Annotated in this window: 91 protein-coding genes and 1 pseudogene (1 of these 92 cut by a window edge); 32 read left to right on the top strand and 60 right to left on the bottom strand. The window is 67.9% G+C overall.

All coding sequences use genetic code 11. The features are described 5' to 3' along the window. The 4 genes from NR101_RS03520 to NR101_RS03505 form a co-directional block, all read left to right on the top strand. On the top strand, window positions 1-602 hold a 602-nt coding region (locus NR101_RS03520), incomplete at its 5' end, for a methyl-accepting chemotaxis protein (RefSeq protein ID WP_256777701.1). A 53-nt stretch (window positions 603-655) separates the two neighbouring features. After that, window positions 656-1,519, top strand: coding sequence for a CheR family methyltransferase (locus tag NR101_RS03515; protein WP_256777500.1), 864 nt, complete (start codon window positions 656-658; stop codon window positions 1,517-1,519). Next, a complete protein-coding gene (gene cheD / locus NR101_RS03510; RefSeq protein ID WP_256777499.1) occupies window positions 1,516-2,112 on the top strand; it encodes a chemoreceptor glutamine deamidase CheD in 597 nt (198 codons plus the stop codon). Before NR101_RS03515 ends, cheD begins: the two co-directional genes overlap by 4 nt. Next, a complete protein-coding gene (locus tag NR101_RS03505) occupies window positions 2,109-3,179 on the top strand; it encodes a chemotaxis response regulator protein-glutamate methylesterase (protein WP_256777498.1) in 1,071 nt (356 codons plus the stop codon). The genes cheD and NR101_RS03505 overlap by 4 nt, the downstream gene beginning before the upstream one ends. A 307-nt stretch (window positions 3,180-3,486) precedes the next feature. Here NR101_RS03505 and NR101_RS03500 read toward each other — a convergent pair whose 3' ends face one another. Then, window positions 3,487-3,699, bottom strand: coding sequence for an amidohydrolase family protein (locus NR101_RS03500; protein WP_306175368.1), 213 nt, complete (start codon window positions 3,697-3,699; stop codon window positions 3,487-3,489). Between the two features lie 216 nt (window positions 3,700-3,915). Between NR101_RS03500 and NR101_RS03495 the strand changes: the two genes are divergently transcribed. Then, window positions 3,916-4,269, top strand: a complete 354-nt coding sequence (locus NR101_RS03495) for a hypothetical protein (protein ID WP_256777496.1) — start codon at window positions 3,916-3,918, stop codon at window positions 4,267-4,269. 98 nt (window positions 4,270-4,367) lie between these two features. Here NR101_RS03495 and acnB read toward each other — a convergent pair whose 3' ends face one another. From acnB to NR101_RS03480, 3 genes are all read right to left on the bottom strand, one after another. Next, on the bottom strand, window positions 4,368-6,953 hold the full coding sequence (gene acnB / locus NR101_RS03490) for a bifunctional aconitate hydratase 2/2-methylisocitrate dehydratase (RefSeq protein WP_256777495.1): 2,586 nt from the start codon (window positions 6,951-6,953) through the stop codon (window positions 4,368-4,370). A gap of 64 nt (window positions 6,954-7,017) precedes the next feature. Beyond that, window positions 7,018-7,416 (bottom strand): type II toxin-antitoxin system VapC family toxin, encoded by a 399-nt coding sequence (locus NR101_RS03485; RefSeq protein WP_256777494.1) that lies wholly within the window; start codon window positions 7,414-7,416, stop codon window positions 7,018-7,020. A gap of 7 nt (window positions 7,417-7,423) precedes the next feature. After that, complete coding sequence (locus NR101_RS03480) at window positions 7,424-7,648, bottom strand: AbrB/MazE/SpoVT family DNA-binding domain-containing protein (RefSeq protein WP_256777493.1); 225 nt, start codon at window positions 7,646-7,648, stop codon at window positions 7,424-7,426. A 156-nt stretch (window positions 7,649-7,804) separates the two neighbouring features. Between NR101_RS03480 and bamE the strand changes: the two genes are divergently transcribed. The 4 genes from bamE (at window position 7,805) to NR101_RS03460 (ending at window position 14,509) form a co-directional block, all read left to right on the top strand. Beyond that, window positions 7,805-8,182, top strand: coding sequence for an outer membrane protein assembly factor BamE (gene bamE / locus NR101_RS03475; RefSeq protein WP_256777492.1), 378 nt, complete (start codon window positions 7,805-7,807; stop codon window positions 8,180-8,182). A gap of 249 nt (window positions 8,183-8,431) precedes the next feature. Further along, on the top strand, window positions 8,432-11,188 hold the full coding sequence (gene acnA / locus NR101_RS03470; protein WP_256777491.1) for an aconitate hydratase AcnA: 2,757 nt from the start codon (window positions 8,432-8,434) through the stop codon (window positions 11,186-11,188). A 615-nt stretch (window positions 11,189-11,803) separates the two neighbouring features. Beyond that, a complete protein-coding gene (locus tag NR101_RS03465; protein ID WP_256777490.1) occupies window positions 11,804-13,480 on the top strand; it encodes a long-chain fatty acid--CoA ligase in 1,677 nt (558 codons plus the stop codon). A gap of 159 nt (window positions 13,481-13,639) precedes the next feature. After that, window positions 13,640-14,509, top strand: coding sequence for a crotonase/enoyl-CoA hydratase family protein (locus tag NR101_RS03460; protein WP_256777489.1), 870 nt, complete (start codon window positions 13,640-13,642; stop codon window positions 14,507-14,509). Window positions 14,510-14,764: 255 nt separating this feature from the next. Here NR101_RS03460 and NR101_RS03455 read toward each other — a convergent pair whose 3' ends face one another. From NR101_RS03455 to NR101_RS03430, 6 genes are all read right to left on the bottom strand, one after another. After that, window positions 14,765-17,722 (bottom strand): ATP-binding protein, encoded by a 2,958-nt coding sequence (locus NR101_RS03455; protein WP_306175367.1) that lies wholly within the window; start codon window positions 17,720-17,722, stop codon window positions 14,765-14,767. A 1-nt stretch (window position 17,723) separates the two neighbouring features. Continuing rightward, the gene (locus NR101_RS03450) at window positions 17,724-18,863 is read right to left on the bottom strand and encodes a two-component system response regulator (protein ID WP_256777169.1); all 1,140 of its coding nucleotides are present in this window, start codon (window positions 18,861-18,863) and stop codon (window positions 17,724-17,726) included. Window positions 18,864-19,058: 195 nt separating this feature from the next. Continuing rightward, on the bottom strand, window positions 19,059-20,576 hold the full coding sequence (lysS, locus tag NR101_RS03445; RefSeq protein WP_256777171.1) for a lysine--tRNA ligase: 1,518 nt from the start codon (window positions 20,574-20,576) through the stop codon (window positions 19,059-19,061). 122 nt (window positions 20,577-20,698) lie between these two features. Continuing rightward, a protein-coding gene (prfB, locus tag NR101_RS03440; protein WP_256777204.1) for a peptide chain release factor 2 occupies window positions 20,699-21,824 on the bottom strand; the annotation gives its coding sequence in 2 pieces (ribosomal slippage) (window positions 20,699-21,748 and window positions 21,750-21,824; 1,125 coding nt in all). A 55-nt stretch (window positions 21,825-21,879) separates the two neighbouring features. Next, the gene (locus tag NR101_RS03435) at window positions 21,880-22,797 is read right to left on the bottom strand and encodes a LytTR family DNA-binding domain-containing protein (protein WP_256777172.1); all 918 of its coding nucleotides are present in this window, start codon (window positions 22,795-22,797) and stop codon (window positions 21,880-21,882) included. Window positions 22,798-22,939: 142 nt separating this feature from the next. Next, window positions 22,940-25,879, bottom strand: a complete 2,940-nt coding sequence (locus NR101_RS03430) for a VIT domain-containing protein (RefSeq protein WP_256777174.1) — start codon at window positions 25,877-25,879, stop codon at window positions 22,940-22,942. 113 nt (window positions 25,880-25,992) lie between these two features. Here NR101_RS03430 and NR101_RS03425 point away from each other — a divergent pair, with 113 nt between their 5' ends. Next, window positions 25,993-27,075, top strand: coding sequence for a DUF1176 domain-containing protein (locus tag NR101_RS03425; RefSeq protein WP_256777205.1), 1,083 nt, complete (start codon window positions 25,993-25,995; stop codon window positions 27,073-27,075). Window positions 27,076-27,131: 56 nt separating this feature from the next. Here NR101_RS03425 and NR101_RS03420 read toward each other — a convergent pair whose 3' ends face one another. The 7 genes from NR101_RS03420 to dapB form a co-directional block, all read right to left on the bottom strand. Further along, a complete protein-coding gene (locus NR101_RS03420; protein ID WP_256777175.1) occupies window positions 27,132-27,764 on the bottom strand; it encodes a hypothetical protein in 633 nt (210 codons plus the stop codon). Between the two features lie 51 nt (window positions 27,765-27,815). Next, window positions 27,816-29,603, bottom strand: a complete 1,788-nt coding sequence (recJ, locus tag NR101_RS03415) for a single-stranded-DNA-specific exonuclease RecJ (RefSeq protein ID WP_306175366.1) — start codon at window positions 29,601-29,603, stop codon at window positions 27,816-27,818. A 72-nt stretch (window positions 29,604-29,675) separates the two neighbouring features. Next, on the bottom strand, window positions 29,676-30,596 hold the full coding sequence (locus NR101_RS03410; RefSeq protein ID WP_256777177.1) for a phosphoglycerate mutase: 921 nt from the start codon (window positions 30,594-30,596) through the stop codon (window positions 29,676-29,678). A gap of 1 nt (window position 30,597) precedes the next feature. Continuing rightward, the gene (gene greA / locus NR101_RS03405) at window positions 30,598-31,062 is read right to left on the bottom strand and encodes a transcription elongation factor GreA (RefSeq protein ID WP_256777207.1); all 465 of its coding nucleotides are present in this window, start codon (window positions 31,060-31,062) and stop codon (window positions 30,598-30,600) included. A gap of 8 nt (window positions 31,063-31,070) precedes the next feature. Beyond that, window positions 31,071-34,313: a carbamoyl-phosphate synthase large subunit gene (gene carB / locus NR101_RS03400; protein WP_256777178.1), complete on the bottom strand. Its 3,243-nt coding sequence runs from the start codon at window positions 34,311-34,313 to the stop codon at window positions 31,071-31,073. A gap of 150 nt (window positions 34,314-34,463) precedes the next feature. Beyond that, window positions 34,464-35,594, bottom strand: a complete 1,131-nt coding sequence (gene carA / locus NR101_RS03395) for a glutamine-hydrolyzing carbamoyl-phosphate synthase small subunit (RefSeq protein ID WP_256777179.1) — start codon at window positions 35,592-35,594, stop codon at window positions 34,464-34,466. A gap of 282 nt (window positions 35,595-35,876) precedes the next feature. Beyond that, window positions 35,877-36,617 (bottom strand): 4-hydroxy-tetrahydrodipicolinate reductase, encoded by a 741-nt coding sequence (gene dapB, locus NR101_RS03390; RefSeq protein ID WP_256777180.1) that lies wholly within the window; start codon window positions 36,615-36,617, stop codon window positions 35,877-35,879. 130 nt (window positions 36,618-36,747) lie between these two features. Here dapB and NR101_RS03385 point away from each other — a divergent pair, with 130 nt between their 5' ends. Genes NR101_RS03385 through NR101_RS03375 form a run of 3 tightly spaced genes read left to right on the top strand, consistent with a single transcriptional unit; the run spans window position 36,748 to window position 38,545 of the window. Then, a complete protein-coding gene (locus NR101_RS03385) occupies window positions 36,748-37,509 on the top strand; it encodes a 3-oxoacyl-ACP reductase (RefSeq protein ID WP_256777181.1) in 762 nt (253 codons plus the stop codon). Continuing rightward, window positions 37,509-37,910: a MerR family transcriptional regulator gene (locus NR101_RS03380; RefSeq protein WP_256777182.1), complete on the top strand. Its 402-nt coding sequence runs from the start codon at window positions 37,509-37,511 to the stop codon at window positions 37,908-37,910. The genes NR101_RS03385 and NR101_RS03380 overlap by 1 nt, the downstream gene beginning before the upstream one ends. Window positions 37,911-37,963: 53 nt before the next feature. Beyond that, window positions 37,964-38,545 carry an NAD(P)H-dependent oxidoreductase gene (locus tag NR101_RS03375; RefSeq protein ID WP_256777183.1) on the top strand — a complete coding sequence of 194 codons (582 nt, stop codon included), beginning with the start codon at window positions 37,964-37,966 and terminating at the stop codon, window positions 38,543-38,545. Window positions 38,546-38,926: 381 nt separating this feature from the next. Here NR101_RS03375 and NR101_RS03370 read toward each other — a convergent pair whose 3' ends face one another. The 3 genes from NR101_RS03370 to NR101_RS03360 are packed head-to-tail and all read right to left on the bottom strand — an operon-like array spanning window position 38,927 to window position 41,288. Further along, the gene (locus NR101_RS03370) at window positions 38,927-39,181 is read right to left on the bottom strand and encodes a DUF6587 family protein (RefSeq protein WP_256777184.1); all 255 of its coding nucleotides are present in this window, start codon (window positions 39,179-39,181) and stop codon (window positions 38,927-38,929) included. Beyond that, the gene (gene feoB, locus NR101_RS03365; RefSeq protein WP_256777185.1) at window positions 39,181-41,037 is read right to left on the bottom strand and encodes a ferrous iron transport protein B; all 1,857 of its coding nucleotides are present in this window, start codon (window positions 41,035-41,037) and stop codon (window positions 39,181-39,183) included. The genes NR101_RS03370 and feoB overlap by 1 nt, the downstream gene beginning before the upstream one ends. Beyond that, window positions 41,034-41,288, bottom strand: coding sequence for a FeoA family protein (locus tag NR101_RS03360; protein ID WP_256777187.1), 255 nt, complete (start codon window positions 41,286-41,288; stop codon window positions 41,034-41,036). Before NR101_RS03360 ends, feoB begins: the two co-directional genes overlap by 4 nt. 117 nt (window positions 41,289-41,405) lie before the next feature. Here NR101_RS03360 and NR101_RS03355 point away from each other — a divergent pair, with 117 nt between their 5' ends. The 7 genes from NR101_RS03355 (at window position 41,406) to NR101_RS03325 (ending at window position 48,290) form a co-directional block, all read left to right on the top strand. After that, entirely contained in the window at window positions 41,406-42,194 is a 789-nt protein-coding gene (locus NR101_RS03355; protein WP_256777188.1) for an enoyl-CoA hydratase-related protein, read from the top strand. Between the two features lie 11 nt (window positions 42,195-42,205). Beyond that, window positions 42,206-42,592 carry a VOC family protein gene (locus tag NR101_RS03350; protein WP_256777189.1) on the top strand — a complete coding sequence of 129 codons (387 nt, stop codon included), beginning with the start codon at window positions 42,206-42,208 and terminating at the stop codon, window positions 42,590-42,592. Between the two features lie 193 nt (window positions 42,593-42,785). Continuing rightward, window positions 42,786-43,679, top strand: coding sequence for a hydroxymethylglutaryl-CoA lyase (locus NR101_RS03345; RefSeq protein WP_256777190.1), 894 nt, complete (start codon window positions 42,786-42,788; stop codon window positions 43,677-43,679). Next, window positions 43,676-46,243, top strand: coding sequence for an EAL domain-containing protein (locus NR101_RS03340; protein WP_256777191.1), 2,568 nt, complete (start codon window positions 43,676-43,678; stop codon window positions 46,241-46,243). Before NR101_RS03345 ends, NR101_RS03340 begins: the two co-directional genes overlap by 4 nt. A 78-nt stretch (window positions 46,244-46,321) precedes the next feature. After that, complete coding sequence (locus NR101_RS03335; RefSeq protein WP_256777192.1) at window positions 46,322-47,092, top strand: SDR family NAD(P)-dependent oxidoreductase; 771 nt, start codon at window positions 46,322-46,324, stop codon at window positions 47,090-47,092. A 78-nt stretch (window positions 47,093-47,170) separates the two neighbouring features. Next, on the top strand, window positions 47,171-47,737 hold the full coding sequence (gene yeiP, locus NR101_RS03330) for an elongation factor P-like protein YeiP (RefSeq protein WP_038688595.1): 567 nt from the start codon (window positions 47,171-47,173) through the stop codon (window positions 47,735-47,737). After that, window positions 47,712-48,290, top strand: coding sequence for a hypothetical protein (locus NR101_RS03325; protein WP_256777194.1), 579 nt, complete (start codon window positions 47,712-47,714; stop codon window positions 48,288-48,290). Before yeiP ends, NR101_RS03325 begins: the two co-directional genes overlap by 26 nt. A 12-nt stretch (window positions 48,291-48,302) precedes the next feature. Here the strand turns inward: NR101_RS03325 and NR101_RS03320 are convergent, their stop codons facing one another. The 4 genes from NR101_RS03320 to NR101_RS03305 all read right to left on the bottom strand — a co-directional run bounded on the left by NR101_RS03320 (window position 48,303) and on the right by NR101_RS03305 (window position 54,552). Continuing rightward, complete coding sequence (locus NR101_RS03320; protein WP_256777195.1) at window positions 48,303-49,037, bottom strand: MliC family protein; 735 nt, start codon at window positions 49,035-49,037, stop codon at window positions 48,303-48,305. Between the two features lie 99 nt (window positions 49,038-49,136). Further along, the gene (locus tag NR101_RS03315; protein WP_256777196.1) at window positions 49,137-49,526 is read right to left on the bottom strand and encodes a nuclear transport factor 2 family protein; all 390 of its coding nucleotides are present in this window, start codon (window positions 49,524-49,526) and stop codon (window positions 49,137-49,139) included. 1 nt (window position 49,527) lies between these two features. Beyond that, window positions 49,528-52,641 carry a multidrug efflux RND transporter permease subunit gene (locus NR101_RS03310; protein ID WP_256777197.1) on the bottom strand — a complete coding sequence of 1,038 codons (3,114 nt, stop codon included), beginning with the start codon at window positions 52,639-52,641 and terminating at the stop codon, window positions 49,528-49,530. A gap of 648 nt (window positions 52,642-53,289) precedes the next feature. Then, window positions 53,290-54,552 carry an efflux RND transporter periplasmic adaptor subunit gene (locus tag NR101_RS03305; RefSeq protein WP_256777700.1) on the bottom strand — a complete coding sequence of 421 codons (1,263 nt, stop codon included), beginning with the start codon at window positions 54,550-54,552 and terminating at the stop codon, window positions 53,290-53,292. Window positions 54,553-54,570: 18 nt separating this feature from the next. On the opposite strand from NR101_RS03305, the gene NR101_RS03300 reads away from it, so the two are divergent. After that, window positions 54,571-55,317: a response regulator gene (locus NR101_RS03300; RefSeq protein ID WP_256777209.1), complete on the top strand. Its 747-nt coding sequence runs from the start codon at window positions 54,571-54,573 to the stop codon at window positions 55,315-55,317. Beyond that, window positions 55,317-56,381 (top strand): ATP-binding protein, encoded by a 1,065-nt coding sequence (locus NR101_RS03295; protein ID WP_256777198.1) that lies wholly within the window; start codon window positions 55,317-55,319, stop codon window positions 56,379-56,381. The genes NR101_RS03300 and NR101_RS03295 overlap by 1 nt, the downstream gene beginning before the upstream one ends. Here the strand turns inward: NR101_RS03295 and NR101_RS03290 are convergent. The 3 genes from NR101_RS03290 to NR101_RS03280 form a co-directional block, all read right to left on the bottom strand. Continuing rightward, window positions 56,359-58,173 carry a DUF4105 domain-containing protein gene (locus NR101_RS03290; protein WP_256777199.1) on the bottom strand — a complete coding sequence of 605 codons (1,815 nt, stop codon included), beginning with the start codon at window positions 58,171-58,173 and terminating at the stop codon, window positions 56,359-56,361. The genes NR101_RS03295 and NR101_RS03290 overlap by 23 nt on opposite strands. Next, window positions 58,173-58,469: a DUF2388 domain-containing protein gene (locus NR101_RS03285; RefSeq protein ID WP_256777200.1), complete on the bottom strand. Its 297-nt coding sequence runs from the start codon at window positions 58,467-58,469 to the stop codon at window positions 58,173-58,175. The genes NR101_RS03290 and NR101_RS03285 overlap by 1 nt, the downstream gene beginning before the upstream one ends. A gap of 61 nt (window positions 58,470-58,530) precedes the next feature. Further along, on the bottom strand, window positions 58,531-59,919 hold the full coding sequence (locus tag NR101_RS03280; RefSeq protein WP_256777201.1) for an FAD-binding oxidoreductase: 1,389 nt from the start codon (window positions 59,917-59,919) through the stop codon (window positions 58,531-58,533). 190 nt (window positions 59,920-60,109) lie between these two features. Here NR101_RS03280 and serA point away from each other — a divergent pair, with 190 nt between their 5' ends. Further along, a complete protein-coding gene (gene serA / locus NR101_RS03275) occupies window positions 60,110-61,351 on the top strand; it encodes a phosphoglycerate dehydrogenase (RefSeq protein WP_256777202.1) in 1,242 nt (413 codons plus the stop codon). A 634-nt stretch (window positions 61,352-61,985) separates the two neighbouring features. Here serA and NR101_RS03270 read toward each other — a convergent pair. Beyond that, window positions 61,986-62,567 (bottom strand): NUDIX hydrolase, encoded by a 582-nt coding sequence (locus NR101_RS03270; RefSeq protein WP_256773874.1) that lies wholly within the window; start codon window positions 62,565-62,567, stop codon window positions 61,986-61,988. A gap of 184 nt (window positions 62,568-62,751) precedes the next feature. Here NR101_RS03270 and NR101_RS03265 point away from each other — a divergent pair, with 184 nt between their 5' ends. From NR101_RS03265 to mtnC, 5 genes are all read left to right on the top strand, one after another. After that, window positions 62,752-64,230 carry an amino acid permease gene (locus tag NR101_RS03265; protein ID WP_256773875.1) on the top strand — a complete coding sequence of 493 codons (1,479 nt, stop codon included), beginning with the start codon at window positions 62,752-62,754 and terminating at the stop codon, window positions 64,228-64,230. Between the two features lie 68 nt (window positions 64,231-64,298). Continuing rightward, entirely contained in the window at window positions 64,299-65,723 is a 1,425-nt protein-coding gene (locus tag NR101_RS03260) for an amino acid permease (RefSeq protein ID WP_256773876.1), read from the top strand. A gap of 243 nt (window positions 65,724-65,966) precedes the next feature. Continuing rightward, window positions 65,967-66,608 carry a methylthioribulose 1-phosphate dehydratase gene (locus NR101_RS03255; RefSeq protein WP_256773877.1) on the top strand — a complete coding sequence of 214 codons (642 nt, stop codon included), beginning with the start codon at window positions 65,967-65,969 and terminating at the stop codon, window positions 66,606-66,608. Window positions 66,609-66,906: 298 nt separating this feature from the next. Beyond that, window positions 66,907-67,470, top strand: coding sequence for an acireductone dioxygenase (locus tag NR101_RS03250; protein WP_256773878.1), 564 nt, complete (start codon window positions 66,907-66,909; stop codon window positions 67,468-67,470). A gap of 3 nt (window positions 67,471-67,473) precedes the next feature. Continuing rightward, on the top strand, window positions 67,474-68,172 hold the full coding sequence (mtnC, locus tag NR101_RS03245; protein ID WP_256773879.1) for an acireductone synthase: 699 nt from the start codon (window positions 67,474-67,476) through the stop codon (window positions 68,170-68,172). Window positions 68,173-68,283: 111 nt separating this feature from the next. Here the strand turns inward: mtnC and NR101_RS03240 are convergent, their stop codons facing one another. From NR101_RS03240 to NR101_RS03215, 6 genes are all read right to left on the bottom strand, one after another. Continuing rightward, complete coding sequence (locus NR101_RS03240) at window positions 68,284-70,926, bottom strand: glycoside hydrolase family 2 protein (RefSeq protein WP_256773880.1); 2,643 nt, start codon at window positions 70,924-70,926, stop codon at window positions 68,284-68,286. Window positions 70,927-71,086: 160 nt separating this feature from the next. Further along, window positions 71,087-72,295, bottom strand: a complete 1,209-nt coding sequence (locus NR101_RS03235; RefSeq protein ID WP_256773881.1) for an AGE family epimerase/isomerase — start codon at window positions 72,293-72,295, stop codon at window positions 71,087-71,089. Beyond that, on the bottom strand, window positions 72,292-73,287 hold the full coding sequence (locus NR101_RS03230) for a carbohydrate kinase (protein WP_256773882.1): 996 nt from the start codon (window positions 73,285-73,287) through the stop codon (window positions 72,292-72,294). Before NR101_RS03230 ends, NR101_RS03235 begins: the two co-directional genes overlap by 4 nt. A 7-nt stretch (window positions 73,288-73,294) precedes the next feature. Further along, window positions 73,295-74,605 carry an L-fucose:H+ symporter permease gene (gene fucP, locus NR101_RS03225; RefSeq protein ID WP_256773883.1) on the bottom strand — a complete coding sequence of 437 codons (1,311 nt, stop codon included), beginning with the start codon at window positions 74,603-74,605 and terminating at the stop codon, window positions 73,295-73,297. Between the two features lie 44 nt (window positions 74,606-74,649). After that, complete coding sequence (locus tag NR101_RS03220) at window positions 74,650-75,696, bottom strand: LacI family DNA-binding transcriptional regulator (protein WP_256773884.1); 1,047 nt, start codon at window positions 75,694-75,696, stop codon at window positions 74,650-74,652. 105 nt (window positions 75,697-75,801) lie between these two features. Then, window positions 75,802-78,183, bottom strand: a complete 2,382-nt coding sequence (locus NR101_RS03215) for a GH92 family glycosyl hydrolase (RefSeq protein ID WP_256774139.1) — start codon at window positions 78,181-78,183, stop codon at window positions 75,802-75,804. A gap of 686 nt (window positions 78,184-78,869) precedes the next feature. Between NR101_RS03215 and NR101_RS03210 the strand changes: the two genes are divergently transcribed. Further along, window positions 78,870-81,959 carry a TonB-dependent receptor gene (locus NR101_RS03210; protein WP_256773885.1) on the top strand — a complete coding sequence of 1,030 codons (3,090 nt, stop codon included), beginning with the start codon at window positions 78,870-78,872 and terminating at the stop codon, window positions 81,957-81,959. Window positions 81,960-82,288: 329 nt separating this feature from the next. On the opposite strand, the gene NR101_RS03205 is transcribed toward NR101_RS03210, so the two are convergent. The 15 genes from NR101_RS03205 to hisS all read right to left on the bottom strand — a co-directional run bounded on the left by NR101_RS03205 (window position 82,289) and on the right by hisS (window position 96,253). After that, entirely contained in the window at window positions 82,289-83,023 is a 735-nt protein-coding gene (locus tag NR101_RS03205; RefSeq protein WP_256773886.1) for a copper homeostasis protein CutC, read from the bottom strand. Then, window positions 83,020-84,018 (bottom strand): N(4)-(beta-N-acetylglucosaminyl)-L-asparaginase, encoded by a 999-nt coding sequence (locus tag NR101_RS03200; RefSeq protein ID WP_256773887.1) that lies wholly within the window; start codon window positions 84,016-84,018, stop codon window positions 83,020-83,022. The genes NR101_RS03205 and NR101_RS03200 overlap by 4 nt, the downstream gene beginning before the upstream one ends. A gap of 58 nt (window positions 84,019-84,076) precedes the next feature. After that, complete coding sequence (locus NR101_RS03195) at window positions 84,077-85,075, bottom strand: glucokinase (protein ID WP_256773888.1); 999 nt, start codon at window positions 85,073-85,075, stop codon at window positions 84,077-84,079. A gap of 163 nt (window positions 85,076-85,238) precedes the next feature. Beyond that, a complete protein-coding gene (locus tag NR101_RS03190) occupies window positions 85,239-86,837 on the bottom strand; it encodes a calcineurin-like phosphoesterase family protein (protein WP_256773889.1) in 1,599 nt (532 codons plus the stop codon). A gap of 93 nt (window positions 86,838-86,930) precedes the next feature. Beyond that, window positions 86,931-87,554 carry a bifunctional phosphoribosyl-AMP cyclohydrolase/phosphoribosyl-ATP diphosphatase HisIE gene (hisIE, locus tag NR101_RS03185; protein WP_256773890.1) on the bottom strand — a complete coding sequence of 208 codons (624 nt, stop codon included), beginning with the start codon at window positions 87,552-87,554 and terminating at the stop codon, window positions 86,931-86,933. Then, on the bottom strand, window positions 87,544-88,320 hold the full coding sequence (gene hisF, locus NR101_RS03180) for an imidazole glycerol phosphate synthase subunit HisF (protein ID WP_256773891.1): 777 nt from the start codon (window positions 88,318-88,320) through the stop codon (window positions 87,544-87,546). The genes hisIE and hisF overlap by 11 nt, the downstream gene beginning before the upstream one ends. Then, window positions 88,314-89,048: a 1-(5-phosphoribosyl)-5-[(5-phosphoribosylamino)methylideneamino]imidazole-4-carboxamide isomerase gene (gene hisA / locus NR101_RS03175; RefSeq protein WP_256773892.1), complete on the bottom strand. Its 735-nt coding sequence runs from the start codon at window positions 89,046-89,048 to the stop codon at window positions 88,314-88,316. The genes hisF and hisA overlap by 7 nt, the downstream gene beginning before the upstream one ends. Next, a complete protein-coding gene (gene hisH, locus NR101_RS03170) occupies window positions 89,045-89,647 on the bottom strand; it encodes an imidazole glycerol phosphate synthase subunit HisH (RefSeq protein ID WP_256773893.1) in 603 nt (200 codons plus the stop codon). The genes hisA and hisH overlap by 4 nt, the downstream gene beginning before the upstream one ends. Next, complete coding sequence (gene hisB, locus NR101_RS03165) at window positions 89,644-90,717, bottom strand: bifunctional histidinol-phosphatase/imidazoleglycerol-phosphate dehydratase HisB (RefSeq protein ID WP_256773894.1); 1,074 nt, start codon at window positions 90,715-90,717, stop codon at window positions 89,644-89,646. Before hisB ends, hisH begins: the two co-directional genes overlap by 4 nt. Beyond that, complete coding sequence (hisC, locus tag NR101_RS03160; protein ID WP_256773895.1) at window positions 90,714-91,805, bottom strand: histidinol-phosphate transaminase; 1,092 nt, start codon at window positions 91,803-91,805, stop codon at window positions 90,714-90,716. Before hisC ends, hisB begins: the two co-directional genes overlap by 4 nt. Next, a complete protein-coding gene (gene hisD, locus NR101_RS03155; protein WP_256773896.1) occupies window positions 91,802-93,097 on the bottom strand; it encodes a histidinol dehydrogenase in 1,296 nt (431 codons plus the stop codon). The genes hisC and hisD overlap by 4 nt, the downstream gene beginning before the upstream one ends. Beyond that, the gene (hisG, locus tag NR101_RS03150; RefSeq protein ID WP_256773897.1) at window positions 93,094-94,005 is read right to left on the bottom strand and encodes an ATP phosphoribosyltransferase; all 912 of its coding nucleotides are present in this window, start codon (window positions 94,003-94,005) and stop codon (window positions 93,094-93,096) included. Before hisG ends, hisD begins: the two co-directional genes overlap by 4 nt. 12 nt (window positions 94,006-94,017) lie before the next feature. Beyond that, window positions 94,018-94,344 (bottom strand): YerC/YecD family TrpR-related protein, encoded by a 327-nt coding sequence (locus NR101_RS03145; protein ID WP_256773898.1) that lies wholly within the window; start codon window positions 94,342-94,344, stop codon window positions 94,018-94,020. 215 nt (window positions 94,345-94,559) lie between these two features. After that, window positions 94,560-94,859: a hypothetical protein gene (locus tag NR101_RS03140; RefSeq protein ID WP_256777699.1), complete on the bottom strand. Its 300-nt coding sequence runs from the start codon at window positions 94,857-94,859 to the stop codon at window positions 94,560-94,562. After that, window positions 94,856-96,253, bottom strand: coding sequence for a histidine--tRNA ligase (hisS, locus tag NR101_RS03135; protein ID WP_256773900.1), 1,398 nt, complete (start codon window positions 96,251-96,253; stop codon window positions 94,856-94,858). Before hisS ends, NR101_RS03140 begins: the two co-directional genes overlap by 4 nt. 141 nt (window positions 96,254-96,394) lie before the next feature. Between hisS and NR101_RS03130 the strand changes: the two genes are divergently transcribed. Beyond that, window positions 96,395-97,150 carry a helix-turn-helix domain-containing protein gene (locus NR101_RS03130; RefSeq protein ID WP_256773901.1) on the top strand — a complete coding sequence of 252 codons (756 nt, stop codon included), beginning with the start codon at window positions 96,395-96,397 and terminating at the stop codon, window positions 97,148-97,150. 115 nt (window positions 97,151-97,265) lie between these two features. On the opposite strand, the gene thrC is transcribed toward NR101_RS03130, so the two are convergent. The 5 genes from thrC to NR101_RS03105 all read right to left on the bottom strand — a co-directional run bounded on the left by thrC (window position 97,266) and on the right by NR101_RS03105 (window position 104,143). After that, on the bottom strand, window positions 97,266-98,561 hold the full coding sequence (thrC, locus tag NR101_RS03125) for a threonine synthase (RefSeq protein ID WP_256773902.1): 1,296 nt from the start codon (window positions 98,559-98,561) through the stop codon (window positions 97,266-97,268). Window positions 98,562-98,595: 34 nt separating this feature from the next. After that, a complete protein-coding gene (locus NR101_RS03120) occupies window positions 98,596-99,522 on the bottom strand; it encodes a homoserine kinase (protein WP_256773903.1) in 927 nt (308 codons plus the stop codon). Continuing rightward, window positions 99,519-102,035: a bifunctional aspartate kinase/homoserine dehydrogenase I gene (thrA, locus tag NR101_RS03115; RefSeq protein ID WP_256773904.1), complete on the bottom strand. Its 2,517-nt coding sequence runs from the start codon at window positions 102,033-102,035 to the stop codon at window positions 99,519-99,521. Before thrA ends, NR101_RS03120 begins: the two co-directional genes overlap by 4 nt. A 366-nt stretch (window positions 102,036-102,401) precedes the next feature. Continuing rightward, window positions 102,402-103,349: a DMT family transporter gene (locus tag NR101_RS03110; RefSeq protein ID WP_256773905.1), complete on the bottom strand. Its 948-nt coding sequence runs from the start codon at window positions 103,347-103,349 to the stop codon at window positions 102,402-102,404. Between the two features lie 71 nt (window positions 103,350-103,420). After that, window positions 103,421-104,143: an AraC family transcriptional regulator gene (locus NR101_RS03105; RefSeq protein ID WP_256773906.1), complete on the bottom strand. Its 723-nt coding sequence runs from the start codon at window positions 104,141-104,143 to the stop codon at window positions 103,421-103,423. A gap of 150 nt (window positions 104,144-104,293) precedes the next feature. Here NR101_RS03105 and NR101_RS03100 point away from each other — a divergent pair. Then, window positions 104,294-105,064 (top strand): annotated as a pseudogene (locus tag NR101_RS03100) (hypothetical protein); the annotation flags it as partial. 35 nt (window positions 105,065-105,099) lie between these two features. Continuing rightward, on the top strand, window positions 105,100-105,579 hold the full coding sequence (locus NR101_RS03095; RefSeq protein WP_256773908.1) for a GNAT family N-acetyltransferase: 480 nt from the start codon (window positions 105,100-105,102) through the stop codon (window positions 105,577-105,579). Here the strand turns inward: NR101_RS03095 and NR101_RS03090 are convergent, their stop codons facing one another. The 6 genes from NR101_RS03090 to NR101_RS03065 form a co-directional block, all read right to left on the bottom strand. After that, window positions 105,580-105,861 carry a hypothetical protein gene (locus NR101_RS03090; RefSeq protein WP_306175362.1) on the bottom strand — a complete coding sequence of 94 codons (282 nt, stop codon included), beginning with the start codon at window positions 105,859-105,861 and terminating at the stop codon, window positions 105,580-105,582. A gap of 186 nt (window positions 105,862-106,047) precedes the next feature. Continuing rightward, the gene (locus NR101_RS03085; protein ID WP_256773910.1) at window positions 106,048-106,497 is read right to left on the bottom strand and encodes a PA2169 family four-helix-bundle protein; all 450 of its coding nucleotides are present in this window, start codon (window positions 106,495-106,497) and stop codon (window positions 106,048-106,050) included. Between the two features lie 158 nt (window positions 106,498-106,655). Then, window positions 106,656-106,925, bottom strand: coding sequence for a PQ-loop domain-containing transporter (locus NR101_RS03080; protein ID WP_256773911.1), 270 nt, complete (start codon window positions 106,923-106,925; stop codon window positions 106,656-106,658). Next, complete coding sequence (locus NR101_RS03075; RefSeq protein ID WP_256773912.1) at window positions 106,925-107,647, bottom strand: glycosyltransferase; 723 nt, start codon at window positions 107,645-107,647, stop codon at window positions 106,925-106,927. The genes NR101_RS03080 and NR101_RS03075 overlap by 1 nt, the downstream gene beginning before the upstream one ends. Continuing rightward, entirely contained in the window at window positions 107,644-108,231 is a 588-nt protein-coding gene (locus NR101_RS03070) for a class I SAM-dependent methyltransferase (RefSeq protein ID WP_256773913.1), read from the bottom strand. The genes NR101_RS03075 and NR101_RS03070 overlap by 4 nt, the downstream gene beginning before the upstream one ends. Then, window positions 108,228-108,764, bottom strand: the 3' portion of a protein-coding gene (locus tag NR101_RS03065) for a PIG-L family deacetylase (protein ID WP_256773914.1). It continues 222 nt past the right edge of the window; the window shows 537 of its 759 coding nt (coding positions 223-759); the start codon falls outside the window, past its right edge — the gene reads right to left on this strand; its stop codon occupies window positions 108,228-108,230. The genes NR101_RS03070 and NR101_RS03065 overlap by 4 nt, the downstream gene beginning before the upstream one ends.

The following is a 108,764-nucleotide window of genomic DNA, read 5'->3' as shown; positions in this document are numbered from 1 at the left end:
TCCAGACCAACATCCTGGCGCTCAACGCGGCAGTGGAAGCGGCGCGCGCCGGCGAGCAGGGCCGCGGCTTTGCCGTGGTCGCCTCCGAAGTGCGCACCCTGGCCCAGCGCTCGGCGGGCGCGGCCAAGGAGATCAAGGGCCTCATCGACGACTCGGTCGCCAGCGTCGCCGACGGCTCGGCCCTGGTACGCAAGGCCGGCAGCACCATGGGCGAGATCGTCGCCTCGGTGCAGCGGGTGACCGACATCATGGCCGAGATTTCCGCCGCCTCCCAGGAACAGTCCGCCGGCATCGAACAGGTCAACCAGACCGTGGTGCAGATGGACGAAACCACCCAGCAGAACGCCGCCCTGGTCGAAGAAGCCACCGCCGCCGCACGGGCGATGGAAGAACAGGCCAACCAGCTGGCCGACGTCGTGGCGATCTTCCGCCTGGACAACCAGGTGGCCGCCGCCGTCAGCGCAGTCACCTCGCGCGTGGTGGTGCCGGCCGCCGCGCGCCCGCGCCCGACCCCTGCCGCACGCCCTGCCCCGCGCGCCCAGCCGGCACCACGCGCGCAGCGCAGTGCGACCCCGGACGACGGCAACTGGCAAGAGTTCTGAGTCTTCGTGGCGGCCCCGTCGCCGCCACTTCCCCATTCCCATCGAGTGCGCCTGTGTCCACGCCTTCCGCTCCTGCCGCCACCTCCCAGAACGGCCGCGAATTCGAGTTCGCCGACCGTGATTTCCGCCGCGTCTGCGACCTGATCTACCAGCGTGTCGGCATCTCGCTGGCCCCGGCCAAGCGCGACATGGTCTATGGCCGCCTGTCGCGGCGCCTGCGCGCGCTCGGCCTGCGCAGCTTCACCGAGTACCTGGACCAGCTGGAAAAGGACGGCGGCGAAGAGTGGCAGGCGTTCACCAACGCGCTCACCACCAACCTCACCGCGTTCTTCCGCGAGCCGCACCATTTCGAAAAGCTCGACACCGAGCTGCGCGCGCGTGCCGGTCACGGCACCCTGCAGCTGTGGTCGTGCGCGGCCTCCACCGGTGAGGAGCCCTACTCGATGGCGATCACCGCCTGCGAGGCGTTCGGCACGCTCAAGCCGCCGGTGCGCATCCTGGCCACCGACGTGGACACCCAGGTGCTGGCCACCGCCAGCCGCGGCGTGTACGCCATCGACCGGGTGTCCGGACTCGATCCGGCGCTCAAGAAGCGCTATTTCCAGCGCGGCAGCGGCCCCAACGAAGGCCATTGCCGGGTCAATCCGGCGCTGCGCGACCTGATCGACTTCCGTCCGCTCAACCTGCTCGCCCCCCGCTACGACGTCGGCGGCCCGTTCGACGCCCTGTTCTGCCGCAACGTGATGATCTATTTCGACAAGCCCACCCAGCGCGGCATCCTCTCGCGGCTGATCCAGCACATGGGCGACGACGGCCTGCTCTATACCGGCCACTCGGAGAACTACCTGCACGCCGCCGACCTGATCCAGCCGTGCGGACGCACGCTGTACAAGCGCGCGCCCGGAGCACCGGCATGAACCTGGCGCTACGCACCGACGATGTCATGCGTTACTTCGACAGCCGCTTCAAGGTGACCGCGGCCAAGCTGCTGCCCACCCAGTACCTGGTGGTCGACGACAACACCGCGCTGACCACCACCCTCGGCTCGTGCGTGGCCGCGTGCCTGCGCGACCCGGTGCTCAAGATCGGCGGCATGAACCACTTCCTGCTGCCCGAAGGCAACGTCGGCGATGGCGCACCCGCGCGCTACGGCAGCTACGCCATGGAACTGCTGATCAACGACCTGCTCAAGCGTGGCGCTCACCGCAAGCGCCTGGAAGCCAAGGTGTTCGGCGGCGCCAACGTACTCAAGGGCTTTACCAGCAACCCGGTCGGCACCCGTAATGCCGAGTTCGTGCGCCAGTACCTGCAGGCCGAGCACATCCCGGTGCTGGCCGAAGACCTGTGCGGCATCCATCCGCGCAAGGTGTGGTTCTTCGCCGACACCGGCCGCGTCGTCGTGCAGCGCCTGCCGCATGCGCACGAGGCCGAAGTCGCCGCGACCGAATCGGCCGTGCGTGCGCGTCTGTCCAAGGCCCCGGTCACCGGTGGCGTGGAGCTGTTCGAATGACCCACGGTGCGCCCTGCAGAGTCCTGATCGTCGACGACTCCGCCGTTGTGCGGCAGATGCTCAGCGAAATCCTTGCCAGCGATCCGGGCATCGAGGTGGTCGGCACCGCCGCCGACCCGCTGCTGGCGCGCGAGAAGATCAAACGCCTCGCCCCGGACGTGATCACCCTGGACGTGGAAATGCCGCGCATGGACGGCCTGGCGTTCCTGGAAAACCTGATGCGCCTGCACCCGCTGCCGGTGGTGATGATTTCCTCGCTGACCGAACGCGGCGCCGACACCACCCTGCAGGCGCTGGCACTGGGCGCGGTGGATTTCGTGTCCAAGCCCAAATTCGACGTCGCCCGCGGCCTGCAGGCCTATGCCGAGGAAATCATCGGCAAGGTCAAGATGGCCGCGCGCTCGCGCGTGCGCACCCTGGCCCGCCCCATCACCCCGCGCATCACCCTCGACGCGGTCGCACCGGTCACCCCCGCGCGCAGCATCCAGTTCCGCACCACCGACCGCCTGATCGCCATCGGCGCCTCGGCCGGCGGTACCGAAGCGCTGCGCGTGGTGCTCGAGGGCATGCCCGCCGACGCGCCCGCCGTGGTGCTCACCCAGCACCTGCCGGCCACGTTCAGCACGCCCTTCGCCGAGCGCCTGGACCGGCATTCGGCCATGTCGGTACGCGAAGCCAGCGATGGCGAAGCGGTGCTGCCCGGCCACGCCTACCTGCCGCCGGGCGGCAAGCACCTGCGGGTGATCCGTGACGGTGCGCGCTGGCGCTGCCGCGTGGATGACGGCCCCGCGGTCAACCGACACAAGCCGGCGGTGGACGTGCTGTTCCGCTCGGTCGCCGAAAGTGCCGGTAGCAACGCTATCGGCGCCATCCTCACCGGCATGGGCGACGACGGCGCCCGCGGCCTGCTCGAACTGCGCAACGCCGGCGCCCCCACCCTGGTGCAGGACGAAGCCAGCAGCGTGGTTTGGGGCATGCCGGGCGCGGCCTACAAGCTGGGTGCGGCCGAAGAAATGGTGCCACTGGAGCGGATTGCCGAGCGCTTGATGGCGTTGGCGCGGGGATAGTCCGCGCCAGCCACGCATGGCGTGGCTCTACCCGGCGATCACGCGATGGCCTGGCGTCACCGTTGCGCGACCCTCCCCGGTAGAGCCACCCCACGGGTGGCTGCACGCCATGCCAGACCGAAGAACAGCCACGCATGGCGTGGCTCTACCCGGCGATCGTGTGATGGCCCGGCATCACCGTTGCGCGGCCCTCCCGGTAGAGCCACCCCACGGGTGGCTGCACGCCATGCCAGACCGAAGAACAGCCACGCAGGGCGTGGCTCTACCGTGCGCCCCGGCCAGGCTGAAGCACGCGCGGCGACGTCCCTCACCCGCCCCGGCACCACCGCATCGGGTTGTCCACCAGCAGCTTCCGCTGCAGTTCAGCGGTCACCGCGATCCGCGGAATGAAATCCACCAGCATGCCGTCATCGGGCATAGGCGATTTCAGGTGCGGGTGCGGCCAATCCGTCCCCCACACGACGCGATCCGGCAAGGCAATGTCGGGCAATGCGGGGCAATGCGGGGTATCGCGAGACAATGCGGGGTATCGCGGGGTATCGCGAGGCAATGCGGGGTATCGCGGGGTAGAGCCGAGCCATGCTCGGCTGCTCTACCAGCATGCGCAGCGGTCACCACGTCTGCCTGCACGCAGCCGAGCATGGCTCGGCTCTACCCCGGCCGTGTGTGCTTTGATGTGCCCCTGCACACACGGAGCATGGGCATGACACGGAAGACGCGGTTTCAATTCCTCACAATGGGCGTCCTGCTTCTACTGCCGCTCACCACTGCCATCGCCAGCAGCGACACGTTCCACTTCGACGTGGAGGAAGGTGATTTCGGCTTCCACTTGTCCCTCTTCGGCAGCGATGACCCGGGCGTGGTGCAGGTTGACTGGACGGGTGCACCAAAGCCGATGCCCCATCGCCGCTATTACATCGAGTTCAATCGGGCGAAGAAGCAGATGTACCTGCGCCCAGCACAGGCCGATGGTCTGCCGTGGTTCGAGGTGGACGTGATCGGCAGGCGCGGCGACCTGCTGATCGGCAACCGCCGTTTCAGCGGTTCGGTGGACTGGACACCGGGCGCACGGCATGAAGCGGTGCCATAACGCCTTTCCTGGCCGATACCGCACACACAAAAAAACACCCGGCCTGCGCCGGGTGTTTTCAGTTGAATCCCATCGACCAGCAGTCAATGGCTACCGCATCAGGCAGCGACCGTCTTGGCCACGTCCTGATAGTCCTCGATCTGGTCGAAGTTCATGTAGCGGTAGATGTCCTTGCTGCTGGCATCCAGCACGCCGATGTCGGCCATGTACTCTTCCTTGGTCGGGATGCGACCCAGACGCGAGCAGATCGCGGCCAGTTCGGCCGAACCCAGGTACACGTTGGAGTTGCGGCCCAGACGGTTCGGGAAGTTGCGGGTCGAGGTCGAGAACACCGTCGCGCCCTCGCGCACCTGTGCCTGGTTGCCCATGCACAGCGAGCAGCCCGGCATTTCCATGCGTGCGCCGGCGGTGCCGAAGGTGCCGTAATGGCCTTCCTTGGTCAGCTCCGAAGCGTCCATCTTGGTCGGCGGGGCCACCCACAGCTTGGTCGGGATGTCGCGCTTGCCTTCCAGCAGCTTGGCCGCCGCACGGAAGTGGCCGATGTTGGTCATGCACGAACCGATGAACACTTCGTCGATGGCCGCACCGGCCACGTCCGACAGCGTCTTGACGTCATCCGGATCGTTCGGGCAGGCCACGATCGGCTCGTGGATATCGGCCAGGTCGATCTCGATGACGGCGGCGTATTCGGCGTCGGCGTCGGGCTGCAGAAGCTCCGGGTTGGCCAACCACGCTTCCATTTTCTCGATGCGGCGCGCCAGCGAACGGGCGTCCTGGTAACCCTCGGCGATCATCCACTTCAGCAGCGTGATGTTGCTGGTGAGGTACTCGATGATCGGCTCCTTGTTCAGGTGCACCGAGCAACCGGCGGCCGAACGTTCGGCCGAGGCATCGGACAGCTCGAATGCCTGCTCGACCTTCAGCTCCGGCAGACCTTCGATTTCCAGGATGCGGCCGGAGAAGATGTTCTTCTTGCCGGCCTTGGCCACGGTCAGCAGACCGGACTTGATCGCGTACAGCGGAATCGCGTTGACCAGGTCACGCAGGGTCACGCCGGGCTGCATCTTGCCCTTGAAGCGGACCAGCACCGACTCGGGCATGTCCAGCGGCATCACGCCGGTGGCGGCGGCAAAGGCCACCAGGCCCGAACCGGCCGGGAACGAAATGCCTACCGGGAAACGGGTGTGCGAGTCGCCGCCGGTGCCGACGGTGTCGGGCAGCAGCATGCGGTTGAGCCAGCTGTGGATCACGCCGTCGCCCGGGCGCAGCGAGATGCCGCCACGGGTGGAGATGAACTCCGGCAGCGTGTGGTGGGTCTTGACGTCCACCGGCTTCGGGTAGGCGGCGGTGTGGCAGAACGACTGCATCACCAGGTCGGCCGAGAAGCCCAGGCACGCCAGGTCCTTCAGTTCGTCACGGGTCATCGGACCGGTGGTGTCCTGCGAGCCCACCGAGGTCATCTTCGGTTCGCAGTAGGTGCCCGGGCGCATGCCCTGGCCTTCCGGCAGACCACACGCACGGCCAACCATCTTCTGCGCCAGCGAGAAGCCCTTGCCGGTATCCGGCGGGTCCATCGGCAGGCGGAACAGATCGGTCGGGGCCAGGCCCAGCGCTTCACGCGCCTTGGCGGTGAGGCCGCGGCCGATGATCAGCGGAATGCGGCCACCGGCGCGCACTTCGTCGAACAGCACGTCGGACTTGACCTTGAACTCGGCGATGACCGCGCCGTCCTTCAGGGCCTTGCCGTCGTACGGGCGCAGCTCGATCACATCGCCCATGTTCATCTGCGACACGTCGAGCTCGATCGGCAGCGCGCCGGCGTCTTCCATCGTGTTGTAGAAAATCGGCGCGATCTTCGAGCCCAGGCACACGCCGCCGAAGCGCTTGTTCGGGATGAACGGAATATCTTCGCCGGTGAACCACAGCACCGAGTTGGTGGCCGACTTGCGGCTCGAACCGGTGCCGACCACGTCGCCCACGTAGGCCACCAGGTGGCCCTTGTCCTTCAGCGATTCAATGAACTTCACCGGGCCGCGCTTGCCGTCTTCTTCCGGCTCGATGCCATCGCGCTTGTTCTTCAGCATCGCCAGCGCATGCAGCGGGATATCCGGGCGGGTGGTGGCGTCCGGGGCCGGCGACAGGTCGTCGGTGTTGGTTTCGCCGGTCACCTTGAGCACGGTGATGGTCAGGCTTTCGGGCACCTGCGGGCGGCTGGTGAACCACTCCGCATCGGCCCAGCTCTGCAGCACGCCCTGGGCGTGGGCATTGCCGGCCTTGGCCTTTTCCTGCACGTCGTGGAAGGCGTCGAACACCAGCAGGGTGTTCTTCAGCGCATCGGCGGCGATCGCACCGACGGTGGCGTCATCGAGCAGCTGGACCAGCGGGGCGACGTTGTAACCGCCGAGCATGGTGCCCAGCAGTTCGGTGGCGCGCTCGCGGCTGATCAGCGCATTGACTTCGCTGCCCAGGGCGATCGCGGCCAGGTACGAGGCCTTGACCTTGGCGGCATCATCGACGCCGGCCGGCACGCGGTGGGTCAGCAGCTCCAGCAGGAACTCAGCTTCCCCGGCCGGCGGGTTCTTCAGCAGTTCGATGACGTCGGCCGTCTGCTGGGCGCTCAGCGGCAGCGGCGGGATGCCAAGCGCGGCGCGCTCGGCTACGTGGTGGCGGTAGGCTTCCAACATGACAACTCCCGGGAAATTCTTTGAAAAAACTGCGGTTGAATACAGCGGTAAACGGTGCGTGGGCTCAGGCTTGCGGCACGATCAGCTTCAGGCCCTTGAAGTAGTCGCGAAAAAACGTGTCGTTCCAGGTGATCAGCCCATCGCACTGCAACAGCGCGTGCGAGCCGACCATGAATTCGTCCAGGCCGCGCCTGCCGGCGCCGCGCTGGCGATGGCGGCGATGCATTTCGCCGGCACGCAGGGCGGACTTGGCCTCCAGCGGGCTGAAATGGATGCCCATTTCCTCCAGCGCTTCCTGCACCTCGGCCCCGCCGCGCAGCGAGGCGCAGATCTCGGCCAGGGTCACCGCGCAGATCACCACGCGCCCGCCGACCAGGCTCTGGCGCAGGTACGCCTCCACCGCGTCGGCCTGCGGTCCGTTGCTGAGCAGTTCGATCAGGACCGGGGAATCGACAGCGATCATGCCGCGCTCATTCCTCGTCGCGGACCGCATCGACGGCGGCCTGCGCCGAATCGAAGCCGTCCAGTGCGAACTTGCCGCGGGCGCGCGAGATCGCATCGTCCACGCTCTTGCGCAGGATGATCCGGCTGCCGTCCAGCTCGACCTTCAACTGGGTGCCCTTGGTCAGGCCCAGCGCATCGCGGACCGCCTTGGGCAAGGTGATCTGCCCGCGTTCAGCTACGGTGGCTTCCATGGGGTACGCCTCAAAAAGTATGTATGAATTGTACGTACTTGATGGGTTCAGGGCAAATCGATGTTCTGTGACTGGCACCGTAGGCAGGGCCGCAGCCGGCGGGATAGACTGAACGGCAGGCAACCCTGCCCCATCGATAGAAAAGGACATCCCGCGATGCGTGCCACCACCCTCACCCTCGCCCTGCTGTTTACCGCCCCGCTGGCACTGACGACCGCGTCGGCCCAGGCCAACCCGTTCGGCGCCTACACCACCGGCACGGAAATCACCCAGCAGCAGATGGACGCCGCCCAGGTCGGCAAGACCACCCAGGAGCAGGTCCGCGAAGCCTTCGGCGCGCCGAGCCGGCGCGAGCAGCTGGGCGACACGCAGGTCTGGTATTACGACTTCGTCAAGATCAAGTCGTTCGGAAAGAACATCCAGGAAGCGACCGTGTTCGAGTTCGGCAAGACCGGTGTGCTCACGGCCAAGTCCAAGTCCAACGCGGTGGGCAAGACCGGCAACCCGCTGATCGACGCCGCCAACGGCAAGTAACCGGCATCGCCCGGCAACGCTTCCCCGACGGGGCGCCCATGGGCGCCCCGTCTGCGTTGGACGCACCGCTGTGATGACACCGGCGCTACATGTGGCTGTGTAACCTTGTGTTCTGTCACTGGCCGGCCATGGCGTGGCACGGGATCGCTCATACTGGCTGCGATCCGGTACCCCAGGGCCGCCGGCAAACGCAAGCAGGCCCGCTCCGCGCGGACCACTGCAAGCCATCCGCAAGAGGAGTCACCCCGCATGAGCGATTCGTTCTCCACCCGCAGCCAGCTGGACGTCGGCGGCAAGACCTACGACTACTTCAGCCTGCCCAAGCTCGGACAGCAGTTCGATATCTCCCACCTGCCCTATTCGATGAAGATCCTGCTGGAGAATCTGCTCCGGCACGAGGACGGCGGCGCTACCGTCGGCCGCGACCACATCGAAGCGGTGGCCAAGTGGGACCCCAAGGCCGAACCGGATATTGAAATCGCCTTCATGCCGGCCCGCGTGGTCCTGCAGGACTTCACCGGCGTGCCCTGCGTGGTCGACCTGGCCGCGATGCGCGATGCGGTGGTCAAGCTCGGCGGTCGCCCGGAACAGATCAACCCGCAGATCCCCTCCGAGCTGGTGATCGACCACTCGGTGCAGGTGGATGTATTCGGCACGCCGGATGCGTTGGACCTCAACGGCAAGATCGAATTCCAGCGCAACATGGAACGCTACGGCTTCCTGCGCTGGGGCCAGAAGGCGTTCGACAACTTCAAGGTGGTGCCACCCAACACCGGCATCGTCCACCAGGTCAACCTGGAAAACCTGGCCCGCGTGGTGATGACCGCGGACAAGGATGGCAAGGCCATCGCGTATCCGGACACCGTGTTCGGGACCGACAGCCACACCACCATGATCAATGGCATCGGCGTGCTCGGCTGGGGCGTGGGCGGCATCGAAGCGGAGGCGGCCATGCTCGGCCAGCCGTCCTCGATGCTGATCCCGCAGGTGGTCGGCTTCAAGCTGACCGGACGCATGCCCGAAGGCGCCACCGCCACCGACCTGGTGCTGACCGTCACCCAGATGCTGCGCAAGCACGGGGTGGTCGGCAAGTTCGTCGAGTTCTTCGGCGAAGGCCTGCAGCACCTGCCGCTGGCCGACCGCGCCACCATCGGCAACATGGCACCCGAGTACGGCGCCACCTGCGGCATCTTCCCGATCGACGGCGAATCGCTGACCTACCTGCGCCTGTCCGGCCGCAGCGAGGAACAGATCGCGCTGGTCGAGGCCTACGCCAAGGCCCAGGGCCTGTGGCACGACGCCGACACCGCACACGCCAGCTACAGCGTTACCCTGGAACTGGACATGGGCACGGTCAAGCCGTCGCTGGCCGGCCCCAAGCGCCCGCAGGACCGCGTGCTGCTCGAGGACGTCAAGCAGAACTACCGCGACAGCCTGGTCGGCCTCACCACCAACCGCGACAAGCGCACCGAGGATGTATCCAACTTCGTCAATGAAGGCGGTGGTGCGGCGGTCGGCAACGAGCAACTGGCCAAGGGCTACAGCGATGTCGAACTGGACGGCACGAAATTCCGGCTGAAGGATGGCGCGGTGGTGATCGCCGCGATCACCTCGTGCACCAACACCTCCAATCCGGCGGTGATGATCGGCGCCGGCCTGCTCGCCCGCAACGCGGCCGCCAAGGGCCTGGACCGCAAGCCGTGGGTGAAGACCTCGCTCGGCCCAGGCTCGCGCGTGGTCACCGATTACCTTGAAAAGGCCGGTGTACTCACCGAGCTGGAAAAGATCGGCTTCTACGTGGTCGGCTACGGCTGCACCACCTGCATCGGCAACTCCGGCCCGCTGCCGGCCGAAGTCAGCGCGGGCATCGCCGCGGGCGACCTGGTGGTGACCTCGGTGCTGTCGGGCAACCGCAACTTCGAAGGCCGCGTGCACCCGGAAGTCAAAATGAACTACCTGGCCAGCCCGCCGCTGGTGGTGGCGTATGCGATCGCCGGCACTACCGACATCGACCTGACCACCGAACCACTCGGCACCGGCAGCGATGGCCAGCCGGTGTACCTGCGCGACATCTGGCCCAGCAACAAGGAAATCGGCGATGTGATCGCCGCGACCATCGGCCCGGAGATGTTCAAGCAGAACTACGCCGACGTGTTCAAGGGCGATTCGCGCTGGAACAACATCAAGTCCCCGGACGGCGACCTGTATGAGTGGGACGGCCACTCCACCTACATCAAGAACCCGCCGTATTTCGAGGGCATGACCATGCAGGTCGGCCACATCGAAGACGTGCACGGCGCGCGGGTGATGGGCCTGTTCGGCGATTCGATCACCACCGATCACATCTCCCCGGCCGGCAACATCAAGAAGGATTCGCCCGCCGGGCGCTTCCTGCAGGAACGCGGCGTGCAGCCGGCCGACTTCAACAGCTATGGCAGCCGCCGTGGCAACGATGACGTCATGGTCCGTGGCACCTTCGCCAACATCCGCATCAAGAACCTGATGTTCGGTGGCGAGGAAGGCGGCAACACGCTGTACTTCCCCAAGGACGGCGGCGAGCCGCAGAAGCTGGCCATCTACGACGCGGCCATGAAATACAAGGCCGAAGGCGTGCCGTTGGTGGTGTTTGCCGGCAAGGAGTATGGCACCGGCTCCTCGCGCGACTGGGCGGCCAAAGGCACCAATCTGCTGGGCGTCAAGGCGGTCATCGCAGAGAGCTTCGAGCGCATCCATCGCTCCAACCTGGTCGGCATGGGCGTGCTGCCGCTGCAGTTCAAGGCCGGCGAGAACGCGCAGAGCCTGGGCCTGGACGGCTCGGAAACGGTCGACGTCACCGGCCTGCAGGACGGCGTCAGCAAGACCGCCACGCTCACTGCGACCAAGGCCGATGGCACGACGAAGACCTTCGAGGCGCACGTCATGCTGCTCACCCCGAAGGAAGTGGAGTACTTCAAGCACGGCGGCCTGCTGCAGTACGTGCTGCGCCAGCTGGCGGCGAAGGGCTGAAACGCGCCACCGCGGCCCGCCTGCACCGCAGGCGGGCCGCCCGGTAGTGCCGAGCCATGCTCGGCACCGGCAACCTCCAGCCATCCTCAGCCCCGGTAGTGCCGAGCCATGCTCGGCACCGCTAACCTCCAGCCATCCTCAGCCCCGGTAGTGCCGAGCCATGCTCGGCACCGGCAACCTCCAGCCATCCTCAGCCCCGGTAGTGCCGAGCCATGCTCGGCACCGCTAACCTCCAGCCATCCTCAGCCCCGGTAGTGCCGAGCCATGCTCGGCACCGGTAACCTCCAGCCATCCTCAGCCCCGGTAGTGCCGAGCCATGCTCGGCACCGGTAACCTCCAGCCATCCTCAGCCTCGGTAGTGCCGAGCCATGCTCGGCACCGGCAACCTCGAGCCCGGCGTCGATGCGTGTGCAGGCCATCTGCCGAGCATGGCTCGGCACTACCCATCGCAGGCAGATCGACACCGTCTGATACACCCGCACCGGGCCGCCACACCCGCCCCATCCTTCACGCCCCCTTCGCCTTTTCCATTCGGCCCGGTATGCTGCCCGGACGTGAACTGGCGGATACTCAGGGCCAGAACACACTCTCATCAACGATTCCTGGAGGGGGAATATGAGTCTGGAACGTCCCTGGCTGCAGAGTTATCCCAACGGCGTACCCGCCGAGATCGACGTCAACGAGTTCCATTCGGTCTCCGCCGTCTTCGACACCTCGGTGGCCAAGTATCGCGACCGTCCCGCCTACTCCAGTTTCGGCAAGACCATCACCTACGGTGAAACCGACGCCCTGGTCGAGCAGTTCGCCGCCTACCTGCTGGGCGAGCTGAAGCTCAAGAAGGGCGACCGCGTCGCCCTGATGATGCCCAACTGCCTGCAGTACCCGGTCGCCACCTTCGGCGTGCTGCGTGCCGGCCTGACCGTGGTCAACGTCAACCCGCTGTACACCGCCCGTGAGCTCAAGCACCAGCTGGTGGACTCCGGCGCGGCCGTGATCGTGGTGGTCGACAACTTCGGCGACACCGTGCAGCAGGTCATTGCCGACACGCCGATCAAGCACATCGTCACCACCGGCCTGGGCGACATGCTCGGCGCCAAGGGCGTGGTGGTGAACTTCGTGCTGAAGTACATCAAGAAGATGGTGCCCAACTACACCCTGCGCGGTGCGGTGCGCTTCAACCAGGCGCTCAAGCTGGGCAGCCGCCACAGCCTGCCCAAGGTTGAAATCGACCACGACGACGTTGCCTTCCTGCAGTACACCGGCGGCACCACCGGCGTGGCCAAGGGCGCGATGCTGACCAACCGCAACCTGGTCGCCAACATGCAGCAGGCCTCGGCCTGGATCTCCGCCTCGGGGATCGAGATGGGCAAGGAGTGGATCATCACCGCCCTGCCGCTGTACCACATCTTCGCGCTGACGGCGAACGGCCTGGTCTTCATGAAGTTCGGTGGCTGCAACCACCTGATCACCAACCCGCGCGACATGAAGGGCTTCGTCAAGGAGCTGAAGGCGACCCGCTTCACCGCCATCACCGGCGTCAACACGCTGTTCAACGGCCTGCTCAACACGCCCGGCTTCGATGAAATCGACTTCTCGTCGCTGAAGGTCACCCTGGGCGGCGGCATGGCCGTGCAGCGCGCCGTGGCTGAACGCTGGAAGAAGGTGACCGGGGTAACCCTGGTGGAGGCCTACGGCCTGACCGAGACCTCGCCGGCCGCCTGCATCAATCCACTGGACCTGGCCGAGTACAACGGCGCGATCGGCCTGCCGATCCCCTCCACCGACGCCTGCGTGAAGGACGACGACGGCAAGACCCTCACCCCGGGCGAAGTCGGCGAGCTGTGCATCAAGGGCCCGCAGGTGATGAAGGGCTACTGGCAGCGCCCGGAAGAAACCGCCAAGGCGATCGACGCCGACGGCTGGCTGCACACCGGCGACATGGCGCGGATGGACGAGCAGGGCTTCTTCTACATCGTGGACCGCAAGAAGGACATGATTCTGGTGTCCGGCTTCAACGTGTACCCGAACGAAGTCGAAGACGTGATCGCGATGATGCCCGGCGTGCTGGAAGTGGCTGCGGTCGGCGTGCCGGATGAAAAGTCCGGCGAGATCGTCAAGGTGGTCATCGTCAAGAAGGACCCCAACCTGACCGCCGAAATGGTCAAGGAACACGCCCGCGCCAACCTGACCGGCTACAAGCACCCCAGAATCGTCGAATTCCGAAAGGAACTGCCCAAGACCAACGTGGGCAAGATCCTGCGCCGCGAGCTGCGCGATACCCCCGCCCCGTAAGGCTTCGGCGGTCATTCAGGCATTCCAGGGCCCCAGCCGGTGACGGCTGGGGCCTTTGCGTTGAGCGGGCGACCGGCGGTGTAGGATCGCGGCGAGTGGACACGTCCGGCCCGCCGCCCACCGTCCTCCCTCCGGGCCAGAAACGCCGAGGAAATCGCCATGCAAACGATCGAAAAGCTGAACATTACCCGCGGCTATTCCACCATCCGCACCGAAACCACCGCTGACAACGCCGCCCATTGGTTGTTCATGCATGCCGACGCCGCCACGGGCGTTCGCCCCTGCTGCCGCCGGGACATGCTGGATGAGATGTGGAGCTTCATGAATGCCATTACCCTCTCACCGGCCGAGCGCAACAGCGGCGCGTTGCGTCACTTCGTGCTGGCCTCCGATGCCAGCGCCTACAACCTGGGCGGTGACCTGGAGCTGTTCTCCCGCCTCATCCGCGAAGGCAACCGCGATCGCCTGCTCGCCTACGCGCAACGCTGCGTGGAAGGCGTGCATCACCTGCACACCGGCTTCGGTGGCGATGTGCGCACCATCGCGTTGATTCAGGGCGATGCCTTGGGCGGCGGCCTGGAAATGGCGCTGGCCTGCCACACGATCGTCGCCGAGGAAGGCTGCGGGATGGGGCTTCCGGAGGTGCTGTTCGGGCTGTTCCCGGGCATGGGTGCCTATTCGTTCCTGTGCAAGCGCGTCGCACCGCAGCTGGCCGAGAAGATCATTCTGGAAGGTCGGGTGTATTCGTCCGAAGAGATGTACGCCATGGGCGTGGTGGACATTCTGGTGCCCAAGGGCCAGGGCGTGGCGGCGGTGCAGGAGCAGATCCGCCAGCACCAGCGCATCCCGCGCAGCTATCTGGCCATGAACGCGGCACGCAATCTGGCCCAGGCCGTGCGCTATGACGAGCTGCTGGAAATCACCAAGGTCTGGGTCGACTCGGCGCTGGCCCTGGAAGAGAAGTCGCTGCGCACCATGGATCGCTTGATCAAAGCGCAGACGCGTCGTGCCCACCTCGACGCGGCGTGAATGCTGGCAACCGTTGCAAACCACTTCAAGCCCGGCCACAGCCGGGCTTTTTTTTGGTTTCTTTTTGACTGCGGCGCGTTCTTCCATGCGCAGGAGTGCCTCGCTGGCTGCGCCAACCAACCGTCGAGGGCGGGGGTGTGTGGGTTCGCGGGACCGTCGTACGCCATGGATGGCGTACGCGAGCTTACATGGACGTACTTGCAGCGTGTCCGGCGAACCCACACACCCCCGCCCAATCCGGTAGCAAGCGGTCGATCACCGCACGTCGCTACCACCATCCTCGCGCGCGTCGCGCTTCTGCGCGCGGGCCTCGAGCGCCGCACGGCCCTCCTTCATCCCGGTGCGGATCTGGTTGATCCGCTCGCGCCACTCGGTCTTCAACTGCCAGTCGGCCATGCGCATCACCTCACCGGCACGATGCGCCACGCGCACCAGCCCGAGGTTGCCGGCCACGCCCTTGATCGCGTGCGCCTGCTCGCGCAGATGCACCCAGTCAGCGCGCTCGCCATCGGCGGCGGCCACCTCGATGCACTGCCGCGCATCTTCCAGGCATTGGCGAACGAACTCCTGCTCGAACGCCTCCCCCAACCCCAGCGACGCCAGCTCATCGAGCACGCCCGGATCGAGCACGCCGTCGGGCGCCACCGACACATGCACCACCGGCGCCGTGGCCCGCAACTGGTCGTTGGTGGCGATATCGGCCAGCGTATCCAGCAGCCGCACCGCCACCACCGGCTTGCCGAAGAAGGTGTGCGCGCCGGCCTGGGTGCACTGCTGGATCGCCTCGGGCGTCACATCGGCGCTGAGGATCAACACGGGTGTGCGCGGTGCACCGCCGGCCTGCATCACCCGCAGCTCCTTGAGCATGTCCAGCCCGCTCATCCCCGGCATGTGCAGATCGGCGATGGCCACGTCGTAATCGCTTTCGGCCAACGCATCCAGCACCGCCTCGGCATCGTTGACGCATACCACCTTGTGCCCGGCCTTCTGCAGCAGCCGCTGCAGCACCAGGCGATTGGCCTGATGATCGTCGGCCACCAGAATCTTCATGCTGCGCACGCGTGCGCGATGGCGCAGGAACGGGTCGGCAAACGCGATCACGTTGTTGCCGCTGCCGGGCACGCTCTCGCCGACCACCGCCGGGGTGAACTCGCCGGCGACCACCGGGGGAAGTGCAAACGGCAGCTCGAACCAGAAGCAGCTGCCCTGCGGCGGGTTCTCGGCAAAGCCGATCTGCCCGCCCATCGCCTCCACCAGGCCCTTGGCAATGGTCGTGCCCAGCCCGGTGCCCTCGTGCCGACGCGCCATGCTCACATCGGCCTGCTCGAAGGCCTCGAACAATCGCGGACGCATGGCCGGGACCACGCCGATACCGGTATCGAGGATGTCGAACCGGATCCGCACGTTGCCCTGCCCGTCATCGCGCAGCAGCGACACCCGGATCTCGACCTTGCCGTGGTCGGTGAACTTGACCGCGTTGCCAGCCAGGTTGAGCAGGATCTGCCGCAGATGGCCCAGGTCGCCGCGCAGTCGCGCCGGCACCCCGTCATCCACCTTGACCTGGTAGGCCAGACGCTTGACCTTGGCCTGCGGCAACAGGATCAGCCCGATGGACTGCATCACATCGGCCAGCGAGAAATCCTCGGCCAGCACCCGCAGCTTGCCCGCCTCGATGGCCGAGATGTCCAGCACCTCCTCCACCAGTGCCAGCAGGCTGCGGGAGGAGGCCTGGATGGTGCTGACGCACTCGCGCTGCTCTTCATCCAGCTGCGTGGTGGCCAGCACTTCGGTCATCCCCGACAGGCCATTGAGCGGCGTGCGGAATTCATGGCTCATGTTGGCCAGGAACCGGCTCTTGGCCTCGCTGGCGCGACGCGCCTCGTCCATGGCATGGGTCAACTGACGCAGCAGGCTGGAGAAGTACAGCGGCACCGCCGCCAACCCGAGCCAGAGCCCGAAGCCCAGGCGACCGTTCTGTTCCCAATAGGGCGTGGCCAACATGGTGTAGCCGAAGCTGCCCAGCGCCATGGCCACGGCCGCGTACAGATAATTGTTCCCGTAGCGCATGCCGTTGCCCACGGTCACCCACATCACCACGATGTAGACCCACGCCAGCGGCTCGCCCATCTGCACCATGCCGGCGGCGATCAGGCCGTAATCGGCCAGCATCCCGGCGATACGCCGCGGATCCGAGCGCGCCGGCCGCACCAGCAGCCAGGCAAACAGCGTGATCGACAGGAACAGCCCGGTCAGCACGATCGCCAGCACGCCGTGATGCTGCGCCGGCGGCAGGTCGTGGCGCACGCTGGGCATGAGCACATAGCCCAGGATCAGCGTGATCAACACGATACGCACGATGGCCTGGCCATGCTCGCTGTCCGAACGCTTGGTCAGGCGCTCCTTTACCTGCAGGTAGAGGCGATGCACCGGTCCCACCGCCGCCGTCCGCGGGTCGGCGGCGGTCGGGGGCGCGGCCCGGCTGATGCCGACGAAGTACAGCGGGGTCATGCCCAGTCCCAGCAGCAGTCCCCAGCCGAGTAGATGGTGTCCGGCCCAGTACGGGGAAAACAGGAGTGCGCAGAGGAACGCCGCGCAGCCCATCGCGGTGGCGGCATGCAGGTAGCCGCGCCCATAGCGCATGCCATTGCCGATGGTGACCCACAGCAGCACCACATACAGCAACGCCGCCGGTTCTCCCTGCAGGGTCATGATTGCGCCCATGCAGGCGTAATCGGTGACCATCCCCACGGTACGCCGCGCGCGCGACACGCCCGGTCGCGCCAACAGACCCGCCAGCAACAGCATCGCCACGGCCAGCTCGACTGCCAGGATCAGCCACGTCACGCGCAGAATGTCGCCCCCCACCTGCGTATAGCGCCAGCCGAGATAGCCGATGAACAACGCGGTGATCGCAATCCGGATGAAGTTCTGGAGGTGCTCGCTGTCGGGTCGATTGGACAGCCGCGCACGCAGCTCGGCGAGGATGCCGCGGCCGGCGTTGGAGCCATTCGACGCGCGTCGTCCCGCGTGTGCCGACCGGCTCACGTGGATGAGAGCGGCGGCCACGACCAGCGTCGCACCGATCCACCACTGCGCGGGCGCGAGCACCGCCAGTGCGACCAGCGACACCAGCGTGGCAGGAAAGAACCGGACGAACGCATGGCCGCGCATCGTGTCCAGCCGCTGCTTGAGGCGCTGGAGCAGGCCATGCATGTCACATCCCCGGGCGGGTCGAGGCGGTCGAGTGCTGGGCGCAGATTTCGTCCAGCTGTTGCCGGCCGCGCAGCAGCGCGTCCACGCAACGCGGGTCGAACAGCCGGCCACGCTGTGCGTAGAGGTAGGCCAACGTCGCTTCCATCGTCCATGCTTCCTTGTACGGTCGGGGTGAGATCAGGGCATCGAACACATCGGCAACCGCCACGATCCGCGCTTCCAGCGGGATCGCATCGCCGATCAGGCCGTCGGGATACCCGCTGCCGTCATAACGTTCGTGATGGCGCAGTGCGATCAACGCACCCACCTGGATGAAACGGTTCTGGCTGCCGCTCAGCAGCTCATAGCCGATACGCGGGTGCCGGCGCATGATCGCCAACTCCTCTTCGTTGAGCTTGCCCTGCTTGAGCAGCACCGCATCGGGGATGGCGATCTTGCCCATATCGTGCAGGGGCGCAGCCATCTCGATCAGCTTGCACTCGTCCTCGGGCAGGCCGAGCTGCTCGGCGATCAACCCGGCCACGTGCGCCATGCGCTCCAGGTAGGCACTGGTGCCGGCATCACGGAACTCGATCGCACGCGCCAGCCGCGACAGCGTTTCGCGTTCGCGCTCTTCCACTTCGTGCATGCTGGCCAGCAGGCGCTGTTCCAGCGACAGCGCGCGTTGCTTGACGTTTTCCGACTGCTGGCGCAACTGCAAGAGGTTGTAGCAGCGCGCGCGCAGTTCGCGCGGGCGGATGGGCTTGACCAGGAAATCGATGACGCCCGCTTCGAGCGCGGCCTGGCGGATCGGCTCGTCGCCGACCACGGTGATCAGGATCACCGGGATGTCGCGGTGCTTGGGCAACCGGCGGAAGCGGCGGGCGAACTCCAGCCCATCCATCTCCGGCATGCGGTAGTCGAGCAGCAGCAGGTCCACCGGGTGCGATTCGCACCAGGCCAGCGCGGTGAGCGGATCCCCGAAGTCGTGCACGCTCAGTTCCGGCGCGATGTCCTCGATGACATGACGGAGCATGGTGCGCGCGGACGTCTGGTCGTCAACGATGACAATATTCAAGGATGCTTCCGCCGTCTTCCTGGACCACACTGGAACATGCTGCGGAGAGAATACTCCGCCACTCTGCACACTGGCACCTTGCATGGATCCGCCTCCCGTCGTGATCTCCCGGTTCATGATCGTGGTCGCGGTGTGATGTGGATGTCACGCACCAACGGACCGATCATCGCCCTGGCCATCACGGCGTCTACCGGGAAGGCCACGCAGAAACCATACGCGCGCGGCCACCTCAGCGGAACCCCGCCCCGGCTGCCCTCCCTTGGCAGCCGGACCTACGTCTCAGTTTTCCGGACGCATATAGGGGAACAGCAGTACATCACGAATCGAACTGCTGCCGGTGAGCAGCATCACCAGACGGTCGATGCCGATACCCAGGCCGCCGGTCGGGGCCATGCCGTACTCCAGCGCACGGATGTAATCGGCGTCGTAGTGCATGGCCTCGTCGTCGCCGCCTTCCTTGGCCGTCACCTGGGCCTGGAAACGGGCGGCCTGGTCTTCCGGGTCGTTCAACTCGGAGAAGCCGTTGGCCAGTTCCTTGCCGTTGATGAACAGCTCGAAGCGGTCGGTGTAGCCGGGCTGGTCGTCGTTGGCACGGGCCAGCGGGGAGACCTCGACCGGGTGGTCGGTGATGAAGGTCGGCTGCACCAGCGTGTGCTCGACGGTAGCTTCGAAGATCTCCAGCAGCAGCTTGCCCCAGCCGTAGGACGGCTTGATGCGGATCTTCAGGCGCTCGCAATGGGCAGCCAGCGCGTCGCGGTCGGTGCAGTCGGCGGCGCTGATTTCCGGGTTGTGGTGGCGCACCGCCTCGTCCATGCGCCAGCGGCGGAAGGCCGGGGCCAGGTCGATGGTGGCGCCGTCCCAGGTCACCGTAGTGGTGCCCAGCACCTGGTTGGCCACGTCGCGGATCACCCCTTCGGTCAGGTCCATCACTTCGGTGTACGTGGCGTAGGCCTCGTACAGCTCCATCATGGTGAATTCCGGGTTGTGGCGGGTGCTCACGCCTTCGTTGCGGAAGTTGCGGTTGATCTCGTAGACGCGCTCCAGCCCACCCACGACCAGGCGCTTGAGGTACAGCTCCGGGGCCACGCGCAGGTACAGGTCCAGGTCCAGCGCGTTGTGGTGGGTGGTGAACGGCTTGGCCGTGGCGCCGCCGGGGATGTAATGCATCATCGGCGTTTCGACTTCGAGGAAGTCGCGGTTGTCCAGCCACGCGCGCATCGCGCGGATGATCCGCGAGCGCTTGATGAACACCTCGCGCGACTCCGGGGTCACGATCAGGTCGACGTAGCGCTGGCGGTAGCGCTGCTCCACGTCGGACAGGCCGTGCCACTTGTCCGGCAGCGGGCGCAGCGACTTGGTCAGCAGGCGGATGCTGGTGGCCTTGACCGACAGCTCGCCGGTCTTGGTGCGGGTCAGCCCGCCCTCCACTGCGATGATGTCGCCCACGTCCCAGCCCTTGAAGGCGGTATAGGCATCGCCCAGGGTGCTGCCCTGCAGGAACAGCTGAATGCGACCGGATTCGTCCTGGATCTGGGCGAAGCTGGCCTTGCCCATGACCCGCTTGGCCATCAGCCGGCCGGCCATCCTGACCTGGCGGTCGGCGGCTTCCAGGGCCTCGGCGGTCCACTGTTCGGCGTCGGCGAACTCGGCCTGCAGGGCGCCGGCGAAGTGCTCGCGACGGAAGTCGTTCGGGTAGGCGATGCCCTGCCCGCGCAGCGCCGTCAGTTTCGCGCGGCGCTCGGCGATGAGGCTGTTCTCGTCGACGGGGGGCTGCGGCGCGTGGGTCTGATCGTTCATGGCGTGGGTCTATGTCTGGGGGAGGTACGAACCCCGCCATCATGCCGATGGACGGGGCAGAGTGCGAAATCCCCGGGCGGGCCCGGGGCGGGCGCATCGGGCCGCGCGGGGCGACCCGACGGTCAGGCGTCGATGCGTTTGGAGCCCACGGCCAGGCCGGACTTCAGGCTGGCCTCGACGAACTCGTCGAGGTCGCCGTCCAGCACTTTCTGGGTGTCCGAGCGCTCGATGCCGGTGCGCAGGTCCTTGATGCGGCTCTGGTCGAGCACGTAATTGCGGATCTGGCTGCCCCAGCCGATGTCGGATTTGGTTGCTTCCACCGCATCGCGCTCGGCGTTGCGCTTCTGGACTTCCAGCTCGTACAGCTTGGCGGCCAGCATCTTCATCGCGTTGTCGCGGTTCTGGTGCTGGCTGCGGCCGGTCTGGCAGGCCACGACCGTGTTGGTCGGAATGTGCGTGATACGCACCGCCGACTCGGTCTTGTTGACGTGCTGGCCACCGGCACCGGAGGAGCGGTACACGTCGGTGCGCAGGTCGGCCGGGTTGATGTCGATCTCGATGTTGTTGTCCACTTCCGGGGACACGAACACCGAGGTGAAGCTGGTATGGCGGCGGTTGTCCGAATCGAACGGCGACTTGCGCACCAGGCGGTGCACGCCGGTTTCGGTCTTCAGCCAACCATAGGCGTAATCGCCTTCAACGCGCAGCGTGGCGGACTTGATGCCGGCGACGTCGCCACCGGACACTTCCATCAGCTCGGTCTTCCAGCCGCGCGATTCGCACCAGCGCAGGTACATGCGCAGCAGGATTTCGGCCCAGTCCTGGGCTTCGGTGCCACCGGCACCGGCCTGGATGTCCACGAAGGCCGGGGCGGTGTCCATCTGGCCGGAGAACATGCGCTGGAATTCCAGCTGTTCCACGTGCTTCTGGTACTTGTCCAGGTCGGCGACCACGGCCAGGGCGGTATCTTCGTCCTGCTCGCTTTCAGCCAGTTCCAGCAGTTCGCCGGACTCGGACAGGCCGTCCAGGATCGTGGCGATGCCGCCGACGGTCTTTTCCAGGTTGGCGCGTTCACGGCCCAGGTTCTGGGCGTACTCGGCATTGTTCCAGATGTCTGGGTTTTCCAGTTCCCGGGTTACTTCTTCCAGACGCTCTTTCTTGGCGTCGTAGTCAAAGATACCCCCTGAGCGAGAGCACGCGATCGGTCAGATCGGTGATTCGCTGGCGCACGGGATTGAGCTCGATCATATCGGCGGTGTTGAAGGCTTGGGACAAGGCCTGAATTGTAGCTTGGAACGCCCGTTCATGTAGATGCGCGGGTGGTGCCGCCCGGCATTGCCGCATCCGTTGAGCCCGCCGCCGCCCCCTGCCCCAGCGCCGCGCGCAGGCCCGGCAGCTGGCGGCGGCTGCAGGGCAGCGCACTGCCATCGGCCAGGTGGGCGCGCGCCTCGCCGCTGTCCAGCGGCTCGATGGACACCAGGAAGCCCAGGTTGAGCACGTAGCTGCGGTGGATGCGCACGAACCGCGCCGGGTCCAGCCGCGCCTCCAGCGCGGCCATGGTGCTGCGTAGCGGATAGTCGTGGCCGCGCACGTGCAGGTTCATGTAGTTGCCGGCGGCCTGGGCGTATTCGATGTCGCCGGTAGCCACCAGGAAATCACGGCCGAGCTTGCGCACCAGGAAGCGCTCGGGCCGGTCCACCGGTTCTTCGGGCGGTGCATCCTCCGGCGCGGCCAGCAGGTGCGCCTCGCCTTGGCGGCGGCGGCCGAACCAGCTGAAGAAGTGCTCGATCGCCACGAAGGTGAAGAACGCGCGGACGTCCTTGAGGTACTCGTACAGCAGCCGAGAAACCCAGCCGGAGCCATCGACGTAATGCTCGCCCAGGCTGGCGTAGGCCAGGTGACGCAGCGCCATCATCCCGACCACGTGCAGCAGCGACCACGCCACGCTGGCCAGCAGGTAGAGCGGCAGCCGGCGCGTCCAGGTGTCGGCATGCAACGGCCAGCGTTGGCAACCCCACCACAGCAGCGGCAGGGTGAGCAGGATCATGCCGGCGCTGCTCAGCTCCCAGGTCATCGGCTGCCACAACGCGAGCGCCTCGCCACGGCGGCTGGCGTCCATGACCTCGACGAAGGCGTTGGCCACCGCGCTGGCAAGCAGTATGGCGGCCCAGACCAGCCAACGGGTGGTGGGGCGCCAGCGGGAGGAAGGGCGGGAAGTCATCGGGTCGTCCATGCGGCGGGGCGGAATCATGCAGCAATCGGGCATGGTAGCTGCTGGTGCGGCGCATCGGCTGCCCGCAGCGCGCATCCGACACACGGCACGGGCGTCCCGGCCGTGTGTCCCCTGCAGACTAACGCGGGTGCTAGCGCACCTCGAATTCCCCTACCAGCACCGTCTCCGCGCGATCCTTCAGCCGCATCGTGACCTGCTGGTCGCGCTGCCTGCGTGTCCCCCAATGCGTACTCAGGCGCAGGCTCAGCGTGGTGGCGCCGGTAACCAGCTGCTCACGGCTGCCGAAGAAATTGGCCTCCACCTTGTACGTGCCCGGCTTGGCCTCGCGCAGCGAGAACTGCTCGGGCCCGTAGCCGCCAGTGAAGTCCTGCGACATCTGCCCGCCCTGGTAGGTGAGGCGGTTACCGTAATACGCGCGCTCGCCGTTGGGATCGGTGACCCACAGGTCCATGTCGCTGTTGTCGCTGTCCCAGCTGAGCACCACGCGCAGATCCAGCGGCATCGCGCGACGCAGACGTGGATCGACCGCGCTCAGATTGACCCGCTCGCGTGCGGCCAGGGTGTTCAGCTCGTCCAGCGCGATCAGCGAGATCCCATCGAAGCGACCGTCCCAAGGCCGCTCCACCACCTCATTGAACATCGCCACGGCCTGCGGGTACTGCCCGCTGGCCTCCAGCGCCAAGCCCAGGTCACGGAAGCTCTGCGGCTCCTCCTCGCCCAGCCGCAGCACCTGCTGGAACACCGGCACCGCCAGCTCGGGCGCCCTGGCCTGCATCAGCCGGTAGCCGAGCACGCGCAGCACGTGGCGGTTCTCCAACTGCATCTCGGCCAGGTTGGACAGCACCCGCAGAGCCAGGTCGCGCTGGCCCTTGGCCAGCAGCAGATCGGCCACGTCCAGGTAGAAGGCGCTGCTGTCGGCGTGCTGATCGCGCTCGGCCAGGTACGTGGCGTACAGCTGTGCCGGCGGGGCATCGCGCAGGCGGCGCGCGTAGTCCGAATCGGGCTCCCACGGGGCCAGGGCGATCGCGATGGCGCCGCTGTTGGCCCTGCCCCCTGCGACCTTGCTGGCGGTCAGTTCGACGCTCTGCAGCTGGCCGCTCGCGCGACTGGGCGCCGCCATCGGCGCCATCGGCATCCGCGGTGCGGGCGGTGCGGGCGCGCTGACCACGTCGTTGGCACGTGCCTCCATGTAAGGCTGCGCCTCGGCCGGTGCGGCCGCGGCGACCGGCATCGGTGCGGACTTCTCCAGCCCGGCCTTGGCTACCGGTGCGTCCTTGGGCCAGCGCGTGTTCCACCAGCGTTCGCGGTCGGCGAACTGCCGCGCGATCTGGTCCAGACGCTGGCGACGGGCCTGCTTTTCATCGTCGATGCGCACCGCATGCAGACGGTCGTATGCCTCCCGCAGCGGTGCCGGTGCGCGGATGCCATAACGCAGGTAGTCGTCCAGGGTTTCCAGCACCAGCAGCGAGGTATCGGGCCCGACCAGGCCGAACTGCCGGGACAACGTCCGCATGGCGTCCTCGTGCGCGACCGGGTCTGCGGCGTACGCGGCCATCTGCGCATCGGCCCACGCGTGCGCCACCAGTCCACCGTCCAGCGCACGGGCGCCGGACACGGCAATGCGTTGTTGATGGACCCGGCCGTCGGCCAGGCGCACCCCAACATCCACCGCGCCGTCAGTGCGCTGCACGCGCCCGGTGACGCGCAACCAGCCCTGACTGGCATGGCTGGCGTCGGCCACCAGCTGGTCCACGCCATCGCCGCGCAGTTCGACCACGTCAGCCGGCTGCTGCATCAACAACGGCATCGCGGCGTCGACCTCGGCGGCAGTGGACAGCAACAGCGCCTGGCCGTGATGGGCCTGGGTCCAGGCGCGCAGCCGCGCACCATCGGTGCGTGCACCGGCGCTGCTCAATGCGTACAGGCGCTGGCCAGCCGCCAACGGCGGCAGCGCCTGTCGGCCATAGTTGGACAGCCCGTCGCTGACCAGCAGGTACTCGCCGATATCGGCGCGCGGCGTCCATGCACCCAATGCACTGGCGCCGTCCAGCGGCAGCGAGGTCAAGTGCGCGCGCAGCCCGCTCCAGTCACCGCCGCGGATGCGGAAGCTGCGCGGCGCTTCGGCATGGTCACGCAGTACGGTGAGCTCCACCTCACCGTCGCCGATGGCGCGGAAATAGCGGTCCAGCACCGCCGTTTCGGTGGCGCGGTCGCGTTGTCGGGCCGATCCGGAGGCATCCCACAGCAGCCCTACCCGCTTGGGCAACGCGCGCGGGGCGGCCTGGGCCGGTACCGGTATCTGCGCCAACAGATAGCGCTCGCCCTCGTGCAGGCCGGTGACCGCATCCAACTGGCGTACCTGCGGCAAGCGGATCTGCGCCTGCGCCGGCAGGGCCCTCCCGGCACCCTGCCATTGCGCCACGTGGGCGCCATCGCGGGCCTGGAACGTCCAGGGAAGTGCTGCGCCTGCCACCGGCTTGCCGGTGCCACGCGCGTCCAGCCGTAGCGTCACCTGCCTGGCGTCGCGGGCGAACTGCAGCGGCAGGTTCCAGCGCAGGCCCTGTGCATCCACCGGCAAGGTCTCGCGGAAGGTCAGCGCCACGCGGCGGCTGCCACGGGCGGGAATCGGGTAGATGCGCAGGCGGAACTGGTTGCCGGCGGTCTGTTCCAGCAGGCCAGGGTCTACCCGGCGCCGTTCGATCGCCTCGAACACCTGGCGTCCCTGCGCCTTGGGCACCGGCACCGCATCGCGCAGCACCCCGTCGATGTCCAAGGCGAACCCGGCGATCTGCTGGCCGTCGGCGAGCGGAAACTCGAGTTGCCCTTCCAGCACCCGCGCATTGGGGTTGAAGAACTCCATCTCGATGCGGGTCTCGCCGAGCCCGGCCACGACCCGGCTGTCCAGGCTGACCTGGCGCAGCTGCACCGGCACCTCGGCACCGGCCACCTGCAGCAGCGGCGCTACCGCTGGCGGCTGCGGCGTGGCTGCCGGCCGCGTCTGCGCCACAACGACCTGCGTTCCCAGCCACAGCATGCCCAGCATGCCGATCCCACGAAGTGCGCGTTCCATGTGACGCTCCCGATCCGATGACAGCAGGTTGAACGGATCATGCCGGTAAACGGGGTTGACGCGATGCAAGGCTTGGCGTGTCCACCATCCTGGGCCAAGATGCCGCTCCCCTGATGTACCACCACAAGGACGTCCACGTGCGCCTGCCCGCCCTGCTTCCCCTGTTGCTGTTGACCCCGATCCTGCCGGTCCAGGCCGCGCCCGACGCCAGCAGCGGACTGAGCTTCACCCACAACGACTGGACCCTGGCCTGCGACAACACCCGCACCTGCCGCGCGGCCGGCTACCAGAACGACGAAGACGGCGGTAACGAACCGGTCTCGATCCTGTTGACCCGCCTGGCCGGTCCCGGCCAGCCGGTGAAGGCCGAGCTGATGCTGGGCCAGTACGACGAGACCACCCTGCCGAAACAACTGTCGCTGCAGATCAACGACGCCAAGCTGGGCGCACTGAAGTACACCCCCGCCGACGGGACCGCCGACCTCTCGCCGGCACAGGTGGCCGCGCTGCTCAAGTCGTTGACCCGTGACAGCCGCATCGTGCTGGTCGGCAACGACGGCAAGCGCTGGACCGTGTCCGACCGCGGTGCCTCGGCGGTGCTGTTGAAAATGGACGAATTCCAGGGCCGGCTGGGCACGCCCGGCGCGCTGATGCGCAAGGGCAGCGCGGCCGAAAGCACCGTGCTGCCGGCACTGCCGGTGCCGGTGGTGAAGCTGGGCAAGATCGTCCCCACCCGTCCTGCCGACGCGGCGCTGGCCAACGCTGCCGCGCTGCGTGCGGCGCTGGTGAAGGCCACTACGGCAGACGAGTGCGAAGCGTTGCATCCCGGCAACGGCGCGATGTCCGATGAGGGCCCGCAGGAGATCAGCGTGCACCGGCTGAGCGCGGACAAACTGCTGGTGTCGCAGGGCTGCTGGCGTGCCGCCTACAACACCGGTGACGGCTACTGGGTGGTCAACGACCACGCGCCCTACCAGCCCAGGCTGGTGACCGCCTCGGGGATGGATGATGACGTGCGCACCATCCAGCAGGCCAGCAAGGGCCGCGGCCTGGGTGATTGCTTCTACTCCACGAGCTGGGGCTGGACCGGCACGCAGTTCGTCAAGACCGCCGTGTCCAGCACCGGACTGTGCCGGCTGGTGTCGGCCGGTGGTGCGTGGGAGATGCCGACGCTGGTGACCAAGGTGGTGGAGTAAGGCGCGGCACGGACATGGCCGCTTCAGCGCGGCGCGTGCGTGGTGCCGGCGTCCACTCAGTCCTCGTCCTGGTCCCAACCATCAAAGGGAAACAGCTCCGGCAGGATCGTGTCCATCACCGCCATGCTCTGCATGACCGCGTGGTCGGCCGTCCACGGCCGCGACCACGTGGCATGGTGCCCGCGCACCGGCCGGTCCGGAGCCGAACGCAGGTGCTCCACGTAGGCCAGCAGCAAGCGGTGTGAGCGTTGCTGGCGCTCCAGCGGCGTAGCCGCTTCGCGCAGTTCGGCGTAGTGCTGGCGCAGCGGGGCAGGATCGGGCAGATGGCAGGTGAAGTCGAGCGCACCGACCTGGTCGTCCGCGTTCCTGTAGTCGTCCGGATCCTCCGAAGGCTGGTAGTGGTCGGCCACGCAACGGGTACGGCCCAACCGCGCCATCACTGCGGCCACGGCCTGTTCGACGCCGACGCCCCCGGTGCCGGGATCGGCGCCCTCCACCGCTACCCGGACGGACAACTCGTTCTGCAGCAGCCACGCGATGCTCTGGCGCGAGCCCGCCAGATCGGGGAACTCGAATCCCTCCCGCGCCGAGAGCGTGGCGCGGGCTGCAGGGTCACCCTGCAGGACGATCTGGCTCTGCAGGTCGAAGCGTTCGATGGGCGATGGAAGCACGTGGGCGTGGGCAGTCATGGTCAGGAACACAAACGGGATAGGAGGGCGCGGCAGGCGCGATGGCGGACATCAGGCGTCGGCGCAATGCTCGATGATCAGCTGGATCGCACCGCCGCCACGGTAATCGTCGCTGACCAGCCGGTAGGCGATGTGCACGTGGTTGGCGGGCGCATTGCCCTTCCAGCCACTGAAGTGGATCGCGTTGAGCGGCTCGGCGCGCCCGGGCACGCGCAGGCTGAGTTTCAGGTGCTTTTCCTTCAACACCTGCCAGCGTGCGACCTGGAAATGGCCGTCGAACAGCGGCTCGGGGAAGGCCTGGCCCCACGGACCGGCCAGACGCAGCGCTTCGGCGTGGCGGTAGTCCAGCTCATCGGCGGCCAGCTCGCCATCGCTCATGAGGTGCTGCTGCAACGACGCCGGGTCCATGCGGGCGCCGACCACGGCGACGAAAGCCTGCTGGAAATCCTCGAGGCGTGCATGCGCCAGGCTCAGGCCGGCGGCCATGGCGTGGCCACCGAACTTGTCGATCAGGCCCGGGTGCGCGGCATTGACCAGCGCCAATGCATCACGGATGTGGAAGCCGGGAATGGATCGGGCCGAACCGCGCAGCGAATCGCTGCCCGGCTCGGACGGTGCGAAGGCGATCACCGGGCGGTGCAGGCGGTCCTTCATCTTCGAAGCGACCAGGCCGACCACGCCGGGATGCCACTCGGCATCGAACAGGCAGGCGGCGATCGGGCGCTCGCCCTCGGCGCTGAGTACCGCGCGGGATACCGCCAGTTCCGCATCGTCGGTCATCAACTGCTGCACCGCGCGGCGCTCGGCATTGATCTGCTCCAGGGTCTGGGCGATCTCGCGCGCCTGGCTGCGGTCTTCGGTCAGCAGCAGCTCGATGCCCAACGCCATGTCTTCCAGGCGGCCGGCGGCATTGAGCCGTGGGCCGAGCGCGAAGCCGATGTCGGTAGCGCTCAGGCGCGCCGGGTCGCGGCCGCTGGCTTCGATCAGTGCCTGCAGGCCCACGCAGCCCTGCCCGCTGCGCAACCGGCGCAGGCCGGCCGACACCAGTGCACGGTTGTTGGCATCCAGGGCAACCAGATCGGCGACGGTGCCGACTGCGACCAGGTCCAACAGGGTCAACAGGTCCGGTTCGCGGGTGGCGGCAAAGGCGCCCTGCGCGCGCAGGTGCCGGCGCAGCGCCATCAATACATAGAAGATCACCCCGACGCCGGCCAGCGCCTTGCTCGGGAAGGCATCGCCGTCGATGTTGGGGTCCACCAGCGCATCGGCGGGCGGCAGGTGTTCGCCGGGCAGATGGTGGTCGGTGACCAGCACCTTCCAGCCCAGCGCCTTGGCGGCGGTGACACCGGCATGGCAGGCGATGCCATGGTCGACGGTGACCAGCAGGCCCGGCTGCAGCGGCGCCAGGTCCGCCACCAGCGACGGCGACAGGCCATACCCATGCAGCATGCGGTTGGGCACCGCGTGCACCACGTCGCGCGCCCCAAGCATGCGCAACCCGCGCACACCCACCGCGCAGGCGGTGGCGCCATCGCAGTCGAAATCACCGACCACCAGAATGCGTTCGTTGTCGGCGATGGCCTTGGCCAGCAGCTCCACCGCCGCCTGCATGCTGCCCATCAGCTCCGGTGCGTGCAGCTGGGCCAGCTTCGGCTTCGCCTGCGCGGCGTCGGTCACCCCGCGTGCGGCGTACAGGCGCTGCAGCAGCGGCAACATGTCGGCCGGCCAGTCGGCGGCAAGGGGTACACGCGGACGGCGCTGGATCTGGGGCGTATCGGAAGAAGGCAAGGCAGACTCGAATGGCGGGCGGAACGCCGAAACAGGTTTCGACGCAGCCATGATACCGGCTGCTGGCGATGACCCACGATGCACACGCCGATCCGGTAGCGCCACCCCACGGGTGGCTGCGCCTCACGCGTCGTGCAGTTGTATCGGCTTTTTCCAGAACCGCCAGCGTTGGCCCTTGTCGATTTCGAAACGTACACCGTCCTCGAAATCCAGCACCAGCCGCCGCAGTTCACCGCGCTGCACGGCCGACAGCAACGGACGGATCGCATCATTGCCGAGCTGGTCCAGCGAGCGTAGCTGGCGCAGGTCGACCAGGGCATCCACCTGCTGTTCGTTGTCGGCCTGCAGGCCGGCGGCCTTGGCCAGGGCCTGTAGCAGGGCCTCGCGGCTGCGGACCTGGGCGTGCGCGGTCTGCACCGACTGCGGCAACTCGCCGCCGCCCCAGAACCACAGCGAATTGATCGCCCGCTTGCCGTCGGCCACGCGCTGCTGGTTCCAGTCGTGGGTATGCAGCACCACCTGCGCTTCGGTCAGCAGGGCACGCCAACGGCGGCCCGCATCGCCTTCGGGCAGATGCGCGAACAGGTCATCGCCGAGCACATCATCGGGGCTGTGGAAGTCCGGCAGCGTGGTTCCCGGCGGCAGGCGCAGGTACCAGCGCGACGGCACCGGGGCATCCAGGGTGAAGCCGAACCCGGCAAACAGCGGCTGCAGCGCCGGCAACAACCGGGCCACATCCTCCGCATCAGGCCGCAGCGTCTCGCCGTGACCCATCATCCGCGCGCCCTGCATGTCCGGCACCACGTTGGCCGGATCGGCGCGCAGCCAGACCGCCTCGCCGGCATCGCCGACGTCCAGCTGGCGGGTCAGTGCGGCCACCGGCCAGTACGCCGGCTGCAGCTGGAAATGCCGCTGCAGCTGGGCACGCTCGCCCCCGTCGACGCTGCTGCGCTCGGCGCGCCCCAGCGCCTTCGCCACGTCGTCGGGCAAAGGCGCGGCCGGGAAGCGGCTGCGCGCCGGCAACAGCAATGTCGCCGTGGCCATGTCAGGCCAGGTACTGGACGCTGACGATTTCGTACTCGCGCTGGCCGGCCGGTGCGTCGATGGTGACCGCATCGCCTTCCAGCTTGCCGATCAGGGCGCGTGCCAGCGGCGAGGAGATCGCGATCAGACCGAGTTTGATGTCGGCCTCCAGGTCGCCCACGATCTGGTAGCGCTTCTCTTCATCGCTCTCCACGTCGGACAACTCCACGGTGGCGCCGAACACCACCTTGCTGCCGGCGTTGAGCTTGGTGATGTCGATGATTTCGGCATGCGAAAGCTCGCCTTCCAGCTGCTTGATGCGGCCTTCGATGAAGCCCTGCTCTTCGCGCGCGGCGTGGTACTCGGCGTTCTCCTTGAGATCGCCGTGCTCACGCGCTTCGGCGATCGCCGCGATGACCTTCGGGCGCTTGACCGACTTCAGGTGGTCAAGCTCTTCGCGCAGACGCTGCGCGCCCTTCAGGGTGATCGGTGCTCTCATGCGTTCAACTCCTTGTGCAGTTCCTGCAGCGACCAGACGGGGCCGGTGCCGCGGAATTCCAGTGATTGCACCAGCGCCATGGCGCCGGCGATGGTGGTCGAATAGGTGACGCGATGCTGCAGCGCTTCGCGACGGATCGAGAAGGAGTCATTGATCGCCGCGCGACCTTCGGTCGTGTTGACGATGTAGACGATCTCGCCGTTCTTAATCGAATCGACGATGTGCGGGCGGCCTTCGACCACCTTGTTGACGATTTCGCAGGCCATGCCGTGCTCCTGCAGCCACGCGCCGGTGCCACGGGTGGCCACCAGGGTGTAGCCGCGCTCCATCAGTGCCTTGGCGACCGGCAGCACGCGCTTCTTGTCCGGATCACGGACCGAGACGAACGCCTTGCCCAGCGGCGGCGCCTTGATGCCGCCGGCTTCCTGCGCACGCGCGAAGGCAGCGCTGAAGCTGCGGCCCACGCCCATCACCTCACCGGTGGAGCGCATCTCCGGCCCGAGGATCGGGTCGACGCCCTGGAACTTGGCGAACGGGAAGATCGCTTCCTTGACCGAGTAGTAGTCCGGCACGATTTCCTTGATGGCGCCCTGTTCGGCCAGGGTCTTGCCGGCCATGCAGCGCGCGGCGATCTTGGCCAGCGCCATGCCGGTGGCCTTGGACACGAACGGCACGGTGCGCGACGCACGCGGGTTCACTTCCAGCAGGTAGACGATGTCTTCGCCGTTCTCGCCGGCCTGGATGGCGAACTGGGTGTTCATCAGCCCGACCACGTTCAGGGCCTTGGCCAGCTCGACCACCTGGCGGCGCAGCTCGGCCTGGGTTTCAGCCGACAGCGAGTAAGGCGGCAGCGAGCAGGACGAATCGCCCGAATGCACGCCGGCCTCTTCGATGTGCTCCATCACGCCGCCGATCAGCACGTTGCCGTCCTTGTCGGCAATGATGTCCACGTCGACTTCCACGGCGTTGTCGAGGAACCGGTCCAGCAGCACCGGCGAATCGTTGGAGACCTTCACCGCGTCGCGGACGTAGCGGGCCAGGTCGGATTCACCGTAGACGATCTCCATCGCACGGCCGCCCAGCACGTAGCTCGGGCGCACCACCAGCGGGTAACCGATCTCGCGGGCCAGCAGCAGCGCTTCCTGGTCGTTGCGGGCGATGCGGTTCGGCGGCTGCTTCAGGCCGAGCTTGTCGACCAGCTGCTGGAAACGCTCGCGGTCTTCGGCCAGGTCGATGGAGTCCGGCGAGGTGCCGATGACCGGCACGCCATTGGCTTCCAGCGCGCGCGCCAGCTTCAGCGGGGTCTGGCCGCCGTACTGCACGATCACGCCCTTCGGCTGTTCCAGCTCGACGATCTCCAGCACGTCTTCCAGCGTCAGCGGCTCGAAGTACAGGCGGTCGGAGGTGTCGTAATCGGTGGAGACGGTTTCCGGGTTGCAGTTGACCATGATGGTTTCATAGCCATCCTCACGCAGTGCCAGCGCTGCGTGCACGCAGCAGTAGTCGAACTCGATGCCCTGGCCGATGCGGTTCGGACCGCCGCCCAGGATCATGATCTTGTCGCGGTTGCTCGGCGCCGCTTCGCACTCGTCCTCGTAGGTCGAATACAGGTAGGCAGTGCTGGTGGCGAACTCGGCGGCGCACGAGTCCACGCGCTTGTACACCGGGCGCACCTTGTGGGCACGGCGCAGCGCGCGCACGGCCGCTTCGTTGGTGCCGGTCAGTTCGGCCAGGCGGGCGTCGGAGAAGCCGGCGCGCTTGAGCTTGCGCAGACGCGCCGCGTCCAGCGCGTCGATGCCGTCGGCGGCGACTTCAGCTTCGGCCTGGATGATCTCTTCGATCTGGTCCAGGAACCACGGGTCGATGTGCGACAGCGCGAACACGTCTTCCACGCTGAAACCGGCGCGGAACGCATCGCCCACGAAGAACAGGCGCTCCGGGCCCGGGGCCTTGAGCTCGCGCTTGATGGTGGTGATGTCGTCTTCGTTGGACAGGTCCAGGCCGGTCGGGTCCAGGCCGATCTTGCCGGTTTCCAGTCCACGCAGCGCCTTCTGCAGCGATTCCTGGAAGGTGCGGCCCATCGCCATCACCTCGCCCACCGACTTCATCTGGGTGGTCAGGCGCGCATCGGCCGCCGGGAACTTCTCGAAGGCGAAGCGGGGGATCTTGGTGACGACGTAATCGATCGACGGCTCGAACGAGGCCGGGGTCAGGCCGCCGGTGATTTCGTTCTTCAATTCGTCCAGGGTGTAACCCACGGCGAGCTTGGCGGCGACCTTGGCGATCGGGAAGCCGGTGGCCTTGGAGGCCAGTGCCGAGGAACGCGACACACGCGGGTTCATTTCGATCACCACCACGCGACCGGTAGTCGGACTGATGCCGAACTGCACGTTCGAGCCGCCGGTATCCACACCGATCTTGCGCAGCACGGCGATGGAGGCATCGCGCAGGCGCTGGTATTCCTTGTCGGTGAGGGTCTGCGCCGGGGCCACGGTGATCGAGTCACCGGTGTGCACGCCCATCGGGTCCAGGTTCTCGATGGAGCAGACGATGATGCAGTTGTCGGCGGTGTCGCGCACCACCTCCATCTCGAATTCCTTCCAGCCCAGCACCGATTCTTCGACCAGCACTTCGGTGGTCGGCGACAGTTCCAGACCGCGGGTGACGATGTCGATCAGCTCTTCGCGGTTGTAGGCGATGCCGCCACCGCTGCCGCCCAGGGTGAAGCTGGGGCGGATGATGGTCGGGTAGCCGACGCGGGTCTGGATCTCGATCGCTTCTTCCAGCGTATGCGCGACCGCAGCGGACGGGCACTCCAGGCCGATCTCGCCCATGGCCACGCGGAACAGCTCGCGGTCTTCGGCCATGCGGATCGCATCGCGCTTGGCGCCGATCAGTTCGACGTTGTACTTCTCCAGCACGCCGTTGTCGGCCAGGTCCAGCGCGCAGTTCAGCGCGGTCTGGCCACCCATGGTCGGCAGCAGGGCGTCGGGCTTTTCCTTGGCGATGATCTTCTCGACCGTCTGCCAGTTGATCGGCTCGATGTAGACCGCATCGGCCATCTCCGGGTCGGTCATGATGGTGGCCGGATTGCTGTTGACCAGCACCACGCGGTACCCCTCGTCACGCAGGGCCTTGCAGGCCTGGGCGCCGGAGTAGTCGAACTCACAGGCCTGGCCGATGACAATCGGACCAGCACCGATGATGAGGATGGTTTTAAGGTCAGTGCGCTTGGGCATTGTCTTCTCTAAGTCAGTACAGCGTGTCGGGGGTGATCGCACGCTGTCGATCAGGAAACTTCCGGGGTTCAGCGCCGCGCCTGGGGGCAGCGGCACTGCAGGGCTTGCGATCCGTCGCGATGCCGCCGGACGCGCCGGCGGCGTGGCGGATCAGGCCTTGGCCTCCGCCATCAGGGTCACGAAACGGTCGAACAACGGGCTGACATCGTGCGGGCCCGGCGATGCTTCCGGATGGCCCTGGAAGGAGAACGCCGGCACATCGGTGCGCGCGATGCCCTGGTTGGTGCCGTCGAACAGCGAGCGGTGGGTAACCCGCAGGGTGGCCGGCAGCGAGGCTTCGTCAACCGCAAAGCCGTGGTTCTGCGAGGTGATCATCACCCGGCCGGTATCCAGGTCCTGGACCGGATGGTTGGCGCCATGGTGCCCGTGGCCCATCTTCACCGTCTTCGCGCCGGAGGCCAGCGCCAGCAGCTGATGGCCCAGGCAGATGCCGAAGGTCGGCAGCTTGCGGTCCAGGAAGGTCCTGATCGCCTCGATCGCGTAGATGCACGGTTCCGGATCGCCCGGACCGTTGGACAGGAACACGCCGTCCGGATTCATCGCCAGCACCTCGGCGGCCGGGGTCTGCGCCGGCACCACGGTGATGTCGCAGCCGCGCTCGGCCAGCATGCGCAGGATGTTCAGCTTGGCGCCGAAATCGTAGGCCACCACCTTGTACTGCGGCGCGGCGCTGACGAACTCGTTGTTGTCCAGGTCCAGCTGGCCTTCGGTCCACGGATAGGACTTGTCGGTGCTGACCACCTTGGCCAGGTCCATGCCCTTCAGGCCGGGGAACGCGCGGGCCGCTTCCAGCGCCTTCTCCACACTGATGCCGTCGCCGGCCATCAGCGCACCGTTCTGCGCGCCACGCTCGCGCAGGATGCGGGTGAGCTTGCGGGTGTCGATACCGGAAATGGCCACCACGCCACGCTGCAGCAGCCAGTCCTGCAGCGACACCTGGCTGCGCCAGTTGCTGGGACGGCGCGGAACGTCGCGCACGATCAGGCCGGCCGACCACACCTTGTGGGCTTCGTCGTCCTGGTCGGTCATGCCGGTGTTGCCGATATGCGGGTAGGTCAGCGTGACCATCTGCCGGGCGTAGGAAGGATCAGTCAGCACTTCCTGGTAACCGGTCATGGCGGTGTTGAACACCACCTCACCGACGGACAGGCCGGGCGCGCCTACGGATTCGCCCTCGAATACGGTGCCGTCTTCGAGGACGAGGATTGCGGCTTGGGTCACGGAATTCTCACTTTGGCTACCGATGGGGTCACCGAAGTCACGCCGCGCGGCACACTGAAAAGCGGCTGCAAAAAAGCGCGGACTGCGGTGCGGGACCGGTCCGGCTGTCGTGATTCGGCGAGCGGGAATTGTAAAGGCAAGGGGCCTGCGACGCCAGCGTTTGCATGCATTCGCTGGCGTACGGCCGTGACGGGCCCGCCCGGGGTTCAGGCAGCGGGGCCTTGCCTCTTCAGCCGTGGCAGCGACGCCGAGCCTGCACAGGCCGCCTTTGGGGCCCGCAGATCAGCCGCCCGCGGCGGGCATGGCCCCGGCCAACAGATCGCGAACCCGGTAGCTGCCCGGCGCCCGTCCATTCAGCTGGGTGGCGGCGAACAGTGCGCCGCGCGCGAAGATGTCGCGGTTGGTGGCGCGGTGGGTCAGCTCGATGCGCTCGCCCAGCCCGGTGAACTGGACCAGGTGCTCGCCGACGATGTCGCCCGCCCGCAGGCTGGCGTAATGCGGCTGCGCCCCGCCCTTCTGCGCCGCCGCGCCCAGGGTCAGCGCGGTGCCCGACGGTGCATCCTGCTTGTGCACATGGTGGGATTCGACGATGTCGCAGTCCCAGCCCGCCAGCGTGGCAGCCGCGCGTTCTACCAACTCCTCCAGTACCGCCACGCCCAGGCTGAAGTTGGACGCCCAGACCAGTGGGATGCCGGTGGCGGCTTGGATCAGGGCCTGGCGCTGCGCCTCACTGATACCGGTGGTGCCCGAGACCAGCCCGGCCTTGCGCTCCACGCACAACGCCAGGACCGGGTCGAAACCCTCGGGCAGGCTGAAATCGATGGCGACATCGAACTGCGGCGCACCGGCCAGCTCGCTGCTGGCGAAATGCGGCACGCCGTCGACGACCCGCTGTGCCGGCGAACGGCGGGTCACCGCAGCGACGACCTGCAGGTCGGGAGTGTCGGCGGCCAGCCGCAGCAGGGCCTGGCCCATGCGACCGGAGGCACCGTGGATGAGCAGGCGAACAGGGATAGTGGTCATGCGCGCAGGCTAGCCGGTGCTGGCAAGCGTGCACAAGGGGGACATGCGCCCGGTGCCACTACCGGCGCGCGTGCATCGAGGGCTCGGACGCTTGCTACCCTGTGCGCCCCCTTCGTCCGGTCGTGCCTCCATGCAGCTTTCGCAGCAACTCGTCCTTGTCACCGGCGGTGCCCGTGGCCTCGGCCAGCACGTGACGCGCGCGTTCGCCCGCGAGGGCGCACAGGTGGTGATCAACCACCTGCACAGCGTCGACGCCGCACAGGCACTGGCCGCCGAAGTCGGCCCGAACGCCCTGGCGGTGCGCGCCGATGTCACTGACCGCGACCAGGTCGATGCGCTGTTCGCCCGGGCCCGCGCCCACTTCGGCCGCGACATCACCAGCGTGGTCAACAATGCGCTGGCGACGTTCTCGTTCAATGGCGATGCGCGTGCGAAAGCCGATGCGATCGGCTGGCAGGCGTTCTGCGCGCAGTTCGAGGGCAGCGTGCGCGGTGCGTTGAACACGGTGCAGGCGGCCCTGCCCGGCATGCGCGCGCAGCGTTTCGGGCGCGTGATCAATATCGGCACCAACCTGTTCCAGAATCCGGTGGTGCCCTACCACGACTACACCGCCGCCAAGGCCGCGTTGCTGTCGCTCACCCGCACCCTGGCCGGCGACCTCGGCCCGGACGGGATCACCGTGAACATGCTCTCTGGTGGCCTGCTGCGCAGCACCGATGCCAGCGCGGCCACGCCGGCGGCGGTGTTCGACTACATCGCCGCCAACACCCCGCTGCGCAGCGTGACCACGCCGGCCGAGTTCGCCGATGCGGTGCTGTTCTTTGCCTCGCCGTGGTCGCGCGCGGTCACCGGGCAGAACCTGGTGGTGGATGGCGGCCTGGTGCGCGACTGATGCGCATCTCCGAGGTCGCCCGACGCAGCGGTGCCAGCCAGAAGGCGATCCGTCTGTACGAAGCGCGCGGACTGCTGGACGCCGTGCCGCGGATCAACCGCTACCGCGACTACAACGAGCAGGATCTCAACCTGGTGCTGCTGATCCGGCAGGCGCTGGCGCTGGGCTTCCGGCTTGCCGACGTGGCCGCACTGCGACGCGACGATGGCGGCATCGACTGGCTGCGGGTGCAGGCGTTGCTGGCGGACAGGCAGCAGGCCGTGCGCGCGGACATGCAGCGGCTGCAGCAGCTGGATGCGGCGCTGACCCAGCTTCGGGCCGAGGTGGTCGTGTTGATCGGCCAGGGTGACACCGGTGCTTTGGATGCGTGCATGGCCGCTGGCGACTGCCGCGCCGCTTGACTCTGCCCCATGGGGCAGACCGTAGCCTGCGCGCTCTTTCCGCGAGCGCCCCCATGTCCCGATCGATCGTCATCCTGCTTGGCCACCCCGACCGCGACAGCCTGTGCGGTGCCCTGGCCGAGCGCTACCGGCAGGCCGCCGTGGCGGCCGGCCACCGCGTGCAGCTGTTCGCACTGGGCGAGGTCGACTTCGACCCGATCCTGCGCCACGGCTACCGCCAGATCCAGCCGCTGGAACCGGCCCTGCAGCAGATCAACGCGGCCATCGCGGACTGCCAGCACCTGGTGCTGGTGTACCCGACCTGGTGGGGTGGCATGCCGGCCCTGTTGAAGGGGTTTTTCGACCGCGCCTTCCTGCCGGGCGTGGCGTTCCGCTATCGCAAGGATTCGGTGTGGTGGGACCGGCTGCTGGCCGGACGCAGCGCGCGCGTGCTGACCACGATGGATACCCCGCCCTGGTATTACCGCTGGGTGTACCGTATGCCGGGGCACCAGCAGGTGCGGCGGACGATCCTGGAATTCTGCGGGATCAAGCCGGTGAAGATCACCGCGTTCGGGCCGGTGCGCAGCAGCACCTCGGCGCAGCGTGATACGTGGCTGCGACAGGCCGAGCGACAGGGCCGCCAGGCCAGGTGAAATGGCCGTGGTAGAGCCACGCCATGCGTGGCTGCCCTCCGTTCCGGCGTGCGGACACCTGCCAGCCACGCATGGCGTGGCTCTACCGGGATTCGGCACATCGGCATCTGCAAGCCACGCATGGCGGGGCTCTACCGGCATTGGGTACGTCGGCGCCTGCCAGCCCAGCGCGCTGCGTGGTTGCAACAGGCCGAGCGACCGGGCCGCCAGGCCAGGTGAAATGGCCGTGGTAGAGCCACGCCATGCGTGGCTGCCCTCCGTTCCGGCGTGCGGACACCTGCCAGCCACGCATGGCGTGGCTCTACCGGCATTGGGTGCTTCGGCGCCTTCCAGCCCAGCGTCGCGGGGCTCTACCGATGAGGGCGCGACAGGCGCGCCGACTCAATGCTGCTTCGGCGTGCTCGGTCCGCAGCTGTCGCAGCCGCCGCACGCCCCGGCACTACCGGTAGCGGGCGGGGCGATCTTCCGCCCCAGCGTCTGCAGCCACGCGGCACGCTGCGGCTTGACCAGTCCCAGCGCGATCGCGCCGCGCACCGTGCGCACGACACCGGGGAACTGCTTTTTCAGCACCACCCACGCGCTGAACAGCACGATCAGCGCGACCACGATGTACTGCAGCAGCAGGCCGGCGCCCATCAGCCGCCGCCCAGCGCCACGGTCACCTGGTAGGTGACCAGCGCGGCGATGTAGGCCGCCGCGAACAGGTAGAAGGTGGCAAAGCCGACCTGCTTCCAGGAGTTGGTCTCGCGCTTGATCGTGGCCAGGGTGGAAATGCACATCGGCGCATAGATGAACCACACCAGCAGCGACAGGCCGGTGGCCAGCGACCAGCCATTGGCGACTACCGGGGTCAGCGCCTGGATCGCGGCGTCGTCATCGGCGGCCGACAGTGCGTAGATCGTGGCCAGCGAGGACACCGCCACTTCGCGCGCGCCCATGCCCGGGATCAGCGCGATGCAGATCTGCCAGTTGAAGCCCAGCGGTGCGAAGATCACCGCCATCGCATGGCCGAGCTGGCCGGCAAAGCTGTAGTCGATCGCCGGCATGGTCGCCCCGGGCGGTGCGGCCGGGAATTTCAGCAGCACCCACAGCAGGATGGTCAGCGACAGGATGATGCCGCCCACGCGCTTGAGGAAGATCATGCCGCGCTCGTACAGGCCCACCGCCAGGTCGCGCGGGTGCGGGATGCGGTAGGACGGCAGCTCCAGCATCAGCGGATGCTCGCTCTTGTCGCGGCGCCACTTCTTCATCACCCACGACATCGCCAGCGCGCTGAGAATCCCGGCCACGTACAGGCCGAACAGCACCAGCCCCTGCTGGCTGACGAAGCCCCACAAGGTCTTCTGCGGGATGAACGCACCGATCAGCAGCGCATACACCGGCAGGCGCGCCGAACAGGTCATCAGCGGCGCCACCAGGATGGTGGCCAGGCGATCGCGCGGGTCCTGGATGCTGCGGGTGGCCATGATGCCGGGCACCGCGCAGGCGAAGCTGGACAGCAGCGGGATGAACGAGCGCCCGGACAGGCCCGCCGAGGCCATCATGCGGTCCAGCAGGAACGCCGCGCGCGGCAGGTACCCGGATTCTTCCAGGGCCAGGATGAAAGCGAACAGGATCAGGATCTGCGGCAGGAATACCACCACTCCGCCGACGCCGGCGATGATGCCGTCGGTGAGCAGACTGGACAACGGGCCTTCCGGCAGCACCGCGCCGACGTGCTCGCCGAGCCAGCCGAAGCCGGCCTCGATGCCATCCATCAGCGGCGTGGCCCAGGCAAACACGGCCTGGAAGATCAGGAACATCACCACCACCAGCGTCAGCAGCCCGAACACCGGGTGCAACAGCCAGCGGTCCAGCGCGTCATCGATCCTGGCCGTGCGCGTGGGCATGCTCACCGAGGCGGCCAGGATGCCGCGCACCTGGGCGTGGTAGTCGGCCTCGCCGGCCGGCACCGCGACCGGTGCCTGCAGGTGCGGCACCATCGCATCGAGCCGCTCGACCAGCGCCTGGGCGCCGTTGCGGCGCACCGCCACGGTTTCCACCACCGGCACCCCGAGAGCCTGTTCCAGCGCGGGCACGTCGATCTTGATGCCACGCCGCTGCGCCGCATCGACCATGTTCAGCGCCACGATCATCGGCTTGCCCAACTCGCGCAGTTCCAGCGCGAAGCGCAGGTGCAGGCGCAGGTTGGTCGCATCGATCACGCACAGCAGCACATCCGGTGCGGCCTCGCCCGGGTAGAAGCCCCGACACAGGTCGCGGGTGATCGCCTCGTCCAGGCTGGCCGGCTGCAGGCTGTAGGCGCCGGGCAGGTCGAGCACGGCGAACTCGCGGCCGGACGGTGCACGCAGGCGGCCTTCCTTGCGCTCCACGGTCACGCCGGTGTAATTGGCCACCTTCTGGCGGCTGCCGGTGAGCTGGTTGAACAGCGCGGTCTTGCCACTGTTGGGGTTGCCGACCAGGGCGACGCGCAGGGATGCGGCAGCGCTCATGCGCCCGCTCCGGCCGGGATCGCGGTGATCTCGATGCGGCTGGCTTCGCTGCGGCGCAGGGCGAAACGGGTGAAACCGACCTGTACCAGCAGCGGCTCGCCACCCACCGGGCCGCGGGCGACAAGACGCACGTCTTCACCCTTGACGAAGCCCAGCTCGCGGAGGCGACGGGCGATGGCATCGTTTGCGTGCAGGTCCCGCACCGACTCCACCAGGGCGGAATCGTGCAGCGGCAGATCGGACAACGTCACGGAGCGCCTTCTTGCCAATCAGAATGGTTCTCAATTCTAGCATCGCCGCGCCGCGTCATTGCCCGTGACCGATGGCCCGCTATGATTCGTACATGTATGGAGTAATCGCAGGTTCCCATGAGTGATGCACTACGGATAGAACGCAGCGCCTCGGTGCTGACCCTTTGGCTGAACCGCCCCACCCTGCACAACGCCTTCGATGCGGCACTGATCGCCCAGCTGACCGCCGCACTGGAGGCGGCCGGGCGCGATGAACACGTGCGCGTGGTGGTGCTGGCCGGCCAGGGCGCCTCGTTTTCGGCGGGCGCGGACATGCAGTGGATGCGAGGCATGGCCGCTGCCAGCGAGGAGGACAACCGCCAGGACTCGCTGGCCCTGGCCCAGCTGATGCGCACCCTGGACGAGCTGCCCAAGCCCACCATCGCCCGCGTGCAGGGCGCCGCCTTCGGTGGCGGGGTCGGCCTGGTCGCCTGCTGCGACATCGCCATCGCCAGCACCAGCGCCCGCTTCGGCCTGACCGAAAGCCGGCTGGGCCTGCTGCCGGCGGTGATCTCACCCTACGTGATCGACGCCATCGGCTCGCGCCAGGCGCGCCGCTGGTTCGCCACCGGCGAGCATTTCGATGCGGACACCGCGCTGCGGATCGGCTTGGTCCACCAGCTGATCGAACCTGAACGCATTGATGAAGCCGTGCAGCGCCAGATCGGTCTGCTCGACAAGGCCGGCCCGATCGCCTCGGCCTCGGCCAAGGAACTGGTGCGCCGGGTCGGCATCGGCCGCGACCGCGACGCGCTGGACCGCGACAATGCCGCGCTGATTGCGCGCCTGCGGGTGTCGGCCGAGGGCCAGGAGGGCCTGGGCGCCTTCCTGGACAAGCGCGCCCCGCATTGGGTCACCCAGGACTGAAGGACGTCATCATGCTCGACCATATCGGTATCCGCTGCGCCGACTTCCCGCGCAGCCTCAGCTTCTTCCAGCAGGCCCTGGCCCCGCTGGGGATCACCGTGGTGATGCAGGTCAGCGCCGCCCAGACCGGCGACCACGACCATGCCGGCTTCGGCCGCACCGGCAAGCCGGACTTCTGGATCGGCAACGCGCCCGGCGCCCATGGCGGGGTGCATGTGGCCTTCAGCGCAGGCAGCCGCGCCGAGGTGGATGCCTTCCACCAGGCCGCGCTGGCCGCCGGCGGGCGCGACAACGGCGCGCCGGGCATCCGCGAGCATTACCACCCCGATTACTACGGGGCGTTCGTGCTGGACCCGGACGGCAACAACATCGAAGCGGTCTGCCAACGCCCCGGCTGAACGCCCGGCGCCCACCCCGGGGCGACCCTGTCATCCACCGCGGGCTGGCCGCTTTGTCGCCCATCCCGCGTATCCCCCTTTCGTGGCCTGCCGGGGACCGTGGGCCGCCTCCCTTCTTCTGGTACTCCTGTGATCCGACTCCTGCCCGTTCTGCTGCCTGCTGTGCGCCTGCCCGTCCGCCGGGAGGCCCGCCATGGATGATTTCGTCCGCATCGTCGAAGTGGGCCCGCGCGATGGTCTGCAGAACGAAGCACAGCCGGTATCCACCGCCGACAAGATCGAACTGATCCGGCAGTTGTCGCTGACCGGCCTGCGCAGCATCGAGGCCACCAGTTTCGTCAGTCCGCGCTGGGTGCCGCAGCTGGCCGATGCCGCCGAGGTCTACGCCGGCATCGAGCGCCGCCCCGGCATCGCCTATCCGGTGCTGGTCCCCAACGAACAGGGCTACGATCGGGCACGCGCGGTCGGCGTGGAGGAAGTGGCCGTGTTCACCGCCGCCTCGGAAACCTTCAACCGCACCAACACCAACGCCGGTATCGACGAATCGCTGGCACGTTTCGCGCCGATCCTGGCGCGCGCCCAAGCCGACGGGGTGAAGGTGCGCGGCTACGTCTCCACCGTGCTCGGCTGCCCGTACCAGGGCGAGGTCGCGGTGAGCGAAGTGGTCCGCGTGGCACGTGCGCTGCATGACATGGGCTGTTACGAAATTTCGCTGGGCGACACCATCGGCGTGGGCACCCCGCGCAAGGCGCGGGCGATGCTGCATGCGGTCGCCGCCGAGGTGCCGATGGCCGCGCTGGCGGTGCACTTCCACGACACCTACGGACAGGCGCTGGCCAACATCGATGCCTGCCTGGAGGAAGGCGTGCGCGTGGTCGATTCGGCCGTATCCGGCGCCGGCGGCTGCCCCTATGCCAAGGGAGCCAGCGGCAACGTCGCCAGCGAAGACGTGGTGTACCTCCTGCACGGCATCGGCATGCGCACGGGTATCGACCTGCCAGCGCTGGCCACCACCGGCCGCTGGCTCGCCGCACGCCTGGGCCGGCAGACCGGCAGCAAGACCGGCAAGGCGCTGGCGGCCACATGAGCCGCAGCGGCCCGCGCAGGGACGTCGCGGTCGGTGACCATCTCACCGCCCACGTCCACGCGCTGGCCGCCCTGGATCGCGCCCTGGCGCAGCCGCCGGACGAACAGGGCCTGCGCCGCCTGCTGCACGAGGTGCAGCAGGCCCTTACCCAGGCCATGGACGAGCGCCAGCTGGCGCTGCGCCGCTACGCCGCGCTGTTCGACGCGGTGCCCGACCCGGTCAGCATCCTCAGCCAAACCGGCGTGGTGCTGGACCTCAACAAGGCCGGCGTGCGCGCCTACGGACGGCCGCGCGAGGAGATCGTCGGCCAGCCGATCGAACTGTTGAACCCGGACCTGCCCAACGATCACCTCGACCCGGTCTGGGAAGCCCTGCGCCGCGATGAGACCTACGTCATCGAGGTGACCAACATGCGCGGCGATGGCAGCCGCTTCCCCGTGGAAGTGCATTCGGCCGGCTTCGAGCACCAGGGCGAGCACTGCATCGTGGCGGTGGCGCGTGACCTCAGCAGCCGCTGGCAGGCCGAATCGCGCTACCGGTTGCTGATGGAATCCATCGACAAGGGCGTGGTCCTGTTCGATACCCACCTGCGCGTGGTCTCGGCCAACCCGGCCGCGCATCGCATCCTCGGCATGGGCGGCAACGGTGGCAGCCTGCAGGCGATGCTGGCCCCGGACGACTGGATCTGCGTGGACGAACATGGCCACCCGCTCACCCGCGAGCAGTGGCCGGCCGCGGTGTCGCTGCGCACCGGGCGCACCATCCGCAGCACCATCGTTGGGCTGTACCACCGCCCGCGCGGGCGCATGATCTGGATCTCCACCACCAACGTGCCGGTGTTCGGCACCGGCCGCGATTGCCCGGACCACGTGTTCGGGCTGTTCAGCGACATCACCGAGCTCAAGCGCAACAACGCCCTGTTCGACCGCGCCCAGTCGCTGGCGCACATCGGCGGCTGGGAATGGGATCGCGGCCTGCAGCGCCTGTACCTGACCGACGAGGCCAGCCGCATCCTCGGCCAGTCGCTGCCGCTCACCGACATGGCGCACCTGCTGGAATGCCTGCGCCTGGATGATCGCTCGCAGCTGCAGCAGGCGCTGCTGGACGTGATCGACCGGCAGGTGCCGTTCGAGTTGGAACTGCAGGGCCAGCGCGGCGACGGGCACTCGTTCTGGGTGCGCATGATCGGCGAGGCCGAGCCCGGTGACGTCAACGCCGCACGCATCGCCGGCACCGTGCAGGACATCACCGCGCGCAAGCAGGCCGAGGAAACCCTGCGCATCCAGGCCCGCACCGACCCGCTCACCGGCATCATGAACCGCGATGCGGTGCTCAACGACCTGGCCACGCGCATGGCCAACCCCACCCATTGCCAGGTGGCGGTGCTGTACATCGACCTGGACCGCTTCAAGACCGTCAACGACCTGCTCGGTCACAACGCTGGCGACGAACTGCTGATCGATGCCACCCGCCGCATCGCCACCGCGATCGGTACCGAAGGCCTGCTGGCGCGTTTTGGCGGCGACGAGTTCCTGGTGATCTGCGACACCCGCGACCAGGCCGACCAGCCCGAGCGCCTGGCCGAGGCGATCACCCGCGGCTTCAGCACCCCATTCCGCTTCGGGGCCGACGAGTTCGCGGTGACCACCAGCATCGGCATCGCGCGCGCGCCGCAGGACGGGCTGCGTCCGCAGCAGCTGATCCAGAACGCAGACATCGCCATGTACGACTGCAAGCGCCGCACCCGCAACGGCTGGCAGGTGTTTTCCCCGGAACTGGCGCAGCGCCAGAACGACCGGCTGCAGATCGAAAGCCGCCTGCACCGTGCGCTGGACGATGACGAGTTCCACCTGGTCTACCAGCCGCAGGTCAACCTGCACAACGGCCAGCTGGTGGCCGCCGAAGCGTTGATCCGCTGGCGCAACTCGCAGCTGGGCGAGCTGCGCCCGGACATCTTCATCGGGCACGCCGAAAGCACCGGCGACATCGTGCGGATAGGCTTGTGGGTGCTGCGCGAGGCGTGCCGACAGGTGCGGACGTGGCAGGATGCCGGGCTGGGCATCGTGCGGGTGGCGGTCAATGTGTCCTACCGCCAGTTCGTCGGCGAGGACCTGGCCCGCAACGTGGGCCAGGTGCTGGACGAATTCGGCCTGCCCGGCACCGCGCTGGAGCTGGAGTTCACCGAACGGGTGCTGATCGAGGATGCCCCGGACACCCTGCAGACCTTCGCGCGCCTGCGCGAGATGGGCGTGCTGCTGACCATCGACGATTTCGGCGAGGGCTACAGCGCCCTCAACTACCTGCGCCGGCTGCCGATCCACGGGCTCAAGCTCAGCCAGCTGTTCGTCGAGGGCGTGCCCGGCAACCGCTCGGACGTTGCGGTGTGCGAAGCGGTCTGCGGCATTGCGCGCAGCCTGGGCCTGGGGCTGGTCGCCGAAGGCATCGAATCGGAGCCGCAGCGGCAGTTCCTGCAGGGGCTGGGAGTGGCCGTGGGCCAAGGCTTCCTGTTTGCGCCCGGGCTGGCGCCGGACGAGTTCGCACGGCGCCTGGCGCAGCGCCACTGAGCGCCGCGCGCAGCGCACAACGGCGACAGCGCCGGCTTCCGCTAGAATCGGCGGTTCTTGAACCAGCGGAAACACGCAATGCAGCTGTCTTCTGTCCGCGCCGTCATCACCGGCGGCGTCTCCGGCCTGGGCCTGTCCGTGGCCCAGTACCTGGTGGCACACGGCGCCAAAGTCGCCCTGTTCGACCTCAACGACGACAAGGGCGCGGCCGCCGTGGCCGAACTGGGCGAGGCCAACGCCCGCTATTTCACCACCAATGTGAGCGATGAAGCGGCCGTGGCGGCGCAGATCGATGCCGCGCACGACTTCCTCGGCGGCCTCAATGCGGCGATCAGCTGCGCCGGCATCCTCGGCGCCGGGCGCGTGCTGGGCAAAGAGGCCCCGATGCCACTGGCCAGCTTCCAGAACACGGTGATGGTCAACCTGGTTGGCAGCTTCAACGTCGCCAAGGCCGCCGCCAACCGCATGCAGCACAACACGCCCGGCGACGACGGCGAGCGCGGGGTGATCATCAACACCGCCAGCGTCGCCGCCTACGAAGGCCAGATCGGCCAGGCCGCCTATGCCGCGTCCAAGGGCGGCGTGGTCAGTATGACCCTGCCGATGGCACGCGAACTGTCGCGCTTCGGCATCCGCGTGATGACCATCGCCCCGGGCATCTTCTGGACCCCGATGGTCGATGGCATGCCGCCGGCCGTGCAGGAATCACTGGCCGCGTCGATCCCGTTCCCGCCGCGCCTGGGCAAGCCGGACGACTTCGCCGGCCTGGTCGGCCATATCCTCGGCAACACCTACCTCAACGGCGAGACCATCCGCCTGGACGGTGCGGTGCGCCTGGCACCCAAGTAAGCACGTCCGCCGTAGCGGCGGACACCGCAGGGCACCCGGCATGGTGCCCGCCACCTCCCACGAACCGACCTTCAGTCCATGAAAGCCAACGACATCAAGAAAGGCAACGTCGTCGAGTACAACAACGGCGTCTACCAGATCCGCGACATCGAACGCAGCTCGCCGCAGGGCCGCGGCGGCAATGTCCGCTTCCGCTTCATCATGTATAGCGTGCCGGGCGGCAACAAGCTCGATGCCAGCTTCGACGCCGACGACAACCTGCCGGAAGTCGAGCTGCTGCGCCGCCAGTCCACCTATTCCTACAAGGACGGCGATGCGTTCGTATTCCTGGACGACGAGGACTACACCCCGTACATGGTCGATGCCGACGTGCTGGGCGATGACGCCGGCTACATCACCGACGGCCTGACGGGTATCTACGTGCAGGTGATCGACGAAACCCCGGTGGGCGTGCAGCTGCCGACCAGTGTGGTGCTGGAAGTGGTCGAGACCCCGCCGGAAATGAAGGGGGGCACCGCCACCAAGCGTCCGAAGCCGGCCAAGCTCAGCACCGGGATCGAGATCATGGTGCCGGAGTACATCGCCAACGGCGAACGCGTGCTGGTCAACACCGCCACCGGTGAATTCGCCGGCCGTGCCGACTAAGTGCATCGCCCTGCTGGCTTGCCTGTCCCTGCTCGCGGCGTGTTCGCCGCGGGCAGCGGACGGCACTGTGGACGGGGTGGATGCCGCCTCGCCCGCGGTCGGCAAGGAGGCCGTCGCCGCACCGGAAATCCCGGCCCAATCGCCGGCGACGGAAAACCCGCTGATCGAGGCCGACGCCAACATCGGCATGCCGGATCTGGACGAGCTCGAGCGCGCGCGCGCCAACGCTGGCTGCGAGGTATCCAACGACATCGGTGATGTGGACGACATCCGCATCTACTGCGCGATGCCCGCCGATGTCCGCGCGTTTCTTGAGCGCGAAAACACCTGCCAGCATTTCGCGGGTGAAGAAGCCTACGACCAAGAACGTCGCGTCGAGCTTGAGGCCGCCGACAAACGCTATTGCCAGGGCCGCGAACGGATCTTCGCCGATCTGTACGAACGTCACCATGCGGATTGCGCCCTGCGCGAGGCGTTGATCGGCGTGGGCAACCGCTACGACCTGTTCACCGACGTCGCGCCGGATCACTGCCGCCCGCAGGACGTGCGCTGACCCGCCCAGCGGTTACGGCTTGGCCGCCAGCGCAGGCGCGCCGGCGAAATCCCCACAGCCGTGGTACTGCCGCGCGCCCACGGTCAGCATCGCCGTGGTCCCGAACGTCTGCCCGCTCATGTCGTCCTGGCAGACCGTGCGCTGGAAGGTCAGCTTGATATCGGTGCCATCGGCGGCCTTGCCAGACCAGCCATCCTTGCCTTGGGTCGGGGTGGGGATCTCGAAGGTGCGCTGCCCGTAGTCGGTTTCCACGCGCAGGCTTGGCGTTGCACCCGCGGGGACTTCGGCTACCCAGCCGGGCTCGTTGCCGGTCGCGCGGAAGCCCGCATGGGCCGTGCTTCCAGCGGCGGGCGCGGGCGCTGCCGCGCCTTCTTCGCCCGAGCCGGTGCAGATGCGATCGGCCTCACCCTTCAGGCTGAGCGTGCCTTCGGTGGTGCCCTTGGTCCAGAACGTGTTGCCCTGCCCGTCGCCGTATTTGGCACCGGAGGCGGCGACCTCCGAAGACATCGCATAGGTCCGCTCGCCCACCACCACCGTGGCCGAATCCTGGCCGCGATAGGTCGCGTGCACGGCCACATCGCCGCACTGGAAAGCATAGCTGCGCTCATCGGTGGTCGCGGCGGCCGGCGGTGGCGGTGCTTCGCTTGCAGCGCCTGCCGACGCGGCGCCGTCGCCCTGCTGCGCGGGCTGGCAGGCACTCAGTCCGGCCGCGATGGCCAGGCTCAAAAGCCATGGGGATGCACGCATGTTGGACTCCTTGCGGTTGTTGCGATCAGCCAAACATCCTAGCCCGCAGGCTGCTGCGGGAGGTGAAGCAGCCCTGACTCCACGGGCTGCGGCATCGGTTCAGACCGCGCGCGGCGGCAGCAGTGCGATCGACAGCAGGTGCACGCCGGCGGCGTTCGATGCACTTGCCCACACCCGCAGCAGGCGCAGCGCGCGCGCGTGTTCGCCGGCCGCGTCGGCATACCGCAGCCGCACGTCGCTGGATACCAGGGTCAGCTGCCCGCACACCAGTGACTCCACTGCGGCCTGCTCGAGCGCGGTGATCCGCAGCTGCCCGGTTGACCACCCCGTGAGGCAGGGATGGGCGCCCAGCCACTGCCCTGCCCCGTCACTGAAGAACAACGAGGGCGACAGCCAGGCCTGCAGTGCGTCCACGTCCTGCGCCAACAGCAGCTGCAGCACCTGTGCCTCGGCCGTGGCGATGGTGGTATCAATCACGGTGGTACTCATCTCATTCCTCCCGGCCTTGCCGCCATGGCCAGCGCCAGCGGCGTGCGCCCTGCACCAGTACGTAGAACAGCGGCACGAAGAACACCGCCAGCACGGTGGCGGTCAGCATCCCGCCGAATACCCCGGTGCCGATCGCATGCTGGGTTTCAGCCGACGCGCCGGTGGCCAGCATCAACGGCACCACGCCAAGCGCGAACGCCAGCGACGTCATCAGGATCGGGCGCAGCCGCAGCCGTGCCGCCTCGATCGCCGCGTCAACCAGGCCATGCCCCTGCAACTGCAGCTGGCGCGCAAACTCCACGATCAGGATCGCGTTCTTGGCCGACAGCCCGATCACGGTGATCATTCCGACCTTGAAGAACACATCGTTGGGCAACCCGCGCAACAGCACGGCCGCCACCGCGCCCAGCAGGCCCAGCGGCACCACCAGCAGCACTGCCGCCGGGATCGACCAGCTTTCATACAGCGCGGCCAGCACCAGGAACACCACCAGCATCGACAGCAGCATCAGCCACGGCGCCTGCGCACCGGAGGCGCGCTCCTGCAGCGACTGCCCGGTCCAGGCCAGTGCGAAGCCGGCCGGCAACTGCCGCGCCAGCCGCTCCATCTCGGCCATGGCCTGGCCGCTGGACGCGCCCGCTGCCGCATTGCCGGACAGGCTCAGCGACGGGAAGCCCTGGTAGCGCTCCAGCTGCAAGGGCGTCTGCGACCACACCGGGGTGACCAGCTCGGCCAACGCCACCATGCCGCCATTGGCATTGCGCACATGCAGCTTGAGCACGTCATCCACCTGCATGCGGTGCGGTGCGTCTGCCTGCACGATCACCTGTTGCAGGCGGCCTGCATTGGGGAAATCGTTGACGTACTGCGAGCCCATCGCCGCCGACAGCGTGTCACTGATCGCACTGAAGCCCACGCCCATGGCCTGCGCCTTGTGTCGGTCGATCTCCAACCGCACGGTGCTGCCCGCTGGCAGGCCTTCGGCATGCACGTCGCGCAGCCGCGGGCTGGCGGCGGCCAGCGCCAGCAGCTGCTGTTGTGCCGCCTGAAGCTGCGCCGGGCTCTGGCCGCTACGGGCCTGAAGGCGCAGGTCGAACCCGGACGAGGTGCCCAGGCTGTCGATGGCCGGCGGGGTCACCACGATCACCTGGCCTTCCGGCGCGGCGGCCATGGCCTGCTGCGCACGTTCCACCTCGTCGGCCACGGTGGCACCGGCGCGCGCGTCCCACTCGGTGAGCATGGTGTAGGCCATCGCCGCGTTCGGCCCGGACCCCGCGAAGCTGTAGCCCATGATCGCCTGGTTGGAGGCGATGCCCGGGCGTGCGGCGAGGTGCGCCTCGTAGCGTTGCATCACCTCCAGGGTGCGCTCGGCGGTGGCATCGGCCGGCAGCTGGATGGAGGTCATGAAGTAGCCCTGGTCCTCTTCGGGCAGGAACGCGCCGGGCAGCAGGTGCAGACCCATCCCCAACGCCACCACGAGGGCGGCGAACACGGCCATGCTGCGCCCACCGCGCTGCAGGATGCGCACTACCCGCCCCTGGTAGCCGTCGGTCATGCGCGCCATGCCGCGATTGAACGCACCGAAGAAGCCGCCTCGCCCATGGTGGCCGCGCGTGCTCGGTTTGAGCAGCGTGGCACACAGCGCGGGGGTAAGGGTCAGCGCGAGCAGCGCCGAGAACAGGATCGATACCGCCATGGCCAGGCTGAACTGCCGGTAGATCGCGCCCACCGAACCATCGGCGAGCGCCATGGGAATGAACACGGCGGTCAGCACCAGGGTGATGCCGACCACCGCACCGGTGAGCTCCTTCATCGCCTTGGCGGTGGCCTCGCGGGGTGGCAGGCCTTCTTCGGCCATGATCCGCTCGACGCCTTCCACCACCACGATGGCATCGTCGACGATGATGCCAATCGCCAGCACCATGCCGAACATGGTCAGCACGTTGATCGAGAAGCCCGCCGCCAGCATCACCGCGAAGGTGCCCAGCAGCGCGATCGGCGCCACGATGGCCGGGATGAGTGTGTAGCGGATGTTCTGCAGGAACAGGTACATCACCGCAAACACCAGCACCATCGCCTCGACGAGGGTAATCAGCACTTTCTGGATCGAGATCGCCACGAATGGCGCGGTGTCGAACGGCACCGTGGACTCCATGCCCACCGGCAGGGTCGGCGCGAGTTCGGCCATGCGCGCGCGCACCGCGCCGGCCACCTTCACTGCGTTGGCGCCGGGCGACAACTGGATGGCCGCGGCGGTTGCCGGCGCGCCGTTTTCGCGTGTGGACCACGCATAGTTTTCCGCGCCCAGCTCGACCCGGGCCACATCACCGATGACCACCCGGGAGCCGTCCGGATTGGCGCGCAGCACGATGGCCGCGAACGCCTCCGGCGTACTCAGCTGGCCCTCCACGGTGAGGGGAATGGTGACCCGCTGGCCCGGCAGCGCCGGCGAATCGCCGACCCGGCCGGGGGCGATCTGCGCGTTCTGTTCGCTGATCGCGGTGGTCAGGTCGCCCAGGGTGAGGCGGTAGGCCACCAGCTGGGCCGGGTCGACCCAGATCCGCATGGCGCGTTCGGCACCGAACAGCTGCACGCGACCCACGCCGTCGATGCGCCGCAGTTCTTCGACGATGTTGCGCGCCATGTAGTCGCTCAGGGCCACTTCGTCCAGGCGGCCATCGGTGGAGCGCAGCCCGACCAGCATCAGGAAGCCCGAATCGGCGGCCTCCACGCCAAGCCCGTTCTGGCGCACCGCCTGCGGCAGCCGCGATTCGATCGCCTTGATGCGGTTCTGTACGTCCACCTGGGCCAGCTCCGGATCGGTGCCCGGGCGGAAGGTAGCGGTAATGGAGGCCTCGCCCGAGGTGTCGGTGGACGAGGAGAAATACAGCAGGTGCTTGACCCCGGACAGCTCGCGCTCGATCAGCCCGACCACGGCATCGTTCATGGTCTGCGCCGACGCGCCGGGATAGCTGGCATAGATGCTGATGCTGGGCGGCGCAACGCTGGGATAGCGCTCGATCGCCAGGCGCGGAATGGCCAGCGCTCCGGCCAGCACCACGAAAATTGCCAGCACCCACGCAAACACCGGGCGCTCAATGAAAAACTGCGGCATGCAACTTCCTCTCGCCGGCGCACCGCCGCGAAAGCAGCCGGTGCAGTGGCATCGTCATCCACAAAAAAGGTTCTTCGTCGTACTGCGGGATTGCTCAAGCCACTGCGATGCAAGAGCAAGAGCTACTGTCCGCGCCTGCACCGGGCTGGGCAGGTGCGGGTGGGGTTGCGGGACACGCTGCAAGTCCCGCTCCGCGGCACGGCCCAGCCGCTGGCGGCTGGGCGTTCGGTCGCATGCGAGGCAATGCCTCGCAAGCAATGCGCCCTCACCCATGTAAGCTCCGTCGCCGCATCCATGCGGCTCAGGGTCCCGCCAACCCACCCCCACCAGCCCCTGACACATTTCGGTGCGCACAGGAGAGCGAAGCGACCAGCGCGTCAGCGAGCTTTATCCCAAGCCTTTGCGCTCAGCCCGAAGCCCGCCCTGCTACAGCCGCGCAGCGACGCAAAGGACATACGGACGTTGCGTCGCTTGTTGCTCGCCCAAGGCCACCAGCCCACTGTCGAGGGTCGGGGTGGGTGGGTTCACGGGACCCTGAGCGCCATGGATGGCGCGACGGAGCCTACACGGACGTACTTGCGGCGTGTCCCGTGAACCTACCCGCCCCGGCCCAGCCACAGAGCAGGTTCTGAAGGCAGCTCTGGCCTTTCAGCTTTCGCTTTTCGCCTTCACACCAGCAGCAGCCGGCTGCCAGGGCCGGGCCGTCACCGCCATCCCTTCCTGCAACCGCTCCTGCCCCTCCACCACTACCCGCTCGCCCGCCTGCAGCCCGTGGCTCACCACGTACTGCCGGTCCACCAGACCATCCACCTCGATCGTCCGGATCACCGCCTTGGCCTCCTTATCCACCACCCATGCATACGACTGCCCGCCCGTACTGCGCAGCACTGACTGCTGCGGCACCAACAACGCACCCACCTGTATCCCGCGCGGCACCCGCGCCCGCACGAACATCCCCGGCAACAACCGCCGCGCCGGGTTGTCCACCACGATCCGCAACACGATATCGCCGGTCTCCGCGTCCACATTGATCCCCGAAAACAGCATCCGGCCCTGCTCCGCATACGGCGTCCCGCCCGACCCCAGCAATGTCACCGGCAAGCCCTTCGCCGCATCCAGCTGACCGGCCACCACCGCACGCTGGATACCCTCCAGCATCGACGCCGGTTGGCGCACATCCACGTACACCTGGTCCAACTGCTGCACCACCGCCATCGGCGTCGCATCGCTCGCGGTCACCAGCGCCCCTTCGGTCACCAGCGCCTGATCGATACGCCCGGCGATAGGCGACTCCACCGTGGCATAGCGCAGATCCAGCTGCCGCCGCGCCAGCGTCGCACGCGCCTGTGCCACGTCCGCCACTGCCTGTTGGTGCTCGGCATGCGCGTCATCGCGCGCCTGCTGGCTCACCGCCTGCGCCGCCGCCAGCGAACCCAACCGCTCCGACTGCACCCGCGTCCGCGCCAACGCCGCCTCACTGCGTTGCAGCAACGCCCGCGCACTGTCCACCTCCGCACGGAAGGCGGCCGGGTCGATCTGGAACAGCGGCGTACCGGCCTGCACCTCCGCTCCCTGCGCGAACAGCCGCCGCTGCACGATCCCGCCCACCTGCGCGCGGATCTGCGCCGTACGCACCGCCGCCACACGTCCCGGCAGTTCATCGTCGCGCTGCACCGTCGCAGACGAAAGCGACACCACGCTCACCTCCGGCGCCGCCACCGGCGCCACCGTTTCCCTGGCACATGCCGCAAGCATGACCGCAAGCACCGCCCATACAGCGGTTTGAATCCTGTTGGTTTTCATCAGCAGCACAGGGCCGCACGCGCGACCAGAATCATGAATGGCGAAGTCTGCAGCGCCTGCGTGGGGTTTCGATGGAGGAACTGTGGAGATACGATGGAGAACAAGCACCTTCTGGCCCTGCCCCGCATGCACGCCACCGATTCACCCAGCGCCGCCGCGCACTGGGACCGCTCGCTCAACGGGCTCGTCCTGATCGTCGAAGACGAACCCGAGATCGCCGACATCATCGCCGCGTACCTGCATCGCGAAGGCCTGCGCACGCTGCGCGCCCAGGATGGCCTGCACGCGCTGGCGCTGCATCGCAGCGCCCGACCGGACCTGATCCTGCTGGACGTGCAGATGCCCGGGATGGATGGCTGGACGGTGCTCAACACCCTGCGCCAACGCGGCGACACCCCGGTCATCATGCTCACCGCACTGGACCAGGACCTGGACAAGCTGACCGCGCTGCGCATGGGCGCCGACGACTACGTGGTCAAGCCGTTCAATCCGGCCGAAGTGGCCGCGCGCGCCCGCGCCGTGTTGCGACGCACGTTGAATGCACGCCCGGCCGCCCCGCCCGGCATCCTGCGCGTGGGCACGCTGCTGATCGATGCCGAGCACCATTGCGTGCATGTCGAGGGTGAGGGTTACAGCCACGAACTGCTGCTGACCCTGACCGAGTTCAAGCTGCTGCACTGCATGGCCCTGGCGCCGTCACGGATCTTCAGCCGCAGCGAGCTGATGCACCAGTGCCTGCCCGAAAGCGAGGCGCTGGAGCGTACCGTCGACAGCCACGTCAGCAAACTGCGGCGCAAGCTCGATGACGTCGGCCTGGAAAACGTGCCGGCCAGCGTGCGCGGGGTCGGCTACCGGCTCGCGGCGGACCATTGATGCGCCGCCCGGGCCTGAGCCGGCACATCGTGGTGTCGATGTCGTTGATGGTGCTGGCGGTCATCGTGATGATGATCCTCAGCTCCTACCTGCTGTATGCCGTGCTGCTGGAGTTCTATCCCAATGCCGACGAGCCGGTGGACTGGGCGCCCACCGGCCCGGAGCTGGTGTGGATGGCCGGGGTCACGCTGATCGGCCTGACGCTGGCGGTGGCGGCGTCGGTGCGGCTTTCCCAGCGCATCCTCACCCCGCTCAACGCGGTGGTCGACAGCATCGGCAGGCTCGCCGAGGGCGACCTCGGCGCACGCGCTACGGCAAGCGACCGCTCACTGGGCGAGGTGGCCCTGCTGGTGGATGACTTCAATGCGATGGCCCGGCGCCTGCAGAACCAGGACGCCGACCGGGCGATGTGGCACGCGGCGATCGCCCATGAACTGCGCACCCCCGTCACCATCCTGCGCGGTCGCCTGCAGGGTCTTGCCGAGGGTGTGTTCCAGCCCGATGAGGCCCAGTTCCGCAGCCTGTTGGCGCAGGTCGAAGGCTTGTCGCGGTTGATCGAAGACCTGCGCGTGCTCAGCCTGGCCGACAGCGCGCGGCTGGACGTGCGCCGGGCCCGCAGCGACGTGGTGCAGGAAGTGCACTCGGTGATGACCCTGGTCGATCCCGGCTTCCGCAGCGGCGGCTTCGTGCTGGAGCTGGAGACCTCGCGCGAGGAGCATCCGGCCCACTGCGATCCCACCCGCGTGCGCCAGGCGCTGCTGGCCCTGCTCGACAACGCGCGGCGCTACGCCACGCCGGGGCGGGTGCGGATCGCCGTGCACGACACCGCCACCCACGTGCAGGTATCCGTCGATGACGAAGGCCCGGGGATCGACCCGAACGTCAGCGCGCAGATTTTCGAGCCGTTCCTGCGTGGCGATGGCTCGCGCTCGCGGCAGCGCGGCGGCAGCGGCCTGGGCCTGGCGGTGGTCAAGGCAATCGCCGATGCCCATGGCGGTCGCGTGTTCTGCACGGCCAGCGCGCTGGGTGGCGCGCGGTTCGTCATCGAACTGCCGCGCCAGTAGCGGCCTCGGTACGGGCGAGCGTGCGCATGCGCTGGCCGAGGCGCTCCAGGTTGTCATCGATGACTGCCAGTTCGTGCTGCTGCGCCAGCGGCAGGCGCGCGCGCAACTGGTGCTGCAGCTGCTGCCAGGCTGGTACGCCGCGTTCGCTGATCCGCGCGGTGGCCGCTGCTGCAGCCGCCCGCTCGCTGCCCAGCGGTACGCCGTAGCCGCCCGGCACCAGCGCCGCAGGGGTAACCAGTTGGCCGGTGTCGCGCAGCAGCGCCATCAACGTATCGCGCGCGGCGTCCGCGCCGTCGGCCGGGTGGGCCAGCGTACGCTTCAGCGCGGCACGTGCACGCAGTTCCCCGCGCTGGCGCGCGGCCTGTTCCAGCAAGAGCAGCGCCGAGGTGGCACGCAGGCCGCCCTGCTCCACCCACGCCGCGCGCTGCGCGGCCGGGCGCTGCAGCCATGCGTTGACCGTCGCGCTGCCCAGCGGCAGCTCGGCACGTGCGACGTCGAACAACTGCTGGTAGTACGCCTCGGCCGAGGCGAAGTAGTAGCCTTGGCGCAACGCCTCGCTGCGGTCCCCCAGCACCGTTCCATCGGCATGCCCCTGCCGCTCCAGTCGCGTCAACAGACCGCGCGGGGTGATCCGATTCAGCCCGGGCGTCGCCCAGCGCGGCACCCCTTCCTGCAGCAGCTTGCCGGTCTCCACCGCGCAGTTGTTGCTGACGAACCTGTAGCGCCCGTTGTAGCTCCAATGCACCTGCGCCACGCGTTCGAGCAGGCTGGCGATCTCCGTCGGCTGCAGCCGTAGCGGCACCGAGGACAGCCCGCGCAGCTCCACCTGGGTGTACTCGTTGATCACCTGGTTCAACGGCAGCACGAACAGCCGCGACGGATACGCGCCGGTCAGCCCCCGCCAGCTGGAGATCTGGACATCGCCGACGAACGCGCGGAAGGACAGCACCCGATGGTAGGACAGGTCCATCCGGCAGGCCGGACCGGGCGACCGCCCGGGTGCGCAGATCACCAGCCGCAGCATGCTGTGGCCCCAGCGACTCATCATCTGGTCGTTGCCTTCGGCGAGCAGGTAATCGACCGCGTAGACGCGCGCCGGGTCCACTGCCAGCAGCGAAGCCGCGCCGGTGTTTTCCTCGGCCTGCACCAGCGGCAGCGCTGCATCGCAGGCGGGCGTGTCCGCCAGCGGGCCGATCTGCGCGGCGAACCACGCCGCCAGCGCCGGGCGACGGCAGGCGTAGCCGGGGTCGAGCAGGAAGTACTCGGCATTGACCGCCAGGTATTCGGCCGGGCTGCTGCGCTCGTAGTCGTCCGGGCTGCGGCCGCTGAAAGCGTTGCCGGTACGGCCCAGCCGCCAGGGGCGCTGCTGCCACCCACTGAGGTCGCGCCAGCGCGCGGTGCGCGACCAGCCGCCCGCCGCGCTGCGGTCCAGGATGTGGGTCAGCTCATGGATCAGCGCGGCCTGCACCGGACGTGGCAGTGGCTCCCCGTCCTGCACCGGGTCCAGCAAGGAACGGCGCAGCGCGATCGCGCCCTTTCGGGCGCGGCCGTGCACGTGATCGGGAAGTGTGTCGGTCCAGCGCACCGGCACCGGTGCATCGAAGCGCGCCTGCCAGGTGAGGGGGAGCTGCGCCTGCACCTGCACCAGCACGCGGCGCGCGGCCGCCTCCTGGACGGCATCCAGCCCCTGCGTCTGCAGATCCAACTGCAGCGCAGCGTGCGCCAGCGGCGCGGCCAGCAACGCCGCCAGGGCCGCCCAGCGCCAGCGGCGGGCCCGGCGGCGCGGTTGCATCACCGCGCCAGCAGACGCTTCGCCAATGCCAGGTCGCTGGCGTCGCGCTGGGCAACGTCGCGCTCACGCAGGTGCAGCAGCGCCGCTTCCAGTCGCGCGCCACGGATCGCGCCGTCGCTGGCGACGAACGCGGCGGCATCTTCGCGTGCGTCGAGCACGATCTTGTCATCGCCCGAGCTGGACGAGCCGGCTGAGGAGGCGCCGGAGGCGGAACCGGCCGAAGAACCGGCGAAACTGGAGGCCAGCGCCGACAACGGCAGAGCAAGCACGGCAACAAGCAGGATCGGACGCATCATCAGGGTGTCGTTCGCGGTGGAAAGCACAGAGCGTATAGGTTGCGTGAAATCCTGTCGCGGCCTACAGGTCGAACAGCTTGCCCGGATTCAGCAGCCCTTGTGGATCAAACGCACGTTTGACCGCCTTCATCAGCGCGATTTCCGGCAGGCTGCGGGTGCTGTCCAGATAGCCTTTCTTGACCAGGCCGATCCCGTGCTCGGCCGAGATGCTGCCATCGAAACGCGCCAGTACCTGCGCCAGCAGCTTGGTGACGTGCTCGCACTGGGTCAGGAACTCGGCGTCGGGAGTGGCATCGGGCTTGAGCACGTTGATGTGCAGGTTGCCGTCGCCGATATGCCCGAACCAGACCACGTCGAACTGCGGGTAAGCCTGGCCGATCAGGGCCTGGGTTTCGGCCATGAACGCGGGCATCGCCGAGATCCGCACCGAGACATCGTTCTTGTACGGCTTGTAGCGTGCGACCGCCTCGGTGATGCCTTCGCGCAGTCGCCACAGCTGTGCGGCCTGCGCATCGCTCGCACTGACCACGCCATCGCTGACCCAGCCCTGCTCCATGCAGGCCTCGAAGGCCGCCATCGCCGCGGCTTCCTGCGCCGCGTCGCCGGCCGCGAATTCGGTGACTACGTAGAACGGATGCACCTGGTCAAAGGGTGCCTGCGCGCCATGTGCCAGTACGTGTTCCAGCGCGCGGTCGGTGAAGAATTCGAAGGCCTGCAGTTGCAGCCGCTCGCGGAACGCGGCGAACACCTGCATCAGCACCTCGAAGCTGGGCAGCGCCAGCAGCATCACGTTGCTGGCCGGCGGCGGATCGGTCAGCCGCAGCGTGGCCTCCACGATCACCCCGAGGGTGCCTTCGGAAGCAATCAGGAGCTGGCGGAAATCGTAGCCGCTGGAGTTCTTGATCAGGCCCTTGTTGAGCTCAAGCAGCTCGCCACTGGCGGTAACCACCTTGAGTCCGGCGATCCACTCGCGGGTGTTGCCATAGCGGATCACGCGGATGCCGCCGGCGTTGGTGGCGATGTTGCCGCCGATCGAGCACGAGCCGCGCGCAGCGAAATCCACCGGATAGATCAGACCGTGTTCCAGCGCGGCGTTGTGCACCGCTTCCAGCGCCATGCCGGCCTGCACGGTCAGGGTGCGGTCCACCGCATCGAAGGCCAGCGGCTTGTTCATCCGTTCCAGGCTGAGCACCAGCTCGCCATGGGCGGCCACCGCGCCACCGGACAGGCCCGTGCGGCCGCCCGACGGCACCACGGCCACGCGCTGCGCGGTCGCCCAGCGCAGGATCGCCTGCACGTCCTCGACGCTGCCCGGCAGTGCGATCGCCAGCGGCGCCGGGGTCCAGCGCCGGGTCCAGTCGCGGCCGTAGTGCTCCAGGTCGGCCGGGTCGGTCTTGAGCCGCAGCCCGGGGCAGTCCTGCAACAGCGAAGAAAGGCGCGGATCGGTCATGGCATCGGGACGGGGCAATGGAGTTCCCAAGCGTAGCAGACCCCCGCGGGTGTCCTGGCCGTCGGCATGCCCGCAGGCGGTGACAACGGATGCATCTGAAACCATCGCCGCGTCCATTGGCGCACTGCACAATCGCCTGCCCGTTCTGGCATAGTTGGGCGCTCCCGCCCTACACGCTGCGCCCTTGCCCATGTCGCCGAAGAAGACCTCTTTCCCGAAGCAGGATATCCGCGTGCTGTTGCTGGAGGGGGTGAGCCAGACCGCGATCGACGTGTTCACCGCCGCCGGCTATTCGCAGATCGAACTGCACAGCAAGGCGCTGCCCGAAGACGAGTTGAAAGCGCGCATCGCCGAGGCGCACATCGTCGGCATCCGTTCGCGCACGCAACTGAGCGCCGAGGTACTGGCCCATGCCAAGCGCCTGATGGCGGTGGGCTGTTTCTGCATCGGCACCAACCAGGTGGACCTGGACGCAGCCGAGCTGGCCGGCATCCCGGTGTTCAACGCGCCTTACTCCAACACCCGCAGCGTGGCCGAGCTGGTCATCGCCGAAGCGATCATGCTCACCCGTGGCATTCCGCAGAAGAACGCCGAATGCCATCGCGGCGGCTGGTCCAAGTCGGCCGCCGGCAGCCACGAAGTGCGCGGCAAGACGCTGGGCATCATCGGCTATGGCCACATCGGCACCCAGGTCGGGGTGATGGCCGAGGCGATGGGCATGCAGGTGATCTTCCACGACGTGGAAACCAAGCTGTCGCTGGGCAACGCGCGCGCGGCGATCAGCCTGGACGACCTGCTCTCGCGCGCCGATATCGTCACCGTACACGTGCCCGAAACCCCGGCCACGCAGTGGATGATCGGTGCCGCCGAACTGGCGCGGATGCGCCCCGGCGCCCACCTGATCAACGCCGCACGCGGCACCGTGGTGGACATCGAGGCGCTGGACGCGGCGCTGCACAGCGGCCATATCGGCGGTGCGGCGCTGGACGTGTTCCCGATCGAACCCAAGGGCAACGGCGATGCCTTCGTGTCGCCATTGACCGCGCACGACAACGTGATCCTCACCCCGCACGTGGGCGGCAGCACGCTGGAGGCGCAGGACAACATCGGCATCGAAGTGGCGGCCAAGCTGGTCCGCTACAGCGACAACGGCAGCACCCTGTCGGCGGTCAACTTCCCCGAAGTCACCCTGCCCGAGCACGAAGACAGCCTGCGCCTGCTGCACATCCACCAGAACGTGCCGGGCGTGCTGTCCCGGGTCAACGAGATCTTCTCGCGCCACAACGTCAACATCGACGGCCAGTTCCTGCGCACCGACCCCAAGGTCGGCTACGTGGTCATCGACATCACCGCCAGCGAGGCCCAGGCCACCGCCGTGCGCGAAGAACTGGCCGCGATCCCGGGCACCCTGCGGACCCGCGTGCTGTATTGATCGACGGCTGGGCTGCCCGGCGGCGGGATGTCGTGCCGCGCTGGCGCGCGGTTGCCGAGCATGGCTCGGCACTACCCGTGCGCGCGAGGTCCCGGTAGAGCCGAGCCACGCTCGGCTGCCTTTCGTTCCGGGATGCGGACGGTAGAGCCGAGCCATGCTCGGCTGCCTTTCGTTCCGGCATCGCGACGGCCTGACCCAGGCGTCGGACCGAGGTCAACCGCGACCGACGCGCCAGCCGGCGTCGGCATCCGGTTGCGGACAATGATGCGGCGCTGCCTTGGTGGCGTGGTCCCGCGCTGCCTTGGTGCCGCGCTGCCGCGCGGTTGCCGAGCATGGCTCGGCACTACCGGTGCTCGCGAGGTCCCGGTAGAGCCGAGCCATGCTCGGCTGCCTTCCGTTCCGGCATCGCGATGGCCTGATCCAGGTGTCGGACCGAGGTTAACTGCGACCGACGCGCCAGCCGGCGTTGGGCATCCGGCTGCGGACGGTGGTGGCGCGCTGCCGGGCTGCCGCGCGGTTGCCGAGCATGGCTCGGCACTACCCGTGCGCGCGAGGTCCCGGTAGAGCCGAGCCATGCTCGGCTGCCTTTCGTTCCGGACCGAGCGCGTCGCAAAGGGACGATGTGCTTCGGTGGTTACCGCGCCAGCCAGCGCTTCGCCATCCGCGGCAACGAATCATCACCGTCCGGGGTCTCTATCGCCGCATTGGCCACGTCACGGATATCCCGCCAGGCCAACGCCAGCGATTCCTCGCTGATCGCGAACTGCTCGCTGCCCAGTGCACGCACCACGTAACGGGCATCGTAGTGCCAGTGGCCGGGTACGTCCTTGCGCTCGGGGATCCAGTGCTTGTCGATGTCGAACAGCTCGCCATCCTCCAGCACCAGCCCGCTCAGCCCGGACTCTTCCTCGGCCTCCTTCAGCGCCACCCGGGCCAGGTTGCGGTCGCCATCGGCGTGGCCGCCCAGCTGCAGCCAGCGGTCCAGCTTGCGGTGGTGGGTGAGCAGGACGCGCGCGCCGTCGGTGCTGACCAGCCATGCGCTGCCGGTGAAGTGGCCGGCCAGGCGCTCGCGCCGGAACGGGTTTTCCGCATCGTCCAACAATGTGCTGAATTCGTCAGCCAAGGCGGCGTGTTCAGGCTGGCGCCGCGCATATGCGGCCAGTTGGGCGCGCAGGTGGGCATCAGCAACGGCAATGGATTCAGGGTCGATCGACATGTGGGCGGGGGCGCGGGGCGGAATTTGTCGATTATCGCCGGCCCATGCTGCATTTGTGCTTGTGCGTGGGCTTCAGCTTTGGCTAAGGTACAGCGGGCCCTGCACCGTTGGGGCGCCCAGTTGCCATCAGGGTGTGCGGCAAAGTACCGCGCACCTCACCTTTGTCCATTTAGGGAAGCACTGCATGCTGAAGTCTCTGTTGAGGGTAAAACCGGTTGAACCGGCCGGGCACGTCGATGCCGGTGAGCCCATCGAAGGCAGCCTGGACGGCGAAGTCACGTTGAAACGGACCCTCACGGCGAAACACCTCATCATGCTCGGCATCGGTGCGGTGATCGGCGCAGGTATTTTCGTATTGACCGGCCAGGCCGCGGCCAACCATGCCGGCCCGGCGGTGATGCTGTCCTTCGTGTTCGCCGGCTTCGCCTGCGCGCTGGCCGGCCTGTGCTACGCCGAGTTCGCGGCGATGATGCCGGTCTCCGGCAGCGCCTATTCCTACTCCTACGCCACGCTGGGCGAAGGCATGGCCTGGTTCATCGGCTGGTGCCTGGTGCTGGAGTACCTGTTCGCCTCGGCCTCGGTCGCCGTGGGCTGGTCGGCCTACCTGATCAGCTTTATCACCACCACGCTGCACATGCCCTTCCCCGACGCGCTCAGTGCCGCGCCGATCGCCTGGACCGGGCAGGAGTTCATTTCCTCCGGCAAGCTGTTCAACATGCCCGCGGTGCTGATCGTGGCGGCGGTGACCGGCCTGCTGTACGTGGGCGTGACCCAGTCCGCCTTCGTCAACGCCATCATCGTGGCCATCAAGGTGTTTGTGATCTGCCTGTTCATCGGCATCGGCGCGGCGCATGTGGACCCGGCCAACTGGCATCCCTTCATCCCCGAAAACACCGGCGTATCCGGCGAATTCGGCTGGAGCGGGGTGTTCCGCGCGGCCACCATCGTGTTCTTCGCCTACATCGGCTTCGATGCGGTCTCCACCGCCGCCGGTGAAACCAAGGACCCGCAGCGCAACATGCCGATCGGCCTGCTCGGCTCGCTGGCGGTGTGCACCATCGTCTACATCATCGTCTGCGCGGTACTGACCGGCATGCTGCCGTACCACCTGCTGGGCACCGACAAGCCGGTGGCCACCGCGCTGGAAGCCTACCCGAGCCTGTCCTGGCTGAAGACCGCAGTGGAAATCGGCGCGATCGCCGGCCTGTCCTCGGTGGTACTGGTGATGATGATGGGCCAGACCCGCATTGCCTACACGATCTCGCGCGACGGCCTGCTGCCGAAGATCTTCGGCAAGGTCCACAAGCGCTTCCGCACCCCGTACTGGGCCACGATTGTCGTGGGCGTGCTGGCTGCCACGCTGGCCGGCCTGGTGCCGCTGAACGTGCTGGGCGAACTGGTTTCAATGGGTACCCTGTTGGCCTTCGCCACGGTCTGCATCGGCGTGCTGATCCTGCGCTACACGCGCCCGGAACTGCCGCGTCCGTTCCGCGTGCCAGTGGTGTGGATCATCTGCCCGCTGGGCGCGCTGTCGTGCCTGTTCCTGTTCTGGCAGGCCTTCGCGGTGCATTGGCACCTGTTCCTCGGCTGGACGCTGCTGGGGCTGTGCATCTACTTCGGCTATGGCATCCGCCACAGCAAGCTCAACAAGACCTCCGCCTGAGTGCTGCCGGGCCGGCCTTGCGCCGGCCCGGTGTTTTGACACGTCGTACCTGAGAAGACACCCAAACCATGTTCAAGCAACTGTGGGCCACCAAGCACCCCCACGCCGCCCATGAAGACGCCAACGGCCTGAGCCTGGTCCGCACCCTCGGCCCGTGGGGGCTGACCGCGCTTGGCATCGGCGCGGTCATCGGCGGCGGCATCTTCGTGATCACCGGTCAGGCGGCGGCCAACCACGCCGGCCCGGCGATCATGCTGTCCTTCGTGCTCGCTGCGATCTGCTGTGCGTTCTGCGCGATGGCCTACGCCGAGTTCGCGGCGATGGTGCCGGTGTCGGGCAGTGCCTACACCTATACCTATGCCACGTTCGGCGAGCTCTCGGCCTGGTTCATCGGGTGGATGCTGGTGCTGGAATATGGCGTCTCCGCATCGGCGGTGGCGGTCAGCTGGACCGGCTACTTCCTGAGCCTGCTGAGTCATTTCGACATCCACCTGCCGGCGGCGCTGGTCAGTGCCCCGCTGGATGCACAGCTGCGCCCGACCGGGGCGATCGCCAACATTCCGGCCGCCATCCTGGTGCTGCTGCTGACCTGGCTGTGCTACGTGGGCATCAGCAAGTCCTCGGCGATGAACATGGCCATGGTCGTGCTGAAGACCGGGCTGATCGTGCTGGTGATCATCGCCGGCTGGAAGTACGTCGACCCGGCCAACTGGACCCCGTTCATCCCCGCCAACGAGGGACCGGGCAAGTACGGTTTCGAAGGCGTGCTGCGCGGCGCGGCGATGGTGTTCTTCGCCTACATCGGCTTCGAGGCCGTCTCGGTGGCCGCGCAGGAATCGCACCGGCCGCAGCGCGACATGCCGATCGGCATGCTGCTCTCGCTGGTGATCTGCACGGTGCTGTACATCGCCATGGCCGCGGTCATGACCGGGCTGGTGCCCTACGCCCTGCTGGGCACCGATGAGCCGGTGGTCACCGCCGTGGCCGCGCATCCGCAGCTGGGCTGGCTGCGCATCGTGGTCGAGATCGGCGCATTGATCGGCCTGTCCTCGGTGGTGCTGGTGATGATCATCGGGCAGCCGCGCATCTTCATGATCATGGGACGCGACGGACTGCTGCCGCCGGTGTTCACCAAGATCCATCCCAAGTACCGCACCCCGCACATCAACACGGTGATCACCGGTATCGGCATCGCCCTGCTGGCAGCGCTGTTCCCGCTGGACATCCTCGGCGAGCTGACCTCGATGGGCACCCTGATCGCCTTCGCGGCGGTGTGCGCCGGCGTGCTGATCCTGCGCCGCACCCAGCCGGACCTGCCGCGTCCGTTCCGGATGCCGATGGCGTGGCTGATCTGCAGCCTGGGCGTGCTCAGCTGCGTGGCGCTGCTGACCGCGATGACGGCGCACAACTGGATGCTGATGGGCGTCTGGACCGCAGTGGGCTTTGCAATCTATTTCGGCTACGGCTACCGCCACAGCCGCCTGCGCGGGTAATACCGGCCCCGAGCGATCCCGAACGCAGCCAGGGTAGTGCCGGCCGCTGGCCGGCTCCAGGCAATCCCTAACGCAGCCCGGGTAGTGCCGGCCGCTGGCCGGCTCCAGGCAATCCCGAACGCGCCCCGGTAGCGCCGGCCGCTGGCCGGCTGCTCACGAACATCCTGGGTCCACGTGTCCCGGCCAACGGCCGGCACGACCAAGCGCGCGCGGGAATCATCGAAGCGCCGTAAAATACCCGCCATGACCACCCCCACGTTCCCCTACGACACCGCCCACCTCAGCGAGCTGGCCCAGTTGCTGATCGACAACGTCCGCGAGCTGGCCCAGGCCGGCTGGACCCCGGCCACCAGCAGCAACTTCTCGCACCGCCTGGATGACCGCCATGCGGCGATCACCGTGTCCGGCAAGGACAAGGGGCGGCTGGTGGAGGACGACATCATGGTGGTGGATTTCGATGGCAAGGCCATCGGCCGTCCGCTGCGCCCGTCGGCCGAAACGCTGCTGCATACCCAGCTGTACCGCCGCTTCCCCGAGATCGGCTGCGTGCTGCACACCCATTCGCCGGTGCAGACGATCGCCTCGCGCCTCTATGCGCCGCAGGGTCACATCCGGCTGGAGGGCTACGAGCTGCTCAAGGCCTTCCACGGCAACAGTACCCACGAGATGGCCATCGACGTGCCGGTGTTCGCCAATACCCAGGACATGGACGTGCTCTCGGCGCAGGTCGATGCCCTGCTCGACACCCAACCGCTCTGGGGCTATCTGATCGACGGCCATGGCCTGTACGCGTGGGGCCGCACCATGGCCGAAGCGCGCCGCCACATGGAAGCCTTCGAGTTCCTGTTCCATTGCGAACTGGAACTGCGCAAACTGCGCGGCTGAACAGTACCGCCCGCGTCCCGGTAGTGCCGGCCGCTGGCCGGCTCCACGCCATCTCGGGTAATACTGGCCGCTGGCCCGCTCCACGCCATCTCCGGTAATACCGGCCGCTGGCCGGCTCTTCCAGATCTTCCAACGTTCATGAAGCGCCGGCCAGCGGCCGGCACTACCGCGTGGGCTGTCGACCCTCCAGATTCCTGAAGGGAATCTGTATTCCGCCGTTCACCATCAGCCCACGTCCCCGCATCCGGCGCTGCGCTGGTACCCTTTCCTTCCCCCCTTTCGCCTCGCTGCCGCCGCCATGAGCCGACTCCGTATATTTGACGACACCGCCCCGGATACCGCACGGTTCGACAGCCGCGATGGCGAGGCGATCGCAGCCGAACTGAAGAAGATCGGCGTCACCTTCGAGCGCTGGCAGGCGGCCCATGAGGTCGCCCCAGGCGCGAGCCAGGACGAGGTGTTCGCTGCCTACCGTACCGACATCGACCGCCTGGTGGCCCAGCACGGCTTCAAGAGCGTGGACGTGGCCTCGATCGCCCCGGACAACCCCAACCGCGCCGAACTGCGAAAGAAGTTCCTCGACGAACACTTCCACAAGGAAGACGAGGTGCGCTTCTTCGTCGCCGGCTCCGGGCTGTTCACCCTGCACGTGGACGGCAAGGTCTACGAGATCGAGTGCGTCAAGAACGACCTGATCGCCGTGCCCGATGGCATCACCCATTGGTTTGACATGGGCGAAGAACCCAATTTCGTGGCGATCCGCTTCTTCACCGAGGCCGATGGCTGGATCGGTCATTTCACCGGCAGCGACATCGCCCAGCAGTTCCCGCGTTACCACCCCGCACAGCACCAGGCCGACTGATCCATGCCGCATCCCACTGTCATCCTCACCGATATCGAAGGCACCACCAGCAGCATTTCGTTCGTCAAGAACGTGCTGTTTCCGTATGCACGCAAGGCACTGCCGGCGTTCGTCGCCGCGCATGGCCAGCAGCCGGAGGTACGCCGCTGGCTGGACGCGGTGGCCGTGGAGATCGGCGGTGCCTGCCAGGACAGCCTGATCGTGGAAACCCTGCAGGGCTGGATCGACCAGGACCGCAAGCACACGGCCCTGAAGGCGCTGCAGGGCATGATCTGGGAAAGCGGCTACCGCAGCGGCGACTACAAGGCGCACTTCTATCCGGAAGTGGCGGCGGTACTGAAGGGCTGGCATGCGCAAGGCAAGCCGCTGTACGTGTACTCGTCCGGCTCGGTGCCGTCGCAGAAGCTGTTCTTCGGTTTCAGCGACGCCGGCGACCTGACCGGTCTGGTCTCGGGATGGTTCGACACCGAAGTCGGCGGCAAGCGTGAGGCCGACAGCTACCGCCATATCGTCAAGGCGATCGGCGTACCGGCCGGGCAGATCATGTTCCTGTCCGACGTGGTCGAAGAGCTGGATGCCGCCCGCGAAGCCGGTCTGCAGACCCGCCTGCTCGACCGCCTGGACGACTACCCGCTGCCGCGCAGCGGTGAAGCCACGCATGGCCATGACCGCGTAGAGAATTTCCAGCAGATCACGCTGTAGCGCCACGCCGCCCCCCCTGAAGCCATGCACAACCGGATGGGTAGAGCCACGCCATGCGTGGCTACACGTCGCGCTTTCCCGGGACCGCGCCCAGCCACGCGTGGCGTGGCTCTACCGCAGGACGTCGGCCAGTGAGGTGAGGCGGAGCGTGCTGCGCAGCGTGTCCAGGTCCGCATCGCTGCGCAGGCGGAGGGTCTTCGCCTCCCCCGGCACCAGGTCCATCGCGTTATCGTCCAGCGTGGCATCCCGGTCGTCGAAGTCGATCCACAACGCGCGCACCAGCGTTGGCGAACGCAACGTGAGCACATAGCCTTCGCCATCGGCACGCAGGTCGCTGTCGATCTTCGTCCGTGTCAGCGCAAGGTCCTTGGCCGCGGCGAAGTACACCACCTGCTGCGACAGCACCTGCGTTCCATCCAGCAGTTCGACCACCGCCACGGTCCGCGTCGGATCCGCCCCGTGCAGCAGCGATGCATCCTCGTACCGGCCCACCTCCAACGCCGACAGCGGCGGCAACGCCACGGTGTGCCGCTGCTGGTGGCGCAGCGTCCCATCCAGATCGATCACGCGCAGCCGCCATGTCGCCTGCAATCCCTGCTGGCGATCATTGAGCAGGCTTACCCGGGTCACCCCGTCATCACGCAACGCCGCCACCGCCCGGTCGGCAAAGAAGCGTTTTGCGTGGAAATGCAGCGCCTTCCAGCGGCCTGCGTAGTCGATGCTGGACCACGACGCCCCCGGCCACACATCGTTGAGCTGCCAGTACAGCGAGCCCATCGTGTACGGCCGTGACGCGCGGTGGTGCAGCGCGGCCAGCTGGATGCCGTCGGCCTGCATCACCTGGCTGAGGTACACGAACGCCGGGAAATCGCGCGGCGCGCCGTACTCGTCTTCGATGTACTTCAACAGGCGCTGGTTGCCCTCGCCCGCCATGAATTTCTGGTGGGCGCGCACCGTGGCGCTGTCCACCTGCTGCTCGGCGGCCGGAATGATGCCGTCCAGCGTGCGCAGCGACGGCCAGGCCTGCAGCCCGTATTCGGACATGAAGCGCGGCGTCTCGCGCAGGTAGGCGGTCACCGGCAGCGCCGGGTTGCCCCACACCTGCCAGTAGTGTTTGTCACCACGGGTGGAATCGTTGGCCTTGTCGTCCAGGTCGTTGCTGGGCGAGCTGGACCAGTACGGCACGCCCAGCCCTTCATCGGCCACCACCTGGCGCAGGTCGTTGCCGAACAGGTCGACGTAGCCCTGCCAGACCTTCGCCGCGAAGGCAGGATCGGCCGCCGTCAGGTCGCGACCATGGCCCCAATCCTTCCACGCGGTTTCTTCCTCGTTGTTGCCACACCACAGCACCACGCTGGGATGGTGGCGCAGCCGGCGCACGTTGTCGCGCGCTTCGGCGACCACATTGGCGCGGAACGCCGGATCGTAGCCGGGCTGCATGCCGCCGCCGAACATGAAGTCCTGCCAGACCAGCAGGCCCAGTTCGTCGGCGATGTCGAAGAATGCGTCGTCCTCGTAGTAGCCGCCGCCCCAGTTGCGCAGCATGTTCATGTTGGCATCGCGCGCGGCGGTCAGTTCGCGGCGGATCCGCGCCGCATCGATCCGCGCCGGGAACATGTCGAACGGAATGACGTTGGCGCCCTTGGCGAAGATCGGCACGCCGTTGATCACGAAGGCGAAGCCCTGCCCGCCCTGGCGGTCGGCCTCGCGACGCAGCTCCACGGTGCGCAGGCCGATGCGCTGCTCGATACGGCGTGGCGCAGCACTCTCCGGTGCCAGCGTGGCACGCACGGTATAGCGCGCCTGTTCGCCCTGCCCCGCCGGCCACCAGCGGCGCGGCTGTTTGAGCGAGACCGGCACGGTAATGGCGTTGTCGCCGGCACCCAGCGAGGCGTCACGATCGATGCGGGCCACCGACACACCGTCCGGATCCAGCATCTCCACGCGCACTGCGGCAGTGCCAGGCGCGGCGCTTTCCACCTGCACGGTGATCGCCAGATCGGCATGCGCGGCGTCCAGCGCGCGGGTGTGCACGGCCACGTCGGTCAAGCGCTGTGCATCCCAGCTGTCGAGCAGCACCGGGCGCCAGATCCCCGCGGTCACATAACGCGGGCCCCAATCCCAACCGAAGTGGTAACCGGGCTTGCGCACGAAATTGCCGACCATCGCGTCCTTGGGCTCATCGCCATACGGCGAGGGATAGTTGCCGGCGATCTTGTGCGGCATCGCCTGCACGCCCGGCAGCAGGGTCCTGATCGGCGACCGCAACACGATGCGCAGTTCATTGCCGGTGGCACGCAACCGGCCGTCCACCCGCGCGCGCCAGGTGCGGTGGCTGTTGTTGGCCTGCAACAGCGGTTTCCCGTTCAAACTCACCGTGGCGAAGGTGTCCAGGCCTTCAAACGCCAACTCGGCATGCGCGCGCGCCAGCGTGGCCGCGTCTACGTCGAAGCGCGCACGGTATTCCCAGTCGGCCAGCCCGATCCACTGCAGGTCCGCCTCGGGCGCCCCCACGTAAGGATCGGGGATCACCCCCTGCGCCAGTAGGTCGGTATGCACCGCACCGGGCACCTGCGCGGTGCGCCACTGCTGCAGGCCGGGGTGCGCGGCACCGCGCGCGTCACCGGGCAGCAGGCGGAATGACCAGTCCGCCGCCAAGGGGGCGGCCGCTACGGGAAGTGCCCACGCGGTCAGCAGGACCAGCAACAGCCAGCAGGCCGGTGCAACGACATGGGAACGGCGGTGCGCGCGCATGGTGGGCTGCCTGGTTGTGGGAGCAGCCGACCAACGGTCGGCTCTACCGGGGTTTGGGGCAGCCGACCAACGGTCGGCTCTGCCGGGGTTTGGGGTAGCCGACCAACGGTCGGCTCTACCGGGGTTTGGGGTAGCCGACCAACGGTCGGCGCCGCCGGATTCAACGGACTACGTTGAGCACTTCGTAGCACGCGCCCATGGTGTGGTAATCGGTCTTGCCGGCCGGGCTTTTTTCGTCGCTGTACGTGCGGTTGTCCGCATCCAGGATGCGGTACCAGCCACCGTAGCGATGGTCGATCATGTGCTCCCAGGCATAGCCCCAGAGCTTGTCGTACCAGTCCCAGTACGCGGCATCGCCGGTCCGCTTGGCCAGCAGCGCGGCGGTGGCCAGGGACTCGGCCTGCACCCAGAAATACTTGTCGTCATCACAGACGCTGCCATCGGGCGCGAAACCGTAATACAGACCACCGCGCGCGGCATCCCAGCTGCGCTCGACGGCGACATCGAACAGGTGCCGCGCGGTGGGCACCAGCCACTCGGCCTGGACGTGCCGATCCAGGATCAGCAGCAGCTTGGCCCATTCGGTCTGGTGGCCGGGCTGGAAGCCCCACGGGCGGAACAGGTGCTTGGGGTTGTCGCGGTTGTAGTCCCAATCGATCTGCCACTGCGGATCGTAGTGTTCCCACACCAGGCCATCGCCCTGCGCGGCCTGGCGGCGGGTCATGTGGTCGGCCAGCAGCAGCGCGCGATCCAGGTAGCGCTGCTCGGCACTGGCCTCGAAAGCGGCGAGCATCGCCTCGCACATGTGCATGTTGGCGTTCTGGCCACGGTAATCGCTGAAGTTCCACGCGGCGTCGGCTTCGTCCTTGTACAGGCCGAACGCCGGCTCCCAGAAGCGCGTCTCCAACAGTTGCCAGGTCTCGTCCATCCACACACGCGCGTCGCTGATGCCGGCCTTGAGCGCACAGCTGTAGGCCAGCAGCACGAAGGCCACGCCGTAGCAGTGGTTGGTGGCATCTTCGACCACGCCATCGCGCAGGGTCCAGGCGTAGCCGCCGGTGGCCGCGTTGCGGTGGACGTCGCGCAGGTAGCGAACGCCGTGCTCGACCGCCGCCAGGTCTTCGGGCTTGCCGAACTCCCGGTAGGCCATGGCGTGGTTGAACACGAAACGGGTGCTGCTGACCAGGTGCCGATGCGCGGTGTCGTACACGCTGCCATCGTCACGGTAGTAGTGGAAGAAGCCGCCCTTCGGGTCGATCTCGTGCGGCTGGTAGAAGGCCATGGTCTGCGCGATGTGGGCGCGCAGGAACTCGGGCGAGCGGAAATCGGGGGGCGGCGGAACCGGGGTGCCATTGATGGGCGTGTTCATGCGGCGTCATCCTGTTGTTGCTGCAGCAGTTGCTGGACTTCTTCAAGGCTGGGCATGGCCGCGAACGCACCCTTGCGGGTGACCGCGAGCGCACCGACGGCGGCGCCGAAGCGGATCGCACCGGTCAACGCGGCCGGGTCCTGGCAGAAACCAGCGAACGCGGCGCCATCACCACCGCGCTCACCGATGCCGAAAAGCAGGCCGCCGACAAACGCATCGCCGGCGGCAGTAGAGTCCACCGTCTGCACGCGGAAGCCGGTGAGTACGCCATCGGCGTGGCGGGTGTGCCAGCGGATCGGCGCGGCACCGTCGGTGATCACCACTGCCTGGGCCTGCGCGGCCAGCAGACGCGCAATCACCGCCGCGTCGCCACCGGCCTGGTCAGCCGCCAGATACTCCAGCTCTTCGCGGGAGAGCTTGACCAGATCGGCCAGCACCAGCGCGTCCCACAGTCGCGGAAGCGGGTTCACGTCGGCAGGCCACAGCGCAGGACGCAGGTTGAGGTCCAGGCTGACCATCGCACCGGCGGCACGCGCGCGGCGCATGCCATCCAGCGTGGTCGCGGCGATCTCGGCCTCGGTCAGGCTGTTGGAACACACATGGAAGCTGCGCGTGCCGTCAAAGCAGCTGGCGTGGAAGTGCTCGCTGCGGAACAGCAGGTCCGCCGCCGGCGGCCGGTAGAAGCTGAAACTGCGCTCGCCATGGGCGTCCAGCGCCACGAACGCCAGCGCGGTCTTGGCCGCACCGGTACGCACGATGCAGTCGGTGGCCACGCCGGCGTCGGCCAGGCTCTCGGCGAGGAAGTCGCCGAACATGTCGTTGCCGAGCATGCCGGCGAAATGGGTGTCCGCGCCCAGCCGCGCCGCGGCCACCGCGACGTTGGCCGGTGCCCCACCGGCGTACTGCAGGAACGCGCGCGGGGTGTCGGCGCTGGCCGGCGGCTGCGCAAGTAGATCGATCAAAATCTCGCCGAAACAGACAATCTTGCTCATTCTGGCCTCAGGCTCCGTGGCGGAATGCGGCGCTCGGGCGCGAACCCGACAGGCCATAGAAAATGATGTAGCCGTAGCACACCAGCGGCAGGATGAAGGACGGCTGCAGACCGATATGGTCGGCCAGCACGCCCTGCAGGTAGGGCACCACCGCGCCCCCGACAATGGCCATGATCAGCAGGCTGGAGGCCTTGTTGGTCAGCGGCCCCAGGCGCTCGATGCTCAACGCAAAGATGGTCGGGAACATGATCGAGTTGAACAGGCCCACCGCCACCACCGCATACAGCGCTACGTGGCCGGTGCTGAACATGGTCAGCGCCAGCAGCAGTACGTTGACCGCGGCGAACACGGTCAGCAGCACGCGCGGCGAGAAGCGGGTCATGATCGCCGAGCCGGCGAAGCGACCGATCATCGCCAGCGTCCAGTACGCGGACACGTAATGGGTGGCCTGCTGCTCGGTGAAGCCGCCGATGGCCGGCATCGACAGGTAGTTCACCAGGAAGCTGCCGATCGACACTTCCGCGCCCACGTAGAAGAAGATCGCCAGCACGCCGAACAGCACGTGCTTGTGGCGCAGCGCGTCCAGCAGCGTGTGCTTGCCGCTGTCAGCCTGCTCGGTGGTCTCGGTCAATGCCGGCAGGCGGAACAGGTAGACGAACACGGCCAGCAGCGCCAGCGCGATCGCCAGGCCCACGTACGGGCCCTGCACCGACTGCGCTTCCTGCACGCGGTAGGCGATCTGTTCGGCCGACGGCAGCGCGGCCAGTTCATCGGCACTCTTGACCGTGTTGCCCAGGATCAGCAGGCCGCCGAAGATCGGTGCGATCGCCGTGCCCAGCGAGTTCAATGCCTGGGCCAGGGTCAAACGGCTCGACGCGGTCTGTTCCGGACCGAGCAGCGCGACGTACGGATTGGCCGCCACCTGCAGCACGGTGATGCCGGTGGCGAGCACGAACAGCGCGCCGAGGAAGGCTTCATACACGCGCAGTTCGGCCGCCGGCCAGAAGCCCAGCGCGCCGACCGCGGCAATGGCCAGGCCGGCCACGATGCCCTTCTTGTAGCCCAGGTGCGCCACCAGCCGACCGGCCGGCAGCGACATCAGGAAGTAGGTGCCGAAGAAGGTGAACTGCACCAGCATCGCCTTGGCGTAGTTCAGTTCGAACACCGCCTTCAGATGCGGAATCAGGATGTCGTTGAGGCAGGTCAAAAAGCCCCACATGAAGAAGATCGTGGTCGCCACGGCCAGGGCCATGCGCGTGTTGACCACGGGCGCGGACGCAGACGAGGAAGGCAGTCGGGGCGTTGGAGAAATGGGCATTCAGGTACGCGCCTCGTTGCGCGAGCAGGTGAAGGAAGACGCCATCACGCGGCCACGGGGCCGCTGCTGGCACGGATGCGCAGTTGTACGGGCGCCACGGTGCGTTGTGGTGCCGCTTCGGGATGGTCCAGCCGCTGCAGCAGCAGTTCGGCCGCTTGCCGGCCACGCTCGCGCGGGTTCACCGTGAGCGTGGTCAGCGGCGGCAGGGCAACCGCCGCTTCGGAAATGTCATCGAACCCGGTCACCGCGAAATCGATGCCGGGCCGCACCCCGCGCGAGGCCAGGCCCAGCATTAGGCCGAGGGCGACGCTGTCGTTGTAGCAGACCGCCGCGGTGGGCGCAGGATCGCGCGCGAACAGTTCTTCGCTGCGCGCGGCGGCTTCAAGGCGGTTGGGCGCCGATTCGATCAGCCAGTCCGGTTGCACGTCCCTGCCCGCTTCGGCCAGTGCCTGTGCGTAGCCCAACCGACGCTGGTGGCAGGAACTGGAATCGGCGTGGCCACCGAAGAAGGCGATGCGCTGGTGACCGCGTTCGATCAGATGGCGAGTGGCCAGGTAGGCGCCCTGCTGGTTGTCCAGGGTGAGGAAGTCCCAGTCGGCGCCGGGCGGCTCGCGGTTGAACAGCAGGACGTTGGCATTGAAGCCCAGCACCTGGCGCAGTTCCGCCGCGTCGCTGCCTTCGGCCGGCGACAGGATCAGGCCGGCCGGGGTGTGTTCCATCAAGGTGGTCAACACCGCCTGCTGCCGCTGCGGCGATTCGCCGGTGCTGCCGAGCAGGGTCACAAACCCCTTCGCACCGAGCGCCTCGTCCACGCCGGAGGCGAACTCGGCGAAGAACGGGTTGGACAGGTCGTTGATCACCAGGGCCACGCTGGAGGACGTGCGCCGCCGCAGGTTGGCCGCGCCCCGGTTGTAGACATAGCGCTGGCGGCGCAGCTCGGCCTCGACCCGGGCACGGGTGTCGACGTTGACCAGCGGGCTGCCGCGCAGCACCAGCGACACGGTCGCCCGCGACACGCCGATCGCCTCGGCGATATCGGTCACGGTGACTGCGCGCGTTCCCTTGCCTGCGGGTGTGGCCTTGTCGTTCATCGTGTCCGCCCGGTCCTTGTCATCCCGCAAGCCTAAACGATCGCATCGGCCAACGGACCGTGCCGGTGCCGGTGGTCGGGGCGCAGCCGTTGGGCAGACGCAGGTTCATTCCAGCGACGCGCCCGGGGTGGCGCAGTAGGAGCGCGGCAATGCCTCGGCGCGGGTGCCCCAGCCGGTGGTCGGGGCCTGGGCGCCGAGCGCGAAGTCGATGCGCCCGCCCTGCTGCAGGCGGGTCCAGTCCAGCCACACCGGCGCGTGGTCCTGGCCGTCGACGCGCACGCCCTGCACGTACTGCAGGGTGCGGCCATCGGCACCGGCGGCGGCCAGGGTCAGGCTACGGCCGGTGCCCAGGTCCACCTCCACCCTGGAAAAGCGCGGGGTGTGCAGCAGGAACTGGCCACTGCCGGGCACCGCCGGGTACAGGCCGATCGCGCTGAACAGGTACCACGCCGACATCGTGCCCAGGTCGTCATTGCCGGTCACGCCGTTGGGTGCGTTGGTGAACAGCTGCTGGGCCGCGCGCACCACCGTGGCGGTCTTCCACGGCTGGCCGATCAGCGTGTACATCCACGGCGCGTGCAGGTCCGGTTCGTTGTTGGGGTTGTAGCGGTACTGGTTGTAGTAGCTGTACGGCCCCACCACCCATTCCTTGCGTGCGGCGGTCAGCGGCGACTGCACCAGGGCGTCGTAGGCGAAGAACGCATCCAGGCGCTTGCCGGCCTGCTCGCGGCCGTGCATGGCCTGGACCAGGCCGGGCATGTCCTGCTGTGCCAGCCACTGGTACTGCCACGCGGTGCCTTCATGGAACCCATGGTGCGACCGCGGGCTGTAGTGGCCGTCGGACGGCACGTACCACTTGCCATCGTCCATGCGCGGACGCGGGAACCCGCTCATGCCGGTCTCTTCATCGCGCACCTGCGGGTCCCACACCTTGTGCCAGTTGCCGCCGCGCGTGCGCAGCGTAGCCGCATCGTCGGCATGGCCCAGCCCATCGGCCATCTGTGCCAGCGCGCAGTCGGCCAGCGCGTATTCCAGCGTGGCCGACCCCCCGTGATGCGGATCGACGTCCATGCCCTTGGAGGGGAACGCGCGGTCGTAGGCGACAAACCCGTTTTCCACGTAACCCGGGTTGCCGGAACGGCCCGCGTGGCGCGAGTTGAGCGGCGGCTGTTCGAACGCGTTGCGGCGCAGCGCGGTGTAGGCCTCGGCCTCGCGCCCGGCGAGCGCGCCGAAGCGCCACAGGTCGACCAGGAACGGGGTGACCGGATCGCCGGTCATGATGTTGGTTTCAAAATTGGCGTAGCCCCAGCGCGGCAGCCAGCCGCCCTGTTCGTTGATGGCCAGGAGGCTGCGGCCGATGTCGCGCGCCACCGCCGGGCGGGTCAATGCCAGCCACTGGTTCTGCGCGCGGTAGGTATCCCACAACGAGAAATATTCGTAGTAGGTCCAGCCGTCCGCGCGATGGATGGCGTCGTCGTAGCCACGGTAGCGGCCGTCGGCATCGCTGCCGGTCAGCGGCTGCAGCAGTGCGTGGTACAGCGCCGAATAGAACACGGTACGGTCATCGCTGCTGCCGCCTTCCACGCGCGTGGTGGCCAGCTCTCGCCGCCACTGCTGCTGGGCCTGCGTGCGCATCTGCTCGAACCCCAGCAGCTTGCCGCCCTGCATGCCGTCGCTGCGCAGGTTGGTGCGCGCGCCTTCGGCGTCCACGTGCGAGATCGCGCTGATCGCGGTGACCTCGCGCTGCGTGCCCTTGCCCACGTCGAAGCTCAACCACGCGCCGCTGGGCTTTTGTTCGCCTTCCATGCGATGCCGCGCACCGGCCAGGCCGCCCTCTTCGCCCCAGGTACCGAACGCCTTGAACGGGCGGTCGAATTCGATGCGGAACCACGTGGTGTACTGGTGCCCGCCGCAGAAGCTCTTGGTGACCAGCTTGCCCTCGACCACGCGGTCGCCGACCACGTCGATCACGCTGCCGATCACCGAATGCCGCTCGTTGGCCTGGCCGACGTTGACCAGCACATGGCCGGTACCGGCGTCGACCGGGAAGGTGTAACGCTCGGCCGCAGCGCGGGTACGCGCGGTGGCCTCGGCATCGATGCCGCCGTAACCGGTCAGGCGCACCTTGTAGTAGCCGGCCTGGCCGACCTCGCCGTCATGGGTGTAGCTGGAGGCGTAGCGCTTGTGGTCGAAGCTCTTGGCATCGTCGGTGTTGAAGTCGCCGCCCTTGCCGATGCTGCCGGTGACCGGCAGCACCGAGACCTGCCCGCCCTGCTCCCAACAGCCGGCACCGGACAGGAAGGAGTGGCCGAAGCCGCGGATCTTGGGATCGTCATAGCGCCAGCCGGCGTAGTGCTCGCCGATCGGGCTGACCTGGATCAGCCCGAACGGGGCCGAGGCGCCCGGGAAGGTGTTGCCGTCATCCTTGCTGCCGATGAACGTGTTGACCTCGCGCTCGAGCGCGACCGGGGCGGCGGCCTGCAGCATCGGCGCGAACGCCAGGGCGAACAGGCAGGCCAGGCGTGGCAGGGCGCGGCGTGACGGGGGGACGACAGAGGCGGACGGCATTCGGCGCATGGGTGGATCCTGTGGGTCGATGTCGGTGCTGACGAAGGGGCGCAAAGCCCCGCCACTGCTGGCCGGGCGTCTCCCCGGGACGCGGCTCCAGATCCACGTTGCCGTGAATTTAGATCGATTCAAGTAAAGCACGGGGATTTCGGCCGATGCATTCTGCGGCGCAACATGACGGGCCCGGATAGGCGGAGGCACGCTTGCGCCGTGCCGCCCGGCCGACCCTTCAGCATCTGTTCGTGGCCTCGACGCAACCTGGCGATGGATGGCTGATGCCTCTGCGAGCGACGCGACAGCCATCCCTCCCCAGCCGTCTCCGCGCACGAAAACGTTTTCATGGTTTTTTCGATCGCGTCATACCCTCGACGCGCGCTTGCCATATTGCGCAGCAGCATGCGTCGCCCGCCGGGCCGTGCTAAAAAATCCCCGCCAATCGTTTAGATCGATCCAACTTTAAACGGTCACGATTGCTGGAGGGGTGGGTGGGGACCACCACGCGCTGCATGCCGGACGCACGACTCGACGCCCCAAGGCGCCTTGAAAATTAGATCGATTCAATCACGTATCGCCACCGTTTCAATCCAGGAGAGGGAGAGAGTGGAATGAGCAAGATGTCCCGCATGCGCAACCGCGACACGCTGTCGGCCGCCATTACCGCCGCGCTGTTCGCCGCCGCGCTGGTTCCGGCCAGCGCTTTTGCACAACAGGCCAGCCCGGCCTCGTCACCGGAGGCCACCACGCTCGACAGCGTGACCGTCACCGGCTACCGCTACGCCATCGAAAAGAGCCTGCAGCAGAAGCGCGACGCCAACGCCGTGGTCGAAGTGATCACCGCCGAGGACGTCGGCAAGTTCCCCGACAAAAACGTCGCCGATGCGCTGCAGCGCGTGCCCGGCGTGGTCATCGAGCGCAGCGGCGGCGAAGGCAAGACCGTCAGCGTGCGCGGCCTCGCCCCGGACCTGACGCTCACCCAGTTGAACGGCAACTACGTCGCCACCTCGGAAACCAACAACGAAGCGACGCGCTCGTTCAACTACACGCTGCTGCCGGCAAACATGCTGTCCAGCGCGGAGCTGTTCAAATCGCCCGAGGCGCGCATCGACGAGGGCGGCATCGGCGGCACGGTGATCCTGCATACCCGTCGTCCGCTGGATATGGAAGCCAACTCCGGTTACGTGAACCTGGAAGGCACTTCGTCAGATACCAGCCACGACCTCGAACCGCAGGTGTCGGCGCTGTACTCCTGGCACAGCAAGGACGAGCGTTTCGGCCTGCTGGTCGGGGCGACCAAGCAGACCCGCACCAGCCGCACCATGCAGGCCAGCACCGAGGACTATCAGTGGTACGGCAACGGCACCGACGCACGCGATGCCAACGGCAACGTGCTGTCGCAGGACGGCATCCACTACTGGTGGGGCCAGTCCGGCTTCAATGACCAGAGCGGGCGCAACTACAGCGAATTCTTCATGCCGACCTCGGTGAACTTCGCGGTCAAGGAAGAAAAGCGCGAGCGTACCGGCGGCCAGTTCACCTTCCAGTTCAAGCCGCTGGACAACCTGACCCTGACCGCCAACTACTTCCGCTTCGAGCTGCAGGGGGATTACACCCAGAACATGCTGAAGATTCCGGAATGGAACCTGGCGCGCTACAACGGCGACGGCAACTGGGACGGCGGCCGCCTGCTCAACGGGCTCAGCTTCGACCCCAGTGGCAGCATCGTCACCGGTGCGCAGTACGAAAAGCTGGCCGGCAAGACCTACTACTGCAGCGAAGAACAGGCCGCCGCCGCCGGCATGGCGCCGGGTGGCTGGGGACCGGACGACTGCACCATCCCCACCCCGCAGCTGACCGGTACCTACAGCAAGGAAAAAGCGCTGTCGCAGACCGCCGACCTCACCGTCGACTGGGACATCAGCCCGCTGTGGAAGGCCTCCTTCACCGGTGGCCGCACCTGGTCCGAGGGCGGTCCGTCGATGAACTTCAGCATGTCGGCCAAGCCGCGCCGCCAGGTCGATGGCGTGTGGCAGTCCGGCAACACCTACAGCGCCTGGGACCTGACCGGCACGCCGAGCGCCACGTTCTCGCCGAACCTGCAGGACCAGCTGATGGCCGGCATCGCCGAGATCGATACCGGCTCCACCGGTTCGTCGTGGATGCAGACCAGCGTCAAGCAGAACTACTTCCAGGCCGACGTCACCAAGATGTTCGAAAGCGGCTGGCTGGACTCGATCCAGTTCGGCGCCAAGTACCGTGATGGTGAAGTCCACCGCAATACCGGCAACACCTACTGGGTGTGCCAGGGCAAGGACCCGGCCGACTACGACAACAACCGCTACCAGGCCGGGTGCGATTCGACCGCGGGGCAGGCCCAGCCCGGCTTCTTCCTGTCCAGCCCGATCAACAACATCGCCGGCGGCTTCAACGCCAACGTGTTCCCGGGCATCAACTACCCCGCCTACATCGACTTCCTCAACCAGAAATACGGCGGTTCCTACAGCCGCAAGGAAGAGGACTTCGTCTACAACGTCAACGAGAAGATCTACTCCGGCTACTTCCAGGCCAACTTCCGTACCGAGCGCCTGCGCGGCAACGTCGGCGTGCGCGTGGTGCGAACCCAGCAGTTCGCCGAGTCCAGCGATTCGGTGGAGAAGTTCAACGACTACTTCCAGGACAACGCCGCGGGCGCGCCGATGGGCTGCAACGATCCGGCCGCTGGACCGCTGATCGCCTCCAACACCGGTTATGTGTGCCAGAGCGGTTTCGTGCGCCTGCCCGATGGCCTGGCCCGCGAGAAGACCTACGAGTTCGCCTCGCTTGAACGGACCTACACCGACTTCCTGCCGAGCTTCAACATCGCCTGGGACATCACCGACAACCTGGTGCTGCGCGGCGCCGCGTCCAAGGTCATCGCCCGCCCCGGCTACACCAGCATCGCGGCGCCCGGCAGCCTGAGCTACGTGAGCGAGGAATACAGCAACGACCGTCGTGTCGCCGGCGGCACCGATACCCCCGGCTGGTACGGCCACGGCAGCAACAAGAACCTGGAGCCGTTCGAAGCGACCCAGTTCGACATCGGCCTGGAGTGGTACTTCAAGCCGGGCGCGGTGGCCGGTGCGGCCCTGTTCCGCAAGAACGTGGACAACTTCACCGTGCCGGTGGTGCGCGACCAGCAGATGACCGTGGGTGGCCAGACGGTGACGGTGCAGAAGTACGAAACCGAAGCCAACGGCCGCGATGGCGTGTCGCAGGGTGTGGAGCTGTACGGTCAGTACACCTTCGACATGGGCTTCGGCGTGCAGGCCAACTACACCTACAACGACACCAACCTGGCCTCCATCGTGCTGGACGGCCAGAACATCGGCTCCTCGCCGCTGGTGGGCAGCGCCAAGAACCAGGCCAACGTCACGGTCTTCTACGAGAACCAGAAGTTCCTGGCGCGCGCCTCGTACAACCGCCGCGGCGAAGTGGTGGGCGGGCTGGTCAACGGCCTGACCCAGTACTCCGAGCCGTACGACCAGCTGGACCTCAACGCGGCCTACAACCTGACCGATGCCCTGACCCTGACCGCCTCGGTGCTCAATGCCACCAAGTCCGAACAGCGGATCTACCTGGGCAGCGACAGCAAGGCGCGGTTGATCTCCAACACCTATACCGGCCGCCAGCTGTACGTCGGCGTGAACTGGAAGTTCTAAGCGTCACCCGCCCCCGCCCCCCGGCGGGGGCACGGTCCTCCACGGCAGCCACGCTCGTACAGGTGGCTGCCGTTTTTTGTGGCGATGCCTCCCCCGGAGTAGAGCCACCCCATGGGTGGCTGCACGCGGTGCCGGACAGAAAGGCAGCCACCCATGGGGTGGCTCTACCCTCGTACGATCCGTGGACCCGGTGCATCCCGTGCATCCCGTGCATCCCGTGCATTCCGTGCATCCCGTGCATTCCGCGCACTCCGCGCAAACCGGTAGAGCAACCCCATGGGTGGCTGCGCGCAATGCCGGACGGAAAGGCAGCCACCCATGGGGTGGCTCTACCGATCGAGGGCGGCGCGTAGGGCGGCGACGGTTGCCGGGTCGGTGGCGGTCCAGTCGGGCGACAACCCGGTCAGCGCGGGGTTGTGGAAACGCATCGGCGAGCGCTGCGTGGCCTTGGCAGACGCGTGCAGCTCGTGGCATCCGCTGCGGGCGGCGATGGCGGCGATGTTGCCGGCACTGACTCCCGCACCGGCCATCACGCTGATGCGGCCATCGGCCTGGGCCACCAGCGTTGCGAGCGCGTCCGCACCGGCCTCGGCACTGCCCCGCCCGCCGGAGCTCAACACGCGCTGGCAGCCGAGCGCGATCACCTGCTCCAACGCCTGCGGAAGATCGCGCGTCGCATCGAAGGCGCGATGGAACGTCACCTGCATCGGTCCCGCCGCCTGCACCAGCTCGCGGCACAGTGCCACGTCGATGCCGCCGTCAGCATCCAGCGCGCCGATCACCACGCCATCGCAGCCCAGTGCCCGGCACTGCGCGATATCACGCAGCATGATCTCCGTTTCCAGCGCGCCGTAAAGGAAGTCGCCAGGCCGCGCACGGATCAGCACGAACACCGGAATGCACAGGCGTTCGCGCGCCACGGCGATGCTGCCGTGGGACGGGGTGGTGCCGCCCTCGGCGAGGTTGTCGAACAGTTCGATCCGGTCGGCGCCGCCGGCTTGTGCGGCCAGTGCCGAGGCCACCGAGTTCGAGGCGATTTCCAGCACCCGGCGCGGTGGGCTCATGTCTGCTCGCTGGTATAGACCGAGGCCGAATCGCGCAGGTCATCCTGGCGGTCCTTGTCGCATACGGCATAGACGAAGCCACGGTGCAGCGCGTACGCACCGACCTCGCCGTGCTTGTCCAAGGCGAGGAAGCACACCTGCAGCGTTTTGCTGGCCTCCGGTCGTTTGCGCACCAGCCGTGCGATCGCCTCGCGGCAGGCATCGGCCGGCGAGCGGCCCTGGCGCATCAGTTCCACCACCAGGAACGACGCCGCGTTGCGCATCATTTCTTCGCCGACGCCCGAGGCGGTCGCGCCGCCCACCTCGTTGTCCACGTACAGACCAGCGCCGATGATCGGGCTGTCACCCACGCGCCCGTGCAGCTTCCACGCCATGCCGCTGGTGGTGCATGCACCGGCAAGGCGGCCATTGACGTCGATCGCCAGCATGCCCAGGGTGTCATGGTTGCTGCTGTCGCCCGGACGGCCACGCCGCTCGGCATTGATCTCAGGCGTGTACTGGGCGGTCTTCAGCCATTCACGCCAAGCCTTTTCCGCCGCAGGGGTGAGCAGCTTCTGGCGCTCGAAGCCCTGTTCCACCGCGAACTGCTTCGCCCCCTGCCCGACCAGCATCACGTGCGGGGTGTTTTCCATTACTTTGCGGGCGACCGACACCGGATGCAGGATGTCGGTGAGCGCCGCCACCGAACCACAGCGGCCGTCGCCGTCCATGATGCTGGCGTCCAGGCTGAGCACGCCGTCGCGATCGGGATTGCCGCAGCGGCCGACGGTGGGGTTGCACAGCTCGCTCTCGGCCCAGCGTGCGCCCGCTTCCACCGCATCCAGCGCACTGCCGCCGCCGGACAACACCTTCCACGCAGCCTGATTGGCGCCGACACCGAAATCCCAGGTGGACACCACCCGTGCGCCGGAACGTGCCTGCGCACGCACGCGCGGCAACGCCAGTGCACCGGCGGCCAATGCACCGGCCTGGAGGAACTGCCTGCGATCGGTCATCTGAACCCTCCCCTGCAACAGCTGTGGTTGTTCCGCCCGGCATCCGGGCGGGATGCGTTCATGCCACCGCGCGTTCGCGGCGCGCGGCATGCCATACCGCCGCGCCCAGCATGCCCAGCTCGCCGTGTTCCACCCGCCACACCGGCACCTGCGCCAGCACCCGCGACATCACCCCCTTGGCCAGGAAGCGCGCACGGAAGCCACCGGCCTGCAGGAACGGCGCAATGCGCGTGGAAATGCCGCCGGCCAGGTACACCGAACGCGCACCGAAGGTGACCGCCAGATCGCCGGCCAGGCTGCCCAGCCATGCACTGAAGACCTGCAGCGTCTCCACCGCCAGCGCGTCCTCGCCCGCATGCGCGGCGGCGATCAGCGCTTCGGTCGATTGCCAGCGGGGTGCCACGCCACGGATGCCGCACAGGCACGGATACAGATTCATCAGGCCGCTGCCGGACAGGATCCGCTCCTGGTCCACGTGTTCCCACCGCTGCTGCATCTGGCGCAGGATCTCCAACTCCAACGCATTGCCGGCGGTCAATGCGGCATGGCCGGCTTCGCTGGCCAGCACCGGCTGATCGCCGCCCTGGAAGCGCAGCGCCGCACCCAATCCGGTGCCGGGCCCGAGCACCAGCGCCGGCCACGGCGAATTGTCGCTGCTGGGCTCGCCATTGAGCGCTACCAGTGTCTCCGGCTGCACACAGGGAATGGCGTAGGCCACCGCTTCGAAATCGTTGATCAAGGCCAGCGAGCGCAGCCCGGCCTCGGCGCGGGTGGCCGCCACCGATACCGGCCAGGCCAGGTTGGTGTTGACCAGGTGGTCGCCTTCGAGCAGGCCGGCGATCGCCACCACGGCGGTATCCACCGGCTGCGCGGTGACAGCGATGAAGTCGGCCAGGATCGCGGCCAGGCTGGCGAACTCGGCGCAGCTGTAGCGGCGCAGACCATGCAGGTGCGGCGGCTGGCCGTCGCGCAGCTCGGCCAGGGCCACGCGCGCGAAAGTGCCGCCGACGTCGGCGACGATGACCGGTTCAACCGGGGATTCCAAGCCGGGCGTCATCGCAGACGTCGCGTCGGGAAGGGCCGGAACAGGGTCCGGAAACGGTACCGCAACGCTCACTCGCAGGCCTTGGCTGGGATCGAACAACTCTGCACGATTTTCGGCGATCGGCCCCGGTTTGCAAAGCGGACGTTGCCGTACCGGAGCGTATGCGTGAGCGCCATCAAGGCTTGGCCACCTGCAGGCGATAGGTGGTGCTGGCCGTGGACGTGGGGCCATCGGCATGCACCGCGCGCACTTCAACCTTGTGCTCGCCGGCAGCAAGATTGGTCGGCAGCGCGCCGCGCCACAGATGCGGCGATGGCGTGGCTTCGGGCGAACGATCGAAACCGCGCAGCGTCTCGGCCTGGTCGTCGGCCATGTTCTCCACCAGCAGGCGCGGGTCCGGCTGTTCCACCCGCTTCATGCCCTGCCAGCCGCCATTGTCCACGCGGTATTCCACCCGCGTATCGGCCTGGCCCATGAACACATTGGCGTACACGCCCCATGCCGGGTAGGCGTCCTTGCGCAGCACTTTGGGGGCGTGAAGGGCGATCTGGTAATCCTCCGGCGCGCGCGCCACGTAATAGCGCAGGCTGTAGTCGCCGCCGGGCCTGACCGACAGCAGCGCATAGCCGTTGGGGGTGCCATCGCTCATGGTCGCATCGGGAATGCCGCTGCTGTCCTTCACTCCGGACCAGAACGCACCACAGGCGGCGCCGACGTTGTACTCATGCAGCGGCTTTGCCCCCTGCCAGCCTTCGGCGGCACCGTGGTAGTAGTGCTGCTGGGTGTGGCTGTGGCCGCTGAGCACCAGCACGTTGGGAAAGTCCTTGAGCAGCCCGAACAGGCGCGTGCGGTCGGCATGGCGGAAGGTTTCGCGGCCCGGGGCGGCATCGAACAGCGGAATGTGCATGCCCAGCACCACCAGCCGGTCGCGCGGCAGGCCCTTGAGGTAGTTGCCGAGGAAGGTGAACTGGTCCGCGCGCAAGCCGCCCACGTAGGTCGGCTTGGCCTTGGGGTCGTAGACCACGTCATCGAGGAACACGAAGCTGGCCCCGCCCTCCTCCACCGCGTAGGTATCGGGGCCATAGACCGCCCGCCAGCTGTCCAGCGAATGGCGGTCGTCGCCGGCGTCGACATCCAGGTCGTGGTTGCCCGGCACATGGAACCACGGCACCTGCAGCTGCGCGGTGGCCTTGTTGATGGTCGGGTACAGGTCCAGGTCGTCGTTGACGATGTCGCCCAGCGTGGTGCCGAGTCGCGCCGGATGCTTGCCGATGATCGGTTCGACGATGGCGCGCCGGTAGTAATCGATGTCGACCTTGCTGGCGGTCTGCGAATCGGTGAACACCAGCATCTCGAACCCGGCGCGTGCCGCATCGCTGCCCTTGGCCGGCTCCAGCGCGAAATCCCAGTTGCGGGTGTTGGTGCCGGTCGCGTGGATGCCGTCGTACTTCAGCCGCGGCGAGCCCTGCGGCGCGTAATGACGCCAGTACGCCGGCAGCCCGTTGTCCGCGGCCGGGAAGCGATACTCATCGGGCTTGATCACGAACACCGTCTGCCCGTCGCGCACGGGCAGGCTGTAGCTGCCGTCGGCGGCGGTGCGCACGATGGTTTCGCCGTTGGAGACCTGCACCCCCGCCAGGCCCGGATCGGTCGGCCCGCGACCGGGCTTGCCGTCGCGCTCCTGGTAGACCTTGCCACTCACGGTCACCTCGGCGGCCAGGGCGGGTGCGGTGGTCAACAGCAGGCAGGCCAGCCAGGCAGCAGTGCGGGTCATCGGGACAGTCCGTTCAGGGGTGGGTGATTGTAAAGCGGCACATCATCGCGTGTGCCGCGTTTCACCGACGTTAAACGGCACGCGCGGTCGCGCTCAGCGTGCGTGCCGCGTTGCCAGCACCTGCACCGCATCGTCCAGCGACAGCCCGCGCGCGCGCAAAAGCACGATCAGGTGGAACAGCAGGTCCGCCGATTCACCGAGCAGCGCGGCGTCGTCCTGCACCACCCCCGCCAGCGCGGTTTCCACGCCCTCCTCGCCCACCTTCTGGGCGATGCGGCGGGTGCCGCCTTCGAACAGCGTGGTGGTGTAGCTGCCGGCCGGGCGCTGCTGCTCGCGCTGCAACACCAGCGCATCCAGGCGGCCGAGGAAGTTGCCCGGTGCCTGCGCGAAGCAGCTTTCGCTGCCGGTGTGGCAGGTCGGGCCGGCGGGGCGGGCGCTGACCAGCAGGGTGTCGCGGTCGCAATCGATGCGCACGGCGACCACGGCCAGCACGTTGCCCGAGGACTCGCCCTTGGTCCACAGCCGCTGTTTGCTGCGGCTGTAGAAGGTCATGTGCCCGGTGGCCAGGGTTTGCGCCAGCGATGCGGCGTTGGCGTAGCCCAGCATCAATACCGCCAGGGTATCGGCGTCCTGCACCACGACCGGCAGCAGGCCATCGCCCTTGGCCCAGTCCAGCCCGTCCAGGGCCTCGCGCGAGGGCAGTACTTCAATAGACATCTCGAACCTCGATCTGCTGCGCGCGCAGGAACTGCTTGAGCGCGGGAATGGCGATGGCGCCACTGTGGAAAACACTGGCGGCCAGCGCGCCATCAACGTCGGCCTGGTCGAACACGTCGGCGAAGTGCTGCATCTCACCGGCGCCGCCGGAGGCAATCAATGGCACCTGGCACAACGCGCGTGCCTGGCGCAGCTGGGCCACATCGTAGCCGCGGCGTACGCCGTCACTGTCCATGCAGTTCAGCACGATCTCACCGGCACCGCGGCGCTGCGCTTCCACCAGCCAGTCCAACGTACGCACGGGGACCGCCTGGGTCTTGTCCGGATCGCCGCTGAAGCGGCGCACCCGCCATTCCCCGTCCGCCTCGCGCACCGAGTCGATGCCGACCACCACGCATTGCACGCCGAAGGCATCGGCCAGTTCCTCGATCAACGCCGGGCGACCCAGTGCCGGCGAGTTGATCGAGATCTTGTCGGCGCCGGCATACAGCACCCGGCGCGCGGTCTCCACATCGCTGATGCCGCCGGCCACGCAGAACGGAATATCGATCAGCCGCGCGATGCGCTCGATCCACGCCACGTCCACCGCGCGCCCTTCCGGGCTGGCGCCGATGTCATAGAACACCAGCTCATCGGCGCCCTGGTCGCGGTAGCGCAGCGCCAGTTCGGCGATGTCGCCCATGTCCACGTGATCGCGGAAGCGCACGCCCTTCACCACGCGGCCGTCGCGCACGTCCAGGCAGGGAATCAACCGGCGGCTCAGCATGCGAGCGCTCCCTGCAGGGTCATGCGGCCTTCCAGCAAGGCCTTGCCGAGAATGGCACCACCGCAACCCACCGCCTTGGCGTCGGCCACGTCGGCGGCGCTGCGCACGCCACCGGAGGCCTGCACGGCCACGCCCGGGAGCAGCGCTGCCAGATGCTGGTACAGCCCGATGTTGGGGCCGGACAGCATCCCGTCGCGGGCGATGTCGGTGCACAGCAGGTGCCGCATGCCGGCCTGGGCATACCGCGTGGCCAGCACGTCAAGCGTGTCCTCGGCGGTTTCTGTCCAACCATGCACCGGCAGCAGCCAGCGGCCGTCGTCGGCCTGGCGGGCGTCCAGTGCGATGGTCAACCGCTCCGGGCCGAACTCACCGAGCCAGCCGATCACCGTTTCCGGCTCGCGGACCGACACCGAGCCGACCACTACGCGGGTCGCGCCGGCATCGAGGATGCGCGCGACGTCGTCGCGCGAGCGCACGCCACCGCCGGTCTGCACCTTCAGCGGGGTCTGCTGCGCGATCGAGGACAGCAGCGGAGAAAGCGTGTAGCCCCCCGCCCGCGCGGCATCCAGATCGACCAGGTGCATCCAGTCCGCGCCGGCGTCGGCAAAGGCCTGCGCACGCGGCAGCGGGTCGTCGCCATAGGTGGTCTGCTGCGCGTAGTCGCCCTGCAGCAGGCGCACCACGCGGCCTTCGCGGATGTCCAGGGCGGGATAGACGGTGAAACTCATGTCGATTCGTTCTCGATGAAATTGCGCAGGATCCGCGCGCCGGTGGCGGCGGACCGTTCGGGATGGAACTGGGCCCCGCTATGGCGGCCACGCTGCACCACGGCGGCAAACAGGCCGCCGTGGTCGCAGGCCGCCACGGTGTGCTCACCCAACGGCGCGGCGTAGCTGTGCACGAAGTACGCACTGGCACGCTCGGGTACGCCTGCTAGCAGATCCGATTCGCGCAGCGGCAGCAGCCGGTTCCAGCCCATGTGCGGCACGCGGATGCCGGTGGCCGGATGCAGGTGGCGCACCACCCCCGGCATCAACCCCAGGCATTCCACGTGGCCTTCCTCGGAGCCCTCGAACAGCAGCTGCATGCCCAGGCAGATGCCCAGCAGCGGCACCTCCAGGTCGCGCAGCGGTTGCACCAGGTCCTGCGCATGCAGGCGCGCCATGCCATGCGGCGCCGCGCCCACGCCGGGCAGGATCACCCGCGACACCCCGCGCAGCCCCTTCGCATCCCGCACCAGCCGCACCTGCACGCCCAGCCGCTCCAGCGCATAGCGCACCGAGCCAAGATTCGCGCCACCGGCATCGATCAGCGCGACCTCGCTCACAGCGCCCCCTTGGTGCTCGGCAAGGCGGTGCCCTGCCGCGGCAGCGCCTGGCGCAACGCACGCGCCAGCGCCTTGAAACAGGCCTCAACCTTGTGGTGGTCGTTGTCGCCGCGCACGCTCAGGTGCAGGTTGAGTCCGGCCGCATCGCACAGCGAGCGGAAGAAGTGCGGCACCAGCTCGGTGGGCATATCGCCCACCCGCTCGCGCTTGAACTCGCCCTCGAACACGAAATAGGGACGCCCACTGAAATCCAGCGCAGCGCTGGCCAGGGTCTCGTCCATCGGCAGGGTGAACCCGTAGCGGCCGATCCCGCGCTTGTCGCCCAGTGCCTCACGCAACGCCTGGCCCAGTGCCAGCCCGGTGTCTTCAATGGTGTGGTGCTCGTCGATGTGCAGGTCGCCCTCGGCCTGCACGCTCAGCGCGAACCCGCCGTGCTTGCCGATCTGCTCCAGCATGTGGTCGAAGAACGGCAATCCGGTATGGGTCTGCGGCTCGGCGGTGCGGTCCAGGTCGACCTCCACGCGGATCTTCGTTTCCTTGGTATTGCGCTGCACGACGGCGCGGCGCGGCGCATCGGCCAGTTCATGGGCGATGCCGTTCCAGTCCCAGTCGCCGCCGAACTGCCCGGTGCGCAGCTGGAAGCCGCGGATCTTCATGTTGTCGGCGAACTGGATGTCGGTAGGCCGGTCACCGACCATCGCCGAGCGGGCCCAGTCGATGCTGCGGTCCTGCAGGTAGGACAGCATCATGCCGATGCCCGGCTTGCGGGTCGGCGCGTTGTCGTGCGGCCAGGTGCCGTCGATGAGCACGTCACGGAAGACGATGCCCTGGCTGGCGAAGATCTGCAGCATCAGGTCGTTGGGACCCTCGAAACTGGCCTGCGGATAGCCTTCGCTGCCGAGGCCGTCCTGGTTGCTGACGATCACGAACTGGTAACCGGCATCGCGCAGCTTGAGCATGGCCGGGATCACATCGCGCACGAAGCGGATCTTCTCGTACGCATCGATCTGGAAATCGGCCGGCTCCTCGATGAGCGTGCCGTCGCGGTCGACGAACAGGATGGGCGTCATGCGGCAACCCTCCGTACCGACAGCGCACTGAGCACGCGATCGTTCTCCAGGGCGCTGCCCACGGTGATGCGCAGCGCGTCGTGCAGCTGTGGCGCGGCGCGCTGGTCGCGCACCACCACGCCCGCATCGAGCAACGCGTCGAAGGCCTGCTGCGCATCGGCGAAGCGGACCAGCAGGTAGTTGCCCTGCGAGGGATAGACCCGCAGCACGCCCGGCAGCACCGCCAGCGCCTGTTGCAGGCGGTTGCGCTCCAGCTTGATCCGCTCCACGCGTGACGCCGTCAGCTGCAGGTTGCTTTCGCTCAGCCCGGCCAGGGCCAGATCGGCGCACGGGCCGGGGATCGGATACGGGGCCTGGCAGCGGCGCAGCAGCTGGATCAGCGCCGGTGCGGCGATCAGGCTGCCAATCCGGGCCGCCGCCAGCGCGTGCGCCTTGGACAAGGTACGCAGCACAGCGAGGTTGTCGTACGTTGCCAGCAGCGACACCGCCGACGGCAGCGCCGCGTACTCGGCATAGGCCTCATCCACCACCACCAGCGCCCTGCCCTGCAGCGCACGGGCCACCTGCTCGATCTGCGCCAGCGCGATCGCGCTGCCGGCCGGATTGGACGGTGAACACAGGAATACCAGCTTGGCGTTGCCGGCCAGCGCGGCGGCGATCACCGCATCGATATCGACGTTCAGTGCGTCGCCGTCATCGCGCAGCGGCACCTCCAGCAGCGGTGCATTCTGCAGGCGTGCGCACACCGCGTACATGCCGAACACCGGCGGCGTCACCAGCACCGCATCCCGGCCCGGTTCGCACAGCGCGCGCACCAGCAGGTCGATCGCTTCATCGCTGCCGCGCCCCATCAACAATTGATCCGGGGCGCAGCCATAAAGATCGGCCAGGCGGGCGCGCAAGGCAGCCGGCTGCGGGTCCGGATAGCGGCGCGCGCGGCCTTCGCTGTCGGCCGGGTTGGCCCAGGCCGATTCGTTGGCATTGAGCCACACATCGCCCACCAGCGCACTGCTGCGCGCCGAGGAATAACCCGCAAAGGCCTGCAGGTCCGGGCGCACCAGCGACATCACCGACGACGAGGCGCTCATGCGGCGGCCTCCATGCGCAAGGTCACCGCGTTTTCATGTGCGTCCAACCCTTCGGCGCGTGCCAGCACGCGCGCGCAGCCACCGATCGCGGCGATGCCCTGCGCGGTGGCCGACTGCACGCTGATCAGGTTCTGGAAGCTGGCCACGCTCACCCCGCTGTAGGCGCGGGCGGCGCCGGCGGTAGGCAGCACGTGGTTGGTGCCGCTGCAGTAGTCGCCCAGTGCCTCGGGGGTGTAATCGCCCAGGAACACCGAGCCGGCCGCTTCGACCTGCTCCAGCCACGCACGCGGTTCACGCAGGGCCAGGATCAGGTGTTCGGGGGCGTAGCGATTGCTGATCTGGAAGGCCTGTTCCAGCGAATCGACCCGGATCAGCTGCGAGGCCTGCAACGCCTGCGCGGCGATATCCGCACGCGACAGCCGTGCCAACTGCGCCTGCACTTCGGCGGCCACGCGGTCGAGCATCGCCGCGTCGTCGGTAAGCAGCAGCACCTGCGAATCCGGGCCGTGCTCGGCCTGCGACAGCAGGTCGGCGGCCACGAACGCCGGGTTGGCACCCGCATCGGCGATCACCAGCACTTCCGACGGCCCGGCCGGCATGTCAATCGCCGCGGCACCGTCCTGCGCCACTTGCTGCTTGGCTTCGGTCACGAAACTGTTGCCCGGGCCGAACAGCTTGTCGCAGGCCGGCACGCTGTCGGTGCCATAGGCCATCGCGGCGATCGCCTGCGCACCGCCGAGCTTGAACACCCGGTGCACGCCGGTCAGGCGCGCGGCCACCAGCACGGCCGGATCGGCGCTGCCGTCCTTGCGCGGGGGCGTGCACAGCACCACTTCGCGGCAGCCGGCCAGCTGCGCCGGCACGCCGAGCATCAGCGCGGTGGACGGCAACGGCGCGCTGCCGGCCGGTACATACAGGCCGACGCGACCGATCGGACGCACGACGCGCTCGCAGCGCACGCCCGGTGCGGTCTCCACCGCATAGCCCTGGCTCATGCCCGCCTGGTGGAAGGTGCGGATCCGCGCAGCGGCATCGGTCATCGCCTGGCGCAGCTCGGCGGACACCGCCTGTTCGGCCGCGGCGAATTCCGCCTCGCTCACTTCGAAGCTCTCCGGCGCCACGCCGTCGAAGCGCAGGGTGATCTCGCGCAGCGCGGCATCGCCGCCCGCGCGCACCGCCGCGATCAACGCCGCGACCGATTCACGGGTGCGCCCCGCCACGGCCTGGACCGGGCGTTGCAAGGCCTGCGCCTGGGCGCCGGCATCCAATTGGGACCACGTCAGACGATTCATGCCAGCGACCGCTCCACGCTCAACACCATCAACCCCTGCGCACCGGCGCGTTCCAGGTCCTCCAACCGCTGCCAGGTCAACGCGCCGTGGCACATCGTCTGCAAACGCAGGTGGCCGCCGTCATCGGGCAACTGCACCAGCGGGTCGGCATCGGGCAGCAGCCGGGTCAGCTCGGACACCCGGTCCAGCGCGGCGCGGAACATCAGCAGCTTGCTGTCCTGGACCTTCACCACGCCATCCAGGCGCCGCAGCAGCATCGCCATCAGGCCGGCGCGGGCGTCATCGGGCGTGCGCACCGGACCGGCCAGCACTGCTTCGCTTTCGATCAGGGTTTCCACCGGCTTGAGCTGGTTGGCGGCCAGGGTCGCGCCGCTGGACACCAGGTCGCAGATCAGGTCGGCGGTGCCCAGCCGCGGCGCGATTTCCACCGACCCGGACAGTTCCACCACCTGCGCGTCCACGCCGCGTGCGGCCAGCCAGTCGGCCAGGATCGCCGGATAGCTGGTGGCGATGCGCTTGCCGGCCAGTTGTTCCACCCCGGTCCATTCCCACTCTTCGGGCACCGCCAGCATCAGCCGGCACTGGCCGAAGTTGAGTCCGCGCAGCGCCTGGTAGGCATCGGGCAGGCCGAGTCGACGGCGCGCGGCCCCCTGCTCGTCCAGTTCATTGCGGCCGACGATGCCGAAGTCGCACACGCCATCGGCGATCAGCCCGGGGATGTCGTCATCGCGGACCAGCAGCAGGTCCACCGGCAGCGATTCGCCGTAGCAGAACAGCTTGTCGCGGCTCTGCCGCCAGCTCAGCCCGCAGGCGGTGAGCAGGCTGCGCGCCGGCTCGGCCAGCCGCCCGCTCTTCTGGATGGCGATCCGCAACCGGTCACGGGCCGGGGCGTTCTGGGTTGCACTCATGGGGGCGGCTCTCTACTCGGATTCGGGGGGTGTGGGCGCGGCGGTCACGGCGATGGCGGCGGCATAGCCACCGTGGCCATGGTCCAGCGAGCGCGCCACGCGCCCGGTGGTGGTCACGCTCACACCGGTCAATTCATGGATTTCGCGATACGGCACGCCCTGCTGCAGCAGCGGCACCACCTTCCAGCGGTCGGACAGCGCCTCCAGCTCGGCCGGGGTGCACAGGTCGCGCAGGAAGGCAGTAACCGCCTCCGGGTCGGACAGCGCGGCAAACGCACGCGCCAGCGAGGCCAGATCGGCCTGGGCGTCTTTCTCGCGGGGTACGGGACGTAGTTTCATCGTATCAATGTAATAGCGTGCTATTACATTAGCGCAAATGGCGGCGCTAGGTCAAACCGCCCTACGGCCCACAGTGGGGGCCGTTCAGTCGCTGAAAACGAAAAACGCCCGGGTCGCGGGCGTCGGGGGGGTCGGTCGTGGTAGAGCCGACCCATGGTCGGCTGCACAGCAAAAGGGAGGGCGGCAGCCGGGCGCCAGCAAAGCAACCGAAGACGCTATCGCGCCTTGCAACGCACCTCGGCGCGCAAGGCCCCGCTGCGCAGGCACTCCCCCAACAGGGTGCCCTGGCGGCTCGGGATCGGCTGCACGGCCTCCAGCGCCCCTGCCCCGTCTGGACACTGCTTGCCCGCCAACGCGCGCAGGTCCTGCTCAAGCTGGCGCTGGTCGATCACATGACAGCGATCAACCACCAACCGGTAATGTCCCGGAGCGATCCGATCGCTGTGCAGCGCCGGATCGCTCCGGCAGGCGCAGAGCAGGAGCAGCAACAGCGCCCCTGCCACTACCCGCTTCACGGCATGACCTTGGCCTGCTCCAGCTCCACCTGCAGGGTGCTGGCCAATTCGTCGCGCGAGACCTCGAACTGCTGCTCGCGCAGCAGGTCCTTCACCGCCACCACGCCACGCGCCAGCTCGTCCTCACCGGCCAGCACCACGAAGCGGATGCCCGCCTTGGCGGCGTACTGGAACTGCTTGCCGATCTTCTTCGGCTCCATCTGCACTTCGGCGTTGATGCCGCCCACGCGCAGGCGACGGGCGATATCCAGCGACTGCGGCAGGCTGGCGTCGTCCATCAGCGCGACCAGCGCATGCACGCTGCTGTCTTCGATACCGGCAATCAGACCGGCCTCGCGCAGCTGCCAGAACAGGCGGGTCAGGCCGATGGAGATGCCCACGCCCGGCAGCTTGGACTTGCTGTAATGGCTGGCCAGGTCTTCGTAACGGCCGCCCGAGCAGATCGAGCCGATCTGTGGGTGGTCGGTCAACGTGGTCTCATAAACGGTGCCGGTGTAGTAATCCAGGCCACGGGCGATGGAGAAATTCAGGCAGTACGCGGTTTCCGGCACGCCCAGCGCCTTGACCAGCTCCAGCACTTCACGCAGCTCGGCCACGCCCACCTTCAGCGTGTCGCTGGCGGCCGCGTCGGCCAGCAGCGCGTCCAGCTGCGCCAGCGCGTCGGCGTGGCTGCTCGACCGCACCGCGACGAACGCCAGGATGCGCTCCACCTGCTCGGCCGGAATCTCGAAGCCCTCGCCCACCAGCGTCTCGCGCACGTAATCGGCGCCGCGCTTGTCCAGCTTGTCCACTTCACGCAGCACCGCCAGCTGGCGTTCGCCGTCGGCCACGCCCAGGCTTTCGAAGAAGCCGCGCAGCAGCTTGCGGTTGTTCAACTGCACCGAGAAATCGCCGATGCGCAGTTCGGCGAACACCGCGTGGATCACCGCCAGCACTTCGGCGTCGTACCGCGTGCTCAGCGTGTCCTTGCCGATCACATCGATGTCGCACTGGTAGAATTCGCGGAAACGGCCACGCTGGGCGCGCTCGCCGCGGTACACGCGCTGCATCTGGTAACGGCGGAACGGGAAGGTCAGGTCGTGTTCGTGTTCGGCCACGTAACGGGCCAGCGGCACGGTCAGGTCGAAGCGCAGGGCCAGCTCGGGCAACGCCTTGTCGCCCGCGTCGGCGGCATTGGCCAGCGCACCGGTGGACTGCACGAAATACACCTGCCGCTCGGTCTCGCCGCCGGACTTGGTCAGCAGCACGTCGGACAGCTCGAACACCGGGGTCTCCACCGGCAGGAACCCGAACCGCTCGTAATTGCGGCGGATGACGTCCAGCATGCGCTGGAACGCGATCTGCTCGCGTGGCAGCAATTCCATGATGCCGGGCGGCGTACGGGGCTTGATCACTTGCGGAACTCCTGCGAATCGGGGGGATGAGCGAGGTGCATATTCTAGCCGCAGCCGAACCGGCGGGCCTGCATCCATCGCTCCGGCCCGGGCCCGCGGCCGCATGACGTATCATAAGCAGGCCCCGCTCCCTGGTTCGACATGACCCGGCCCCACTCCGGTACCGCGCTTCCCGCCGTTGAAGATCCCGCCAGCCCGGGCTGCGCGCCGCTGCGCGACTGCCTGCACTGCTCGGTTCGCCACCTGGCGGTGTGTTCGGCACTGTCCCCGGACGAGGGGCAGGCGTTGGAGCGGGTAACCGTGTCGCAGGCATTGCCGCTGGGCGCCACGCTGGCCCGCGCCGGTGAGGCACGCCAACATGTCTATACGTTGACTGCCGGCGCGTTGCGCCTGGTCCGCACCCTCGCCGACGGCCGCCGCCAGATCAGCGGTTTCGTGCTGCCGGGCGACTACCTGGGCCTGACCGGCAGCGACAGCCACCGCTACGACATCGAAGCGATCGCCGACAGCCGTGTCTGCCGCGTCGCGCTGCCGCAGATGAAAGACCTGCGGCAGCGTTATCCGCATCTGGAACGCAAGCTGCTGCAGCGCGCGTGCCAGGCGCTGGATGACGCCCAGGATGCCGCGCTGTCGCTGGCCCGCCTGCAGCCGGCCGAAAAGCTGGCCGATTTTCTGCTGCGGCTGGCCGCGCGCGAAGCCATGCTGGGCGCGGACGGGCTGCGGGTGACGCTGCCGATGGGGCGCGGCGACATCGCCGACCACCTCGGCCTGACCATGGAAACGGTGAGCCGTACGTTCACCAAGCTGCGCCAGCAGGGCCTGATCGCCCTGCCGCATCTGAACACCGTGGAGATTCTTGACGAAGCGGGACTGCAGAGGCTTTCCGGCGCGGAGTGAGGCGGTGGCCGCGTTGTGGCGCGGGTGGAGGGGTTCGGGCGAGAGCCTGCCGAGCACGGCTCGGCACTACCGTTGATCCAGGGGCGGCTGCCCGCCTGCCGAGCGTGGCTCGGCATTACCGTAGATTGAGGAGGACCTCGCGCAGCGCTGGATAATCCGGTGCACAGGGTTCGGCGTGTGCCGGGCGCTGGAGCAGGTCGGCCAGCGCCGGGGGCACGTCCAGCGCCTGGCCGATCAGCGGTTCCACCACCGATTCGAACTTGGCCGGGTGCGCGGTGGCGGCCACCGCCCAATCGCCCTGCACGCCTTCGCTGCGCAGCTGCTCCAGCAGCACGATGGCGGTGGCGGTATGCGGGCAGAACAGTTCGCCGGCCTGCGCCCAGCGCCGCGCGATGAGGTCGCGGATCGCCGCATCGTCGACGGCCTCGACACGGAAATCGGCACGCAGCGCGGCATCGTCGTCGGCGTACAACCAGCGCAGCCGTTCGAAGTTGCTCGGTGCTCCCACGTCCATCGCATTGGCCACGGTCGCCACGCTGGTGGCCGGCTGGTAGGACCCGCCATGGAAGAACCGTGGCAGCACGTCGTTGGCATTGGTCGCCAGCGCGATCCGCCCCAGCGGCAGCCCCATCGACCGCGCCAGCACCGCCGCCATCGCATTGCCCAGGTTGCCGGTCGGCACCACCAGGTTGAGCACCTGCCCGGTGGCCACGTGATGCTGCAGCGCTGCATGCGCGTAGTAGCTCATCTGCGGCAGCCAACGGCCCAGGCTGATGCTGTTGGCCGAGCTCAGCGGCACCTGCGCCTGCAAGGCGCGATCGCCCAAGGCCTGCTTGACCATCGCCTGGCAGTCATCGAAGGCGCCGGCCACGCGCAGGGTATGGATGTTGTCGCCGAAACAGCCCAACTGATGGGCCTGCCGGGGTGACACGCGCCCGTCGGGATACAGCACCACCACGCGGATGCCCGGCTGACGGTGGAAGGCAGCCGCCACCGCCGCACCGGTATCGCCGGAGGTGGCGACCACGATCGTCAGCGGCTGCGCGCGCTCCTGCTGCAGCTGGGCCAGGCTGGCGGCAAGGAAGCGCGCACCGAAGTCCTTGAACGCGGCGGTGGGGCCATGGAACAGCTCAAGCACGTGATCGCCCGGCGTACTCAGCGTGCGCAGCGGCGCGGGAAAATCGAACGCCTGCGCGCACAGTCGGTCCAGCTGCGGGGCCAACGCGTCGCCCTCGAAATAGGCGGCGAGCACCGCTGCGGCATCCTGCGCCAGCGTGCCATGCGCGCGCCATGTCCGCGCCCGTGGTCGCTGCGCCGGCACGTAAAGTCCGCCATCCGGGGCAAGCCCTGCGGCGATGGCCTGGCTCAGGGTCGCGGCAGGCGCGTTGTGGCGGGTGGAGACAAAGTTCATCGGCGGTCCTGGAGAAAAAGGGGAAACACGCGGCTCACAGCAACTGCGCGCCGGGGGCGTTCAACGGCGACACCCAGCCCTGGCTGTCGAAACCGGCCTCGGCGAAGGCCTGCTGCACCGCCGCCTGTGCGGCCAGCGCCGCGTCGCGATGCTCGAACCAGGCAAATACGCTGGGGCCGGCACCGGAGATGCTGGCGCCCATCGCACCGGCAGCCAGCGCGGCATCACGCGCTGCAGGGAAGCCGGCAATCAGCCCGGCGCGGCGCGGCTCGACCAGCACATCGCGCAGCCCGGCGCGGACCAGCGATGCATCGGCGTTGAAGCATCCGCTCAGTACCAGCGCCAGGTTGGCGCTCTGCTGCACGAACTCGCCCAGCGCATAACTGCCCTGCAGCGCGGCGCGTGCACGGCGGGTTTCCAGCACCGCATCGGGATGCACCAGCAGGCTGTGCCAGGCATCCGGCACGGGAATCGGCACCAGCCGCTCGGCCGTGCTCAACACCAGCCCCCCGAGCAGCATCGGCCCGACGTTGTCACCATGCCGGCCGCCACTGGCCACCGCCTCGCCGGTCAGCGCGAACGGATACAGCGCCTGCCGCGACAACGGGGCGTCCAGCAGCGCGTTGGCCGCCACCAGCGCGGCCACGCACGATGCCGCCGAGCCGCCCATGCCCGAGCCGAGCGCGATGCCCTTGTCGATCTCCACCTCGAAGCCGAACGGCAGCGCCAGCGCCTCGCGCAGCGCGATCAGTGCCGCACCGGCCGTGTTGTCGGCGGCGTTGAGCGGCAGCGCGAACGGCGTGCCACGGATCGCCACGATGCGCACCTCGGGCGTGGCGATGCGACGCACGCTGACCGTATCGCCGACTCCGGCGATGGCATGCCCAAGGATGTCGAAGCCCACCGCCGCATTGCCTACCGACGCCGGCGAAAACGCACGGGCACTGTCACCTGCACTCACAGGCGTGCCCCTTCACCGACCGCTACCCGCAGCACATCGGCGAACACGCCCGCGGCGGTCACCTCCGGCCCGGCACCGGGGCCCTGCACCACCAGCGGGTTGTCGCAGTAGCGCCGGGTGGTGAACTGCACCACGTTGTCGGTCAGGCGCAGAGTGGCGAAGGCGTGCGCGGCCGGCAATTCCACCAATCCCACCTGCGCACCGTCAGCCGACAGCCGCGCCACGTAGCGCAGCACCGCCCCGCGCGCACGGGCTTGGGCGAGCCGCTCGGCGAACAGCGCGTCCACCGCATCCAAGCCGCCCATGAACTCCTCGACGCTCGCCTGACGCAGCACCTCGGGCACAAGGCTTTCCACCTGCACCTGCTCCAGGCTCAACTCGCGCCCGGCCTCGCGGGCCAGGATCACCAGCTTGCGCGCCACGTCGACGCCGGACAGGTCATCGCGCGGGTCCGGCTCGGTATAGCCCATGCCCCGCGCCTGCGCGACCAGCTGCGAAAACGGTACCTGGCCGTCGTATTTGTTGAACAGCCACGCCAGCGTGCCCGAGAAAATGCCGTCGATGGCCAGCACTTCGTCGCCGGTATCGACCAGGTCGCGCAGCGTGGTGATCACCGGCAGCCCGGCGCCAACGGTGGCCTCGTAACGGAAGCGCGCACCACTGGCGGCGGCCGCCTCGCGGATCGCGTGGTAGCGCGGCAGCGGACCGGCACCGGCCTGTTTGTTCGGGGTGACCACATGGATGCCCGCTGCCAGCCACCCGGCATAGCGATCGGCAACATCGGCACTGCCGCTGCAATCGATGATCAGCGCGTGCGGCAGGTGCGCCGACAGCAGGTGCTCGGTGAATGCGTCCAGGTCGGTGGGTGCGCCCGGGCCGGCCAGGGCGGCACGCCAGTCGCCGTGCACACCGCGCTGGTCGAGCAGCATGCGGCTGCGCGAGGCCACCGCGCGCAGCCGCAGGTCCACGTTGGCCCGGCCCAGCAACTGGGTCTGTGCCGCCTGCAGCTGATCGAGCAAGGCCGCCCCGACGTTGCCCGGGCCGATCACGCCGACCGAGAAGGTCTGCGGCGACAACCAGAAACCGGCGTGTGCGGCGCGCAGCGCCTTGGTCGCATGGCGGCTGTCCACGGCCACCGAGATGTTGCGCTCGGACGAGCCCTGCGCGATCGCCAGGATATTGACCTGGGCGCGGCCCAGCGATTCGAACAGGCGCGCGGCCACGCCCGGCTGCCCGGCCATGCCATCGCCCACCGCCGCCAACACGCTGACGTTGTCGGTGAGCTGCACGCGCTGCACCTGGCCCAACGCCAGCTCATGCGCGAAGGCCTGCAACAGCGCATTGCGCGCACGCGCCGATTCGGCCTGCCGGACCACGCAGCAGATCGAATGCTCGGAAGACCCCTGCGAGATCATCACCACCGACACCTGCGCATTGCGCAGCGCGGCGAACACGCGCTCGGCGGTACCCGGCACGCCGATCAGGCCGGTGCCTTCCAGGTTCAGCACGGCCAGGTCGGGGCTGAGCGTGAGGCCCTTGATCGGACCGGACACGGTGCGCTCGGCGGTGATCCGGGTACCCGGATGGTCGGGCCGGAAAGTGTTGCGGATGATGATCGGCAGGCCGCGTTCGATCGCTGGCGACATCGTCTGCGGATGCACTACCTTCGCCCCGAAGTAGGCCAGCTCGCAGGCCTCGTCGTAGCTGAGCGCATCCAGCTGCACCGCTTCGGGCACCACCCGCGGGTCGGCCGACAGCACGCCGTCCACGTCGGTCCAGATATGCAGCTCGTCGGCATCGAACAGCGCGGCAAAGATCGCACCGGAGTAATCGCTGCCGTTGCGGCCCAGGGTGGTGATGCGGTCGCGGCGATCGCGCGCCACGAAGCCGGTGGCCACCACGCGCGGGCCCGGATGCGCCTGCCGCCAGGTCGCCAGCCGCTGCGCGCTCTGCACCCAGTCCACGTCCACGCCCAGCTCGCCACGGTCCACCACCAGCACATCGCGCGCATCCAGCACCGCGCAGTCTTCGCCCAGGGTCTGCAGGTACTGGCCGAGCAGCTGCGCCGAATACACCTCGCCCAGCCCCTGCACGCGGTCCAGCACTTCCACCGGCAACTCGCCGATCACCGCCAGCGCGCCCAGTACTTCGGCCAGGTGGTCAAAGCGCGCATCGAACCATTCCACCGTCGGCCCGGCCTGTTCGCCCAGCATCGCGACTGCCGCGCCGCGGTGCCGCGCACGCAGCGCATGCCAGTGGTCGCGCCAGTGCGGCGCATCGTCGGCCGCCAGGCCGGCCAGCGCGATCAGCGCATCGGTGACGCCCTTCATCGCCGAGACCACGGTGACCTGCACCGCTTCGTCGCGCGCCAGCAGCAGCTGGGCGACATGGCGGTAGCGCTCGGCGTCGGCCACCGAGGTGCCGCCGAACTTGTGCACGACCGTGGAGGTGGCGGCCCGCAGGACCGGGGCGGCAGGATCAGCAACAGCAGGCAGGACGGCGACGGAAGACATGTAGACCTCGATTCGAGGCCCCGCGTCGGGTCAGGTTGAAGGCGCTCCCCCGCAACCTGTTCCGGGTGCGGGGCCGTTGTTTTCGGAAATTACGCGAAGACGACGGGCCGCACCGGGCGAGTGGTGACGGTGGTAATGGTGGTGGTACCGGTGCTCCGGCCGGCCACGGCTCGATCGACCGCAAGGGCGGCGATGCACGGCTGGGCGGTGGCGGCGAGGGAGACCATGGGTCAAGAAAACAACGCCGGCGGGGGACTTGTCAAGTGTTGCAGTGCAAAAAATCCACGCGCGCAACATGCCGGTAACGTCGGCAAACAAGTTGCGAATGAGACCATCCAGCTGGCGCAATGCCCTTGGCCCAAACGCTCATCCCGCGTGCTCGGCAATCGCGCGGGGTGGGCGATGTGCGTGCGCACACATCAGCACGCCGGCGATCAGGCAGACGATCGCCACGGTTTCCATCGCGGTCGGCAGGCGGTGCTGCCAGGCAAAGCCGTAGAGCAGCGCGAACAGCGTTTCGAACACGATCATCTGCCCGGTCAGGGTCAGCGGCAGGTTGCGGCTGGCGCGGTTCCAGCATGCATTGCCCAGTACCGAGGCCACCACCGCCACCCCGGCGCTGATCAGCCAGAACCAGCCCCAGTCGGCCGTGACATGCGGGGTGTTCTGCAGCGCGAACGCGCTGGGCACCAGCAGCAACGCCAGCCCGCCGGTGGCCAGCCCGGTCAGCAACGACCAGTCGTGTCCGGAGATATCCGGGCGCCGCGCCAGCCAGCGGCTGTTGCCGATCGAGTACACCGCCCAGGACAGCAGCGCGCCGACCGCGCACAGCAGCCCCAGCGCACGCTGCCCGGTCGAACCGCCGGCGTGCTCGGCCTGCAGCGCCTCGTAACCGACCAGCCCGACGCCGAGCAGGCACAGCAGCAGTGCCGGCGCCAACCGTCGCAACGGCACCGCGCCTTGCTCACGCACGCCGGCCAGCGTCACCACCACTGGGATCAGCCCCACGATCAGCGAGGCGGCCGCGCCGCCGGCCCACTGCACCGCATTGGCCAGCAGCACGAAATACACCAGGTTGCCGGCCAGGCTCAGCCACAGCAGGCCGCGCCATTCGGCCGCGCCGATCCGCGTGCGCAGCTGCCGCCAGCGCGGCGCCAGCAACACCACCGCGATCAGCCCATACACCAGGTAACGCCCGGCCGACAACTGCACCGCGCTGAAGTGGCTCAGCATCGCCGGGGCCAGGAACACCACGCCCCACAGCGCACCGGCGGCGATTCCGTTGGCGATGCCAACTCCCATGGATCGATTCATCTGCGCGTGCGGGTCATTGCTGGAGGAGTGCGCCAGTGTAGGCACGCGCGCGCCGTCGATCTTGACCCAGGCTACTGCCGGTGGCGCCGCCGGTACTCGGCCGGGGTCATCCCCCACTCACGACGCAATGCACGGGTCAGTGCGCTCTGCTCGGAGTAACCGGCCTGCTGGGCGATGCTGGCGATGGACAGCGTGCTTCCGGCCAGGTGGCGGCGTGCGCAGCGCAACCGGCACGCGCTCAACCATGCCAGCGGGGGCATATCCAATGCCGCGCGGAACAGCGCATGCACGCGACTACTGCTGACCCCGACCGCGGCCGCGATCCGCTCCACCGGCCAGGCCTGCCCTGGCGACTGTTCGATGCGCGCGCACACGGCCTGCAGCCGCGTCGCACTGCCCGCCAGCGAAAACGCGTGCAGCAGCAGCGGCAATTCGCGCGCCACCACGGCACCATCGATCCGCGGCGGCAAGCCCGCACTGACCCGTTGGGCCATCGCGCGGACCTCGATCGGCAGCGCCAGCACCGGGTGCTCGTCCAGCCGTTGCAGGGTGTCTTCGTCCAGCAGCGCGACCGGACAATCAACGATCAGGAACCGGTCATCGGCCAACGCGGACTGCGCATGCCCGGCCCACGGCGCCACGAACGCGCCCTGCCACACGTCCAGCCGCGCACCGCGCCCGTCCAGCTCGAACGCCAGTTCGCCATCCACCGGCAGCACCCATTGGGCGAAATCATGTCGGTCCACACTGGACGCGCGACCGTAGCGACGCAGGTTGAAGGCGGCAGCAGGCATGGACGTGGGCAGACAGGACGCGCGTGAACCGTGGGAACGATCAGTCTGCGCGCGCGCCAGGCGTGACGCAATCCAGCGGGGCGGCCGTCCCCCGCTGATATAGTCGGCCGGTCCTGTCCGCATGGAATGCACACTGTGACGTCGCCTGGAATGCCCCGCCCTGCCCGGATGCGCTGCTTCGCCCTGCTGGGCCTCGCGCTCACCTGCCTCCCCTTGACCGCCGCGGCCGTCGCCCCACGCGAACCGACCCGGATTGCGCCCGGCCCCGGCTGCCTGGATGCGCGCGGCCTGCGCGACATGAACCAGACCGACGCCGACAGCGTGACCGTGCTGGCCGCCGACTACCAGCCGTGGCGCGTGCGCTTCCAATCTGCCTGCCCCGGCGTGGACGATGCCGCCGAAGCGGTGCTGGAAGCGCCTTCGGGCTGGGCCTGTGGCGGTCCCGATGAACAGGTGCGCGTCGATGGGCGTCTTTGCCCTATTGCCTCGGTGGCGCGCATCGACGCGCGCGAGTTCGCCGCGCAGGCCAAGCTGAGCGACGCGCGCACGCTGAAAACGTTGCCCACCGTGCAGGTGGCGGCGACCTCGGAAACCCGCAGCCGCTTCGGCGCCTCGCCGGCCTATTGTTTCAGCACGCGCGCCCTGCGCAGCTGGTCCGAAGATCCCAAGGGCATCAAGGTCGAAACCAACCCCAAGCGCTCCGGCGGCAACCGCTATTACCGCGTGGAACTGGGCACGTACTGCCCGGAGGTCAGCAACGCGCCGGAGATTTCATTCCGCTCCGGCTTCGGCAACGGTCTGATCTGCGGCAATCCTGGCGACCGCATGATGGCCAGCCAGGCCATGCCCGGCGATCTCCGCCGTCAGAGCAACCCGCGCAACTACCTGGGCTGCGCGGTCATGGCCGTGTATCCGATCCGTTGAAGACTTCCCCTGATCGTGCGACTGGAACCGCCATGACACTTGAACGCATCCCGCTGAGCCAGAACCCCGCCCTGCTGCCGACCGTGGCCGCCTGGTATTTCACTGAATGGGGCAGCCACCTGCCCGGCCGCACCGAGGCCGACGAATGCCAGCGGCTGGAAGTATTCCTCCACGACGCCGCCCTGCCCCTGCTGCTGATCGCCCTGGATGACGGAGAACCGATCGCGGCGGCGCAGTTGAAATTCCATGAACGCACCGAGCGCCCGGAGCGCCAGCACTGGCTCGGCGGCGTCTACGTGCGCGGCTCGCACCGCGGCCGAGGCATCGCCGCCGTGCTGATTGAAGACCTGATGACGCGCGCCGCCGCCCTGGGCGTACGCGATGTGTACCTGCAGACCGAGGCCGACGACGGTGGTCTGTATCGCCGGCTGGGGTGGATGCCGCTGGAGTCGGTCGAACATGCCGGGGGCTTCCCGGTGCGGATCATGCTGCGGCGGCTGGCGCCGCGCTGATCAGCGGGTGCTGCGCATCGGCTGCGGTGCCGGCCGGTCGGCCAGAGAGCCGAGGGTAAAGGTGTAGCCGGCTTCTTCCAGCAGCTTGCGCATGCGCAGCTCCGCGCGCTTGGGATACGCCAGCGACAGCGGCGCATGCAACGCATAGGACGTGGATTTACCCGGCATCGTGTCGCGGGTGACAGACGACTGATTCGTTTCGCAGGCATTGGACCACAGGTCCGACAGAACCTTCGGCCCGATGGATTGATTGTTGCCTAGGCGAAGCGTCAGCCAACGCATGTGTTCCATAGCAGATCCAAGCAGCCCTTTCGATCGAGTATGCACCAATTCCCCCTGCCCCGTACGTGTGCGTGCGGTCGCCCGGACGCAGACAGCCCCGGACGTGCCGGGGCTGTCTGCGCGGTCCGCGCGTTCATCTGGAACGGATCATGCCGAGGCGATCCGTTGCCATCGCAGAGCAGTCGATCAGTGCTTCATCGCATGCTTGCGGTCACGCATGACCGCATGGCATTCCTGCACCTGCGGCAGCAGGCGCTGCACTTCCTGGCGCGCTGCCGGCGGGGTGTCGGCGTCGGTAAGGGTGTCCTTGAACGCCTTCAGCAAGCGGTCCTCGGATTCTTCCAGCTCGGCCACGTAGCCGTACTGGGTGTCGCCGAGCGTGGCGCGCACCTTGCCGTAGAACTGCTGCATCGAGCCGACCACGGTGCCGTGCTCGGCCGGCTTGCCACCCGCGGCCAGAACGGTGGCGCTGAGCGAACGCACGATCTCGTCCTTGACCCCGGCGATGCGGGTGAACAGCGACGACAGCTCGGTGTCTTCCACCTTGCCGGCCGCTTCGGTGTAGAACTCCTTACCGTCGCGGGCAATCTCGATCAGGTCGTTCAAGGTATGGGTGGTCTTGGTTTCGGTAGTCACTGATGTTGCTCCTGTAGAGGACGGGTTGCCCGTTTGGGTGAGTCCACTTTTAGCGATCGGGAATGAAGTCGGCGTGACATCCAAAACGCGCGGTTCAGCGACGTATGCGCGATGAAATGCAGGTGTTGTGCGCGCGTGTTCATCACGCGATTGGGTCGTCACGAAGACGCGCGACGGCGCTTGATCCAGGACAGGCATTGGCCTGCGATCGCGGTCGCGAGCACCAGGCTGTTGGTGACCACGAATACCCAGGAATGCAACGCGATGCTGTACAGGATGAACAGCACCGAGGCCGTGATCTGCCCCACGAACAACCACGTCGAAACCGCTTGCGCATCCTCGGCGCGCCATTGCTTCCAGATCTGCCGCCAGAGCGTGGCCACCAGGACGAGGGTGGCCGCCCATCCGAGCAGATCAACCGCCGCCATCAGCACGCGCCTGCCGATTTTCGCCCGATGTTGGGCAACGCCAGCCCCGGAACGCCGCCGTCATGGCCCACCTGCTGCTCCAGGCGCTTGAGGAAGTCGCTGAAGCCCCGCGTCGCGCGGGCATGACGGCGTGCACTGGTCACGACCTGGGGTGCGGCCAGCCGGGCAACACGTGCACCACTGTTCTGGATCGCCTCGATCAAGGCCACATCCTCCCCGGACACAAGCGGCAGGAATCCGCCGCTGTCGCGGTAGGCAGCCGCACTGAAACCCATGTTGGCGCCGTGCACGTGTGCATGCCCATCATGCAGGTGCTCGCTGGCCAGAAAGCGCTCCTGCACCGTGGGCGCGTAATCGAGCCAATCCTCCACCGTCACCACCCCGCAGAACGCGCCGGCACCGCAGTGCAACTGTTTGACCAGCCAGTCCCCGGGCACGCGGCTGTCGGCGTCAGTGCACCCGATCCAGCGCGCACCCAGCGCCAGCGCAACTTCGCTGGCCGCCGCACGGGCGACGCCAACGCAGCCGGCTTCCACGCACACGGTGTGCACGCCCAATCGCCTGCATATCTCCGCAGTCGCGTCGCTGCAGCGGTCCAGCGCCACCACGATGGCGACCGCCTCGCCGTCCAGCGCGCAATGCGCAGCCGCTACCTGCAGCGCCTGCAGGCACGGGCCGATCATCTGTTCTTCGTTGTGGGCCGGCACGATCGCGGCAATCATCGCAGCCCCTCGTGTTGCGCCACCGAGCGCGTATCGCGCGACCACCCCTGCAGGACCATGTCAGCGTCGGACCAGGAAAAGACCCGGGTCAGCAGTGCATCCAGCTGCGCGTGCACGAAGTCCGTGCTGCAGCGCGCCTGCGCGAATGGCGGGCGCCAATGGCAGGCGATCAGCACGCCCTGCGGACCCAGCGATGCGACCAGGCGCGCCGCCATTGCCTGCATGTCCGCTTCCTCCAGGTAGTAGCCCAGTTCGCTGAACACGATCAGGTCGAACGGGTCCTCCGGCCAGTCCTGCGGGTGCTGCGCGCGCTCCACCGTCACATGCGGCTGCCCGGCCACGGTCCGGCGCGCCGCGGCCACGGCCTCTTCACTGAGGTCGGTGGCCAGCAACTGGGCGCAGCGCGGTGCCAGCGCGGCGGTCAGCACGCCGTTGGAGCAGCCCAGTTCCCAGGCGCGCAGGTAATGCGCCTGCGGCAGGCTCGCCAAGGTCAGCGCGCGTTTACGCGCTTCGTACCAGCGGGTGCGGTACTCGAACGGGTCCTCGTTCTGGTAGATCGCATTGAAGTACGCGACATCGCTCATCCAAGCAGTACCTCGTAATCACGCTGGAAACGTTGCAGCACCGCATCGGGCAGGATCGGGGCGCAGTCCAGTCCCGGCGCGGTGCCGGTCTGGGTGCCGAACTGGCCGATGGCCACCCGCTTGCGCTGCTGCACCTGCGGGGACAGGCGGAAACGGAACGCCGGCGACCACGCGCGCGCGGCCTGCTGTGGGTCCAGCCAGTGCCAGCCCCACACGGGAAACTCCCGGCGCGCGCAGCCCCGGTGCGACGCGGCACGCGCGCAGGCACGCCCCACCGCTTCATGGTCGGGATGGCCGTCCAGCATCCACGGGGCCAGCACCAGATCGTCTTCGCGCAGCAAGGCCAACAGGCGCGCGGCAACCTCCGCCTCATGCTGGGTCACCGTACCGTCGCCGATGTGCCACGCATGCCGTTGTGCATGGGTCAGCCCAAGGCACGCCAGCGCGCGATCCAGTTCGCGCTGGCGTTCCTCGCGCAATCGCTGTGGCAGCCAGAGGGAATGGTCGGGGTAGCACGCCTCGCCGTCGGTCAC

The sequence above is a fragment of the Stenotrophomonas sp. Ste86 genome, from assembly GCF_024519465.1.
GTDB lineage: Bacteria > Pseudomonadota > Gammaproteobacteria > Xanthomonadales > Xanthomonadaceae > Stenotrophomonas.
Note: the sequence above shows the minus strand (reverse complement) of the source record. Positions and strands in the feature narration are given on the sequence as shown.

What these genes read in the sequence shown, in the direction of transcription:
- mtnC (WP_256773879.1), top strand. Translation starts at nt 67,474, where the DNA reads ATGCCGCATCCCACTGTCATCCTCACCGATATCGAAGGCACCACCAGC.
- feoB (WP_256777185.1), bottom strand. Translation starts at nt 41,037, where the DNA reads ATGAGCGCTGCCGCATCCCTGCGCGTCGCCCTGGTCGGCAACCCCAAC.
- NR101_RS03315 (WP_256777196.1), bottom strand. Translation starts at nt 49,526, where the DNA reads ATGAGTACCACCGTGATTGATACCACCATCGCCACGGCCGAGGCACAG.
- NR101_RS03255 (WP_256773877.1), top strand. Translation starts at nt 65,967, where the DNA reads ATGACCACCCCCACGTTCCCCTACGACACCGCCCACCTCAGCGAGCTG.
- NR101_RS03435 (WP_256777172.1), bottom strand. Translation starts at nt 22,797, where the DNA reads ATGACTTCCCGCCCTTCCTCCCGCTGGCGCCCCACCACCCGTTGGCTG.
- NR101_RS03090 (WP_306175362.1), bottom strand. Translation starts at nt 105,861, where the DNA reads ATGCGTTGGCTGACGCTTCGCCTAGGCAACAATCAATCCATCGGGCCG.
- carB (WP_256777178.1), bottom strand. Translation starts at nt 34,313, where the DNA reads ATGCCCAAGCGCACTGACCTTAAAACCATCCTCATCATCGGTGCTGGT.
- NR101_RS03480 (WP_256777493.1), bottom strand. Translation starts at nt 7,648, where the DNA reads ATGGAAGCCACCGTAGCTGAACGCGGGCAGATCACCTTGCCCAAGGCG.
- NR101_RS03320 (WP_256777195.1), bottom strand. Translation starts at nt 49,037, where the DNA reads ATGCGTGCATCCCCATGGCTTTTGAGCCTGGCCATCGCGGCCGGACTG.
- NR101_RS03460 (WP_256777489.1), top strand. Translation starts at nt 13,640, where the DNA reads ATGCAAACGATCGAAAAGCTGAACATTACCCGCGGCTATTCCACCATC.
- NR101_RS03295 (WP_256777198.1), top strand. Translation starts at nt 55,317, where the DNA reads ATGCGCCGCCCGGGCCTGAGCCGGCACATCGTGGTGTCGATGTCGTTG.
- NR101_RS03265 (WP_256773875.1), top strand. Translation starts at nt 62,752, where the DNA reads ATGCTGAAGTCTCTGTTGAGGGTAAAACCGGTTGAACCGGCCGGGCAC.
- NR101_RS03355 (WP_256777188.1), top strand. Translation starts at nt 41,406, where the DNA reads ATGAGTGATGCACTACGGATAGAACGCAGCGCCTCGGTGCTGACCCTT.
- dapB (WP_256777180.1), bottom strand. Translation starts at nt 36,617, where the DNA reads ATGACCACTATCCCTGTTCGCCTGCTCATCCACGGTGCCTCCGGTCGC.
- NR101_RS03300 (WP_256777209.1), top strand. Translation starts at nt 54,571, where the DNA reads ATGCACGCCACCGATTCACCCAGCGCCGCCGCGCACTGGGACCGCTCG.
- NR101_RS03215 (WP_256774139.1), bottom strand. Translation starts at nt 78,183, where the DNA reads ATGCTGCAGGCCGCCGCCCCGGTCGCGCTCGAGCGCGAGGTCAACACG.
- NR101_RS03450 (WP_256777169.1), bottom strand. Translation starts at nt 18,863, where the DNA reads ATGCAAGGTGCCAGTGTGCAGAGTGGCGGAGTATTCTCTCCGCAGCAT.
- NR101_RS03070 (WP_256773913.1), bottom strand. Translation starts at nt 108,231, where the DNA reads ATGAGCGATGTCGCGTACTTCAATGCGATCTACCAGAACGAGGACCCG.
- NR101_RS03310 (WP_256777197.1), bottom strand. Translation starts at nt 52,641, where the DNA reads ATGCCGCAGTTTTTCATTGAGCGCCCGGTGTTTGCGTGGGTGCTGGCA.
- NR101_RS03340 (WP_256777191.1), top strand. Translation starts at nt 43,676, where the DNA reads ATGAGCCGCAGCGGCCCGCGCAGGGACGTCGCGGTCGGTGACCATCTC.
- NR101_RS03145 (WP_256773898.1), bottom strand. Translation starts at nt 94,344, where the DNA reads ATGAAACTACGTCCCGTACCCCGCGAGAAAGACGCCCAGGCCGATCTG.
- NR101_RS03075 (WP_256773912.1), bottom strand. Translation starts at nt 107,647, where the DNA reads ATGATTGCCGCGATCGTGCCGGCCCACAACGAAGAACAGATGATCGGC.
- NR101_RS03230 (WP_256773882.1), bottom strand. Translation starts at nt 73,287, where the DNA reads ATGAGCAAGATTGTCTGTTTCGGCGAGATTTTGATCGATCTACTTGCG.
- NR101_RS03495 (WP_256777496.1), top strand. Translation starts at nt 3,916, where the DNA reads ATGGGCGTCCTGCTTCTACTGCCGCTCACCACTGCCATCGCCAGCAGC.
- NR101_RS03430 (WP_256777174.1), bottom strand. Translation starts at nt 25,879, where the DNA reads ATGGAACGCGCACTTCGTGGGATCGGCATGCTGGGCATGCTGTGGCTG.
- NR101_RS03270 (WP_256773874.1), bottom strand. Translation starts at nt 62,567, where the DNA reads ATGTCGATCGACCCTGAATCCATTGCCGTTGCTGATGCCCACCTGCGC.
- NR101_RS03220 (WP_256773884.1), bottom strand. Translation starts at nt 75,696, where the DNA reads ATGAACGACAAGGCCACACCCGCAGGCAAGGGAACGCGCGCAGTCACC.
- acnA (WP_256777491.1), top strand. Translation starts at nt 8,432, where the DNA reads ATGAGCGATTCGTTCTCCACCCGCAGCCAGCTGGACGTCGGCGGCAAG.
- NR101_RS03350 (WP_256777189.1), top strand. Translation starts at nt 42,206, where the DNA reads ATGCTCGACCATATCGGTATCCGCTGCGCCGACTTCCCGCGCAGCCTC.
- NR101_RS03235 (WP_256773881.1), bottom strand. Translation starts at nt 72,295, where the DNA reads ATGAACACGCCCATCAATGGCACCCCGGTTCCGCCGCCCCCCGATTTC.
- NR101_RS03370 (WP_256777184.1), bottom strand. Translation starts at nt 39,181, where the DNA reads ATGGGCGCCGGCCTGCTGCTGCAGTACATCGTGGTCGCGCTGATCGTG.
- acnB (WP_256777495.1), bottom strand. Translation starts at nt 6,953, where the DNA reads ATGTTGGAAGCCTACCGCCACCACGTAGCCGAGCGCGCCGCGCTTGGC.
- NR101_RS03485 (WP_256777494.1), bottom strand. Translation starts at nt 7,416, where the DNA reads ATGATCGCTGTCGATTCCCCGGTCCTGATCGAACTGCTCAGCAACGGA.
- NR101_RS03080 (WP_256773911.1), bottom strand. Translation starts at nt 106,925, where the DNA reads ATGGCGGCGGTTGATCTGCTCGGATGGGCGGCCACCCTCGTCCTGGTG.
- NR101_RS03375 (WP_256777183.1), top strand. Translation starts at nt 37,964, where the DNA reads ATGTCCCGATCGATCGTCATCCTGCTTGGCCACCCCGACCGCGACAGC.
- NR101_RS03380 (WP_256777182.1), top strand. Translation starts at nt 37,509, where the DNA reads ATGCGCATCTCCGAGGTCGCCCGACGCAGCGGTGCCAGCCAGAAGGCG.
- NR101_RS03505 (WP_256777498.1), top strand. Translation starts at nt 2,109, where the DNA reads ATGACCCACGGTGCGCCCTGCAGAGTCCTGATCGTCGACGACTCCGCC.
- hisD (WP_256773896.1), bottom strand. Translation starts at nt 93,097, where the DNA reads ATGAATCGTCTGACGTGGTCCCAATTGGATGCCGGCGCCCAGGCGCAG.
- NR101_RS03285 (WP_256777200.1), bottom strand. Translation starts at nt 58,469, where the DNA reads ATGATGCGTCCGATCCTGCTTGTTGCCGTGCTTGCTCTGCCGTTGTCG.
- NR101_RS03465 (WP_256777490.1), top strand. Translation starts at nt 11,804, where the DNA reads ATGAGTCTGGAACGTCCCTGGCTGCAGAGTTATCCCAACGGCGTACCC.
- hisIE (WP_256773890.1), bottom strand. Translation starts at nt 87,554, where the DNA reads ATGTCTATTGAAGTACTGCCCTCGCGCGAGGCCCTGGACGGGCTGGAC.
- NR101_RS03260 (WP_256773876.1), top strand. Translation starts at nt 64,299, where the DNA reads ATGTTCAAGCAACTGTGGGCCACCAAGCACCCCCACGCCGCCCATGAA.
- NR101_RS03110 (WP_256773905.1), bottom strand. Translation starts at nt 103,349, where the DNA reads ATGAATCGATCCATGGGAGTTGGCATCGCCAACGGAATCGCCGCCGGT.
- NR101_RS03290 (WP_256777199.1), bottom strand. Translation starts at nt 58,173, where the DNA reads ATGCAACCGCGCCGCCGGGCCCGCCGCTGGCGCTGGGCGGCCCTGGCG.
- fucP (WP_256773883.1), bottom strand. Translation starts at nt 74,605, where the DNA reads ATGCCCATTTCTCCAACGCCCCGACTGCCTTCCTCGTCTGCGTCCGCG.
- NR101_RS03420 (WP_256777175.1), bottom strand. Translation starts at nt 27,764, where the DNA reads ATGACTGCCCACGCCCACGTGCTTCCATCGCCCATCGAACGCTTCGAC.
- thrA (WP_256773904.1), bottom strand. Translation starts at nt 102,035, where the DNA reads ATGTCTTCCGTCGCCGTCCTGCCTGCTGTTGCTGATCCTGCCGCCCCG.
- NR101_RS03455 (WP_306175367.1), bottom strand. Translation starts at nt 17,722, where the DNA reads ATGCATGGCCTGCTCCAGCGCCTCAAGCAGCGGCTGGACACGATGCGC.
- lysS (WP_256777171.1), bottom strand. Translation starts at nt 20,576, where the DNA reads ATGAACGATCAGACCCACGCGCCGCAGCCCCCCGTCGACGAGAACAGC.
- bamE (WP_256777492.1), top strand. Translation starts at nt 7,805, where the DNA reads ATGCGTGCCACCACCCTCACCCTCGCCCTGCTGTTTACCGCCCCGCTG.
- recJ (WP_306175366.1), bottom strand. Translation starts at nt 29,603, where the DNA reads ATGGCTGCGTCGAAACCTGTTTCGGCGTTCCGCCCGCCATTCGAGTCT.
- NR101_RS03280 (WP_256777201.1), bottom strand. Translation starts at nt 59,919, where the DNA reads ATGACCGATCCGCGCCTTTCTTCGCTGTTGCAGGACTGCCCCGGGCTG.
- NR101_RS03335 (WP_256777192.1), top strand. Translation starts at nt 46,322, where the DNA reads ATGCAGCTGTCTTCTGTCCGCGCCGTCATCACCGGCGGCGTCTCCGGC.
- NR101_RS03410 (WP_256777177.1), bottom strand. Translation starts at nt 30,596, where the DNA reads ATGGCCACGGCGACATTGCTGTTGCCGGCGCGCAGCCGCTTCCCGGCC.
- NR101_RS03345 (WP_256777190.1), top strand. Translation starts at nt 42,786, where the DNA reads ATGGATGATTTCGTCCGCATCGTCGAAGTGGGCCCGCGCGATGGTCTG.
- NR101_RS03200 (WP_256773887.1), bottom strand. Translation starts at nt 84,018, where the DNA reads ATGACCGATCGCAGGCAGTTCCTCCAGGCCGGTGCATTGGCCGCCGGT.
- hisB (WP_256773894.1), bottom strand. Translation starts at nt 90,717, where the DNA reads ATGACGCCCATCCTGTTCGTCGACCGCGACGGCACGCTCATCGAGGAG.
- NR101_RS03195 (WP_256773888.1), bottom strand. Translation starts at nt 85,075, where the DNA reads ATGACGCCCGGCTTGGAATCCCCGGTTGAACCGGTCATCGTCGCCGAC.
- NR101_RS03240 (WP_256773880.1), bottom strand. Translation starts at nt 70,926, where the DNA reads ATGCGCGCGCACCGCCGTTCCCATGTCGTTGCACCGGCCTGCTGGCTG.
- serA (WP_256777202.1), top strand. Translation starts at nt 60,110, where the DNA reads ATGTCGCCGAAGAAGACCTCTTTCCCGAAGCAGGATATCCGCGTGCTG.
- hisA (WP_256773892.1), bottom strand. Translation starts at nt 89,048, where the DNA reads ATGAGTTTCACCGTCTATCCCGCCCTGGACATCCGCGAAGGCCGCGTG.
- thrC (WP_256773902.1), bottom strand. Translation starts at nt 98,561, where the DNA reads ATGAACTTTGTCTCCACCCGCCACAACGCGCCTGCCGCGACCCTGAGC.
- hisC (WP_256773895.1), bottom strand. Translation starts at nt 91,805, where the DNA reads ATGAGCGCCTCGTCGTCGGTGATGTCGCTGGTGCGCCCGGACCTGCAG.
- yeiP (WP_038688595.1), top strand. Translation starts at nt 47,171, where the DNA reads ATGAAAGCCAACGACATCAAGAAAGGCAACGTCGTCGAGTACAACAAC.
- NR101_RS03425 (WP_256777205.1), top strand. Translation starts at nt 25,993, where the DNA reads ATGTACCACCACAAGGACGTCCACGTGCGCCTGCCCGCCCTGCTTCCC.
- NR101_RS03130 (WP_256773901.1), top strand. Translation starts at nt 96,395, where the DNA reads ATGACCCGGCCCCACTCCGGTACCGCGCTTCCCGCCGTTGAAGATCCC.
- NR101_RS03205 (WP_256773886.1), bottom strand. Translation starts at nt 83,023, where the DNA reads ATGAGCCCACCGCGCCGGGTGCTGGAAATCGCCTCGAACTCGGTGGCC.
- NR101_RS03190 (WP_256773889.1), bottom strand. Translation starts at nt 86,837, where the DNA reads ATGACCCGCACTGCTGCCTGGCTGGCCTGCCTGCTGTTGACCACCGCA.
- cheD (WP_256777499.1), top strand. Translation starts at nt 1,516, where the DNA reads ATGAACCTGGCGCTACGCACCGACGATGTCATGCGTTACTTCGACAGC.
- NR101_RS03095 (WP_256773908.1), top strand. Translation starts at nt 105,100, where the DNA reads ATGACACTTGAACGCATCCCGCTGAGCCAGAACCCCGCCCTGCTGCCG.
- NR101_RS03250 (WP_256773878.1), top strand. Translation starts at nt 66,907, where the DNA reads ATGAGCCGACTCCGTATATTTGACGACACCGCCCCGGATACCGCACGG.
- hisF (WP_256773891.1), bottom strand. Translation starts at nt 88,320, where the DNA reads ATGCTGAGCCGCCGGTTGATTCCCTGCCTGGACGTGCGCGACGGCCGC.
- NR101_RS03105 (WP_256773906.1), bottom strand. Translation starts at nt 104,143, where the DNA reads ATGCCTGCTGCCGCCTTCAACCTGCGTCGCTACGGTCGCGCGTCCAGT.
- NR101_RS03385 (WP_256777181.1), top strand. Translation starts at nt 36,748, where the DNA reads ATGCAGCTTTCGCAGCAACTCGTCCTTGTCACCGGCGGTGCCCGTGGC.
- NR101_RS03210 (WP_256773885.1), top strand. Translation starts at nt 78,870, where the DNA reads ATGAGCAAGATGTCCCGCATGCGCAACCGCGACACGCTGTCGGCCGCC.
- hisG (WP_256773897.1), bottom strand. Translation starts at nt 94,005, where the DNA reads ATGAGTGCAACCCAGAACGCCCCGGCCCGTGACCGGTTGCGGATCGCC.